Source organism: Kitasatospora sp. NPDC015121, assembly GCF_055562955.1.
On sequence record NZ_JBVHEH010000007.1, the window covers coordinates 1 to 113,066 of the forward strand.

98 protein-coding genes, 1 tRNA gene and 5 pseudogenes (1 of these 104 running past the window's edge) are annotated in these 113,066 nt (G+C 73.4%); 54 read left to right on the plus strand and 50 right to left on the minus strand.

The window, feature by feature from the left end; genetic code table 11:
• Positions 1 to 168, plus strand: a pseudogene (locus ACZ3J7_RS11735) (IS982 family transposase); the annotation flags it as partial.
• 20 nt (positions 169 to 188) lie between these two features.
• On the opposite strand, the gene ACZ3J7_RS11740 reads toward ACZ3J7_RS11735, so the two are convergent.
• Positions 189 to 503 carry a hypothetical protein gene (locus ACZ3J7_RS11740; RefSeq protein WP_465619403.1) on the minus strand — a complete coding sequence of 105 codons (315 nt, stop codon included), beginning with the start codon at positions 501 to 503 and terminating at the stop codon, positions 189 to 191.
• 171 nt (positions 504 to 674) lie between these two features.
• Between ACZ3J7_RS11740 and ACZ3J7_RS11745 the strand changes: the two genes are divergently transcribed.
• Positions 675 to 1,124, plus strand: a complete 450-nt coding sequence (locus tag ACZ3J7_RS11745; protein ID WP_465619405.1) for a cellulose binding domain-containing protein — start codon at positions 675 to 677, stop codon at positions 1,122 to 1,124.
• A gap of 111 nt (positions 1,125 to 1,235) precedes the next feature.
• Complete coding sequence (locus ACZ3J7_RS11750) at positions 1,236 to 1,379, plus strand: fibronectin type III domain-containing protein (RefSeq protein WP_465619970.1); 144 nt, start codon at positions 1,236 to 1,238, stop codon at positions 1,377 to 1,379.
• Positions 1,380 to 1,532: 153 nt separating this feature from the next.
• Here the strand turns inward: ACZ3J7_RS11750 and ACZ3J7_RS11755 are convergent, their stop codons facing one another.
• The 6 genes from ACZ3J7_RS11755 to ACZ3J7_RS11780 all read right to left on the minus strand — a co-directional run bounded on the left by ACZ3J7_RS11755 (position 1,533) and on the right by ACZ3J7_RS11780 (position 5,811).
• The gene (locus ACZ3J7_RS11755) at positions 1,533 to 2,198 is read right to left on the minus strand and encodes a spermidine synthase family protein (RefSeq protein ID WP_465619971.1); all 666 of its coding nucleotides are present in this window, start codon (positions 2,196 to 2,198) and stop codon (positions 1,533 to 1,535) included.
• 126 nt (positions 2,199 to 2,324) lie between these two features.
• Entirely contained in the window at positions 2,325 to 3,182 is an 858-nt protein-coding gene (locus ACZ3J7_RS11760) for an amino acid ABC transporter permease (protein ID WP_465619407.1), read from the minus strand.
• Positions 3,179 to 3,823 carry an amino acid ABC transporter permease gene (locus ACZ3J7_RS11765; RefSeq protein ID WP_465619409.1) on the minus strand — a complete coding sequence of 215 codons (645 nt, stop codon included), beginning with the start codon at positions 3,821 to 3,823 and terminating at the stop codon, positions 3,179 to 3,181. Before ACZ3J7_RS11765 ends, ACZ3J7_RS11760 begins: the two co-directional genes overlap by 4 nt.
• Before the next feature lie 31 nt (positions 3,824 to 3,854).
• Positions 3,855 to 4,769, minus strand: coding sequence for a glutamate ABC transporter substrate-binding protein (locus tag ACZ3J7_RS11770; protein ID WP_465619411.1), 915 nt, complete (start codon positions 4,767 to 4,769; stop codon positions 3,855 to 3,857).
• A gap of 8 nt (positions 4,770 to 4,777) precedes the next feature.
• Positions 4,778 to 5,506, minus strand: coding sequence for an amino acid ABC transporter ATP-binding protein (locus ACZ3J7_RS11775; RefSeq protein WP_465619413.1), 729 nt, complete (start codon positions 5,504 to 5,506; stop codon positions 4,778 to 4,780).
• Positions 5,507 to 5,562: 56 nt separating this feature from the next.
• Positions 5,563 to 5,811 carry a LapA family protein gene (locus ACZ3J7_RS11780; protein ID WP_380238779.1) on the minus strand — a complete coding sequence of 83 codons (249 nt, stop codon included), beginning with the start codon at positions 5,809 to 5,811 and terminating at the stop codon, positions 5,563 to 5,565.
• Positions 5,812 to 6,020: 209 nt separating this feature from the next.
• On the opposite strand from ACZ3J7_RS11780, the gene ACZ3J7_RS11785 reads away from it, so the two are divergent.
• From ACZ3J7_RS11785 to ACZ3J7_RS11795, 3 genes are all read left to right on the plus strand, one after another.
• Positions 6,021 to 6,686 carry a YbhB/YbcL family Raf kinase inhibitor-like protein gene (locus tag ACZ3J7_RS11785; protein ID WP_465619415.1) on the plus strand — a complete coding sequence of 222 codons (666 nt, stop codon included), beginning with the start codon at positions 6,021 to 6,023 and terminating at the stop codon, positions 6,684 to 6,686.
• 97 nt (positions 6,687 to 6,783) lie between these two features.
• On the plus strand, positions 6,784 to 7,854 hold the full coding sequence (locus ACZ3J7_RS11790) for a DUF3533 domain-containing protein (RefSeq protein WP_465619417.1): 1,071 nt from the start codon (positions 6,784 to 6,786) through the stop codon (positions 7,852 to 7,854).
• A gap of 203 nt (positions 7,855 to 8,057) precedes the next feature.
• Positions 8,058 to 9,167, plus strand: a complete 1,110-nt coding sequence (locus ACZ3J7_RS11795) for a hypothetical protein (protein WP_465619419.1) — start codon at positions 8,058 to 8,060, stop codon at positions 9,165 to 9,167.
• 48 nt (positions 9,168 to 9,215) lie between these two features.
• On the opposite strand, the gene ACZ3J7_RS11800 is transcribed toward ACZ3J7_RS11795, so the two are convergent.
• Positions 9,216 to 10,643: a hypothetical protein gene (locus ACZ3J7_RS11800; RefSeq protein ID WP_465619421.1), complete on the minus strand. Its 1,428-nt coding sequence runs from the start codon at positions 10,641 to 10,643 to the stop codon at positions 9,216 to 9,218.
• A gap of 544 nt (positions 10,644 to 11,187) precedes the next feature.
• Between ACZ3J7_RS11800 and ACZ3J7_RS11805 the strand changes: the two genes are divergently transcribed.
• The 4 genes from ACZ3J7_RS11805 to ACZ3J7_RS11820 all read left to right on the plus strand — a co-directional run bounded on the left by ACZ3J7_RS11805 (position 11,188) and on the right by ACZ3J7_RS11820 (position 15,591).
• Positions 11,188 to 12,228 (plus strand): zinc-binding dehydrogenase, encoded by a 1,041-nt coding sequence (locus ACZ3J7_RS11805; protein WP_465619423.1) that lies wholly within the window; start codon positions 11,188 to 11,190, stop codon positions 12,226 to 12,228.
• Positions 12,229 to 12,292: 64 nt separating this feature from the next.
• Complete coding sequence (locus ACZ3J7_RS11810) at positions 12,293 to 13,363, plus strand: Glu/Leu/Phe/Val dehydrogenase dimerization domain-containing protein (RefSeq protein WP_465619425.1); 1,071 nt, start codon at positions 12,293 to 12,295, stop codon at positions 13,361 to 13,363.
• A complete protein-coding gene (gene mdlC / locus ACZ3J7_RS11815) occupies positions 13,360 to 14,985 on the plus strand; it encodes a benzoylformate decarboxylase (RefSeq protein ID WP_465619427.1) in 1,626 nt (541 codons plus the stop codon). Before ACZ3J7_RS11810 ends, mdlC begins: the two co-directional genes overlap by 4 nt.
• Before the next feature lie 333 nt (positions 14,986 to 15,318).
• A complete protein-coding gene (locus tag ACZ3J7_RS11820; RefSeq protein WP_465619429.1) occupies positions 15,319 to 15,591 on the plus strand; it encodes a hypothetical protein in 273 nt (90 codons plus the stop codon).
• 343 nt (positions 15,592 to 15,934) lie between these two features.
• On the opposite strand, the gene ACZ3J7_RS11825 is transcribed toward ACZ3J7_RS11820, so the two are convergent.
• The 3 genes from ACZ3J7_RS11825 to ACZ3J7_RS11835 form a co-directional block, all read right to left on the minus strand.
• On the minus strand, positions 15,935 to 16,108 hold the full coding sequence (locus ACZ3J7_RS11825; RefSeq protein WP_465619431.1) for a hypothetical protein: 174 nt from the start codon (positions 16,106 to 16,108) through the stop codon (positions 15,935 to 15,937).
• Positions 16,109 to 16,517: 409 nt separating this feature from the next.
• Positions 16,518 to 17,057, minus strand: coding sequence for a hypothetical protein (locus ACZ3J7_RS11830; protein ID WP_465619433.1), 540 nt, complete (start codon positions 17,055 to 17,057; stop codon positions 16,518 to 16,520).
• Between the two features lie 107 nt (positions 17,058 to 17,164).
• Complete coding sequence (locus tag ACZ3J7_RS11835) at positions 17,165 to 18,073, minus strand: hypothetical protein (RefSeq protein ID WP_465619435.1); 909 nt, start codon at positions 18,071 to 18,073, stop codon at positions 17,165 to 17,167.
• Between the two features lie 828 nt (positions 18,074 to 18,901).
• Between ACZ3J7_RS11835 and ACZ3J7_RS11840 the strand changes: the two genes are divergently transcribed.
• Both ACZ3J7_RS11840 and ACZ3J7_RS11845 read left to right on the plus strand, forming a co-directional pair.
• Complete coding sequence (locus tag ACZ3J7_RS11840; RefSeq protein ID WP_465619437.1) at positions 18,902 to 19,282, plus strand: hypothetical protein; 381 nt, start codon at positions 18,902 to 18,904, stop codon at positions 19,280 to 19,282.
• 367 nt (positions 19,283 to 19,649) lie between these two features.
• Positions 19,650 to 19,722 (plus strand) — tRNA-Gln (locus ACZ3J7_RS11845).
• A 59-nt stretch (positions 19,723 to 19,781) separates the two neighbouring features.
• On the opposite strand, the gene ACZ3J7_RS11850 is transcribed toward ACZ3J7_RS11845, so the two are convergent.
• From ACZ3J7_RS11850 to ACZ3J7_RS11890, 9 genes are all read right to left on the minus strand, one after another.
• Complete coding sequence (locus ACZ3J7_RS11850) at positions 19,782 to 21,134, minus strand: ammonium transporter (protein ID WP_465619439.1); 1,353 nt, start codon at positions 21,132 to 21,134, stop codon at positions 19,782 to 19,784.
• A gap of 83 nt (positions 21,135 to 21,217) precedes the next feature.
• The gene (locus tag ACZ3J7_RS11855) at positions 21,218 to 22,183 is read right to left on the minus strand and encodes an urease accessory protein UreD (RefSeq protein WP_465619441.1); all 966 of its coding nucleotides are present in this window, start codon (positions 22,181 to 22,183) and stop codon (positions 21,218 to 21,220) included.
• A 1-nt stretch (position 22,184) separates the two neighbouring features.
• Positions 22,185 to 22,805 (minus strand): urease accessory protein UreG, encoded by a 621-nt coding sequence (ureG, locus tag ACZ3J7_RS11860; RefSeq protein WP_465619443.1) that lies wholly within the window; start codon positions 22,803 to 22,805, stop codon positions 22,185 to 22,187.
• A gap of 36 nt (positions 22,806 to 22,841) precedes the next feature.
• Positions 22,842 to 23,582: an urease accessory protein UreF gene (locus ACZ3J7_RS11865; protein WP_465619445.1), complete on the minus strand. Its 741-nt coding sequence runs from the start codon at positions 23,580 to 23,582 to the stop codon at positions 22,842 to 22,844.
• A gap of 3 nt (positions 23,583 to 23,585) precedes the next feature.
• The gene (ureC, locus tag ACZ3J7_RS11870; protein WP_465619447.1) at positions 23,586 to 25,310 is read right to left on the minus strand and encodes an urease subunit alpha; all 1,725 of its coding nucleotides are present in this window, start codon (positions 25,308 to 25,310) and stop codon (positions 23,586 to 23,588) included.
• Positions 25,310 to 25,765, minus strand: coding sequence for an urease subunit beta (locus tag ACZ3J7_RS11875; protein ID WP_465619449.1), 456 nt, complete (start codon positions 25,763 to 25,765; stop codon positions 25,310 to 25,312). Before ACZ3J7_RS11875 ends, ureC begins: the two co-directional genes overlap by 1 nt.
• On the minus strand, positions 25,762 to 26,646 hold the full coding sequence (locus ACZ3J7_RS11880; RefSeq protein WP_465619451.1) for a sirohydrochlorin chelatase: 885 nt from the start codon (positions 26,644 to 26,646) through the stop codon (positions 25,762 to 25,764). Before ACZ3J7_RS11880 ends, ACZ3J7_RS11875 begins: the two co-directional genes overlap by 4 nt.
• A 2-nt stretch (positions 26,647 to 26,648) precedes the next feature.
• Positions 26,649 to 26,954 (minus strand): urease subunit gamma, encoded by a 306-nt coding sequence (locus ACZ3J7_RS11885; RefSeq protein ID WP_465619453.1) that lies wholly within the window; start codon positions 26,952 to 26,954, stop codon positions 26,649 to 26,651.
• 59 nt (positions 26,955 to 27,013) lie between these two features.
• Positions 27,014 to 27,982 carry an urea transporter gene (locus tag ACZ3J7_RS11890; RefSeq protein ID WP_465619455.1) on the minus strand — a complete coding sequence of 323 codons (969 nt, stop codon included), beginning with the start codon at positions 27,980 to 27,982 and terminating at the stop codon, positions 27,014 to 27,016.
• Positions 27,983 to 28,154: 172 nt separating this feature from the next.
• Between ACZ3J7_RS11890 and ACZ3J7_RS11895 the strand changes: the two genes are divergently transcribed.
• From ACZ3J7_RS11895 to ACZ3J7_RS11910, 4 genes are all read left to right on the plus strand, one after another.
• Positions 28,155 to 28,652, plus strand: coding sequence for a fluoride efflux transporter FluC (locus tag ACZ3J7_RS11895; RefSeq protein ID WP_465619457.1), 498 nt, complete (start codon positions 28,155 to 28,157; stop codon positions 28,650 to 28,652).
• Complete coding sequence (gene crcB, locus ACZ3J7_RS11900; protein ID WP_465619459.1) at positions 28,642 to 29,019, plus strand: fluoride efflux transporter CrcB; 378 nt, start codon at positions 28,642 to 28,644, stop codon at positions 29,017 to 29,019. Before ACZ3J7_RS11895 ends, crcB begins: the two co-directional genes overlap by 11 nt.
• 1,235 nt (positions 29,020 to 30,254) lie before the next feature.
• Positions 30,255 to 31,067 carry an AfsR/SARP family transcriptional regulator gene (locus ACZ3J7_RS11905; protein WP_465619461.1) on the plus strand — a complete coding sequence of 271 codons (813 nt, stop codon included), beginning with the start codon at positions 30,255 to 30,257 and terminating at the stop codon, positions 31,065 to 31,067.
• Positions 31,068 to 31,257: 190 nt separating this feature from the next.
• Complete coding sequence (locus tag ACZ3J7_RS11910) at positions 31,258 to 33,192, plus strand: helix-turn-helix domain-containing protein (RefSeq protein WP_465619463.1); 1,935 nt, start codon at positions 31,258 to 31,260, stop codon at positions 33,190 to 33,192.
• Between the two features lie 162 nt (positions 33,193 to 33,354).
• Here ACZ3J7_RS11910 and ACZ3J7_RS11915 read toward each other — a convergent pair whose 3' ends face one another.
• The 10 genes and pseudogenes from ACZ3J7_RS11915 to ACZ3J7_RS11960 form a co-directional block, all read right to left on the minus strand.
• Complete coding sequence (locus ACZ3J7_RS11915; RefSeq protein WP_465619465.1) at positions 33,355 to 34,557, minus strand: IS701 family transposase; 1,203 nt, start codon at positions 34,555 to 34,557, stop codon at positions 33,355 to 33,357.
• Positions 34,558 to 34,821: 264 nt separating this feature from the next.
• Positions 34,822 to 36,006 carry a chorismate synthase gene (gene aroC, locus ACZ3J7_RS11920; RefSeq protein WP_465619467.1) on the minus strand — a complete coding sequence of 395 codons (1,185 nt, stop codon included), beginning with the start codon at positions 36,004 to 36,006 and terminating at the stop codon, positions 34,822 to 34,824.
• The gene (locus ACZ3J7_RS11925) at positions 36,003 to 37,205 is read right to left on the minus strand and encodes a 3-hydroxybenzoate 6-monooxygenase (RefSeq protein WP_465619469.1); all 1,203 of its coding nucleotides are present in this window, start codon (positions 37,203 to 37,205) and stop codon (positions 36,003 to 36,005) included. Before ACZ3J7_RS11925 ends, aroC begins: the two co-directional genes overlap by 4 nt.
• 43 nt (positions 37,206 to 37,248) lie before the next feature.
• Entirely contained in the window at positions 37,249 to 37,392 is a 144-nt protein-coding gene (locus ACZ3J7_RS11930) for a hypothetical protein (protein ID WP_465619471.1), read from the minus strand.
• Between the two features lie 106 nt (positions 37,393 to 37,498).
• Positions 37,499 to 38,134 (minus strand): annotated as a pseudogene (locus tag ACZ3J7_RS11935) (3-phosphoshikimate 1-carboxyvinyltransferase); the annotation flags it as partial.
• Between the two features lie 5 nt (positions 38,135 to 38,139).
• Positions 38,140 to 38,481, minus strand: coding sequence for a hypothetical protein (locus tag ACZ3J7_RS11940; protein ID WP_465619473.1), 342 nt, complete (start codon positions 38,479 to 38,481; stop codon positions 38,140 to 38,142).
• Complete coding sequence (locus tag ACZ3J7_RS11945) at positions 38,469 to 40,358, minus strand: anthranilate synthase family protein (protein ID WP_465619475.1); 1,890 nt, start codon at positions 40,356 to 40,358, stop codon at positions 38,469 to 38,471. Before ACZ3J7_RS11945 ends, ACZ3J7_RS11940 begins: the two co-directional genes overlap by 13 nt.
• A 26-nt stretch (positions 40,359 to 40,384) precedes the next feature.
• Complete coding sequence (locus ACZ3J7_RS11950) at positions 40,385 to 41,044, minus strand: isochorismatase family protein (RefSeq protein ID WP_465619477.1); 660 nt, start codon at positions 41,042 to 41,044, stop codon at positions 40,385 to 40,387.
• 19 nt (positions 41,045 to 41,063) lie between these two features.
• Positions 41,064 to 41,834 (minus strand): 2,3-dihydro-2,3-dihydroxybenzoate dehydrogenase, encoded by a 771-nt coding sequence (locus ACZ3J7_RS11955; RefSeq protein ID WP_465619479.1) that lies wholly within the window; start codon positions 41,832 to 41,834, stop codon positions 41,064 to 41,066.
• Between the two features lie 79 nt (positions 41,835 to 41,913).
• On the minus strand, positions 41,914 to 43,089 hold the full coding sequence (locus tag ACZ3J7_RS11960; protein ID WP_465619481.1) for a 3-deoxy-7-phosphoheptulonate synthase: 1,176 nt from the start codon (positions 43,087 to 43,089) through the stop codon (positions 41,914 to 41,916).
• A 410-nt stretch (positions 43,090 to 43,499) separates the two neighbouring features.
• Between ACZ3J7_RS11960 and ACZ3J7_RS11965 the strand changes: the two genes are divergently transcribed.
• The 6 genes from ACZ3J7_RS11965 to ACZ3J7_RS11990 all read left to right on the plus strand — a co-directional run bounded on the left by ACZ3J7_RS11965 (position 43,500) and on the right by ACZ3J7_RS11990 (position 49,582).
• Complete coding sequence (locus ACZ3J7_RS11965; protein WP_465619483.1) at positions 43,500 to 43,754, plus strand: hypothetical protein; 255 nt, start codon at positions 43,500 to 43,502, stop codon at positions 43,752 to 43,754.
• Positions 43,755 to 43,807: 53 nt separating this feature from the next.
• The gene (locus tag ACZ3J7_RS11970) at positions 43,808 to 44,905 is read left to right on the plus strand and encodes a phenazine antibiotic biosynthesis protein (protein WP_465619484.1); all 1,098 of its coding nucleotides are present in this window, start codon (positions 43,808 to 43,810) and stop codon (positions 44,903 to 44,905) included.
• The gene (locus ACZ3J7_RS11975) at positions 44,905 to 46,302 is read left to right on the plus strand and encodes an aldehyde dehydrogenase family protein (RefSeq protein ID WP_465619486.1); all 1,398 of its coding nucleotides are present in this window, start codon (positions 44,905 to 44,907) and stop codon (positions 46,300 to 46,302) included. The genes ACZ3J7_RS11970 and ACZ3J7_RS11975 overlap by 1 nt, the downstream gene beginning before the upstream one ends.
• A gap of 49 nt (positions 46,303 to 46,351) precedes the next feature.
• On the plus strand, positions 46,352 to 47,308 hold the full coding sequence (locus ACZ3J7_RS11980) for an oxidoreductase (protein ID WP_465619488.1): 957 nt from the start codon (positions 46,352 to 46,354) through the stop codon (positions 47,306 to 47,308).
• 34 nt (positions 47,309 to 47,342) lie between these two features.
• Positions 47,343 to 47,843: a cupin domain-containing protein gene (locus ACZ3J7_RS11985; protein WP_465619490.1), complete on the plus strand. Its 501-nt coding sequence runs from the start codon at positions 47,343 to 47,345 to the stop codon at positions 47,841 to 47,843.
• Positions 47,844 to 47,905: 62 nt separating this feature from the next.
• Positions 47,906 to 49,582, plus strand: a complete 1,677-nt coding sequence (locus ACZ3J7_RS11990; RefSeq protein WP_465619492.1) for an FAD-binding oxidoreductase — start codon at positions 47,906 to 47,908, stop codon at positions 49,580 to 49,582.
• A gap of 63 nt (positions 49,583 to 49,645) precedes the next feature.
• Here the strand turns inward: ACZ3J7_RS11990 and ACZ3J7_RS11995 are convergent, their stop codons facing one another.
• The gene (locus ACZ3J7_RS11995) at positions 49,646 to 49,960 is read right to left on the minus strand and encodes an ArsR/SmtB family transcription factor (protein ID WP_465619494.1); all 315 of its coding nucleotides are present in this window, start codon (positions 49,958 to 49,960) and stop codon (positions 49,646 to 49,648) included.
• 233 nt (positions 49,961 to 50,193) lie between these two features.
• Here ACZ3J7_RS11995 and ACZ3J7_RS12000 point away from each other — a divergent pair, with 233 nt between their 5' ends.
• Positions 50,194 to 51,708 (plus strand): FAD-dependent monooxygenase, encoded by a 1,515-nt coding sequence (locus tag ACZ3J7_RS12000; protein WP_465619496.1) that lies wholly within the window; start codon positions 50,194 to 50,196, stop codon positions 51,706 to 51,708.
• A gap of 52 nt (positions 51,709 to 51,760) precedes the next feature.
• On the opposite strand, the gene ACZ3J7_RS12005 is transcribed toward ACZ3J7_RS12000, so the two are convergent.
• The gene (locus ACZ3J7_RS12005; protein WP_465619498.1) at positions 51,761 to 52,366 is read right to left on the minus strand and encodes a TetR/AcrR family transcriptional regulator; all 606 of its coding nucleotides are present in this window, start codon (positions 52,364 to 52,366) and stop codon (positions 51,761 to 51,763) included.
• A 95-nt stretch (positions 52,367 to 52,461) separates the two neighbouring features.
• Here ACZ3J7_RS12005 and ACZ3J7_RS12010 point away from each other — a divergent pair, with 95 nt between their 5' ends.
• The 8 genes from ACZ3J7_RS12010 to ACZ3J7_RS12045 all read left to right on the plus strand — a co-directional run bounded on the left by ACZ3J7_RS12010 (position 52,462) and on the right by ACZ3J7_RS12045 (position 61,621).
• Positions 52,462 to 53,664, plus strand: coding sequence for an MFS transporter (locus tag ACZ3J7_RS12010; RefSeq protein WP_465619499.1), 1,203 nt, complete (start codon positions 52,462 to 52,464; stop codon positions 53,662 to 53,664).
• A 313-nt stretch (positions 53,665 to 53,977) separates the two neighbouring features.
• Positions 53,978 to 54,127, plus strand: coding sequence for a hypothetical protein (locus ACZ3J7_RS12015; protein ID WP_465619501.1), 150 nt, complete (start codon positions 53,978 to 53,980; stop codon positions 54,125 to 54,127).
• Positions 54,128 to 54,564: 437 nt separating this feature from the next.
• Positions 54,565 to 54,735 (plus strand): hypothetical protein, encoded by a 171-nt coding sequence (locus ACZ3J7_RS12020; protein ID WP_465619503.1) that lies wholly within the window; start codon positions 54,565 to 54,567, stop codon positions 54,733 to 54,735.
• 160 nt (positions 54,736 to 54,895) lie between these two features.
• Positions 54,896 to 56,311 (plus strand): PP2C family protein-serine/threonine phosphatase, encoded by a 1,416-nt coding sequence (locus ACZ3J7_RS12025; protein WP_465619505.1) that lies wholly within the window; start codon positions 54,896 to 54,898, stop codon positions 56,309 to 56,311.
• 630 nt (positions 56,312 to 56,941) lie between these two features.
• The gene (locus ACZ3J7_RS12030; protein WP_465619507.1) at positions 56,942 to 58,417 is read left to right on the plus strand and encodes a carboxylate-amine ligase; all 1,476 of its coding nucleotides are present in this window, start codon (positions 56,942 to 56,944) and stop codon (positions 58,415 to 58,417) included.
• 23 nt (positions 58,418 to 58,440) lie between these two features.
• Positions 58,441 to 59,577: a cysteine synthase family protein gene (locus tag ACZ3J7_RS12035; RefSeq protein ID WP_465619509.1), complete on the plus strand. Its 1,137-nt coding sequence runs from the start codon at positions 58,441 to 58,443 to the stop codon at positions 59,575 to 59,577.
• The gene (locus tag ACZ3J7_RS12040) at positions 59,570 to 60,676 is read left to right on the plus strand and encodes an ornithine cyclodeaminase (RefSeq protein WP_465619511.1); all 1,107 of its coding nucleotides are present in this window, start codon (positions 59,570 to 59,572) and stop codon (positions 60,674 to 60,676) included. Before ACZ3J7_RS12035 ends, ACZ3J7_RS12040 begins: the two co-directional genes overlap by 8 nt.
• 15 nt (positions 60,677 to 60,691) lie before the next feature.
• Entirely contained in the window at positions 60,692 to 61,621 is a 930-nt protein-coding gene (locus ACZ3J7_RS12045; protein ID WP_465619513.1) for a formyltransferase family protein, read from the plus strand.
• Between the two features lie 372 nt (positions 61,622 to 61,993).
• On the opposite strand, the gene ACZ3J7_RS12050 is transcribed toward ACZ3J7_RS12045, so the two are convergent.
• From ACZ3J7_RS12050 to ACZ3J7_RS12060, 3 genes and pseudogenes are all read right to left on the minus strand, one after another.
• A complete protein-coding gene (locus ACZ3J7_RS12050; RefSeq protein ID WP_465619515.1) occupies positions 61,994 to 62,116 on the minus strand; it encodes a hypothetical protein in 123 nt (40 codons plus the stop codon).
• A gap of 128 nt (positions 62,117 to 62,244) precedes the next feature.
• The gene (locus ACZ3J7_RS12055) at positions 62,245 to 62,457 is read right to left on the minus strand and encodes a cold-shock protein (protein ID WP_465619517.1); all 213 of its coding nucleotides are present in this window, start codon (positions 62,455 to 62,457) and stop codon (positions 62,245 to 62,247) included.
• 253 nt (positions 62,458 to 62,710) lie between these two features.
• Positions 62,711 to 63,025 (minus strand): annotated as a pseudogene (locus ACZ3J7_RS12060) (transposase family protein); the annotation flags it as partial.
• Between ACZ3J7_RS12060 and ACZ3J7_RS12065 the strand changes: the two are divergent.
• The 3 genes from ACZ3J7_RS12065 to ACZ3J7_RS12075 all read left to right on the plus strand — a co-directional run bounded on the left by ACZ3J7_RS12065 (position 63,005) and on the right by ACZ3J7_RS12075 (position 65,826).
• The gene (locus tag ACZ3J7_RS12065) at positions 63,005 to 63,964 is read left to right on the plus strand and encodes a transposase family protein (protein WP_465619519.1); all 960 of its coding nucleotides are present in this window, start codon (positions 63,005 to 63,007) and stop codon (positions 63,962 to 63,964) included. The pseudogene ACZ3J7_RS12060 and the gene ACZ3J7_RS12065 sit on opposite strands and share 21 nt — an antisense overlap.
• A 140-nt stretch (positions 63,965 to 64,104) precedes the next feature.
• On the plus strand, positions 64,105 to 64,719 hold the full coding sequence (locus tag ACZ3J7_RS12070) for a hypothetical protein (protein ID WP_465619521.1): 615 nt from the start codon (positions 64,105 to 64,107) through the stop codon (positions 64,717 to 64,719).
• A gap of 324 nt (positions 64,720 to 65,043) precedes the next feature.
• Positions 65,044 to 65,826 (plus strand): IS5 family transposase, encoded by a 783-nt coding sequence (locus ACZ3J7_RS12075; RefSeq protein WP_465619522.1) that lies wholly within the window; start codon positions 65,044 to 65,046, stop codon positions 65,824 to 65,826.
• Here ACZ3J7_RS12075 and ACZ3J7_RS12080 read toward each other — a convergent pair.
• Positions 65,792 to 66,274: a hypothetical protein gene (locus tag ACZ3J7_RS12080; RefSeq protein WP_465619524.1), complete on the minus strand. Its 483-nt coding sequence runs from the start codon at positions 66,272 to 66,274 to the stop codon at positions 65,792 to 65,794. The two genes, ACZ3J7_RS12075 and ACZ3J7_RS12080, sit on opposite strands and share 35 nt — an antisense overlap.
• Before the next feature lie 153 nt (positions 66,275 to 66,427).
• Between ACZ3J7_RS12080 and ACZ3J7_RS12085 the strand changes: the two are divergent.
• Positions 66,428 to 67,209 (plus strand): annotated as a pseudogene (locus tag ACZ3J7_RS12085) (IS5 family transposase); the annotation flags it as partial.
• Positions 67,210 to 67,221: 12 nt separating this feature from the next.
• Here the strand turns inward: ACZ3J7_RS12085 and ACZ3J7_RS12090 are convergent.
• The gene (locus ACZ3J7_RS12090) at positions 67,222 to 67,638 is read right to left on the minus strand and encodes a hypothetical protein (protein WP_465619989.1); all 417 of its coding nucleotides are present in this window, start codon (positions 67,636 to 67,638) and stop codon (positions 67,222 to 67,224) included.
• A 145-nt stretch (positions 67,639 to 67,783) separates the two neighbouring features.
• Here ACZ3J7_RS12090 and ACZ3J7_RS12095 point away from each other — a divergent pair, with 145 nt between their 5' ends.
• From ACZ3J7_RS12095 to ACZ3J7_RS12110, 4 genes and pseudogenes are all read left to right on the plus strand, one after another.
• Positions 67,784 to 68,035 (plus strand): hypothetical protein, encoded by a 252-nt coding sequence (locus tag ACZ3J7_RS12095; RefSeq protein ID WP_465619525.1) that lies wholly within the window; start codon positions 67,784 to 67,786, stop codon positions 68,033 to 68,035.
• A 244-nt stretch (positions 68,036 to 68,279) separates the two neighbouring features.
• Positions 68,280 to 71,141, plus strand: coding sequence for an RICIN domain-containing protein (locus ACZ3J7_RS12100; RefSeq protein WP_465619527.1), 2,862 nt, complete (start codon positions 68,280 to 68,282; stop codon positions 71,139 to 71,141).
• Between the two features lie 47 nt (positions 71,142 to 71,188).
• Positions 71,189 to 73,542 (plus strand): annotated as a pseudogene (locus tag ACZ3J7_RS12105) (AbfB domain-containing protein).
• A gap of 141 nt (positions 73,543 to 73,683) precedes the next feature.
• Complete coding sequence (locus ACZ3J7_RS12110; RefSeq protein WP_465619975.1) at positions 73,684 to 75,099, plus strand: glycoside hydrolase family 76 protein; 1,416 nt, start codon at positions 73,684 to 73,686, stop codon at positions 75,097 to 75,099.
• A gap of 71 nt (positions 75,100 to 75,170) precedes the next feature.
• Here the strand turns inward: ACZ3J7_RS12110 and ACZ3J7_RS12115 are convergent, their stop codons facing one another.
• Positions 75,171 to 78,290 (minus strand): GH92 family glycosyl hydrolase, encoded by a 3,120-nt coding sequence (locus ACZ3J7_RS12115; RefSeq protein WP_465619529.1) that lies wholly within the window; start codon positions 78,288 to 78,290, stop codon positions 75,171 to 75,173.
• Between the two features lie 226 nt (positions 78,291 to 78,516).
• On the opposite strand from ACZ3J7_RS12115, the gene ACZ3J7_RS12120 reads away from it, so the two are divergent.
• The 4 genes from ACZ3J7_RS12120 (at position 78,517) to ACZ3J7_RS12135 (ending at position 82,587) form a co-directional block, all read left to right on the plus strand.
• Positions 78,517 to 79,329, plus strand: a complete 813-nt coding sequence (locus tag ACZ3J7_RS12120; protein WP_465619531.1) for an ATP-binding cassette domain-containing protein — start codon at positions 78,517 to 78,519, stop codon at positions 79,327 to 79,329.
• A complete protein-coding gene (locus tag ACZ3J7_RS12125) occupies positions 79,326 to 80,324 on the plus strand; it encodes an ABC transporter permease (RefSeq protein WP_465619533.1) in 999 nt (332 codons plus the stop codon). Before ACZ3J7_RS12120 ends, ACZ3J7_RS12125 begins: the two co-directional genes overlap by 4 nt.
• 65 nt (positions 80,325 to 80,389) lie before the next feature.
• Entirely contained in the window at positions 80,390 to 81,385 is a 996-nt protein-coding gene (locus ACZ3J7_RS12130; RefSeq protein ID WP_465619535.1) for an ABC transporter substrate-binding protein, read from the plus strand.
• Between the two features lie 125 nt (positions 81,386 to 81,510).
• Positions 81,511 to 82,587, plus strand: coding sequence for a LacI family DNA-binding transcriptional regulator (locus tag ACZ3J7_RS12135; RefSeq protein WP_465619537.1), 1,077 nt, complete (start codon positions 81,511 to 81,513; stop codon positions 82,585 to 82,587).
• A 34-nt stretch (positions 82,588 to 82,621) separates the two neighbouring features.
• Here the strand turns inward: ACZ3J7_RS12135 and ACZ3J7_RS12140 are convergent, their stop codons facing one another.
• Positions 82,622 to 82,792, minus strand: a complete 171-nt coding sequence (locus ACZ3J7_RS12140; RefSeq protein ID WP_465619538.1) for a hypothetical protein — start codon at positions 82,790 to 82,792, stop codon at positions 82,622 to 82,624.
• A gap of 532 nt (positions 82,793 to 83,324) precedes the next feature.
• Here ACZ3J7_RS12140 and ACZ3J7_RS12145 point away from each other — a divergent pair.
• The 6 genes from ACZ3J7_RS12145 (at position 83,325) to ACZ3J7_RS12170 (ending at position 90,264) form a co-directional block, all read left to right on the plus strand.
• Positions 83,325 to 84,434 carry an ABC transporter substrate-binding protein gene (locus ACZ3J7_RS12145; RefSeq protein WP_465619540.1) on the plus strand — a complete coding sequence of 370 codons (1,110 nt, stop codon included), beginning with the start codon at positions 83,325 to 83,327 and terminating at the stop codon, positions 84,432 to 84,434.
• Between the two features lie 86 nt (positions 84,435 to 84,520).
• Complete coding sequence (locus ACZ3J7_RS12150; protein WP_465619542.1) at positions 84,521 to 86,113, plus strand: sugar ABC transporter ATP-binding protein; 1,593 nt, start codon at positions 84,521 to 84,523, stop codon at positions 86,111 to 86,113.
• The gene (locus tag ACZ3J7_RS12155; protein ID WP_465619544.1) at positions 86,113 to 87,078 is read left to right on the plus strand and encodes an ABC transporter permease; all 966 of its coding nucleotides are present in this window, start codon (positions 86,113 to 86,115) and stop codon (positions 87,076 to 87,078) included. Before ACZ3J7_RS12150 ends, ACZ3J7_RS12155 begins: the two co-directional genes overlap by 1 nt.
• Positions 87,075 to 88,052, plus strand: coding sequence for an ABC transporter permease (locus ACZ3J7_RS12160; protein WP_465619546.1), 978 nt, complete (start codon positions 87,075 to 87,077; stop codon positions 88,050 to 88,052). Before ACZ3J7_RS12155 ends, ACZ3J7_RS12160 begins: the two co-directional genes overlap by 4 nt.
• Positions 88,053 to 88,126: 74 nt before the next feature.
• Positions 88,127 to 89,161, plus strand: a complete 1,035-nt coding sequence (locus ACZ3J7_RS12165; protein ID WP_465619548.1) for a LacI family DNA-binding transcriptional regulator — start codon at positions 88,127 to 88,129, stop codon at positions 89,159 to 89,161.
• A gap of 38 nt (positions 89,162 to 89,199) precedes the next feature.
• The gene (locus tag ACZ3J7_RS12170; protein ID WP_465619550.1) at positions 89,200 to 90,264 is read left to right on the plus strand and encodes an aldose epimerase family protein; all 1,065 of its coding nucleotides are present in this window, start codon (positions 89,200 to 89,202) and stop codon (positions 90,262 to 90,264) included.
• Positions 90,265 to 90,296: 32 nt separating this feature from the next.
• On the opposite strand, the gene ACZ3J7_RS12175 is transcribed toward ACZ3J7_RS12170, so the two are convergent.
• Entirely contained in the window at positions 90,297 to 91,334 is a 1,038-nt protein-coding gene (locus ACZ3J7_RS12175) for a LacI family DNA-binding transcriptional regulator (RefSeq protein WP_465619552.1), read from the minus strand.
• 189 nt (positions 91,335 to 91,523) lie between these two features.
• Here ACZ3J7_RS12175 and ACZ3J7_RS12180 point away from each other — a divergent pair, with 189 nt between their 5' ends.
• Both ACZ3J7_RS12180 and ACZ3J7_RS12185 read left to right on the plus strand, forming a co-directional pair.
• The gene (locus ACZ3J7_RS12180; RefSeq protein WP_465619554.1) at positions 91,524 to 93,380 is read left to right on the plus strand and encodes an arabinofuranosidase catalytic domain-containing protein; all 1,857 of its coding nucleotides are present in this window, start codon (positions 91,524 to 91,526) and stop codon (positions 93,378 to 93,380) included.
• A gap of 1,151 nt (positions 93,381 to 94,531) precedes the next feature.
• Positions 94,532 to 94,990 carry a MarR family winged helix-turn-helix transcriptional regulator gene (locus tag ACZ3J7_RS12185; protein WP_465619556.1) on the plus strand — a complete coding sequence of 153 codons (459 nt, stop codon included), beginning with the start codon at positions 94,532 to 94,534 and terminating at the stop codon, positions 94,988 to 94,990.
• A 488-nt stretch (positions 94,991 to 95,478) separates the two neighbouring features.
• Here the strand turns inward: ACZ3J7_RS12185 and ACZ3J7_RS12190 are convergent, their stop codons facing one another.
• The 3 genes from ACZ3J7_RS12190 to ACZ3J7_RS12200 form a co-directional block, all read right to left on the minus strand.
• Positions 95,479 to 96,753, minus strand: a complete 1,275-nt coding sequence (locus ACZ3J7_RS12190) for a glycoside hydrolase family 140 protein (protein ID WP_465619558.1) — start codon at positions 96,751 to 96,753, stop codon at positions 95,479 to 95,481.
• A gap of 162 nt (positions 96,754 to 96,915) precedes the next feature.
• Complete coding sequence (locus ACZ3J7_RS12195; RefSeq protein WP_465619560.1) at positions 96,916 to 97,950, minus strand: LacI family DNA-binding transcriptional regulator; 1,035 nt, start codon at positions 97,948 to 97,950, stop codon at positions 96,916 to 96,918.
• 80 nt (positions 97,951 to 98,030) lie between these two features.
• Positions 98,031 to 99,155: a Gfo/Idh/MocA family protein gene (locus ACZ3J7_RS12200; protein ID WP_465619562.1), complete on the minus strand. Its 1,125-nt coding sequence runs from the start codon at positions 99,153 to 99,155 to the stop codon at positions 98,031 to 98,033.
• A gap of 263 nt (positions 99,156 to 99,418) precedes the next feature.
• Here ACZ3J7_RS12200 and ACZ3J7_RS12205 point away from each other — a divergent pair, with 263 nt between their 5' ends.
• Positions 99,419 to 101,869 carry a beta-xylosidase/alpha-l-arabinosidase gene (locus ACZ3J7_RS12205; RefSeq protein WP_465619564.1) on the plus strand — a complete coding sequence of 817 codons (2,451 nt, stop codon included), beginning with the start codon at positions 99,419 to 99,421 and terminating at the stop codon, positions 101,867 to 101,869.
• Between the two features lie 32 nt (positions 101,870 to 101,901).
• Here the strand turns inward: ACZ3J7_RS12205 and ACZ3J7_RS12210 are convergent, their stop codons facing one another.
• Positions 101,902 to 102,939: a LacI family DNA-binding transcriptional regulator gene (locus ACZ3J7_RS12210; RefSeq protein WP_465619566.1), complete on the minus strand. Its 1,038-nt coding sequence runs from the start codon at positions 102,937 to 102,939 to the stop codon at positions 101,902 to 101,904.
• 124 nt (positions 102,940 to 103,063) lie between these two features.
• Here ACZ3J7_RS12210 and ACZ3J7_RS12215 point away from each other — a divergent pair, with 124 nt between their 5' ends.
• Entirely contained in the window at positions 103,064 to 105,196 is a 2,133-nt protein-coding gene (locus tag ACZ3J7_RS12215; RefSeq protein WP_465619568.1) for an alpha-galactosidase, read from the plus strand.
• 75 nt (positions 105,197 to 105,271) lie between these two features.
• The gene (locus ACZ3J7_RS12220; RefSeq protein WP_465619570.1) at positions 105,272 to 106,309 is read left to right on the plus strand and encodes a zinc-dependent alcohol dehydrogenase; all 1,038 of its coding nucleotides are present in this window, start codon (positions 105,272 to 105,274) and stop codon (positions 106,307 to 106,309) included.
• A 367-nt stretch (positions 106,310 to 106,676) separates the two neighbouring features.
• On the opposite strand, the gene ACZ3J7_RS12225 is transcribed toward ACZ3J7_RS12220, so the two are convergent.
• The 6 genes from ACZ3J7_RS12225 to ACZ3J7_RS12250 form a co-directional block, all read right to left on the minus strand.
• A complete protein-coding gene (locus tag ACZ3J7_RS12225) occupies positions 106,677 to 108,059 on the minus strand; it encodes a GH1 family beta-glucosidase (RefSeq protein ID WP_465619977.1) in 1,383 nt (460 codons plus the stop codon).
• Between the two features lie 71 nt (positions 108,060 to 108,130).
• A complete protein-coding gene (locus ACZ3J7_RS12230; protein ID WP_465619572.1) occupies positions 108,131 to 109,264 on the minus strand; it encodes an ABC transporter ATP-binding protein in 1,134 nt (377 codons plus the stop codon).
• A complete protein-coding gene (locus ACZ3J7_RS12235; RefSeq protein WP_465619574.1) occupies positions 109,264 to 110,334 on the minus strand; it encodes an ABC transporter permease in 1,071 nt (356 codons plus the stop codon). The genes ACZ3J7_RS12230 and ACZ3J7_RS12235 overlap by 1 nt, the downstream gene beginning before the upstream one ends.
• Before the next feature lies 1 nt (position 110,335).
• Positions 110,336 to 111,316, minus strand: a complete 981-nt coding sequence (locus ACZ3J7_RS12240) for an ABC transporter permease (RefSeq protein ID WP_465619576.1) — start codon at positions 111,314 to 111,316, stop codon at positions 110,336 to 110,338.
• The gene (locus tag ACZ3J7_RS12245; protein WP_465619578.1) at positions 111,313 to 112,452 is read right to left on the minus strand and encodes an ABC transporter ATP-binding protein; all 1,140 of its coding nucleotides are present in this window, start codon (positions 112,450 to 112,452) and stop codon (positions 111,313 to 111,315) included. The genes ACZ3J7_RS12240 and ACZ3J7_RS12245 overlap by 4 nt, the downstream gene beginning before the upstream one ends.
• A gap of 126 nt (positions 112,453 to 112,578) precedes the next feature.
• A protein-coding gene (locus ACZ3J7_RS12250; RefSeq protein WP_465619580.1) for an ABC transporter substrate-binding protein crosses the window boundary here: on the minus strand, positions 112,579 to 113,066 show its 3' portion. 1,189 nt of this gene lie beyond the right edge of the window; only the last 488 of its 1,677 coding nucleotides appear in the window; its start codon lies off the right edge, out of view; it ends in the stop codon at positions 112,579 to 112,581.

Below are 113,066 nucleotides of genomic sequence, written 5' to 3' on the forward strand. Positions count from 1 at the left end.
AACGACACCCTCAAGGGCCAACTCGGACTCGAACAGCACGGCGGCCGCACCATCGAGGGCCTCGGCGCCCGGGTCGGCCAGCGACTGCTCGCGATAACCTGCGCGATCTGGCACAACCGAACCATCGGCCGACCCGTCACCCGCTCACTCATCGCCTACGACCACTGACCGACTTCGGAACTACTCGTCTAGGCCCGCCCGTCGTCGACCTCTTCGGCGAGGACGGCCATCCGGTACAGCGTGATGAAGTACCGCGTGGCGTACGGGTCGGCGGCGACCTCGGGCAGCAGGTCGGCGAGGACGACGCGGCGCTGGCGCAGGTGTTCGCGGTGGCGGCTGTCGAGCGGGCCGTCGAGGGTGGCGGCGGTGCAGCCGGCGAGCGTGGTGGCCAGGGTGACGAGGCTGATGCCTCCGGGGTCCCGGTCGTACCAGCCCGGGGGGAACCGCAGGTCGCCGAACTCCTCCAGGAGCTGACCCAACAGTTCGATCTCACGTTCGAGCATGCCAGTGATCATGCCGTACCCCGGGGGCGGTTGGGAACGCGTGTCGCACACATCACCCTCACGGCTCCCCCCACCCGACCGGCCGCCCAAACCCGCCGTTCCCGTCCCATTGCGGAAACCCGGAAATGGTCCAGACCCATTGCCATTCCATTACCTGCTCCCTACCCTTCCGTGACACAGGATCTCCGCCCCCCGACGGCCCAGAGTCCCGCCGCCCGTGCGCGCCCACCGGCCCGCCCCGCGACCTGCGCTCCGCACGCACCTGCACACGCACACCGCCTCCCCCTCCTCGCCGTCGGCAGCCTGCTCGCCCCGCTGCTGGCGGTCTCCCTCCCGGCCGGCACGGCGCACGCGGCCGAGCCCACTGCGGTCTTCCACCAGGACCAGGACTGGGGCTCGGGTTACGGCGGCGAATACACCATCACCAACGCGGGCAGCACCGCGATCAACGGCTGGACGCTGGAGTTCGACCTCCCAACGAACAACACCCTCGGCTCGCTGTGGAACGCCACCCACACGGCGGCGGCCTCGCACGTCACGGCCAAGAACCCGGGCTGGCAACCGCAGATCGCCCCGGGCGCCTCGTACGGCACCTCGGCGGTCGCCACCCCCCGGGCCTGACCTGGGGCGCGGCGACCGACAACGTCGGCGTGACGGCGTACGTCGTCCACAACGGCGGGACGCCGGCCCTGACCGTCACCGCCCCGGCCACCCTCAACGACCGTCTCCGGCCTGTCCCCGGACACCCCGTACACCTTCACCGTGAGGGCCCGGGACGCGGCGGGCAACACCTCACCGGCCTCCAACCCGGTCTCCCTCCGCACCGGCAGGGTCACCCCGGGGACCGGCCTGACCATCGGCTACTTCACCCAGTGATCGGTGTACGCGCGCGGCTACGGCGTGAAGCGGCTGGACACCTCGGGCAGCGCCGCGAAACTGGACTGCCTGAACTACGCGTCCGCCAACGGCCTCAAGTAGCCGGGTAGTTCAGTACGAGCGGTTCAGGCCGAGTAATTCAGGCCGGGCGGTTCAGGCGCGGCGGGCCAGGTGGACGACATCGGGCACGCCGCGCTCGACCGCGACCTCCTCGGTCCGCACGTCGGTGAACCCGGCCGCCCGCAGCGCCCGTTCGAAGGCGGCGGACGGCCGGGCGCTCCAGACCGCCAGCATCCCGCCGGGGTTGAGCCGGGCGGCGGCGTTCGCCAGCCCGGCCGGCCCGTACAGCCGGTCGTTCTCGGCGCCGACCGTCCAGTCCGGCCCGTTGTCGATGTCGAGGCAGAGCGCGTCGTACCGTCCGCCCGCCGCCGCCGCCAGGTACTCGACCAGGTCGGTGTGCAGGACCGCCACCCGGGGGTCGTCCAGCGCCCCGGCGGAGAACGCGCCGAGCGGGCCGGTGCGGTGCCAGTCGATGATCGCCCGCTCCCGTTCGACCACGGTGATCCGCCCCCAGCGCGGTTCGGCGGCGGCGTGCGCCAGCGAGAAGCCGACGCCCAGCCCGCCGATCAGCACGCTGGGGCGTTCCACGCCCGCGAGCCCGTCCAGTGCGGCCTCCACCAGCAGCCGTTCGGAGCGGCCGTCGACGGTGTCCATCAGGAAGCAGCCGTTCACGATGACCTCGCAGTGCCCGCCGCGCCGCCGCAGCACCACCTCGCCGCTCGCGCTCTCCCGCCGGTCGAGCACCTCGGCCTCGTCCATCCCCCGCCGGCTGGGCAGCCCCGGCCCCACCGGCCCTTCGTACAGCACGGACACGCGGCAACTCCTGGGAGATCGGCACCGGTCGTCGTCACACTGACCCTAACCGACCCGCCCGGTCACCGTCCGCTACCCCTGCGGGTCGGGCGTGAGCCCGGCCGGCGCGACCGGCGCGCCGCCCTTCACCTTCGGGTCGCGCCGCCCGCGCCGCTCCAGCCACTTGGCGAACCAGGACAGCAGCAGACACATGCCGATGTAGACCGGGGCGATCACCATCACCACCGGGATGAACGGCAGGTCGTAGTCCAGGTTGGTGGCGATCAGCTTCCCGGCGTGCAGGAACTCCTCGTAGGTGATCAGGAACCCGAGCGAGGTGTCCTTCAGCGCCACCACCAGCTGGCTGACGATGGCCGGCAGCATCGCCCGGTTCGCCTGCGGCACCAGCACGTACGCCATCACCTGGGTCTTGCGCAGTCCCAGCGCGTACGCCGCCTCCTTCTGCCCCCTGGGCACCGCGAGCACCCCGGCCCGGAACACCTCGGCCAGCACCGACCCGTTGTACAGCGTCAGCCCGGCCACCAGCGCCCACATCGGCGGGGCCTTGAGGGCGACGAAGATGAAGAAGATCATCACCAGCAGCGGCATCGCCCGGAAGAACTCCACCACCAGGGTGGACGCCCAGCGCACCGCCCGGTGCTCGGAGAGCCGCCCGGCGGCGAACAGCGCGCCGAAGGGGAGGGCGAAGAGGACCGTCCAGCCGAAGGCCTTCAGGGTGTTGCCCAGGCCGCGCAGCAACAGCTCCTGGACGCCCTTGTACTCGAAGGGCATCCACTTCTGGTAGGTGAACTGCTCAGTGTGGAACAGCATGTAGACCACCCAGCCGAGCACCGCGGCGATCGCCAGCAGCGCCAGCCACCCGTACAGCCGGTGCCGGGCCAGCGCCTTCGGCCCCGGCACGTCGTACAGCGCGGAGGACTCCACCGTCATCGGGACACCGCCACCCGTCGTTCCAGCAGGTTGAACAGCGCGCTGATCGCCAGCGTCAGCACCAGGTAGCCGGCCGCGATCCAGACGAAGGTCCAGACGATGTCGTAGCCCAGCTCGTTGAGCGTCCGGTAGGTGCCGAGCAGTTCGACCACACTGAACGAGCCCGCGATCGCGGTGTTCTTCGCCAGCGCGATCATCACGCTGCCCAGCGGGGCGACCACCGAGCGGTACGCCTGCGGCAGGATCACCAGGCCCAGCGTCTGGGCGAACGTCAGCCCCAGGCTGCGCGCCGCCTCGCCCTGCCCGGCCGGCACCGTGTTCACCCCGGAGCGCAGCGTCTCGCAGACGAACGCCGAGGTGTAGCAGCCCAGCGCGAGCACCGCGAAGGTGAAGAACGGCAGCGTGATGTCGAACCGGGGCAGTCCCAGCACCACGATGAAGAACAGCAGCGTCAGCGGCGTGTTCCGCAGCACCGTCACCCACCCGGTGCCGAACGCCCGCAGCGGCTTCACCGGCGACACCCGGAAGCCCGCGATCACCGCCCCGAGCCCCAGTGCCAGCGCCGCGCTCACCAGGGTCAGCCACAGCGTGCCGAGGAACCCGTGCCAGTACGTGGACCAGTTGTCGGTCAGGACGCTCATCCGTCCTCCTCCCTGCTCACCGGTGGCGGCCTCACTCGTAACGGTCGATCGTCGGCGGCTCGGGCGCGGGCACCCCGGACAGGCCGAGCGTCGCGTCGTACGCCTTCTTCCAGTCCCCGTTGCGCTCGTGCCGCTCCAGCGCGTCGTCCAGCGCCAGCCGCAGCGCGGTGTCGCCCTTCGGCACGCCGATGCCGTACGGCTCCTTGGAGAACGGCTGCCCGGCGATCCGCAGCTCGTCCGGCACCTTCGCCGCGTAGCCCTGCAGGATCGCGTTGTCGGTGGTCACCGCGTCGACCTGGCCGGTGATCAGGTTGTCCACGCAGGCCGAGTAAGTGTCGTAGCCGATCAGCTTCGCCTGCGGGTAGTCCTTCTGGATCCGCTGGTACGGGGTCGACCCGGCGGCCGAGCAGACCTTCCGCCCCGCCAGGTCCTGCGGCCCGTCGATCTTCGTCTCGTTCTTCCGGACCAGCAGCGACTGCCCGGCGACGAAGTACGGGCCGGCGAAGCCGACCAGCTTCTTGCGGTTGTCGTTGATGGTGTAGGTGCCCACGTAGTAGTCGACCTGGCCGTTCTGCAGCGCCGTCTCGCGGTTGGCGGAGGCGATGGTGCGGAACTCGACCTGCTCGGGGGCGAAGCCCAGGTCGGCGCCGACCATCCGGGCGATCTCGACGTCGAAGCCGGAGTACTCGCCGGTGGCCGGGTTCTTCTGCCCCAGGTACGGCTGGTCCTCCTTGGCGCCGACCACCAGGTGGCCGCGCGCACGGGCCGCGTCCAGGGTCGGCGAGCCGGTCACGGCGTCGCCGCCGCGCACCTGGTAGCTCGGCAGCGCGCCGGCCTGCGGCCCCTTCGGCGGCGGCGTGCCCTCCTTCCCGCAGCCCGCCGCTCCGGCCAGCAGCACGAGCGCGAGCACCCCGATCCGTCTCCTCGTCCCCGTCACCCGGACCATCCCGCCCCTCAGTGCTTCAGGATCTTGGAGAGGAAGTCCCGGGCCCGTTCGCTGCGCGGGTTCGCGAAGAACTCCTCGGGGGCGCGGTCCTCGACGATCCGCCCGTCCGCCATGAACACCACGCGGTTGGCGGCCGACCGGGCGAAGCCCATCTCGTGGGTGACCACCACCATGGTCATGCCCTCGGCGGCCAGCGAGCGCATGACCTCCAGCACCTCGTTGATCATCTCCGGGTCGAGGGCCGAGGTCGGCTCGTCGAACAGCAGCGCCTTCGGGTCCATCGCCAGCGCCCGGGCGATCGCCACCCGCTGCTGCTGGCCGCCGGAGAGCTGCGCCGGGTACTTGTCCGCGTGCGCCGCCAGCCCGACCCGCTCCAGCAGCTGCCGGCCGGTGGCCTCCGCCGAGGCCTTCCCGCGCTTGCGGACCTTGACCGGGGCGAGCGTGACGTTCTGCAGCACGGTCTTGTGCGCGAACAGGTTGAAGGACTGGAACACCATCCCGACCTCGGCCCGCAGCCGCGCCAGGCCCTTGCCCTCCGCGGGCAGCGGCCGGCCCTCGATCAGGATGCTGCCGCTCTCCACCGTCTCCAGCCGGTTGATCGCCCGGCACAGCGTGGACTTGCCCGACCCGGACGGGCCGATCACCACCACGACCTCGCCCCGGCCCACCGCCAGGTCGATGTCCTGCAGCACGTGCAGCTGCCCGAAGTGCTTGTTCACCCCGCGCAGTTCGATCAACGGCTCCCCGCCCGGACGCCCGGCCGGCCCGGGCCCCGCCCCCGTCTCCGCCTCCGTCACCTGGTGCGCCGCCCCTTCAGCAGCCAGCCCAGCGCCGTCCCGGCGAGCAGCGTCGCCAGCAGCGCGATCCACAGCGGGCAGGTGACGGTGAACACCCAGAACTGGATCTTCACCTTGTCCAGGTTGGCGAACAGGAACCAGACCGCCAGCACCACGATGACGCCGATGCCGATGTACCGGGTCGGGATGCCCGCGATCTCGTTGCGCTGGGTCCCCGACGGAGAACCACCTGATGTCTTGGTCACCCCCGCAGTCTGCGCCCGCCCCCCGTCCGCCGAGCGGCGCGCCACCCCGCCGCTCCCGCCCATTCACCCGTCCGCCCCACCGGTCCGGCCCCGGTCCCGTCCCCCGCCGCGACCACCCCGCCCGCCCCCTTGACCCCCCGCCGGAACACCGCTTAGCTGGCGCCGCCGCCACCGTGACGTGGCGTCAACTCATCTGTACGGGGGACAAGTTGATCAACTCTCGCCAACCCGAACGCCGACCCGAACGCCGACCCGACCGCCGACCCGGACGCCGCGCGGCCGCCGTCGCCGCCGCCCTGGCCGTCGGCTGCACGGTCATCACCGCCGCCGCTCCGGCGGCCACCGCGGACACCTCCGCGGGAGCCGCCCGCCTCACGCCCTTCACCCTCACCAGCCCGGACTTCCGCGACGGCGGCAGGCTGCCGGGCTGGACCGAGTTCGGCGGCCCCGGCTCCGAGGGCGCCCCCTGCCAGGGCAAGAACCTCGCGCCCCGGCTGGACTGGCGCAACTCCCCGGCCGGGACGCTCGGCTACGCCCTGCTGGTGAACGACCCGGACGCCCCGCTGGCCGGTGGCTGGCACCACTGGGTGCTCTACGACATCCCCGGCGACGCCCGCCGGATCGACGGCCACGGCACCCTCCAGTTCACCCAGGGCGCCAACAGCTTCGACACCAACGGCATGCCGGAGGTGGTCGGCTGGGGCGGCCCCTGCCCGCCCGCCACCGGCCAGCCGCACCACTACGTCTTCACCCTCTACGCCCTCTCCGCTCCGACCCTGCCCAGGGCCGGACTGACCTACGAGGAGGTCATCGCCGACATCCAGCCGTACGTGCTCGGGGCCACCAGCATCGTCGGCACCTTCCGCCGGCCCTGACCCGTCCGGGCGGGGGGGGGCCCCCCCCCCCGCCCCCCCCCCCCCCCCCCCCGGCCCCCCCCCCCCCCCCCCCGCCCCACCGAAGGAAGGCAACCCGATGGCCGTCAGGGCACAGGATCCACCGTCGCGGGCCTCCGGCCCGACGCGACTGCTGCGGGACGCGGTCACCCCGCGCGCCGCACTGGTGATGTGCGGCGTGCTGCTCCTGCAACTCGGCTTCGCCCTGTCCTACATGGGAGCCTTCCACGACCCGAAGCCGCACGGCCTACGGGTGGCCGTCGTCGCCCCGCCGGCCGTGCAGCAGCAGGCGGTCGCGAAACTCGACGCCCTGCCCGGCGACCCGGTCGACGCCTCGCCCGCCGTCGACGAGGCGCAGGCACGGCGCCTGCTGCTCGACCGCGGCACCGACGCCGCCGCGCTGATCGATCCGACCCGCGACCGGGACACCCTGCTGGTGGCCTCGGCCGCCGGAACCTCCGTCTCCGACACCGCCGCCCGGATCGCCCAGACCATCGAGCAGACCCAGGGCCGCCAGGTCACCGTCCAGGACGTGCGGCCCCCCGCCAAGGGCGACTCCAGGGGCCTGTCCTCCTTCTACCTGGTCCTCAGCTGGACCATCGGCGGCTACCTGGCCGCCTCCGCCCTCAACATGGTCTCCGGCTCCCCGCGCCCCGCACCCGCGCGCACCGCGGTGCGCCTGGCCGCGATGCTGCCCTACGCCCTCGTCTCCGGGATCGGCGGCGCGCTGATCGTCGGCCCGCTCCTGTCCTGCCTGCCCGGTGCGTTCTGGGAGCTCACCGGCATCGGCACGCTGGTCGTCTTCGCCTCGGGCGTCGTCGGGGTCGCGATGCAGCGCCTGCTGGGCACGATCGGTCTCGGCCTGACCATCGTGCTGTTCACCATCCTGGGCAACCCCAGCTCCGGCGGCGTCTACCCGGCCGCGCTGCTGCCACCGTTCTGGCGGGCCATCGGCCAGGCCCTGCCGCCCGGCGCGGGAACGACCGTCGTGCGCAACACCGTCTACTTCGACGGGGCCGCCACCGCCGGAGCCGTCTGGGTGCTGACGGCCTGGACCGTCGGCGGCATCCTGGTCGCCGTCGCCGCCTCCTTCCTGCTTCCCGCCCCCGCCGCCGCCCCGGACGCCGCGCGGCGCGGGCGCACCGCCTGACCCCGGCCACGGCCGCACGGTGCGCCGCCCCGGCCGGACGAGCGGTGCGGATCGTACACGGCAGACCGGATCCTCGGTCGTGCACGGAAACTTTTCACCCGTTCATGGGGATCGGGCATCTGGACGCACGGGCGCGTCGAACCCTTTCCGGCGCTCACGAGCGCACCGGAACGTGGGATGTCTCGCCCGAGAGGTACGAACCGATGAACAAGACACGACGGTCGGAAGTCTTCGGCCTGCCGCTTCCGACCGGTGGCGGCGTGGTCGTCGCCAGCGCTTTCACCCATCCCGCGCGCGGGCGCGTCCTCTGCCCGGCCGCGCCCCTCGTGGCGGCCTGGCTGATCGAGCGGGGCTGTCCCGCGCGCGTCGGCGACCTCGGACCCGTGGCCGTCGAACCGCTGCGCCCGGAGGGCGGCGGGAGCGCTTCCGGTCGGCTGGCGGCGGTGAGCTACCTCGACCTGGACGGCCGGGCCGTCGGCATCGCGGCAGCGGGCGGAGCGGCCACGGCGCACCTCGCGCAGGAGGCCGTGGACCGTTGGGGCGCCGCGCTGCGGACCCGCAGGGCGCTGGTCGGTCTGCTCCCCCCGCCCTGCCCGGCCGGCCGGGGCACCGCCGCGCGGATCCCCCTTCCCGCGCGGACCGCGCCCGCTGCCCGGGGCGCGTGCCGGACCGTGTCGGCCACCGAGGACACGGTGGCCTCCTACCGGGAGCGCGGGGACGCCGTGCTCCTGCTCGACCCCCGTGCCCGGGGAGGGCGCCGCGGGCGTGCCGCTCCGGTCGCGGCGCGGGGCGCAGTGGTGGAGGTGGACTCGCTCCGGGCCGTCGCGGGGCTGGTGGTGGAGGACGAGGCGCGGGTGTCGTTCGTCGTCGGCCCGTGCGCCGTCGTCGAGGAGGTCGCGCCGCTGCTGCGGGCACTGCGGGAACGCTTTCCCGCGCTGCGCGGGCAGCACCCCGACCAGTGGTGCTACGCGTCCTCGGACGCCTGGTGGACCGTCAGGGCCGTCGCGGGGTCCAGCGACCTGACCTTATTCGTCGCGGGCGCCGAGCGGTTCCCCGCCCCGCCGGACGGCCTCGGCCGGACGCGGACGGTCGCCTCGCTCGCGGACGTCTCCCCCGAGGAGATCGGCCGGGCGGCGACCGTCGGCCTGATCGGTGCGGACGGCGGGACCGCCACCGGGGCGGGCGGGCCCGTCACGGTGGGGGGTGCGCTGGAGGTCCTCGCGGGGATCGGTCCCCTCAGCGTCGTCCACCGCCGGGTCCGCACGGACGTCTGCACGAACGTCTACGAGGGCCCGCTCGCCGCGGCCCGCTGAGCGGCCCCCGCAGCCGGACCCCGCGGGCCGCGCGCCGGCCGTCCGGGATCACCGGCCGCCGCCGCGGAGCGGGCCGGACACCGAGCGGAGGTGGGAGGCCCGCTGGAGGAACTGGCGGGCCTCCCGCTGCCGCGCGTGCGGGCGCAGTGAGGCGACGGCGTCGCCGAAGGCGGTGTCGGCCCGGCCGCTCGCGAGGCCCGGGTAGTCGTCGAGGAAGCGGTGCCAGGTGGCCACGGCCTCCGTCAGGTTCCCGGTGCGCAGCAGCAGCGCGCCGAGGTCCGCGAGGACCAGGGCGCGTGCGCGGCGCTCGTCCCGGGGGCGGTGCCGCATGGATTCCCGCAGGGCCGCCGCGGCACCCGGGAGGTCGCCCAGGTGTTCGCGCACGGCGGCCTGCTGACGCAGCAGCGAGGCCCGGTGGTAGGCGCCGGCCACGGTGTCCGCCGGGCTGGAGGCGTGCCCCAGGAGCCTCTCCGCGGTGGCCAGGGCGTGCAGGGAGCGGCTGCGTTGGCCGTCACGGGCCTGCGCGACGGCCAACTGGCCGTGGACGAAGGCACCGTGGAGGTCCGTGCCCCGCACGGTGCCGACGGCCCGCTCGGCGAGCGTGACCGCCTCACCGCCGTGACCGAGGCGGTACGCCTGCACGGACATGCCGCGCAGGGCGACGGCGGCGTCGAGCGCGGAGTTGTTCTCCTCGGCGAGGTGCAGCGCGGTGAGGTAGTAGCGCTGCGCGACCCCGTGGAGGTTGTCGTCGAAGTGCATGAACGCGGACATGTAGGCGAGGCGGCCGGTGACGGCCAGCAGACGCTGGCGCAGCACCGGCCCGGCCGGCCGGTGCAGCTTGGGAGCCAGCTCGCTGGCGAGGAAGGCGCTCAGGGCCCGGCGTCCCCCTCCGCCGCCGAAGGCCCGGTCGTCCCGGTGGAACACGAGGGCGATCACCTCGGCGGCCTCCACCTCGAAGGGTTCCACGCGCCGTCCCCACGCGTCGGACGGTTCGGTGGGCGGGGACGAGCGGGAGCCGGTGGCGCGCCGTCCCGCGTCCGCGAGGGCCGCGACGCTGTAGGTGACGCCCGATCGCCGCTCGGTGCGCCGGGAGCTCGCACCGATGCGGAGGCAGCCCAGTTGGCGCAGGGCCGACGCGGCGTCGGCCGGTGCGGCACGGTCGGGCACCGCGGGCCCGGGCGGGCGCGGCGTCCGGTCCGGGCCGGGGCTCGACGCGGCGGCATCGGCCAGACCGGCGTCCGCCGGGGTCACCGGGCGGCCGATCCGGCGGGCCAGCGCCTCGCAGACCGCGCTGACGGCGTAGGCCCTGGGCCTGGTGCCGGCCAGCCAGTGCGCGACGGTCGACCGGTCGTAGCCGAGGGCCGTCCCGCTCTCGGCGCCGACCCTGTTCACCGCGGTCGCCAGGTCGGCGGCGCTCCAAGCGGCTTCGGTCAGCAGCGCGCGCAGTGCGGGGTTGGGGCGGCGGGGCTGTCCCATGAGCACCACCTCTCGGGTCGGCGTCACTCGTCGGAAGGCTGCACCGCCAGACTGGGACGTGAACGGCCGAGCCCGCCACCCCGCCCGTCCCCCGCGCGGCGAGGGGGCCTGGCCGCCGACCGGACGCGCGCCGCCCGCCGACGCGCATGTGCCGAGGTCATGTCCAGGGTGGGTCGTGCACCACCGGAACCGAAGCGAGGGCTTCCGTTTTCAGCGGGTGCTTCCTTTCAGCACGTGTTCACCGGCGCGCAACATCCCGGGTGCGCACGGAACCGATCCGCCGTCAGGTCGTTCGCCGCACGACGGGACCGGGCGGGCGGACCGTCCCCGGAGGCAATCCTCCCGTCGCTTTCAACGGCCGTCCGATTCACCGCGGCCGGGGGCGGTGGCGCTTCCCGCGGCGGGGCCCCGGCGGCACAGTCGTTCCAGGAGCCCGGTCGGCCGGGCGGAAGGCGCTCCGGCACCTGCCGGAGCGCGGCCCGCGGGCGTCGCCCCGGGCCCCGGTGCGGCCCGTCCGGTCACGTCTGGAGGAGGACGAGGAACCATGCGAGCTGTCGTCTACGCGAACCCCGGCCGGGTCGCGGTCACCACGGTGGCCGACGCGAGGATCGAGCACCCGACCGACGTCCTGGTGCGCGTCACGAGCGCCGCGGTGTGCGGCAGCGACCTCATCTTCACCGACGGGGGCTTCTACGCGCCCGAGCAGCGGTGCGGCCACGAGTTCACGGGAGTGGTCGAGGAGACGGGGCGCGCCGTGACGCGGCTGCGGCGGGGTGACGCGGTCGTCGCCCCGTTCGCCTGGGCCGACGGGAACTGCCGCCACTGCCTGGCGGGCCTGTTCACCTCCTGCCCCTCCGGAGGGGTCTGGGGGCTCGCTCCCGGGTCGGACGGGGGACAGGGCGAGGCCGTCCGGGTGCCCCACGCCGACGCGACCCTGGTGCGGCTGCCCGACGAGGCCGTGACCGACCCGGTGCTGTCCCGGTCGGTGCTCGCGCTGGCCGACGTGGTGCCCACCGGCCACCACGCGGTGGTGCGGGCCGGCATCGGCCCCGGGCAGTCGGTGGCGGTCGTCGGCGACGGCGCGGTCGGCCTCAGCGCCGTGCTCGCCGCCGGGCGCGCGGGCGCCGACCGCGTCATCGCGGTGGGCAGCCACCGCCACCGCCTCGACCTGGCCCGGCGCTTCGGCGCGACCGACGTCGTGGCCGCGAAGGGCGAGGCCGCGCAAGAGGCGGTGGCCGACCTGGTCGGGCCCGGCGCGGTCGACGCCGCCGTCGAGGCGGTCGGCACGACCCAGGCCCTGGACACCGCGATCGCGCTCGTCCGGCCGGGCGGAACGGTCGGCTGCGTCGGCCTGCCGCACCACGACCGGGCACCCGACCTGCGGGCGGCCTTCTTCGCCAACATCAGCCTGCGCGGCGGCATCGCCCCCGTCCGCGCCTACCTGCCCGAGCTGCTCGCCGAGGTCCTCGCCGGCCGCCTCGACCCCTCGCCGCTCTTCGACTTCTCGGGCGGCCTCGACGACGTGCCCGCCGCCTACGAGGCGATGGCCGGCCGGGCGGCCCTCAAAGCCTGCGTCCGGCTCTGATCCACCGTCACCCGACCGTCCCCGCCCGGACCGTCCGGGCCCCACGACGTCCAAGGAGGACGACATGCCGCACCACCTGCCGGGAACCGTCCCGCTGCACGCACCCGGTTTCGAGGACGTCCTCTACCACGAGGACCCGGACTCCGGCCTGCGGGCCGTCATCGCCGTCCACTCCACCGTCCTCGGGGCGGCCCTCGGCGGTACCCGCTGCCACCCCTACCCCACCGTGGCCGAGGCCGTGGCGGACGTGACGTCCCTGGCCCGGACCATGACCCTCAAGAGCGCACTGGCCGGCCTCGACCTGGGCGGCGGCAAAGCGGTGATCATCGCGGCGCCCGAGGAACTGGGCCCGGAGCGGCTCAGGCAGTTCGGCCGGTTCGTCGAGTCACTGGACGGCCGGTACGTCACCGCGTGCGACGTCGGCACGACCAGCGCCCACCTGGACGTGGTCGCCGAGGAGACCGGCCACCTGGTCGGACGCCCGCCCGAGAGCGGCGGCAGCGGCGACAGCGGCGACATGACCGCCCTCGGCGTCCTGCGGGCCATGCAGGCCGCCGCCGCGCACCTGTGGTCCGGCCCCGACCTGTCGGGCCGTCACGTCGGCATCGAGGGCTACGGCAAGGTCGGGCGCCACCTCGCCCTGCGACTGCTGGCCGCCGGCGCCCGCGTCTCGGTGTTCGACACCTCGCCCCGGGCCCGCACCGAGGCGGCCGAAGCCGGTTTCACCGTCCACCCGGCCCCGGACCGGCTGCGCGCGGCCGACCTGGACGTCCTCGCCCCGTGCGGGATGGGCCACCGACTGGACCGGCGGGACGTCGAGCAGCTGTCGGCCAAGGTGGTCTGCGGCGGAGCCAACGTCCCGCTCGCCGACGCCGACACCGCCCGCGCCCTGCACGACGCCGGCATCGTCTACGTACCGGACTTCCTCGCCAACGCCGGCGGACTCATCCAGGTCGCCGACGAGCTGTCCGGCTTCGACGGCCACCGGGTGACCGAGCGGGTCTCCGCCATCGGCGAGGTGACCGCCGAGGTCCTGCGACTCGCCGACAAGGAGCACCGCACACCGCTGGAGTCCGCGCAGCGCCTCGCCGCCCAGCGCCTGGCGGCCGCGTCCGCGAAGGCGGACCCGCGGTGAGCGCCCGGGCGCACGACCCCGCACCCGGCACCCGGCCCGGCACCGTCCGCGAGGCGGTGATCGAAGTCCTGCGGCGCAACGACGCCCGCGTGGTGTTCGGCAACCCGGGCACCACGGAACTGGCCTTCCTGGACGACCTGCCCGAGGACATCCGCTACGTCCTGGGCCTGAACGAGTCCTCCGTCACCGCCGTCGCCGACGGCTACGCCCAGGCCCGCGGCAAGCCCGTGCTGGTCAACCTCCACACCGCCGCGGGACTGGGCAACGCGATGGGCGCCCTGGTCAACGCGCACGCGGCCCGCAGCCCGCTGGTCGTCCTCACCGGGCAACAGGAACGCGCGCTGCTGGGAGCGGGCGCGGTGCTCACCAACCCGGCCCCGGCCCTCCTGCCGCTCGGTGCGGTCAAGCACGCGGAGGAGCCGGCCAGCGCCGAGGACGTGCCCGCGGCACTGGCCCGCGCCTTCCACCTCGCCGCGCTCCCGCCCATGGGGCCGGTGTGCGTCTCCGTCCCCATGGACGACTGGGAGCGGCTGCTGCCCGCCGGGGCGTCGCTCACGGCCGTGGCCACCCGGGTGCGCGGGCAGGCGACGGCCCCCGAGCAGACCGTGGCCGAGCTGGCCGACGCCCTGGCCCGCGCCGAGAAGCCGGCCATGGTCGTCGGCGCGGGAGCCGACAGCCCCCGGGCCTTCTGGGCGGCCGCCGAACTGGCCGACCGCCTCGCCGCACCGGTGTGGGCCACGCCGTGGGCGCACCGGGTGGGGTTCCCCACCGACCGCGCGGTCTTCCGCGGCCAACTCCCGCTCTCCGTCGAGGAGACCGCCGCCACCCTCGCCCCGCACGACCTCGTCCTGGTCGCCGGCGGGCCGGTCTTCCGCTACATGTCCGCGCGGAGCTGGCCCGCCCTGACCTCACCGACCCGGGTCATCGCCCTGACCGACGACCCGGTGGAGGCGTCCCGCAACATCGCGGGCGAGACGATCGTCGGCGACGTCGGCCACACCCTGCGCGCCCTGTGCCGGCGGCTGGCCGACCACCGGCCCGCCACCGGCCGGCCCCTCGAGCCCGAAAGCGCCCGCCGGACCCGGACTCCCGGCTACGCGGAGGTCTTCGACGCGCTGCGGGAGATCCTGCCCGCGCAGGCCGTCATCGTCAGCGAACCGCCCCAGGGCTTCGACGACCTCTTCCGGATCCTGCCCCGCACCCAGCCGGGCTCGCTGTACTTCGCCGCCGCGTGCGGGCTCGGGTTCGCCGCCGGCGCGTCCGTCGGCATCGCCCTGGCCGATCCCGCGCGGCCGGTCGTCGCGGTCCTCGGCGACGGCTCCCTCCAGTACAACCTCCAGGCCCTGTGGACCGCGGCCCAGGAGCGCATCCCGGTCTGCTTCGTCGTCGTCAACAACAGCGGCTACGGGATCCTCCAGGACCTGGCGCAGCGCCAGGGCCTCACCGCGCTCCAGGGCATGGACCTCCCCGGCATCGACATCCCCGCCCTCGCCCGCGGCTACGGCGTCCCCGCCGTCCGCGTCACCAACGAGCACTCCCAGCTGGTCGCCGCCCTGCGCACGCCCACCCCCACCGGTCCCCGGCTGATCGAAGTGGTGCTCCCCGCCGGCGCCGGGCGATGACCCCGCTCCCCCCGAGCCGGGGCCACCGCACCGACGGCCGCGAACACCGCCGCGTCCGCGCTCTCCAGGGGCCGACCACGGGGGCTCCGCGTTCAGCGGCGGGCGGGCGCCGGGCCGACCGGTTCCTTGAGGACGTCCTCCAGGGTGACCAGGCCGAGCGAGGTCCCGTCGGGGGCGGTCGCCGGGCAACTCCCGTTTCGGCGTTGCGAAGAAGGACTCGGCGAGCGCATTGTCCCAGCACTGGCCGGTCCGCCCGACGGGCAGGTTGACCCCGAGCTCTCCGGCCGTACCAGGTAATTCACGGCTGGTGTACTGGGTGAGTTCAACCGGTCGTTGCCACACCGGGCCGGCACCGTCCTGGTGCACCTGTGGACCGACCGCACCTCGGGCGCCGCCACCTCCTGGCTCGCCGCGACCCCCGGCGCCCAGGTCGTCGACGTCCAGGCGCACCCCCGCACCCTGTACGTCGCCGTCCGCACCCCCGCCGAACTGCCGCCCGTGGAAGGGCTGCTGGCCACGCTGCACGGCCAAGTCCCGGACGGAGTGCCGGTGGTGGTCACCACCACCGAGGGCCGCCGGATCGAAGCCGGCCAGGTCGGTCGCTGAGCCCTGTCGCAGAGGGCCGCGGGGCGGAGGCTGCGGATCAGGCGGCAGGGCGGGGCTCGGGCGGAGGTCGCACAGGAGCAGGGCGGGCACCCGGTCGGTGAGCGGGTAGAAGGCTCCCGTCCGGTCACGGGCCTCGGCCAGGCCGTCGGTGCACAGCAGCCAGCCGGTCGCCTTCGTGCAGGGTGGGAGTGGGGGCGCGGGCCCGCACCGACCTGCCCCCGCGGGCCGGGGGGCAGCCCGGCCCCGTCCGGGACGACACCGCACCCGCCGAAGTGGTCCACGCGGCTGTGCGCGTACAGCGCGCCCGTCACCGGCCGGTCCCCGCAGTGTGCCCGGTACAGCGTCAGCCCGCGGCGGCGGTTTCCGTCGAGACCAGTGGGTCAGTCGCTGTCCGGGGGAAGCCGCGCTTGGCCTCCTCGAAGTCCCGGGGGGTGTCGAACGCGAAACGCCCCAGCGCCGCGCGGTTGGCCTCGATGATGTTCGGCTGGGCGGGCTCCGGCTGGGTGTGTCGTGCCATCGGTGTCTCCCGGACCGCAGGCGGACGTCGTCCTCCAGCTCGACGGGCCGCCGCCGTGCCCGGTGACTGGGCCGGCCGTGTGAACCCAGGGCCGTAGGTGCGGACGTGTCCGAGACTGGCGCATGCCGCTGGTCGTACGGATTGGCCGGACTGCACGGGTGGTTCGCGCCGCGGTTCGCGCGGAGCGGGTGCCGGGAGTCGGCGCGGACCTGCTGGCGGGGCCCGCCGACTCCGCCGGGTGCAAGAACGCTTGGATGGTGACCGAGGGGGCCGGCCTCGGCGCCCCGGACCGGGCCCAGCGGCTGCCGGGCCGGGTGTTGATCGACCGGGCGCGAGAGCGAAGGCATGACTCCGCGGCAGGACAACGGGTGGCTCGACCAGCAGCGTTGGGAGATTCGCGGTGGACGCGTCAGGTGAGGGTGAGGGTCAGCAGGCCCGTCTGCTGGGTGATGGTGGAGCCGAGGCAGCTCAGGAGGTCGAGGCTGGGATAGACGGCGACGCGGGTGGAGGCGGAGCCCAGGCCGTAGCCGGCGGTGACGGTGCCGACGGAGGTGACGACCTCCTGGCCAGCGGCGTGTTCGACGAGGGTCACGGAATAGGTGATGGTGCTGCTCTGGCCGTTCTGCCAGTGGTAGGTCACCACGTTCTGCACCAGGGTGTCGCCGAGTCCCTGGAGCAGGCAGCTGACCTGCTGGTCGAAGACGGTGTGGGCGGTGCCGGAGGTGAAGGCGCCGGTACAGGTGCCGCCGCCGGAGGTGCCGAGGTTCTCGGTGACGCTCTGTGAGGTCTGCCGGGGGAGGGCGCCCAGGGGCGGGTCGTAGTGGACGGTGACCGACCCCGTGCACAGCAGGAGGGCGCTGTCGGCCTGGGCGGGTGCGGCGGTGGCGAGGGCGGTCGCGAGCAGCGTCAGGGTGCTCGCGGCGGCGGCGGCGAGGGAGCGGATGCGCATGGCGGGGGTTCTCCTTGCGAGGGCGATCGGGTGGCACCGGGCGGAGGGTGTTCACGGGTTCCGCGGGCGCCCGGCGCCCTGGCGGGGCGGGGCGCCGGGCGCTGCTCTCACGGGCAGGAGATGATCAGGCCGGTGAGGACGGTGCAGGAGCGGGTGGCGCTGTCGTTGGCGGGGCTCGGATCGGCGGGGGTGGAGGTGGCGCGGGTCGCGGTCGCGGTGAGCGTGCCGAGGGAGAGGAGGCCGAGGTTGGCGGTGAAGGAGGTGGTGGTGGAGGCGCCGTTGGCGAGGGCTCCGGTGTCGCAGGTGACGGTGCGGGTGGTGGCGTTGTAGGTGCAAGTGGCGGGCAGGCCGGTGACCGAGGCGGTCTGGGTGGGCAGGGCGACGGTGGTGGTGGAGGCGGTGGCCGCGCCGGGGCCGAGGTTGGTGACGGTCGCGGTGTAGGTGATCTGCGAGGACAGCAGCGGCCCGGCCGTCGCGGCCAGGGCCACGGACAGGTCGGCGGCGGCCGGTGGCCGGACGGTGAAGGCGACGTCGGGCGTGAAGTCCTTGCGCGAGGAGGTGCCGACCATCCCGGATTGGAAGACGTCGTAGGTGCCGGCCGCGGCGGCCGGGTTCACGTGCGCGTTCACGGTCACGGTCGCGCTGGTGCCGGCCGCGAGGCCACCGGGTTGGACGCGGACGGCGCTGCTGGTGGGGGTGTCGCACGCCGATGCCACGTCGCAGGAGTCGAGGACGAAGAGGCCGGTGCTGTTGCCGTCCCTCGCCGAGAACGAGTACGCGAAACCCTGCGTCGTGGCGCTGGTGTTGGTGAAGGTTACGGTGACGGTGAATGCGTCGCCGGCCGGGAGGTCGGTGTCGGAGTACGCGGCCGAGATCGTGCCGTTGGGGAAGGTGTCACCGCTGGTCGCCGGGATGGCGGCCGGAGCGGGGGCGGCGAGGCCGAAGACGGCCAGAAGGGTGGCCGGCAGCAGGCCGGCGGGACGGGCGAGCGGGGTGCGCAGAGGGTGACGGAGCATGGGGGTTCTCCGATCGGCCGCGCCGTGGGGACGCGGCGGCCGAGACACGGGAGGGGGAGCGGCCGAGGGGCCGTCCCGGGGGAGCGGCGGGTTCGACGGCTGGAACAGCGGGCGCCCGGGGCTCCGACACCGGGGCCGCACGAGCCGGCCCCGGGGAGGACTCACCATCGTGTGCCCGTCCCGGCCGCGCGTTCAAGGGGCCTCGGACGGGAGTGCACCGTGGTGCCCACTGTGGCTGCTGAGGTGGCGCGTGCGCGTCTGAGCGGCGCTCTTCCGCACTCGCGCGCCCCCGGTGCGCGGATCGGTCGGGCACGTCTTCCCGACCGCGTCGGGCGCCTCCCCGCGGCGGCTGCGGACCGGACGGTCCACGCCCGGCCGAACACAGGGTGCGCGAACCGGAGGGTCCACGACTTGATGAATGGTGTCACCGACGGTGGCCCGCGGGGAAACGAAACGGAGACGGCAGCCGGCCATCACCCGCCGACGCCTGGCGCTCCCGTACGCCTCGGCCCCCAGCGGTCATGACGAGGTCGACTACACCTGGAACGACGGATCGGTCAGCCACTGCAGCGGCACGTCCGTGGTGAACCGGACGGCCGGACAGATGATCGTCTCCAGCACCGGCTCCTCCATCTCCGGCAGGTTCGCCGGACACGGAACCGAGACCGTGATCGCCCACACCGCGCCGAACCCCCTGCAGTGCCTCGCGGATCCCGGCGTGCAATCGGTCACGGGCGCACTGAGCCTCGCCGTCCTGCCCACCGCGTAGACCACGCCGCCGCCCTCAACGTCTGCGCGGGCACCGAGATCGCCACCTACTCCCCGGCGATGCAGGTCACCGTGGCGAGCACCACCGTCACCGCGAACGGCGCCCTCTCGTGCACCGGCGACAGCTCCCACCCCTCCGCGACCGTCTCCTTCCACGGCACCGGCACCCTGTCCTGCCTCACCGGCGGCACCACCCGGAGCACCGGCGAACTCGACTGGACCGGCAGCGACGCGAAGAGCCGCTTCACCTTCTCCCTCACCCTCGGCGCCCGCCCGGCCGGCGAGGAGGTCCTGGTCGCCACCGGCACCGTCACCTCCGGCGACTACAGCGGCAGCCCCGTGACGTTCACCTTCACCCTGCTCGCCACCGACCCGACCACCTGCCTCACCACCGGCATCGCCAGCGACGCCGGCCCGCTCACCGCCACCATCGGCGCCTGAACCACCGCCTGTCGTGAATCCGGTCCGCGGCGGCGGCCTCGGTCCCGTGCGGGAGCACCGGGACGGGCGGGTGGCCGGTTGGTGCGGGCGGGTTCGGCCGGGGCCGCCCCGGGACTTCGTCCTGGCGGCTGCCACCGTGCTGGCCGCCGCCCGGCTCACCCCGGCCGTGCCCGCGCACGCCGACGCCCTCCAGGTCGTCTGCGGCGGCAACCAGACCACCACCTACAGCCCCGGCCTGACCAACACCCCGCAGACCGTCCAGCGCTCCGGCACCCACATCCCCACCCCCTGCATCTCCACTCTGCCCCCGGCCGTCCACGGGGGATCCCCCGCTTGGGCGGCCCTTCTGCCTGCTGTCCTCCTCCAGCGCTGGACGGTGCAACCGGCAGCACGCCTGACCCTGGATCGGGAAGTCGGGGGTTCGTGTCCTCGTCCGGTGGAGCAGCACCTGGAGAGTTGGCCGAGTGGTAGGGCGACGGTCTTCGCGCGAGCCCTTCGTTCACCTACCGCTCTCCCGGCGGGCGCGGATCAACCCGGCGATCTGCCGCACGAGTTCGCTGTCGCTGCGGGCGGCGTCCCGGGTGACCAGCCTGCCGAGGTGCTCGGCGGTGACGGTGTCGTAGGCGGTCTCCTCCGCCTCCCCGGGGACGTGCTCGTACGCGCGCCCGGCCCGGAAGCCGACGGTGGCGTCGACGAGCCTGGCGAGCAGCCAGCTGAGCGAGAAGGAGAACGCGGCCACGACGAGCACGGCGAGCGCCTGCTTGCCGAGCAGGCCCCAGCCGCCGCCGTAGAACAGGCCCTCGGTGCCGCTGATCCGGGCGGTGGCGAACAGGCCGACCATGAGCAGGCCGGTGATGCCGCCGACGCCGTGCACGCCGACCACGTCGAGGGTGTCGTCCACGCCGAAGCGGTACTTGAGGGTGATGGCCCAGGCGCAGACCAGTCCGGCGACGAGTCCGGTGACCACCGCGCCGAGCGGGTCGATCTCGCCGCAGGCGGGGGTGATGGCGACCATGCCGGCGACGGCGGCGGAGACCACGCCGGTGGTGCTGACCCGGCCGGTGCGCCGCTTCTCGACCAGCGGCCAGGTCACCATGGCGGCGGCGGCGCCGAGTTGGGTGTTGAGGAAGGCCGCGGCGGCGGTGCCCTGGTCGTTGAGGGCGGAGCCGGCGTTGAAGCCGAACCAGCCGAACCAGAGCAGTCCGACGCCGATCACCACCAGCGGGATGTTGTTGGGGCGCTCCTCGCGGCGGGCCCAGTCGCGGGGGCCGCGCAGGGCGACGGCGACGGCGAGGCCGGCCGCGCCGGAGCCGAGTTCGACGGGGAGGCCGCCGGCGAAGTCGAGGGCGCCGAGGTCGGCGTGGATCCAGCCGTCCGGGGAGAACACCCAGTGCGCGACGGGCGCGTAGACGAGCAGCAGCCAGAGCGGGACGAACACCAGCCAGCCGCGCATCCGGGCCCGGTCCGCGATCGAGCCGCTGATCAGGGCGACGGTGACGACGGCGAAGCCCATCTGGAAGGTGGCGAAGATGTAGGTCGGGATGGCGCCGCTGAGCGTGTTGATCCGGATGCCGTGGAAGAACGCCTGGTCGAGGGTGCCGATCAGGCCTGCCCCGCCGGCGTCCGGGCCGAAGGCGAGGGTGTAGCCGAGGGCCCACCAGACCAGGCTGCCGAAGGCGAGGGCCGCGAAGCTCATCTTGATCATCATCAGGATGTGCTTGAGCCGGACCATGCCGCCGTAGAAGAACGCCAGGCCGGGCGTCATCAGCAGGACCATGGCCGTGGAGGCGAGCAGCCAGGCCGTGTCCCCGGCGTTGTAGGCCGGGGGCATCGGCGGGGGTGCGTGGAGCACGGTACGTACCTCCGGAACGGGGACGGGGCGGTCGGGGCGGTCGGGGCGGTCGGGGCGCGTCGGACTGCAGGGTCGACGGCGGGTCAGGTCTTGCGGAGGGCGGGCGCGGGGGCACCGGTGAGCAGCAGGTGGACGGCCCGGCGGGCGCTGTCGAGGGCTGCGGCGGTGCGGATCGGGCTGTCCTCCAGGAGGCGCAGCCAGGCGCCGGAGTCCTCGGGGAGGGTGGAGACGCCGTACAGCAGGCCCTGGCCGTCGAGGGCGCGGTGCAGGGTGTCGGCGATCTCGGCGGCGGGGCGCAGGTCGCTGACCACGTACAGGGTGGCGAGGTGGTCGTGCCCGGCGAACACGGCGGGGCCGGTGACGGTGCGCCGGTCGCCGTCCGGGACCAGGCGCTGGGTGTCGAGGGCGAGCAGGGTGCCGTCGGGGCGGCGGATCTCCAGGTCGGTGGCGAGGACCCGGTAGTCGTGGCGCTCGTCGCGGGCGAGCCGGCCGGCGGTGACGGTCTCGCCGAGGACGAGGGTGGAGCCGGGGGCGACGGTGGCGGTGGTGCGCTGGTAGAAGCGGGAGTCGCGGAACGGGATCAGCGGGTCGGGCAGGTACTCGAGGTGGGCGCCCGGTTCGGTGCCGAGGTGGACGAGCTGGGTGGCGTAGTCCTGTTCCATCCGGAACACCTTGGTGGCGGCCTGGGTGGTGAGGTGGACCCGGGTGCCGGGGCCGCAGCGCACGTCGATGCGGTAGCGGTCGGCCTGGGTGACGCCGCCGCCGGTGGCCATCAGGTAGACGTGGACGGCGTCGGGCCGGTCGGGGTCGAGCCGCATCGGGCGCATGATCTGTAGCGGGGTCTTCTGGTACCGCTCGACGAGTTCGGTGCGGCCGTCTCGGACGGCGAAGGCCAGGTCGAGGATGCCGACCTTGGCGGCCGAGCCGGGGGCGAGGGTGTCGGGGCGCGCGGCCCAGCCGGCCACCTCGGCGGGGAGGCGGCCGGCGGACCAGTGCGCCGCGTCGAGCCGGTCGACGGTCGCGGCCGGGCGGGACGGGGCGGAGGCCATGTCAGATCAGCGCCTTGCGGCGGTTGTTGAGGAACGCGGCGAGGTCCTCGATGCCGGTGCCGTCGAGCGAGTTGGTCAGGACGACGGGCTTGCCGTCGCGGACCTTGTGCGCGTCGGACTCCATGACGCCGATGTCGGTGCGGACGTACTGCGCGATGTCGATCTTGTTGATGACCAGCAGGTCGGACTCGGTGATGCCGGGGCCGCGCTTGCGGGGCATCTTCTCGCCCTCGGCGGTGTCCAGGACGAACACGAAGACGTCGACCAGGGCGGGGCTGAAGGTCAGGGTGAGGTTGTCGCCGCCGGACTCGTAGATCAGGGTGTCGACCCCGGGGAAGCGCTCCAGGAGTTCGGCCCCGGCGGCCAGGTTCATCGTCGGGTCGTCGCGGACCGCGGTGTGCGGGCAGGCGCCGGTCTCCACGCCGACCACCAGCTCCGGGTCGAGGATCCCGGCCAGGGTGCGGCGGACGTGCTGGGCGTCCTCCTGGGTGTAGATGTCGTTGGTGATCACGGCGGGGCGGTGGCCGCGGGCGATCAGCACCGGCACCAGCGCCTCGATCAGCGCGGTCTTGCCGGAGCCGACGGGGCCGCCGATGCCGATCCGCAGTACGTTGTCGTCCACTGTGCTCCTGCTTCCTTACGGGTTCGTGACGGTGGGTCAGCTGGCGAACAGGCGGGCCTCGGCGCGCTCGTGGCGGCCGGACATGACGTCGGAGGCGAAGGCGGTCGAGCCGAGGTCGGCGAGGTCGCGGCGGAGCGCGGCCCGGACGGTCTCCTCGATCACGGGGGCGGTGCCGCGCAGCAGCACCTGGGCCTTGCGGTGGTCGGTGAGCCGCAGCCGCAGGGCGGCCCCGGCGAAGCTGGCGGAGAACGCGAACAGGTCGGCGGCGACCGCCTGGGCGGCGGGGACGCCCGCGGCGGCGTACACCACCCCGGCGGCGACGGCCTGGCAGCCGGGGGCCCTGCGGTCCGTCACCTGCCGCAGGTGGTCGGCGATCACGGGGGACCCGAAGACCTCGGCGGCCAGGTCGAGCAGTTGGCGGCCGGTGCGGGTGGCGGCCTGCCGCATCTCGCGGCTCAGCTTGCCCGCGTACAGCCGCCGGTCGATCTCGGCGGCCCGGTCCAGTTCGCCCGCGGCGGCGGCCCGGTGGGCCAGCGCGAGGGCGGTGGCGTCGCCGGGGCCGACGGCGTGCCGGAGCAGGTCGGCGAGCAGGCCGGCCAGTGTGTCGGGGGTGACGGCGCGGGCCTGGGCGTAGCCCTCCAGGCTGTGCGAGAGGGTGTAGAAGCCGCTGGGAAAGGCCGAGTCGGCGAGTTGCAGGCCGACCAGCAGGGCGGGGAGTTCCCCGAGCGGCGGCTGCCCGGGGGACTCGCGCTCCGGGACGTCCGGACCGGTGAACATCCGCTACACCACGAAGTACAGGTGGTTGAGCGGCAGCGTCTCGGCGGGGTCGATGGTGGCGACCTCGCCGTCCAGGGTGACCTTGAAGGTCTCCGGGTCGACCTCGACCTTCGGCAGCGCGTTGTTGCGGACCATGTTGTGCTTGCCGATGACGCGGGTGCCGCGGACCGGCAGGACCCTGCGCTTGAGGCCGAGCTCTTCGGGGACCCCGGCGGCGATCCCGGCCTGCGACATGAAGGTCACGTGGGTGGCCTGCTGGGCGCTGCCGAACTGGCCGAACATCGGCCGGTAGAGCACCGGTTGGGGGGTGGGCAGGGAGGCGTTGGGGTCGCCCATCTGGGCCCAGGAGATGATCCCGCCCTTGATGATCATCTTGGGCTTGGCGGCGAACGAGTGGATCGGCCAGAGCACGATGTCGGCGAGCTTCCCGGTCTCCAGCGAGCCGACGTGGTCGGCGATGCCGGTGGCGATGGCCGGGTTGATGGTGACCTTGGCCAGGTAGCGCAGCACCCGCTGGTTGTCGTTGCGGGTGCTGTCGCCCTCCAGCGGGCCGCGCTTGTCCTTGCAGTGGTGCGCGGTCTGGAAGGCCCGGGTGACGGATTCGCCGACCCGGCCCATGGCCTGCGAGTCGGAGGAGAACATGCTGATCACGCCGAGGTCGTGCAGCACCGACTCGGCGGCGATGGTCTCGGCCCGGACCCGGCTGTCGGCGAAGGAGACGTCCTCGGGGATGTCGGGGTTGAGGTGGTGGCAGACCATCACCATGTCGAGCAGCTCGTCCACCGAGTTCCTGGTGTACGGCAGCGTCGGGTTGGTGGAGGACGGCAGGATGTTGGGCTCGCCGGTGACCCGCAGGATGTCGGGGGCGTGGCCGCCGCCCGCGCCCTCGGAGTGGAAGGTGTGGATGGTGCGGCCGTCGATCGCCGAGCGGGTGTCCTCGAAGAACCCGGACTCGTTGAGGCTGTCGGTGTGGATCGCCACCTGCACGTCGTGCCGGTCGGCCACCGAGAGCGCGTTGTCGATCACCGCGGGGGTGGCGCCCCAGTCCTCGTGCACCTTCAACGCGCAGGCACCGGCCACCAGTTGCTCGTCCAGGGCGGCCGGCAGGCTGCCGTTGCCCTTGCCCATGATGCCGATGTTGACCGGCACCTCCTCGACGGCCTGGAGGAAGCGGGCGATGTTGAACGGGCCGGGCGTGCAGGTGGTGCCGTTGGTGCCGTCGGAGGGGCCGGTGCCGCCGCCGATCAGGGTGGTGATGCCGTTGGTCAGCGCCTGTTCGGCCTGCTGCGGGGAGATCAGGTGCACGTGGGTGTCGATCGCGCCGGCGGTGGCGATCAGGTGCTCGCCGGAGATCGCCTCGGTGCCGGGGCCGATCACCAGGTTCGGGTGGACGTCGTTCTGCGTCTGCGGGTTGCCGGACTTGCCGATGCCCGCGATGAAGCCGTCCTTGATGCCGATGTCGCACTTGACGATGCCGATCACCGGATCGATCACCACCACGTTGGTGATCACGGTGTCCAGGGCGCCCTGCGCGGCGGTGGCCTGCGGGTCGGCACCCATGCCGTCACGCATGGTCTTGCCGCCGCCGTAGACGATCTCGTCGCCGTACAGGCCCTCGCTGTAGTCCTTCTCCACCTCCACGACCAGGTTGGTGTCGGCGAGTTGGAACCGGTCGCCGACGGTGGGCCCGAACATGTCGGTGTACTGCTGGCGGGTCATGATCGGCATCAGTTGGCGCCCTTCTTCTTCGCGCTGCCCTCGTGCTTCTTCGCGGCGTCCGCACCGCCTGCGGTGCCCGTGCCGCCGCCGTTCTCCTCCGCGCCCTGGAAGCCGTCCGCGTACGCCTTGCGGAAGGCCTCGATCCGGGCCTGGTGCGAGACCGTGGAGCCGTTCAGCAGGCCGCTGAACCCGACCAGCCGGCCGGTGCCGCCGTACTCGCACAGCTCGACCTCGCGGGTGCCGCCCGGCTCGATCCGCACCGAGGTCCCGGCGGGGATGTTCAGGTGCATGCCGAGGGTCCGGTCGCGGTCGAACCGCAGGGCTGCGTTGACCTCGAAGAAGTGGTAGTGCGAGCCGATCTGGACGGCCCGGTCGCCGGTGTTGACCACCTCGACGGTGACGGTGCGCCGACCGGCGTTGATCTCGATGTCGCCGTCGCCGTACAGGTACTTGCCGAATGTCACTGGTGACTCCTTGCGCCCGTCAGCGGGGACGTGTGGGTGTGCTGGGCCTGCGGGGTCCGGGGGTGGCCGTGGGCGTCCTCCGGATCGTGGTGATGGTGGTGCGGGTGGTCGCCGTGCACGTGGTCGCCGTGGTCGTGGCTGTGCCCGCCGGGCCCGTGGCTGTGGCCGAGGCCGTGCTGCTCGGCGGCGGCCAGTGCGGCCGCCGAGCCGTCCTCGCCGCTCTCCCGCAGCCGCCGCACGGCGGCGGTGGCCCGGGCGGAGAGCACCGCGGCCAGCGCGGCGGGGCCGAGCAGCGGCCCGCGTCCGGTGACCGACACGCCGTCAGGTGCCTGCGGCGGCACGGGCGGCAGGAACGAGGCGGACAGCACGGCGACCTCGCGGGCCCCGAGCAACCCGCAGCGCCGGACGCCCTCGGCCGGGGCGGGGTCGCCGCCCACCAGCGCGACCTCCACCAGCCGGTGTCGTCCGTGGCTGCGCACCAGGTGCGCGACCCGGTACAGCTCGGCGTCCTCGTACGGGTCGCCGGCGGGTGCGGTGAGCAGCAACGCGGCGTCGGCGGGGACGGTGGAGGCGGCGGCCCGCAGCCAGCCGACCAGGTGGGCGGGCGTGCCGAACGGCTCGGCGACGGCGACGCCGGAGCGCGGTCCGGGCGGCAGGGCGCGGACGGTGCGGGCGGCGTCGGCGGCGAGCTCGGGGTCGCGGCCGAGCGTCATCGGGACGACCGCGAGGGGCCGGCCGGCCGGGTGGGCGGCCAGCGCCCGGTACAGTTCGCGCCCGCTGGTGACCACGGTGGTGCCGGGCCCGGCGAGGTCGCGCAACGCGGTGCCGTGCGCGGACTCGTGGCCGCAGACCGCGAAGGTGTGGGCGGGACGGTCAGGCACCGTCAGCCGCCGATGGGGTCGTGCACCGAGACCAGTTTGGTGCCGTCCACGAAGGACGCCTCGACCTGGAGCAGCGGCAGCATCTGCCGGACCCCGTCCATGCAGTCGGCGGTGCCCAGCACGTGCCGGCCGAGCTCCATGCAGTCAGCGACGGACCTGCCGTCCCGGGCCGCCTCCAGGATGGCCTCGGTGATCAGCGCGACGGCTTCGCTGTAGTTCAGCTTGAGGCCGCGGGCCTGGCGCTTGCGAGCCAGGTCCGCGACCACGTAGACGACGAGTTTGTCGATCTCGCGGGGCGCGAGGTTCATCGTGGGGCCTTCCTCGGGACGGGGACGGGGACGGGACGGTACGGCTCGGTGACGGGGCGTCAGTCCGCGGTGGCGGCCCGCAGCCTGGGGAGCTGCGGGACGGCGGCCATCAGCGCCCAGGTGGTGAGGATGAACGGCCAGGTGAAGGTGTGGCCGTGGAAGGGCGTGAAGAGCGAGGTGATCGCCGCGGTCAGCCCGGTGGTCAGGAGCGCGCCGAACAGCGCGTAGCCGATGTTCCAGGGGGTGTTGGCGAGGAACACCGCGCCGAGCGCGATGCCGACCAGGACGGCGTTGTAGCCGTAGATGCCGTCGGCGATCTGCGCGGTGGGCGCGCCGAGCAGCCAGCCCGCGACGATGCCGGCCACGCTGCCCAGGGCGGCGGCGAGCAGCACCCGCACGCCCGCGAAGGCCAGGCCGACCAGCATGATCAGGCCCACGTACCAGCTGTCCACCAGGAAGACCTGGGAGACGTTGGTGAAGAACGCGTGCCAGAGGTCGGAGAAGGTGATGCCGGTGTCCCCGGAGGTGGGGTCGGCGACGGGTGCGGGGGCGCCGTGCCAGATCCGGGCGAAGGACGGCGCGCCCAGGACCATCACTCCGGAGACGATGCAGAACGGCGCGGTCAACGGCGTCAGCCCGTACGGCCGGGTGAGGGTGGCGAGCGCGGCGGTGAGGACCGTGCAGAGCACGCAGCCGACCGCGGTGAGCACGTACGTGGCGGGGTGGTTGCCGAGCGAGCCGATCAGGGCGATACCGGTGAGGCAGCCCGAATAGCCTTGCAGGCCCTGGGCGATGGAGCCGCGGTCGACGCCGAGGGCGTAGGCCGCGGCGGTGGAGACCAGCGTCCCCAGGGTGGCGAACAGGCCGACCCGCCAGCCCGCCGCCCAGAGCGCGGCCAGGATGAGCGCGCCGGTGAGCAGTCGGGGCTGCAGGTCGACCTGCCCCACGCCGCGCAGCGCGGCGGTCAGGTAGGTCAGCGGTTCGCGGTCCAGGGCCCGGCGCGTGCCTCCGGCGGCACTGTCTGTCACGCTCTGTCCTCATTCCTTGCCCGGACTTCCGATATGCGTGGAATAGCCTTCTCCACGACGAATGCGATCGGCAGTCCTGTTTATCCCGCTACGGCCGATCGGCCGCACGGTTCACCGTGGGTGTCCACGGTTTCCGCCCGTTCGGCCCACCGACGGTTCTCGGAGGAACCTGATGACCAACCCGTACTTCGACCTGGCGGACCATCCGGTCCGGCCCCCCGGCCATGCCCACTCCGAGCACGCACCGGGCCGGCAACCGCCGGTGGTCGCGGCGGTGGCGGTGGGCGGGTCGCTCGGCGCGGGGGCCCGGTACGGGGTGGAGCTGCTGTGGCCGACCTCCGGGACGGAGTTCCCCTGGCCGATTCTGCTGGTCAACGCGGTTGGCTGCCTGGCGATGGGCGCCCTGACGACGGTACTGGCGGCCCGCTTCCCCCGGTGGAAGAAGCTGGCGGGGGCGCTGCTGGGCACCGGTTTCCTCGGCGGCTTCACCACGTTCTCCCACTACACGGACGACATCCGTGAGTTGGTGCGCGACGGAGCCCCGGTCACGGCCGCGGCGTACCTGGTGCTGACGGTGGCGGCGGCGCTGGGCGGAGTCGCGATCGGCGTGCTCGCGGCCCGCGCCGTGGTGGGCGTCCCGGCGCACCAGGAGGCGTCCGATGGCCGCTGACTGGCTGCTCGTGCTGCTCGGCGGCCTGCTCGGCGCGCCGACCCGCTACCTGACCGGAGTGGCCGTCAAGTCCCGGGTGCACAGCCCGTTCCCGTTCGGGACGCTGGCCGCCAACGCCGCCGCCTGCCTGCTGCTGGGCTTCCTCTCCCAGGCGGCGCTCGACGGGCACCTGGACGCCCACGCCCGGCTGCTGCTGGCCACCGGCTTCTGCGGGGCGCTGTCCACCTGGTCGACCTTCTCCTACGAGGTCTTCACCCTCGCCTCGACCCGCCGGCTGGCGCTCTCCGGGCTGTACCTCGCGGTCACGGTGCTGCTCGGCACCGCGCTGTCCTTCGCGGGCGCGGGCGCGGCGGACGCCCTGGGGTGACGGCGCGGGCGGGCACCCGGGGCGGGCGCCCGCCCGCGTGCGGACGAGGAGGTCGAGAGCGGGCGGGAAGACGAGCCCTTCGAGCCGGCCTTCGGGGCGGGCGTTCATCTGGAGCGCGGCCTGGCGGTGCAGCGCTGCGGCGACGCTGGGGGAGAGGCTGATCCAGGCGCGGCCGGCCGGTGTCTTCGGCCGGCCGAGGGTGAGGCGGCCGTTGTCGATGGCGGCCAGGCTCCAACGGACGAAGAGGGTGCGGTCCACGAGGTGGATGTCGGTCCAGTGGAGGACGAGGGCTTCGCCGCGGCGCGGGGCTTGGGCGGGACGGAGCGCACGGCGGCGTTCAGTGCGTTGCGCAGGGTGGAGGCGGCCCGGTGGACGGTGACCGTGCCCCGGCCGGCGTCGAGTTGGGCGGTGATCCGTTCGTCGATGTGCTCGGGCCGCAGGTCCAGGAGGCGCCGGTGGCCGAACGCCGGGATGAGGTCGCGTTCCCCGCACGCCCGGTAGCCCGCGTATCTGATCCTGGCGCTGGGCCTTGAGGCCATTTCGGGACCAGCCGCTTTGGTCGCTGGTGACCGCCGATGGACGCATGTGGACGCGGTTGGGCATCTTCGGCCCCCGTCGGCTCCCATGAGCCATGCAAGTAATGCTCGACAGTCAACTCTTTTTCCTGAAAGCCAAGTTGGCCGCCTGCTCGGGACCCGTCACTGAGGGTCAAGGAGTCGCAGGTTCAACTCCTCTTGCACTGACTGGAGTTCGCCGCATTGATGCGGGTCGTGGCCTTGTTCCACGAATGCGGGGCAGGGTCCTCCTCGCACGACCTCTCGTGTCGGGTCGGCTTCCCCGAACCCGTCCCGAGGCTCTGCGGGCCCGCTTGCCTCCGATCGCGCACTGGCGCCGGACGGGTGGGCGTAGGCTGCGTGATGCGGCCGTTTCGGGTGCGGAGAACCGGGCAGTGTCTGGGCGGGGGAGGCGAGCTGCGACCGGTCTGCCCGACCGGGCTCTGCAGGTGCGGCCTCGTGCCGCGGGATGGGCGTCTCGGCGTTCTGGGCCGCGACGGGTCCGCACGGCGGAGCCCGCCGTGCGGAGGGCCGAGCGACCAACAGGTGGGCCACCCGTACGAACGCGATGACCGATCACGCCGGACCGTCGGCGCCGGGCACACGGGCCGAGGTCGGCAGCGAGGAAGCGGTTCCGGGGTACTGCGAATCGGGCGACGGCCCGAGCGGGAGGGGATCGACATGGACCTGAAGGTTCTTGGCGGACTGGCGGTGTACGAAGGGGGAGTGTCGATCACTCCGCCGTCGGCGGCGACCAGACAGGTTCTCGCGCTGCTGGTGGCCTCTGCCGATCGTGTCGTGCCGACGTGCGCCATGGCCGAGGAGTTGTGGCCGGAGGAGGTGCCCGAGAACGCGGGGCAGATGCTGGAGGCGCACGTGCGGCAGTTGCGTGCCGCGATCGGCGAGGCCCTGCAGACGGAGGGCGGCGGGCGGACGGCCGAGGAGGTGCTGACCTGGGTGCCCGGCGGGTACCGGCTGGGGACCGGCGGCGGCTCCAGCGACGCCCGGGCGTTCGAGCGGACGGCTGGAGCGGGCTACCGCGCCATGGAGGCGGGGGACCTGGGCCTGGCGAGCCGGCGGCTGCGCGAGGCGTTGGACCTCTGGACCGCCGCTCCGTTCGCCGGAGTCGCCCAAGGGCCGCATCTGCGTTCTCACGCGGCCCTGCTCACCGACTCCTGGCAGCGGGCCGTGGACCGGTGGATCGACGTGGACTTCAGGCTGGGGCGCTGGCGGGAGCTGTGCGCCGACCTGGCGCAGCTCCTCAGCCGGTTCCCCCCGCCCGCGTCGCCGTACGCCCAGTTGAAGGCCGACCTGGACACCAGGGGCCATGACCCCGAGGTGATCAGGCGTCACCTGCACCGGCGCCGCAACGCCTTGTCCTTCACGGCGCACCGCCTCGTGACGGGCCGGCAGGGGCCGCGCTCGACCTGCGGCAGCGGCCGCGCCCTCAGCCTCGCGGCCGCCCACGGGATCGGGTCGCTGCAAAGGGTCTGAAAGGGTCTGACGGACGCGGTGAGCGGCCTGGCGCCGGGTGCGCGCGTCACCCGACGGACCGGCAAGTCGGCTGGACGAGTCGTCCCGGGGGCGGGCGCGCACCCGGCCGCCGGCGCGGAGGTGAACGCTTGACGATCTGGTTGGACACTGTCTAGGTTCGTCGAAGTCGGACGGCCGGAAGAGGCGGGGGATGGAAGACGAAGTCGGTACGCGCCGCCCCGACTTGCTCGCCGTGCTCCGCCTCCTCGTCGAAGAAGCACCCCTGGAGAGCTACGAGGAACTCCTGCGGCGCGCGGACCAGGAGGGCTCCGCGGCCGAGCGGGTCGGTCTCGAACAGGCGGTCAGGCTGGCGTACGTCATCAACGCGCTCCAGGCCCGGCGCCGGCAGCACGCGGACGCACTCGCCGAACTGGTCGACACGGCACGCGACATGACCCAGCAGAACGACCTGGGCGAACTCCTCAGGGTCATCACCCGGTGCCTCAAGCGGATCATCAACACGGACTTCGCGTGCATCTGCCTGCACGACGAGGACGACGGGCTGCTGCTGCGCGCCGCCGAGGGGGCGACCACGGTCATCGTGCCGGGGGTGCCCCTGCTGCGCGACCTGGGGCGGCAGGCCATCGCCACCGGAGTCCCGCTGTGGACCGCCGACTACCTGCGCGATCCCGCCCTGGAGAACTGCCGGAGGGAGGGCGACGAGTTCATCCGCGCCGAGGGCATCAGGTCGCTGCTCGCCGTCCCCCTGCTCCACGGCGACAGCGCCCTGGGGGTCCTGGTCTGCGCCTCCCGCACGGTGCGGCACCTCACCCCGGACGAGATCGGGCTGGTGAGCTCGCTGGCCGCGTTCGGCGCCGTGGCGATCGAACGCGCGGAGCGGCTCCAGGACGCCAGGAGCGAGGTGACCGCGCTCGAACTGGACGGCTTCCACGCCCGGATGACGATGGCCAGGCTCGAACAGCTCGGGGACGCCCACAGCCGCATGCTGGGCCTGCTGCTGTCCCGAGCGGACCTCGACACCGTGGCCCGGGCCGCCGCCGACGCGCTGGACGGCGTCATGCAGCTGCGCGACCCCGCCGGCCGCGTCATGGTGGCCACCGCCGGCCTGCCGGACCTGGACGACGCCGCGGTGGCGGAGACGTCCTGGAAGGCCCACGCGGGCCGCACGCCGGTGCTGCACGAGGAGGGGACCTGGGTGGTGCCGGTGCTGGCCGGCGCCGAGAACCTGGGCTTCGTCGTGATGCGCCCCAACGCCGCGCTGGTCGGGGTGGACCAGCAGCTGGTATGCCTCGCCGCCCAGTCCTTCGCCCTCCACCTGCTCCTGCAGCGCGGTACGGCGGTGACGCAGGCGCCGGTGCACGACTTCCTTTTCGACGAACTGCTCGCCCTGTCGTCGCGCGGCCCGCGGCAGGCGCGCCATCTCGAACAGAGCCTCAGCGAGATCGGCATGAACCTGGCGGAGCCGTTCGTCCTGCTGGCAGTGCGCCCCGAGAGCGCTGGATACGGACGCGCCGTCGTGTGGGCCTCCTCCTACGCCCACGGCCAGGGCGGTCTCAAGACCGTTCAGGACGGCTGCATCATGCTGCTGCTGCCCGGTACGGACGCCTCGGCCGTCGCGCGCTCCGTGGGCGGCGAGCTGACGTCGATGCTGGATCAGCCGGTGACCGTGGGCGCGGCCGGGCCGGGGCGGGGCGTGGGTGACGTCACCCGCCTGCACACGGAAGCGCTGCGCTGCCTGGAGGCGCTGACCACGCTTGACGCCACCGGAAGCGCCTCGTCCCTGGAGGACCTCGGCTTCATGGGCCTGCTGCTGTCCGAGACGCACGACGCGAGCGGCTTCGTCGACTCCGTCATCGGACCGGTGCTCGACTACGACCGCACGCACGCCACCGATCTCACCGAGACGCTGGAGGCGTACTTCGCCACGGGCTCCAGCCCGAGCAAGGCCGCCGAAACGCTCCACGTCCACCCCAACACCGTGTCGCGGCGGCTGGAGCGCGTCTCCACGCTGATGGGGGAGAGCTGGCAGCAGCCGAGTCGCCTCCTGGACGTCCAACTGGCCCTGCGGATGCACCGGATGAGGGCCGTGCTGCGCCTCGGTTCCCCGGGGGCGGACAGCTCCTGAGACCTTCTTCGCCGGTGGAGACGGAGGCGGGGCGGGCCGGGGTCCGGTGATCTCCGCTCCGGGCAGACGGCAGCACCGTCCGGGCCCGCCACCTCACGGACCCGCACGCGTCCGGCCAGGTGGTCACGCCGATGGTCCGGTACGGCATGGCTCGGCTCGGCACTAGCCGCAGGCGCCCAGGGCTATCGCCGTGTGCGCCACGGAGGCCAGCGTCATGTGGCGGTGCCAGCCGCGGAAGGAGCGTCCCACGAAGTCGCGCAGTCCGACCCGATCGCCGATGCCGGCGAGGTCCTGCTCCACCCGGCCGTTCAGCTTGGCCAGGCGCAGCAGCGGTCCGACCGACGCGTGGGTCATGTCGGTGATCCACAGCTGGGAGGGGGGCTGCGCCGGGTCGGACCACTCGCCCAGCAGGAGCAGGCGCCGGGGCCTGCTCCTGGCGGGGCCCGGCATGGTGACGGGGACGGTCGCGGCCAGGGTGGTGCGCGCGGTGTTCCCGTGGGACGCGTCGGGCCAGGAGACGGGGATCCGCACTCCCTTGACCAGTTCGAGGACCCGCTGGGCGGGCAGCGAGCCGGCCCGGTAGCCCGGCAGCGCCGGGTCCGCCACGGCCATCCGGCTGGACGGGCTGATCCGGATCAGGAAGGGCACGCCGCCCGAGGTCAGTTGGTCCGTCGCGGCGAAGATGTCGCCGCGCCGCCGCAGGTCCAGCAGGACGGGGCGGTGCGGGATGTTCCACAGCCGCGCCATCTCCACGGCGGCGGACACGGCGCACTCTCCCGCGCTCTCCGCCCCCATTCCCGCCGGGAGTTCGGCCTGCTCGCGCCGCTCGGGGTCGTTGATCCAGGGATCGGGGAGCACCATCCGCCAGTTGACGGGCACGCTCAGCTCGGGGGAGGCGAGCCACACGCCGAGGGCCTGCTGGCCGCGGAAGACCTGGCCCAGATGCGGCGCGAACTGCTGGTCCACGCCCACCGAGTGCCGGCCGGCCTTGGGGATGTGGATCGGCCGGACCACCCACGCCTGGGGGGCCGCCGTCTGCTCGACGTAGTCGGCCAAGGCGATGCGCAGGGGGCGCCAGTCCCAAGCGGAGCTGGAGATGAAGTGGTGCAGGCTCTGGTCCACCCCGGCCCCGCCCAACCGGGCGGCGATGTTGCGGATGGACTTGCGGCCGGGTGTGGTCAGCAGACCACGCAGGTACTGTTCCGCGCGCAGTCGGCGGTCCTTCCGGCCCAGCAGGGAGAAGAGGACGGCGCTCAGTTCGTTGACGATGTCGTCGGATACCTCGGTGTCGTGGGGGGCGCCGCGCTGGTGGGACAGCGTCAGGGCGCCGGCTGAGCCGCTTGTACCGAGGGCCAGTGTGTTCACGATGCTCCAGCGGTATGGGGGTGGGCCTTGGTGGCCGCACCTCAACCATCGCTGGAGTGACCCCGATCCTACGAGGTGTTCCGGGTACCTGAATGCGTGCCCGGCTGCATCGGTGGTCACCTTCAGTCGGAATATATGAACTTTGTATTGACATACCGATTGCCGAGTTTTGACCGGCAGAATACGGCGTCGGTACGGGGTGTGCCGGGACCACAACCGACCGGGGCCGTGGGTGGGGTACGACCCACCCACGGCCCCGCCCGCTTACCGGATCCGCAGGTGTTCGAGGTAGGACCGCACGTTGCGGCGGGTCTCGGCGACGGAGTCCCCGCCGAACTTCTCGGCCACCGCGTCCGCGAGCACCAGCGCGACCATGGCCTCGGCGACGATTCCGGCGGCCGGGACGGCGCAGGTGTCGGAGCGCTGGTGGTGCGCCGGGGCGGCCGAGCCGGTGGCCACGTCGATGGTGGCCAGGGCGTGCGGCACGGTCGCGATCGGCTTCATCGCGGCACGCACCCGCAGCGGCTCGCCGGTGGACAGGCCGCCCTCGGTGCCGCCGGAGCGGCCGGACGCCCGCCTGACCCCCTCCGGGGTGGCGAGGATGGCGTCGTGCGCCCGGGAACCGGGCACCCGGGCCAGTTCGAAGCCGTCGCCGACCTCGACGCCCTTGATCGCCTGGATGCCCATCAGCGCGGCGGCCAGCCGGGCGTCCAGCCGCCGGTCCCAGTGGACGTGCGAGCCGAGGCCCACCGGCACGCCGTACGCGAGCACCTCGACCACACCGCCGAGGGTGTCGCCCTCCTGGTGGGCCCGGTCGATCTCGGCGACCATCGCCTTCGAGGCGTCCGCGTCCAGGCACCGCACCGGGTCCGCGTCCAGCCTCGCCGCGTGGGCCGGGGTCGGGCGGACGCCGTACGGTGCCTTCGCGGAGGCCAGTTCCACCACGTGCGAGACGATCTCGATGCCGGCCGTCTCCTTCAGGTGGGAGCGGGCGACCGCGCCGAGGGCCACGCGGGCCGCGGTCTCCCGCGCGGAGGCGCGCTCCAGGACCGGGCGGGCCTCGTCGAAGCCGTACTTCTGCATGCCGGCCAGGTCGGCGTGGCCGGGCCGCGGGCGGGTCAGCGGGGCATTGCGGGCGAGCCCCTGGAGGACCCGGGGGTCGACCGGGTCGGCGGCCATCACCTGCTCCCACTTGGGCCACTCGGCGTTGCCCACCGTGATGGCGACCGGGGAGCCGAGGGTGAGGCCGTGCCGCACCCCGCCCAGGAAGGCGACCTCGTCCCGCTCGAACTTCATCCGTGCCCCGCGGCCGTACCCGAGCCGCCGCCGCGCCAGGTGGTCCGCCACCATGGCGGTGGTGATCGGCACACCGGCGGGAAGCCCCTCCAGCGTCGCGACGAGAGCCGGACCGTGGGACTCTCCCGCGGTCAGCCAGCGCAGCCTGCTCAACGCTCCCCCCCGAGGCCGCCGTCGGTGAAGTCACGGTCACCGTGCAGCCAGGAGACGCGGTCCCGCATCTCCCCTTGCGTCAGCGCGGAGAGCATCGCGTTGCGCTCCCTGGCCGCCCCACCCGCCGGGTGGTAGAGGTCGCTGCCCATCCGCCGGGCGATCAACTGGGTGCGCCCCGCGCGTTCACGGCGCACGGCGTTGAACTTCTCCAGGCGCTGTTCGGTGTCGTCCCGGTCCATCCCGTCGAGCAGGTCGCCGAGGACCACGGCGTCCTCCAGCGCCTGGCAGGCGCCCTGCGCCGCGTACTGCAGCATGGGGTGGGCGGCGTCACCGACCAGGACGACGCGCCGGTCGGTCCAGGTCCGCACCGGGTCACGGTCGCACAGCACCCACTCGCGCCACCCTTCGCCGAGTTCGAGCAGACGGCGGGCGGTGGCGCCGATCTCGGGGAACCGGCCGAGCACGCGGTCGCGTTCGGCCTCCCGCCCGGCCACGGGCACGGTTGCCCCGTCGTCACGGGTGACCGCGAGGTTGAGGTGCCTGCCGCCGCCGATGATGTAGTGCACGAAGTGCCACTTGGGCCCGGCCCACAGGGTGACCGCGTTCCAGCGCAGCTCCTCCGGCACCTTCTCGATCGGGATCACCGAGCGGTAGATGGTGTGGCCCGAGACGCGGGGTTCGCCGTCTCCCAGCATCGCCGCGCGCACGGTGGAACGGATGCCGTCCGCGCCGATCAGCGCCGTGCCGCGGAAGGTCCTCCCGTCGGCGGTGCGCACGGTGACGCCCGCGGCGTCCTGCTCGTAGTCCCGCACCGCGGCATCGGCGAGGAGCTCGACGCCGTCCAGCTCCTGGCAGGCGGCGAGCAGCGGCTGGTACAGGTCGCCGCGGTGCACCACCGCGTACGGGTTGCCGAACCGCTCGCGGTAGGCGCCGGTCAGTTCCATGGCGGCGACCTTCTCGCCGGTGGTGCCGTCCATGAAGCGCAACTCGTCGATGAACACCGCGCGTTCGCGCACGCTCTCGCCGATGCCGAGGCGATCGAGGGCGTGGAAGGCGTTGGGGCCGAGCTGGATGCCGGCGCCGATCTCCGCGAAGGTCCCGCTGCGTTCGAGCACGGTGGAGCGGTGTCCGAACCGGGCCAGCGACAACGCCGTCGCGAGTCCGCCGATGCCGCCCCCGGCAATGATGACGTGTGCCATGGTTCGTCCCGTTCCTTCCGGTGGTGGGTGCGTGGGTGCGGTGTCACTGCCGGGCGGAGACCGGCAGCGGATGCTGGGGGGAGAGCCGGCGCATCTCCTCGTGGAAGCCGGGGAAGGCCCCGGCGACGCAGCCGGGGTCGTCCAGGGTGCGGTTCCCGGTGCGCAGGTTCAGCACGGAGAACGCCATCGCGATCCGGTGGTCGCGGTGGCAGGCGACGCGCGGCGCGGTAACCGGTGGGGCGGACGGTGAACTCGCCCGGGACGTCCATGGCCACCTCGGCGCCGAAGTGCCGCATCAGCGCGACCGTCATGTCGACGTAGGGGCGGCTGGCCGTCTCGCGCACCCGGACCAGCAGGGGAGTGCGCAGGAGCGGGCCCGCCATGAGCAGCCCGCTCGGGAGCCGGCTGCTGAGCCCGCCGTCGACGTCCAGGCCGCCGCCGTCGAGACCCCGGGCCCGTACCCGCAGGGGTGGCGTCCCGCCCGGGGCGGTGTCCACCAGGGCGCCCAGGCGGCGCAGCGCGTCGGCGAGCGGGGCCACGGGGCGGGCGGTGAGCTGTGCGCCGGCCTCGAACACGAAGTCGCCGTGGCCCGCGGCCGCGCACCGGATCCGGCCGCCGCCGCCGTCCGGCTCGCGGTCGGTGCCGGTGACCCGGCAGGCGCTGTCGTCGGGCGACGGCTCGACGCGGGAGCCCAGGCGGGTCAGCGCGTCGCGGAACGCCACGGTGTCCTCGCTGGCAAGGGGGCGGTGAGCACGTCGGCCGCGTCGGCGAGCAGCAGCGCCCGGTTCGTGAGTGACGTCGAGCCCGGGACGCGGACGCGGAACGTGCGGGGCGGTGCGAGAGGGGTGTCCATGGCCGTCCTTCGTCGTCGGGGGAGGCCGGGCGGCCGTCCCCGGTCCGTGGGACCCGCGCCCGGACGCGGGTCCCACGCCGGTCAGGAGCCGGCCGGTTCGAGCGCGAGCCCACGCCCGGCGAGCGCCGCCACGGCGAACTCGCCCTCCACGGTGGCCTCCACGGCGAAGGCGTACCGCTCGGTCGGCGGGTAGCCGATCAGCTCGGCGGCCCGCTGGGGCAGCGGGGCCTCCGCGGCCTGCCGGGACTCCCAGAGCAGCACCGCGCCCCACCGGCCGGCGCCGGCGTCGGAGATCCAGAACTTCAACCGCAGTCCGGGCACGTGGGCGAAGCGGTCCACCGCCTCCTCGCGCAGGAAGCCGCGCAGCGACTCGACGGTGTGCTCCGAACGCGCCAGGTCCCACCAGACGATCACCGCGTGCACGCGCCGGCCACCTCCCCGAGCAGCGAGCCGATGATGCTCGGCCCGGCCACGGTCAGGACGGACTCGGCGTGGAACTGCATCGAGGCGAACCCGGCCGCCCGCAGCGCGTGCACCTCGCCCGTGGCCGCGTTCCGGCTGACCTCCACCCTGCCGTGCACCGGGTGCTCGAAGGAGTCGGTGGCGCACCGGGCGGCGAAGGTGTTGTAGAAGCCCACGCGCGCCGTCCTGCCGAACAGGTCGATCTCGTGCTGGGCGCCCTGGTTGGGCACCTCGCGGCGCACCAGGTCCAGGCCGAGCAGCGTGCTGAGCACCTGGTGGCTCAGGCACACCGCGAGGAAGGGGCGCCGCTCGTCGAGGAGCCGGGCCGCCGCCGACCGCAGATGAGCGATCTTCGGGTGCGCCGTCTCCCGTGGGTCGCCCGGGCCCGGGCCCAGGACGACCAGGTCGTGGCCGTCGAAGTCGTACGGCTCGTCGAAGCGGCGCACGGCCACCTCGCAGCCCAGCGAACGGATCTGGTGGGCGATCATCTCGGTGAACGTGTCCTCGGCGTCGACCACCAGGACCCTGCGCCCGGCCAGCGGGCCGGTGAGCGGGCCGGGACCGGCCACGTCCTCCAGCCAGAAGCGCGCGATGCCGTCGTTGCGCGCGTCGAGCGCCTCGCGCACCAGGGGGTGCGACCCGAACCGGGTCGGCTCGGTCCCGCCGAGCGCCGCCAGCAGCCCCGCGGCCTTGGCACGGGTCTCCTGCACCTCGGAGGCCGGGTCGGAGTGGCGCACCAGGGTCGCGCCCACCCCGATCCGCATCACCCCGGCCGAGTCGATGTCGGCGGTCCGGATCAGGATCGAGGAGTCCAGGGTGCGCCCGCCCGCGGCGTCGCGCCCGATGAGGGCGACCACCCCGCTGTAGTAGCCGCGCCCGGCCGGCTCGTAGCGGCTGATGACCCGGGCGGCGCTCTCCAGCGGGGAGCCGGTCACTGTCGGCGCGAACAGGGTCTCGCGCAGGATGTCGCGCACGTCGTGGTCGGTGCGGCCCTCGATGACGTACTCGGTGTGCGCCAGCCGCGCCATCTCCTTGAGGTACGGCCCCCGCACGCGGCCGCCCTCGGGGCAGATCCGGCCCATCATCTTCAGCTCCTCGTCGACCACCATGTACAGTTCGTCGACCTCCTTCGTGTCGGCGAGGAAGGCCAGGACGCCGTCGAGGTCCGGGCCCGACGCGGGGTAGCGGTAGGTGCCGCTGACGGGGTTCATCACCGCCCGGCCGTCGCGGACGCTGATGTGCCGCTCGGGGGTGGCCCCGACGAACGTCCGCCCGCCGGTGTGGACGAGGAACGTCCAGTACGCACCCGTCTCCCGCTCGACCAGGCGGCGGAAGAACGACAGCGCCTCCGGCCGGCCGAAGTCCGGCAGCCGGGCGACGAAGGACCTCTTCACCACGAAGTTGGCGCCCTCGCCCGTACCGATCTCGTCCGAGACGATGCGGCGCACCGTCTCGGCGTACGCGTCGTCGTCGATGTCGAAGTGGTCGTCGGTCACCTTCACCGGATGGTTCGGAAGCAGTCCCAGGCTGTCGCGCAACGAGAGCGAGGCCTGCTCGGCCACCCTCATCGCCAGGAGCGGGCGGCCGTCGTCCGGAGCGGCGAAGCCGCGTTCGGCCAGCTGCCGGTAGGGGACGAGCACCAGCAGCTCCTGGCGGGCGCCGGTCGCCGGCGCCCTGTCGATGTCGAGCTCGGCGATCGTGGCGACCTCGGTCACCTCACCGGTCAGCACCTCCAGCGCGTCCTCGCCCGCCGCCTCGGGGCGGTGCAGCAGGGCGAAGGCCTCCGCGGAGCCGTCGAGGACGCGTGACAGCAGCGGCGCGCCGTCCTGCGTTGTCATGGGGTTCCTTTCGCCTTCGGGCGCGCTCAACGCGTCGCCAGGGTGGCCGCGTTCAGCCCGGTCAGCACCGCCTGGGCCGTCACGACCTTGGCGGCGCGCTCGGCGGCGTAGGTGAGTGCCAGCCGGTGGTACTGGGCGGAGAAGTCGGCGACCGCGTCGGCCACCAGGAACGGCTGGATGTCGTTCGTGTACGCCTCCACCGCGGTGATCAGTACCCCCACGTGCGCGTACACGCCGCAGATGACCAACTGGTCGCGGTGCTGCTCGCGCATCCGGGCCAGCAGGTCGGTCCTGAAGAAGGCGCTGTAGCGCCACTTGGCGAACGTCCAGTCGCCGTCGTCGGGCTCCAGCGGCGGGACGACCCGGCGGTGCTCGGGCGTGGCCCGCATGCCGGGGCCCCAGAAGTCCTTGAGGAGCCCGCGCTGTTCGGACGTCATGCCGCCGGGCTGGGCGGTGTAGGCGACCGGGATGCCCAGCTCCTTGGCCCGCGCGCGCAGCCGCGCCGTGTTCTCCACCAGGGCCCGGCCGAGCTCGGTGGTGCGCGGGAACGGCTTGAGGAAGTACTCCTGCATGTCGTGCAGGAGCAGCACCGCGCGCCGGGGGTCCGGCTGCCAGTCGACCGAGTTCTCGGGGAGCTGCTCCTCGGTGGGCATGGCGTACGGCTGGATGGGGGGGATGCCGGGCATGGGTCGGTTCCTTTCGCTCTCAGACACCGAGGGTGGCCCCGCCGTCCACGGTCAGTTCGTGCATCGTGATGTGCCCGGCCTCGTCCGACAGCAGGAAGGCGACGGTCCGCGCGACGTCCTCGGGGCTGGCCACCTTGCCCAGCGGGATGCCGACCCGGTACTGCTCGGGGTTGCCCGCGATCGACGCCTTGGCGGCGGTGTCGGCGGTGTGCATGCCGCGCAGCATCATGGTGTCGGTGGAGCCGGGGGCCACCACGTTGCAGCGGATGCCCCGGGACGCCACTTCGAGGCCCAGGCACTTGGTGAACGCGGTCGCCGCGGCCTTGGAGGCCGCGTAGGCGGCCATCTCGGCGCGCGCGGTGCCCGCGGCGTTGGACGCGACGGTGACGATGGCGCCGGCGCCGCGACGGACCATGCGGTTGACCACGGCGCGCGACACGTGGAACACGCCGGTGGCGTTCACCGCGAACGTGCTGTTCCAGTCCTGGTCGGACAGGGCGCGGGCCTGGCCGAGGCGCAGCACGCCGGCGCCGTTCACCAGGTACGTCACCGGGCCGAGACGGGTCTCGACCTCCTCGACCAGCGCGTCCACGGCGGAGCTGGAGGTGACGTCGGCGGCGAAGCCGGTCACCGGCAGGCCCTCCGCGCGCAGCGCGGCGGCCGTGGCGGCGATCCGCTCCGCGTCGAGGTCCACGGCGGCGACCACCGCCCCGCGCTCGGCGAGCAGCCGGACGACGGCCTGCCCTATGCCGCCGGCCGCTCCGGTGACCAGGGCGATGGTTCCTTCCACGGTGCCAACCTCCTGAGTGAGTCGGGTGTCGGACGGGCCGAGAGGCGCCCGGGGCCGGACGGGCCCCGACGGCGGGGAGTCACCCCCGCCAGGCCGAGGCCACCTCGATGGCCTGCTGCGGGTTCAGCCGCGGGTCGCAGAAGCTCAGGTACTTGTCGCCGATGCGGCTCAGGTCGACGGCGGTCGAGACGCACTCGGTGACCGCGTCGGGAGTCGTCTCCAGGTGCAGGCCCGCCGCGACGCCGCCACCCGTGCGCACCGCCTCCTGGAAGGCGCGGACCTCCCGCACCACGGTCTCGACCAGGCGGGTCTTGAGCCCCTCGGGGCCGGAGACGGTGTTGCCGTGCATCGGGTCCGACAGCCACAGGACCGGATGGCCGGCCCGGGCGACGGCCTCCACCAGGGCGGGCAGCCTGCGCGGGGCGTTCTCGGCGCCCATCCGTGCGATCAGGGTGAGCCGGCCGGGGCTGCGCCCGGGATCCAGGCGCTCGCACAGGGCGAGCAGGTCCTCGGTCGTCATGCTCGGCCCGACCTTGACGGCGACCGGGTTGGCCACGGCGGCGAGCAGGGCGACGTGGGCGCCGTCCAGCTGCCGGGTGCGTTCGCCCACCCACGGCCAGTGGGTGGAGGCCAGCAGCAGCGAGCCGTCGGGTTCGCGGCGCAGCATGGGCAGTTCGTAGTCGAGCAGCAGGGCCTCGTGGCTGGTCCACACCGGCACGCCGTACTCCGGGCGACGGCCGGCGGTGCCGCGCCAGCCCAGGTAGTGCATGGTGTCGCTGGCGGCCCGGTAGCCGGTGAGCAGATGGTCGGGGTCGGGGCGGCGCAGTTCGGCGTCGGGTTCGGGTCGGTTGACCATGTGGCCCCGGTAGACGGGCATCTCGACGCCGTGCACGGTCTCGGTCGGGTTCGAGCGGGGCTTGCCGAACTGGCCGGCGAGCCGGCCCACCCGCAGCACCGGCCGGCCGGACGCGAGCTTCATCATCCCCGCGAGCACGTCGAGCAGTGCCGCCTTGCGCGCGACGTCCCCGGGTGCCGCTTCGGCCGGGTCCTCGGCGCAGTCGCCGGCCTGCACGATCTGCAGGTGGCCGGCCGCGGCCTCGCGCAGCAGGGCCCCGAGGTGGTGCACGGCCTCGATGTCCACGAGGGCGGGCATCCGCCGCAGGTGGGCGCGGGCCTGGTCGAGACGCGGGTGGTGGGCCCAGTCGGGCTGTTGGAGGGCGGGCAGGGAGCGAACGTGGGACTCAATGTCGGTCATCAGATTCCCTTGGCGGGCATGTCGGAGTCACTCCGGCTGATGGCTGGCCCGGTCGTGGGTGAGGCGGCACGGGCTTCGTGGACGTCGGCAGGGCGCCGGCCCGGTGGTGACGCGCCGTCCGGTGGGCTCACATCCGGGTTCGGGCGGCGGACTCCACTGTTGGGAGGGGCGTCCGCGACCGCAACGCGAGGGCGCATAGTCCGTCGCTACCGCTGACAGTCCGTCATATTGAGTCGCAATTCATGAAGTTGACCCACCGTCAGGTTCGATCCGGCGGGAGCCGGGGGCCGTTGTGACGAATTCCGTCGTGGGTGACAGAGTCCGCCGCCCGCCCTGCGGGGCGGCCGTGCTTGTGCCCAGAATGCAGCCAGTCCCCCCGCCCGCTGCCCGACCGGCAGGAGCGTTCCCGCATGACCGTCCTGGCCGACGCCGTCCTCCTTCACCCGACCGACGCGGTCGGGAACCCCCGGTCGACCACCGGGCCCTCCTCCTGGAACCGCCCGACTCCGAACCCCCGCCGAAGCCGGTCGTCGACGCCGGGGGCGACGAAGGCGCCGGCCGCGGGCGACCCGTACGACGGCGGATTCCCGTGCCTCCGCTCCCACCCGCGCGACCGGGCCGACGACCTGCTCGACAGCCTCGCCAGGGCGCCGCAGGTCGACTGAGCCAGGGATCGCCGCACGGCCCTCACCGGACCCGGCCGAAAGGAAGCTCTCCGATGACCGCTGCCCACCCCCTCCTCGAACTGCCCTACGGCACGGTGCCCGACCCCGACGAATTCCTCCGTGCCGCGATCCGCTGGCACTTCTCCAAGGAGACCGGGGCCCGGTTCTGGCTCGACCGCGTCGGCCGACTGGACTTCGACCCCATCGAGACCGTCCGGACCTTCGACGACCTGAAACTCTTCCCGAACTTCGCCAACGAACTGCGGGACGTGCGCGCCGAGGACCTGATCCCGCGCGGCTACGGCCCCCACCCGAAGATCGTCGGCGTCTTCGACAGCGGCGGCACCACGGGCGCGCCCAAGCGCGTCGTCATGCTCCAGGAGTGGGTGGACCTGCTGCTCGCCCACAGCAACGCCCAACTGGACGCGCACGGCGTGCCGCGCGACGTGAACTGGCTGCTCTCCATCCCGTCCGGTCCGCACATGGTCGGTGCCTCCTTCCAGCAGATGGTCGCCCAGCGGCGCGGCCTGTCCTTCTCGGTCGACATCGACCCGCGATGGGTGAAGAAGATCATCGCGCGGGGCGACCAGCGCGAGGCCGACGCCTACACCGAGCACCTCATCGACCAGATCCAGCACCCGCTGCGCTCGCAGGACATCGGCGTGCTGATGCTCACCCCGCCGGTGCTGGAACGGCTGTGCCGCCGCGACGAACTCGTCGAACTGGTCCGGGAGAAGGTCAGGGCCATCATGTGGGTGGGCACCCAGCTCGACCCCGACACCCGGAACCTGTACCGCACCGAGCTGTTCCCCGACGCGGTGCTCTGCAGCGGCTTCGGCAACACCATGACGCTCGGCCACGTCACCGAGCGGCCCGGACTGGGCGACGACGACCCCTGCGTCTACGACCCGTTCTCGCCGTACATGACCTACAACGTCGTCGACCTGGAGGAGCGGCGGCCGGTCGAGTACGGCGAGCGGGGCCGCGTCGTCATGCACTACGTCGGCAAGAGCCTGTTCCTGCCCAACAACGTGGAGCGGGACGAGGCCACCCGCGTCCGCCCCCTGCCGGGCCAGGTCGGCGACTCGGTCGCGGACATCGCACCGGTGCGGGAGTTCGACGACGAGAAGGTCATCGAGGGGGTGTACTGATGCCGGCGAGCGAGCCGTACCCGCTGGACGCGCTGGGCCCCCGGGGCCCGTACCGCGCGCGCAACCGCGAGGCCGTCACCGACACCGCCGGCCTGGCGGTCGCCGAACTCAGCCTCGTCCCCAAGCTGTTCGTCACCCGGACGCTCGCCGCCCTGCACCGGGCGACCCCGCTGCCGGCCGAGCGGCGCCTGGCCGCTCTGGCCCGTGCGGCCGCCGTCTTCCGCGAGGGCGAGGTGCACGGACTCACGTACGAGCGGTACGAGCGCACCGTCGCCCGGGTCTCCGGGATCCCGCTGCCCGCCGTGCGCTCCGCCGCCGACGAGATCGCCGACTCCGCGCGCCGCGCCCTGGCCGGGGCCTACGGCGCGCTGCCCGGCGGCGCCGTGCTGGACTGGCGGGACGCGCGCACGCGCACCGGCAGCGCGGTGTGGACCCGGCGCGGAGAGGTGCTCGCCGTGAACGCGGCGGGCAACCACCCGGCGCCCCACGCCCTGTGGCTGGAGGCCCTCGCGCTGGGTTTCCGCGTCGCGATCAGGCCCTCGCGCCGGGAGCCGTTCACCCCGCACCGGCTGGTCGCCGCGCTGCGCGCGGCCGGGTTCGGCGAGGACCACGTGGTGCTGCTGCCCACCGACCACGCGGTAGCCGAGGAGCTGATCACCGGCGCGGACCTGTCGCTGGTGTACGGCGGCGACGACGTCGTCCGCCGGTACGCCGGCAGCCCCGGCGTCCTGGTGCAGGGGCCGGGCCGGGCGAAGATCCTGGTGACCGCCGGGACGGACTGGCGGGCCCACCTGGACACCATGGTGGACTCGATCGCGCACCACGGCGGCACGAAGTGCGTCAACGCGACCGCGGTCCTCGTCGAGGGCGATCCGGCTCCGGTGGCACGGGCGCTGGCCGAGCGACTGGCCGCACTGCCCAGCCTGCCGGCCGACGACGAGAAGGCGGGGCTGCCCGTGCAGTCGCTGGAGCGGGCGCGGGCCCTCGAACGGCACCTGCTGGAGCGGGCCAGGGGAACCACCCCGCACCTCGGCGGCGAGGGGGTCGTGGACGAACTCTCCGACGGTCAGGCGGTGCTGCGTCCGGCCGTCTTCGAGGTGCCGCATCTCCGGGGCGGCTGGCACACCGCCGAACTGCCCTTCCCCTGCGTGTGGGTGGCGCCCTGGACCCGTGCCGACGGGGCCGGTGCGCTGAGCGACTCACTCGTCGTCGGCGTGCTCGCCGACGGGGAGGTGCCGGACATCGACGCCGAGTTGATCGGGGACCTGGTCGCCGACCGGACCGTCGCCAACGTCTACGTCGGCGACCGCCCCACCCACTGGATGGACCGCGGCGTGCCGCACGACGGCTACCTCGGCGAGTTCCTGATGCGCAGCAAGACCGTCATCCGTGGCTGAGCGGGACCGTACGCCCCCAGCCGACCCTCTCACTCCCAAGGAGCAGATCGTGCCTTCTGGTGACGCAGTCGCCGGTACCGTGCCCGCCGCCGCCGCGGGGGAGTTCGCCCTGGGCGGCGAACTCGTCATCCACCGGATGGGGTTCGGAGCCATGCAGCTCCCCGGCCCCGGGGTCTGGGGCCCGCCGAAGGACCGTGCGCGGGCGGTCGCGGTGGTGCGGCGCGCGGTGGAACTGGGCGTCAACCACATCGACACCAGCGACTACTACGGTCCGTACGTCGCGAACGAGATCATCCGCGAAGCCCTCCACCCCTACGACGACGACCTGATCATCGTGACCAAGGTGGGTGCCCTCCGCACCCCGGAGAAGGCCTGGCCGGCCGCGCTGCGGCCGGAGCAACTGCGCAGGGCCGTGTACGACAACCTCCGCGGCCTGGGCCGTGACCACCTCGACGTGGTGAACCTGCGGATCGTGGAGGAGGGCGGCGGCCTCGGCCCGGAGGACTCGATCGCCGAACCCTTCGGCGTGCTCGCCGAGTTGCGCGAGCAGGGCCTGATCCGGCACCTCGGGGTCAGCAACGTCACCGTCCGGCAGCTGGCCGAGGCCCGGGGGATCGCCCCGGTCGTCTGCGTGCAGAACGAGTACAACGTCCTGCGGCGCCGGGACGAGGAGATCGTGCGAACCTGCGCCCGGGCGGGGATCGCGTTCATGCCCTTCTTCCCGCTGGGGACGTTCACCCTCCAGCACGAGAAGGACGTCGCGACGGACACGAAGGTGCCGCAGCAGGTGCCGCTGGAGGCCCAGGCCGTCCACGCCGTGGCGCGGCGCCGGGGCGCCACCCCCTACCAGGTGGCCCTCGCCTGGCTGCTGCAGCACTCCGCGAACATCTGCTGCATTCCCGGAACCTCCAGCCCCGAACACCTCGAGGAGAACGTCGAGGCGGCGGCCCTGCGCCTGTCGGAGGTCGACGTGAAGGAACTGGACGCGCTCCACGGTGCCGCGTGAATCCCGGTGGACGGTTCGAGGGAGGGCACGGTCGGTGAGTCTGGGATTCTTCGCGGGCCAGAACAGGAACGAGGTCGTCATCGTCCCCCCCGGGGAAGGGCCGAGCAGGTGGGCCTTCGGCGACCGCTACACCGTCAAGTCCGGTGAGCACAACACCGGGAAGTCGCTGTTCCTCGTCGAGGCGCTCGTCCCGGCGGGCGGCGGACCGCCGCTGCACGTCCACCACTGGGAGGAGGAGGCCTTCTACGTCCTGGAGGGCAGTGTGGAGTTCCGGGACGGGAACGGCAGGCACGACGCCCCGGCGGGCAGCTTCGTCTTCGTCCCGCGGGGGACGGAGCACGCGTTCAAGAACACCTCCGAAGAGCCGGCCAAGATGCTGTTCATGACGGTTCCCGGAGGCAAGGAGAGGTTCTTCCTGAGCGTCGGCGTCCCCGCGGACGACGGCACGCCGCCGCCTTCGGAGGAACAGCGGCTGAAAGACGTGGCCTACGGCTACGAGATGGGCCCCGAATTCGGTGACGAGTACCTGGAATAGCCCTCCGTCACCGCAGTGGTAGAGGCACGTACGACTGATCCGACCGTCGATCCGGAGTTTCAATGTCACGCAACGGAAATCATCTCTCGCGCCGTTCGGTCCTCGCTGCCACGGGCGCGGTGGCCGGCGTCTCCGCACTCGGCGTCGCGGGGGCGCCCCCGGCCCCGGCCGCCCCGAAGCCCGCGCCGGACGCGCTCCTCTTCGCCACCCCCGCGGTCCTCCCCGGGGACGCGCGGTACGCGGACCTCACGGTCGGCCTGAACCAGCGCTGGACCGCGTCGCCGAACCGCATACACCTGGTGTCCACCACCAAGCAGGTCGTCGCCGTCGTCGCGGAGGCCGCGGCGGCGAAGCGGCGGGTGTCGGTCCGCAGCGGCGGGCACTGCTACGAGGACTTCGCCTACAACCCCGCGGTCGAAGTGATCGTCGACATGTCGGAGATGAACCGCGTGTACTTCGACGCGGACAGGAACGCGTTCGCGGTCGAGCCGGGAGCCACGCTCGGCGAGGTCTACGACCGGCTGTACCGCGGCTGGGGCGTGACCGTCCCCGGTGGCATGTGCTACTCGGTGGGCGCCGGCGGGCACGTGGCCGGAGGCGGCTGGGGGCTGCTGGCCCGCCGCGACGGCCTGATCGTGGACCACCTGTACGCGGTCGAGGTCGTGACGGTGGACGCCGCGGGGACCGCCAGGGCGGTGGTCGCCACGCGTGACGACACCGGCCCCCTGCGGGACCTGTGGTGGGCGCACACGGGCGGCGGCGGCGGAAGCTTCGGGATCGTCACCCGCTACTGGTTCCGCTCGCGGACGGCCACGGGCAGCAACCCGTCGACCCTCCTGCCCAAGCCGCCGGCGGAGGTCCTCGTCAGCCTGCTGTCCTGGTCGTGGGCGAAGATCACGCAGGCGGACTTCACCACGCTGGTGCGCAACTTCTGCGCCTGGCACGAGGCCCACGGCGCCCCGGGGGCCACCGGGGGCCTGCTCTCCTTCCTCACCCTGAACCACGTCTCGAACGGCGAGATCGCGCTGCTCACGCAGCTGACGGGGGACACCCCGAACGCGGACGCCGTGCTCAAGGACTTCGTGGACCAGATCACCCGGGGCGTGTCCACCCCGCCCGAGACGCCGACGGAGAACGGGAGCGCGGACGGCCCGCTCGCCAACTTCCTCGTGCCCCGGCGCTGGAGCTGGCTGAAGGCGACGCACTACCTCGGCACCAGCAACCAGGTCATGACGAACGCCGTGCTGCGCGGCGACGAGAAGTCCGCCTACCACCGCCGCGGCTACACCGACGGGCAGATCGCCGCCCTCTGGCGGCACCTGCGCTCCGACGCCCTGGACAACCCGATGGCGCAGGTCGTCATCAGTTCCTACGGCGGGCAGGTGAACGCGGTGGGGTCCGCGGACACCGCGCAGCCGCACCGCGACTCGGTGTTCAAGGTGCTGTACCAGACCAACTGGACCGAGGCGGACCGGGACCAGGTCAACCTCGCCTGGCTGCGCGGTGTGTACAGGGAGGTGTACGCGCAGACGGGCGGTGTCCCGGTGCCCAACGCCCAGACCTCCGGCTGCTTCGTGAACTACTGCGACATCGACCTCAACGACCCGCAGTACAACGGCTCCTCGGTGCCCTGGCACAACCTCTACTGGGGCGGCAACTACCCGCGCCTCCAGCAGGTCAAGGCCCGGTGGGACCCGACCGACTTCTTCCGGCACGGCCAGTCGGTCCGCCTGCCCTGACGCGGCCGCTCCACCGCAGGTGCCCCGGATCCAGCGGTACCCGGGGCACCTGCGCGTCGGGGTTCACCCCGGAGCCGGCACCGCCACCGCCCGCAGTACGGCGTCCAGGAGCCCGGGGAAGCGCTGCTCCAGGTCGTCGCGGCGCAGGGACAGGGTGTACTCGCGCCCGACCGCCTCCTGCCGGATGAGCCCCCCCTCGCGCAGGGCCCGCCAGTGGTGGGTGAGCGTGGACCTGGGGACGCCGTCGAGCAGGCTCCCGCACGGCGCGGGGCCGAACCGGGCGAGGGTGCGCACCACTTCGAGGCGCGTCGGATTGCTCAGCGCGGCGAACAGGTCCTCTAGCCGGATCTCGTCGGTCTTCGGGTGGTGGAGTCCCATGACGCCATCCTACGAACATGTACGAAACGTGCGTCCGTGGTTGACGCCGGGTCACGGGTTCGCCTTGCGGCTCCCGCCCCTACGATGGTACGAGTAGATACGTAACGTTATCCGGCCGACGCGGACGGCGACCGAACCGTCGGCGGGCGCGATCCCGGCGGGAGCGGTCGCGCCTCGCCGTCGCCGGTCGGGCCCGCTCGGCACGAAGGTGAGGAAACCCAGTGGAGCAACCCTTGTCCCGCCCTGCGGACGAAGCGGTCACCTGCGAGGTGGTGATCGTGGGTGGTGGCCCGGTGGGGATGCTGCTCGCCCATGAGCTGGCACTGCAAGGCGTCCGGCCCCTGGTGGTGGAGCGGCTTCCGGTGCCCTCGGGGGTGTCGAAGGCCGGGACGCTGCACGCCCGCACCGTGGAGAGCCTGCACCGCCGCGGGATGCGCGAAGCCGTGCAGCCGCGGCCGGCGCGCGGTCGGCAGACCAGCGTCCCCTTCCACTTCGCGGGGATGTTCGACCTCGACCTCGCCGAGGTGAGCTCGGAGGGCCCCGTCATCGTCGGGAGCCCCCAGGCGTACGCCGAGCACGTCTTCGCCCAGCGGGCCGAGAAGTTGGGGGCGAGGATCCTGCGTGGTCAGGAGTGCACGGGCGTCCAGGAGGAGGAGGACCGCGTCCGCGTGGACCTCCGGGGTGCGGACGGGGCCCGGCGCCACGTCACCGCACGGTGGGTGGTCGGCTGCGACGGGGTGCGCAGCGCCGTCCGCCGCACCGCTGGGATCCCCTTCACCGGCACGCCCGCCACCGTGTCGGCGCTGATGGGGGAGGTGCGCCTGCTGGACCCCTGGAGCGCGCCGGCGGGCTGGCAGCGCACGCCGCGGGGATGGACGCTGGTGTGGCTGAACCCCACCGGGCACAGCCGGGTGTGCACCTACGACTTCCGGGGCCCGGCGCCGGACCGCCACGCGCCCGTGACCTTCGAGGAGTTGCGGGACGAGACGGAGCGCATCGCCGGCCGCCCCGTGCCGATGGCGGACGCCCACGACCTCACGCGGTTCAGCGACGCGGCGCTTCAGGCCGAGAGCTACCGCCGCGGTCGCGTCCTGCTGGCCGGGGACGCCGCCCACGCCCATTTCCCGATGGGCGGCCAGGGGTTGAACACCGGCCTGCAGGACGCCCTCAACCTGGGGTGGAAGCTCGCGGCCGAGGTCAAGGGGTGGGCGCCCCTCGGCCTGCTGGACACCTACGACACCGAACGGCGTCCCGTGGCGGCGCGCGTCCTGTACAACGTGCGGGCCCAGGTGGCGCTCATGCACCCGGGGGTGCTCACGGACTCGTTGCGGGAGCTGTTCCGCGAGACGATGCACCTGCCGCAGGTGAACCGTTTCCTCACGGGGATGCTCAGCGGCACCGACATCAGCTACGACGTGGGCGTTCCCGACGACGCCCTCGCCGGGACCTTCGCTCCGGACCTGCGGGTGAAGACCGCCCGGGGCGCCACGAGCCTCGCCGCCCTGCTGTGCGACGGGCGGCCGCTGCTGATCCACACCGCCCAGGCGGCCGGGCAGGCCGAGCTGGTCGCGCCGTGGTCCGACCGGCTGTCCGTCGTCGAGGTGGTGGCGGAGCCCTCCTCGGCGATGCCGGCTCCGGCGCTCCTGGTCCGGCCGGACGGCTACGTCCTCTGGAGCGCGTCGGGGCGGCAGGCACCGACCGCGGGGCTGGTCGAGGTGGCCACGGCGTGGTTCGGTGTGCCGGGGTAGGGGGCGTGCCGGAGTGGGGCGTGCCCGGGCACGCGGCGGCCGCCGTGCCCGATCAGGCGGGTTCCGCGGGCGCGGGTCCCAGCGTCAGGATCGCGGCGTCGATCGCGGTGGTCAGGTGCGTGAGGTCGTGGCCGGCGCGCTCCCGCACCCGCAGCCCGAGCACCATGGTGAACAGCAGTTCCACGGTGGTGTCGATGTCGAGGCCGGTGGACAGCTCTCCGTGATCACGGCCTTCGGCCAACAGCGATCGCAGGGCCTGCCGGGTGGTCTCGAAGGCGGCGTCGGTCCGGCGGCGGACCTGGTCGTCGGTGGTGCCGAGTTCGGTGGCCGTGTTGACCACGAAGCAGCCCCGGCCGCCCTCGCCGTCCGGCGGGCAGGTGACCAGCCACAGCATCCACTCCCGCAGCACCTCCCTGACCGGACGGCCACCGGCGTGCAGGCGCTGCCTGGCCTGGGTCGACTCGGTGGCCCGGTAGTGGTCCAGCGCGCGCAGGAACAGCGTGTGCTTGTCCGTGAACGTCCGGTACAGGCTGCTGGGCGTGAGCTGGAGCGCGTCACCCAGATCGCGCACCGAGGTGGCGTGGTAGCCGCGTCTCCAGAACAGCTCGGTCGCCGAGGTGACCGCGTTCTGCTCGTCGAACTGTCGGGGGCGTGCCATGTCCCCACCTTACCCAGCTTGTGAAGCGATCGCTCCCATACTAGGGTTCAGTTATTGGGAGCGATCGCTCCCAATCGAACGAAGGGGGCGGTACGGTGACGACCGCAGAACAGAGCTCGTCCCAGGTGAAGGGCTCGGAGGACCCGCAGGCGAATCGCTGGCTGGCGGTCAGCGCAGTGGCCCTGGGGACATTCCTGCTGGTGAGCGCCGAGCAGCTGCCGATCGGCCTGCTGACCTCCGTGGGATCCGCGCTGTCGGTCTCGGAGGGGACGGCCGGGCTGATGGTGACGGTGCCCAGTCTGGTCGCCGCGTTCGCGGCGCCGCTGGTTCCGATGCTCGTCAAGGGAATGGACCGGCGGATCCTGCTGCTCGGGCTGATGGCGCTGATGACCCTCTCCAACGTGGCCTCGGCCGTGGCGCCGAACTTCGGCATCCTCGTGGCCTCCCGGGTCGTGGTCGGAGTGGCGATCGGAGGCTTCTGGGCCGTCGCCAGCGGCCTGGCCGTCCGGCTCGTGGCGCCCGAGAGCGTGCCGAAGGCCACCGCGATCATCTTCGGCGGCGTCGGAGCGGCGAACGTGTTCGGCGTCCCGCTCGGCACCCTGGTCGGCGACCTCGCCGGCTGGCGCGTCGCCTTCGCGGCGGTGAGCGCCCTGGCGCTGGTCGCGCTGGTCGCGCTGCTCGCGGTGCTGCCCCCACTGGTCGCCTCGCAGCCCATCCGGCCGCGCCTCCTGGTCGAGCAGTTCCGCAATCCCGGAGTGCGCATCGGCATCATCGCGACGATCTTCATCGTGTTCGGGCACTTCTCGGCCTACACGTTCGTGAGCCCGGCACTGCAGAAGCTGTCGGGCATCGACGAGAGCTACGTCGGCCCGCTGCTGTTCGGCTTCGGCCTGGCGGGCATGATCGGCAACTTCGTCGCCGGTTCGGCCCTCTCGCGCAGGGTGCACCGGAGCGTGCTGGCCATCGCGCTGTCCCTGGCGGTCGCGATGCCGCTCTTCGCGCTGCTGGGCCGGACGAAGATCACCGGCGTCATCCTGCTCATCGTCTGGGGCCTGGCCTACGGCGGCGTGTCCGTGGCCCTGCAGACGTGGATGATCAAGGCCGCGCCGCAGGCCGTGGAGGCCGCCTCCTCCCTGTGGGTGGCGGTGTTCAACCTGTCGATCGGCCTCGGCGCGCTGGTCGGCGGCGTCATCGTCGACGCGCTCAGCGTCCAGGGCGTCCTCTGGCTCGGTGGCGCCTGCGCCCTGGTGGCCGCCCTGGCGATCTGGAGCGCCCGCTCCAATGAGAGCCTGCGATGAGCGCCCCGCAACCACCGACGCCCCCTCGGGCCGACGTGCCCGGGGGCCGCGGCCACACTTGCGTCACCATGTCGTGCGTACCACCCTCACGGGCGGTGTGAAGTCCGTCTTCCCGGTTCGGCCGGGCCCGCTGTCCTATGGTCAGCCGGACCGTCGGCCCGTGGGCGGGGGCTCCTCGCGGGGAAAGGCAACGCAGACGCTGGATGGCGTGCGGTGCCGGAAGCTCGGTGTGGTGCTCGCCTGGTTCGACCAGGACGCGGACCGTTTCTGACGGAGAACGCCGCTCGCCCCTGGGGACGCGGACGGCGACGGGGTGCTGGACTTCGACGAGTACGTCCGCCTGTACGACATCGTCGGCGTCCCGCCCCAGGCCTCGGGGGAGGCGTCCCGGAAGCCGGGCCGCGACGGCAACGGCGAGATCAGCCGCAAGGAGTTCCGGCCGGCGATCCGCGAGTCCACCTGAGCGGCGACGAGAACGCGCCGGGCAACTGGCTGCTCGGCTCCTTGGACCAGACGGTCTGAGGAGAGTCGGGTGGGCGCGGCGGGAACGACCGGGGCCGGGTGGTGACCGGAAGGGCGTCCCGCCGCGCGGGACACGGCCGAGTTCCGCCGGGCGGCGTGGTGGCGGAACCCGCCGTGCCGTGCCAAGCCCTGAGACTGCAGGGCGGCTCGGCCTGACGCACCGCCCCACCGCTCGGGCCGGGATCGCGACCAGGTGGTCGCCGGGGACGCCGGCCAGGCCGGGGGTGTAGTAGTCGCGGATGCCGTCGGCCCAGGACCCGACCGTGATCCGGTTGTCGGAGTCCGGTCCGCGCTCGGACCCGCTCGACTGAAAGCCTCGATCGCTGCCGCCGCGACGGCGGCCGCCTCCCGCACGGCGGACCCCGTCGAGAGGTCCGGGTGATCGACACCAGCAGCTTCCACGATCTACCGCCGCTGCCGGCCCCGGCCCACCACCAGCCGCTGAACCCAGACGAGCACGCCGACACCAACGACGACCGCCCCGCCCTGCCGACCGCCGACTTCCCCCTGGTGGGAAGTGGCAGTACCCCGGGCGGGAGGCCCGGCTGAGCGTGGACGAGCCCGGCCTCCGTCGAGCCCCTGCCGCAGGGGCGGCCTCCCGTGTTCCGGCGCGCGGCTCTGGACGGGCGGCCGTCGGTGTCGTACGGCACGAGGCCTCCCAAGGCACCCCGGGACGAGGACATCCGCCGGCCGGGGCGGGTGGGGAAGTGTGGTTCGCTTGGGAGTGACGGGCAGCGAGGGCGAACGGGAGGTGGCGGCGGTGGAGCACACGGGCGGGGTACGGGCGGACGGGCTGCCGGCGGCGCTGTCCGATCCCGACCGGGTAGCGGCGGTCGCGGCGACGGGGCTGATGGACACCGGCCCGGAGGCGGTCTTCGACGACCTCGCCTCGCTGGCCGCGCGGTTCACCGGCGCGGACCGGGCGTTCGTGACCCTGGTCGACGCCGAGCGCTCGTTCTGGAAGTCGTGCGTCGGCGTGGACCCGACCGACCTCGCCGACCGGCAGGACCCGGTGACGGAGAGCTACTGCCCCTTCGTGATCGGCGCCGGCGGTGAACCCTTCGTCGTCAACGACGCCGCCGCGGATCCGCGCACCGCGGACCACCCCGCCACCGGCCCGATGATGATCGGCGCCTGGGCCGGGCAACCGCTGCTCGATGCCGCCGGGCACGTGCTGGGCACGCTCTGCGTCATCGACACCGTCCCGCGCGTCTGGTCGGACACCGACATCGCCACCCTGGCCACCCTCGCCCGATCCGTCTCCTCCGAGATCCACCTGCGCCAGGCACTCGCCGCCGCGCGGGAGGCGCACCGGCGCTCCGCCGACCTCGCCCACACCCTGCAGGCCGGCCTGCTGCCCGCCGCCCTGCGCACCGTCCCCAGCATGGAGGCCGCCGCCTCCTACCTCCCCGCCTCCCGCCGCGACCGCGCCGACATCGAGGTCGGCGGCGACTTCTACGACCTGTTCCGCACCCACGGGAACAACTGGGCCGCCGTCATGGGAGACGTCTGCGGCAAGGGTGTGCAGGCCGCCCAGGTCAGCGCCATGGCCCGCTACACCATCCGCGCCGACGCAACCGACACCGGATCGCCCGCCGACCTGCTGGTCCGTCTGCACAGCGCACTACTCGCCCAGAACGCCCCGCGCTACCTGACCTGCCTCTACGCGGCCTTCCACCTCACCGAACACGGCGCCACCGGCACCCTCGCCCTGGGCGGACACCCCCCTGCCCTGGTGCGCCGCGCGGACGGAAGCGTGGAGCAGCTCGGCGCGCTGGGCACCGCGCTGGGTCTCATCCCCGACGTGGAATTCACCGACACCGCCTTCGACCTCGCCCCGGGCGACCTGCTGCTGCTCTACACCGACGGCGCCGTCGAGGCCCGCCCCCGCCCCGGTACCCGTCCCGACCGGGCGGCCACGGTCTTCGGCGAGGACGACCTCGCCCTGGCCCTGGCCGCCACCCGCGGCCTGGACGCCACCGACACCATCGCCCGCCTCGCCGCCGTCCTGGAGGCCCAGCACGACGGCTGGTCCAGCGACGACACCGCCCTGCTCGCCCTGCGCGTCACCGGGACCACCCCGGGGCCCCCGGCCCGCGTCCTGCCGGACGGCACCGCGGGCTGAACCACCTCCGCGCCGGCGGGCGGTCGCCGGCCTCGGCGTCCTCCCACACGGTGACGAGAAGCTTCCGGGCCTGCCCGTCACCGCCCGTCGCCCCGCCGGCCTCAAGCCCGCCGGCACCCTCGGCCCTTCCCGCCAACGCCGCCGGCCTCGACCACCGGTTCACCGCTCACCCCACCCTCGCGTGATCTCGAACCGGGCCGGGCCGACCGGGTCGAAGGCGACGATCGTCGGCAGGGGCTCCAGGTCGCGCAGGGGCCGGGGGACCACCGCACCGAGGTCGCGCAGGCCGCGCTACAGGTCCAACCTCGGTTCCTCCAGGACGAGTTCGGCGAAGTCCGCGTGCTCGAACGGCAACGTCACCGACCGCTTCGATCGGTAGCCCGCCCCGACGCCCGCGAACCGAGCAGTACGCGGCTCCGAGCAGGGAAGGCGCCCCCGCACATCGAGCAGAGCGCCCCCGGGGGCGGGGCAGCGACGCCCCCGCGGCGTCGGCAAGCCGGCCCCGGCCCGCTCCTGAGCGGCTGACCCCGAGGTGCACCGCTGGAACCCGGCGGTCGGCCGACGGCGACACGCGCCAGACGACACACTGAACGGGAGACCACTGCATGGAGCCGATGGGTACGGACCTTCATGGCCGCCATGCGGGGCATCCTCACCACCATCGCGGAGACGATGACCGCCACCCAGGTCACCGTCCCCGAGGACGTGGTGCTGCAGGCCGGCCCCACCTTCGAGTTCCACAGGCTCCCCGGCAAGGGGAAGAACAAGCAGCACCTGATGAAGCTGTGCGACGCCGCCGTGGTCCACTTCCCCCGGCTCGGCGGCGACAACGGCGTGCGGTGGCTGATCGGCAGGCTCCCGGACGAGATTCGACCGTCCCGCCCGGCGCGGGGCGAAGCACGCCGGCTGCTCGATCTGCGGGGGCGGTGGCCGGGGCCTGCTCCTACAGTGGGGCCCATGACGGACGACATCTCTGCTCAGCGCGCCGTTGGGCCCCTCATGGGGGTGGAGGAGGAGTTCTTCCTGGTCGATCCGGTGAGCCGCGAGGTCGTGGCCGCCGGCGGCGAGGTGGCCCGGATCGCCGCCGGGGAGCTGGGGGAGCTGGTGGACCGTGAGCTGGGGGAGGGGCAGATCGAGGTGAAGACCCCTCCGTGCGCCGACGTGGCCTCCCTGCACGCGGCCCTGGGTCGGGCCCGGGCCTCGGTGGTCGGCGCCGCGGCGGCCGCGGGCGTGCGGGCGGTGGCCACGGGGGTGGCGCCGCTGGGGGGCCACGGGCCGATGGAGGTCACCAGCGGGCCCCGGTACCGCGCGCAGTTCGACAGCTACCGCGGCCTCGTGGAGGACCACGCCATCTGCGCCCTGCACGTGCACGTGGCCGTCGCGGACCGCGAGCGCGGGGTCCTGGTGATCAATCACCTCAGGCCGTGGCTCCCGGCGTTGGCGGCGCTGACCGCGAACTCTCCCTTCTCCCGCGGCCGGGACACCGGCTACGCGAGTTGGCGCCGGGTGCTGTGGCGGCGCTGGCCGGCGTCCGGGCCGCCGCCGTTCTTCCCCGCGCTGGCGGACTACGAGCGGCTGGTGGGCGTCCTGGTCGACAACGGGACGCTGATCGACGAGCGCAGCCTGTTCTGGGACGTGCGCCTGTCCAGCCGCTATCCGACCGTGGAGGTCCGGGTGGCCGACGTGCCCGGGACGGCCGAGGAGAGCGCGCTGGTGGCCGCTCTGGTGCGCGGCCTGGTGGTGACGGCGCTGGCGGCCGTCGAGCGCGGCGACCCCGGGCCGCGGCCGCCGGCCGAACTGCTGCAGGCGGCCTGTTGGCTGGCGTCCCGCGACGGCTTGCGCGGGCGGACCATGGACCCGTTCACCGGCCGGACGACCGCCACCGCCGAGCTTCCCGATCTGCTGCTGCGGCACGTCGGCCCGGCCCTGGAGTCCACCGGTGACCTGGCCGCCGTGAGCTTCGGGTTGCGGCGGCTGACGGACGCGGGCAGCGGCGCCGACCGTCAGCGCGCCGTCCACGCGCGCCGCGGTTCGGTCGCCGACGTGGTGGACGCCCTGGCGGCCCGGACCGCGACCGACGACCTCGGACTCCTGATGCGGGCGTAGGTTCGGGAAATTACCCTCAAAAAATGAGCGATTTCGATCTGCATACGAATCAACTCATGGGGACGCCCTCGACGTCGAACGTCCCTGCCGCCGCCGTCCGTCACCCCGGCCCCGGTTCCGTTGCCGTACGGCTGCTGAACCTTCCGATGAAGGGCCGCACCCTGCGGCTGCGGCTGCACCTGGAGGGGACCAACAGGTACGGGTCGGTCAAGGACCGCACGGCCGGGGCCCTGCTCGGCTCGCTGGAGAGCTCCGGCAGGCTGCGAGCCGGCGGCCACGTGATCGAGTCCACCTCCGGCAACATGGGCATCGCCCTGGCCGGCATGTGCGCCGAACGGGGCTACCGGTGCACCCTCGTGGTCGACGACGTCACCTGCCCCTTCAGCCTCCAGCGGATGGCCGAGCTGGGCGCGGAGCTGATCCGCGTGTCGACCGGCGACGCGGCGCACGCGGTGAACGCCCGCATCGAGACGGTGCACCGCTTCCTGGAGGCGCACCCGCGGGCCGTGTGGACCGACCAGTACGACAACCCCGCCGGACCCGCCGTCCACGCGCGCACCACCGGTCCGGCCCTGCTGGCCGGCCGCGGGCCCGACTTCGAGCCCGCCGGCGGGACCGGTCGCGGGCCCGCCCCCGACGGCAGGTCCCGCCCGCTGCCGCCTCCCGACGCCGTCGCCGTGCCCGTCTCCACCGGCGGGACCCTGGCCGGCACGGCCCGCTACCTCCACGCCCACTCGCCAGGGGTGGCCGTCTGGGCGGTGGACGCGGTGGGTTCGGCGGCCACCGGCGGCACCGCCGCCCCCCGCTCCGACAAGCTGCCCGGCTTCGGCTCCGGCCTGAAGTCGCACTTCCTGCGCCCCCAGGACGCGGATCGCACGGTCCGCGTCAGCGACGCGGACGCCGCCGCGGCCTGCCGGATCGTGCGCTTGCGCACCGGGATCTCACTCGGAGGGTCCGCGGGCGCCACCGTCCTGGCCGCCTGCCGCACGGCGCGCGAGTTGCCCGGAATCGCGGACGTCGCCTGCCTGTGCCCCGACAGCGGCGACCGCTACGAGGAGACGATCTACGCCTCCGACACCTCGCTCGCGACCGGCACCGACCTGGACCGGAGCGTCCTGAACGGCCTGGTCGCGGAGCTGGAGGACGTCCGCCATGGCTGACATCCGCACCGACACCGGCATCGGCACGGCAGACGGCGTGCCGCACGCGGCGACCGACACGCTGCTGTACCTGGACGCGGCCGCCGTCGCCCGGCTGTGCCGGCGGATCGACCCGCTGCAGGTGGTCACCGAGGCGTTCGCGGCCGTCCGCTCCGGCGCCGCCGCCCTCGCCCCCGAGGCCGCGCTGCGCTGGACGGCGGATGACGGCACCGCCGCCCGCAGCCTGATCCTGCCCGCCCGGTACGACCGCAGCTACGGTTGCAAGATCATCAACGCCTGCGTCGGCAACCCCGACCGCGGACTGCCGCGCGCGCACGGGCTGATCGTCCTCGCCGATCCGCGCACCGCCGCCCCTGTCTGCCTGATGGAGGGGGGTCGCATCAGCGCCCTGCGCACCGCCGCGGTATCCCTCGCCGCGATCGAGGCGATCCGCGGCCCGGGCGGAACGCGCCGGCCGGCGCTGCTCGGCTGCGGCCGACAGGCCCGCACCCACCTGGAACTGCTCTGCGCGCGGGCCCGCCCGGAGGCCGTCACGGTGTACGACTCGGACGCCGCGCGCGGCGCCGAATTCGCCCGCCACGCCCGGACGCTCGCGCCCGGCGCCGCCGTGGCGGCCGTCGAGCGGCCCGAAGCGGCCGTCCGGGCCGCCGACGTCGTCATCGCGACCACCACCACGGACACGCCCTACGTCCCGCTGGAGTGGCTGCCGCCCGGAGCCGTGTTCGTCAACGTCTCCCTGGACGACGCCACCGAGGACCTGCTGCTGGGCTGCGACCACCTGTTCGTCGACGACTGGGACCTCGTGGCCGCCGACGCCACCCGGCTGTTGGGCCGACTGGCCCAGGCCGGCCGGGTCACCGCGCCCGGCGGGGGCCGCAGTGGCGAGCCGGACCCGAACGACCCGCCCCGGACCGGAGCCGGCCGGCCGGTCGACGCGCAGCTGCCCGACCTGCTCTCCGGCGCCTACCGCCGGACCATCGGCCCAGAGGACCGCTGCGTGGTCAACCCGTTCGGCATGGGCGTCCACGACATCGCGCTGGCCGCCCGCGTCCACGCCGCCGCCCTCGAAACCGGCACCGGCACCCGGCTGCCCCGCTGACCCCTAGGAGCACCCGTGTTCCGCACCAGCATTCTGCTCACCGAAGGCAGCTTCCACGCCAGCTACCTGATCTCCGGATGGCTGGCCGAGTTCGCCCCCTCACCGGACTTCGAGCCCGTGTGCGTACGGGACGCACCGGACCCGCAGCGACCCGCGCTCCACGAGCGGCGATTCGCCTTCCACCGGCGGCACGCCGGACTGCGTCGGCCGTCCGGCGCACAGTGGTCCGAACTGGAGGACCTGTACGGCGAATTGAGCGAGACCGAGCGGTCCATGGTCCGCCACTTCGGCGTACCGCCCCTGCCCGAATGGTCCGACGGCCTGGTGCGGCTCTTCGGCGACCGGCTCAACAGCCCGTCCGCCAGGGAATGGCTCACCGAACGGTGCACCCGCCCGCCGGCGCCGTTCGTCCACGTCTTCCTCGACCGCCTGCTGGCACCGTGGTGGATCGACCTCACCGGCGGCCGGGTCGTCAACGCCCACTCGGCGGTGCTCCCGTACGCGCGGGGCATGTACGCCACCGAGCAGGTCGCCGCCGCGCAGGACGCCGAGCGGTTCCGGCGGTGCGCCGGCGCCAGCGTCCACTACATCGACAACGGGGTCGACACCGGCCCCGTCATCCGCGCCGACCGCCTCGCCGACCCCCTCGGCTTCGACTCCCTGTGGGACTGCAAGGCCCACTCCTTCGCCGCCGCCTTCCGCCTCCTGATCGCCACCGCGCGCGACCTGCGCGACCACCCCTGGACCGAACCCGCAGGCCTGCGCCCCGACCCCGCGGGCCGCGGCCCCGACTTCAAGAGCGCCGACTTCGACACCGAGCGGCGGACGGCCGCCGCAGCCGGCTACCTGGAGATGCGCCGGCTGGCCCGCCGACCCGGGACGGTGCGCCTGCCGGCGATCACCCGAGAACAGCCATCCGTACCGGCCGAAGGAATGCCGACCTGACGGCCGCTCACGGCCGCCGCGTTCCGGAGCGGCACCGGCCCCTCCGGAACAGGGCCTGCTCGACGCCGCCTTCGCCGGACGACCGGCACCGCGAGTCCACTGTGATCAACGTGCCGCAGGCGGGATCCCGTGGGGCTGGCCATGCATCCGCGCGTTGCGTGCTGCAGGCCGGCTCCAGGGAGCTGAGCAGCAGCCGACAAGGACCGGCTGACGGCGAACGACTCGTTGACGTGGGAGCCACGCTGATCCAGCCCGGTGGGGAAGGACGAGCTGCGACAACCGGTCATGGTGAAGCCGCGACGTGTTCGGGTGCGGGCGCCACACGCCGCGGTGCCCCGCCTGGTCGAGGCGGGGCACCGGGAGGCCTTCGGGTTACTGGCCCTCGGTGTCGTCGTCGGTGTCGATACCGGGCCTGTCGCGCGCCCGCTGTTGGGCGCCGTCGACCTTGTCGGCGTACTTGCCGCCGCTCTTCTCGTTGACGTCCTCCTCGATCACCGCTGCCGAGGACGGTTTGCCGGAGGTGTCACGTTCGGACGTCCGCCACAGCCGCCTGCCTGGTTTCCTCGCCCGCGGACAGCCGGGCGAAGGAAAGCCCCGGCATCTTGGCGCTCCCGCCGGTGAACCTACGCGGGCTGCACCTTGTCGGCCTGGGGGCCCTTCTGCCCCTGGACCGCCTCGAAGGTCACCTTCTGGCCCTCGACGAGGGACTTGAAGCCGTTGCCCTCGATCGCCCGGAAGTGGACGAACAGGTCCGGTTCACCGGACTCCGGGCTGATGAAGCCGTAGCCCTTCTCGTCGTTGAACCACTTCACGGTGCCGTTCTGCCGCTCTGCCACAGCCACTCCTGCTCGGAAGATCTCCTGTCCCAACACGGCGATCATGACAGGGCCCGGCCCCCGACGCGGGCTGCGACGCGGAGCCTGCCGGCACTTCAGGGCACGAATCCACCCAGGTCGTCGTCTGGACAGGGAGCGCTCGCCCGTGGGGTGGCACACCGCCGTGCCTGCGGTCGGCGGGGTAAACGGGGGCCTGAAGCTTGTTGCAGAAGGTTGTGGATGGGCAGGCGAAAGTGGGCTCCGACCTGCTGCTTCATGTACCGAGGGCGAGGTTGTGCACGGTGGCGACGGCTTGCACCGCGTGGTGCAGGCCGTCGCCTTTCTGCCGGCAGTCGCGGAGGATCTTGTAGTTCCTCATCCGGGCGAAGGCGTGCGCGACCCGGGCGCGGACCCGTCGGTGCTCGGCGTTGTCCTCCTCCTGGATGCGCGGGAGTGGTCGGCCGGCGCGTTTGCGGTGCGGGACGACCAGGCCGGTGTTCAGGTGGGCGCCGTCGGCCAGGACCGTGGTGCCGGTGCACCGCGCCGGCAGGTCGAAGGCCCGCCACACGTGGGCGTCGGCCTTGACCGGCTCCTGGCCACGCTCGTCCACCTGCGCCACGGCGTCACCCACGACGTCCTGGCCTGCTGGTTCGGCGTGGACCGCTCCACCGTCACCCGCGCCGTCGACGAGTTCCGCCCGCTGTTGGCCGACCGGGGTTGCCGCGTCGCACCGGGCCTGCGGCTCCGTACTCTCGCGGACGTGATCGCCCACCTCGGCGCCACCGGGCGGACCGGGATCATCGACGCCACCGAGATCCGGGTCCGCCGACCGGCCGCCAACCGGCCCGGCCGCAACCGCTTCGTCCCGGGCAAGAGCCGGATCAACGCGATGAAGGCGCTGGTGTTCACCGACGACCATGGGCGCGTGCTGTTCTGCGGCGAAGTGCGGGCCGGATCGGTCGCCGACATCACCCAGGCCCGCGACGCCGGCCTGGTCGACCTGCTCGCGGACACGATCCACTTGGAGATCCTCGCGGACGCCGGCTACCAGGGCCCGGGAGCCCAGACCTTCGGCCAGGTGGTCCCCCGCCCCGCAAGCGCCGCGGCAAGCACCTCGAGCACCTCCAGTGGCTCATGGCCCACCACGAACAGGCTCGCTTCGCCCACTCCTCACGCCGCATGCCGGTCGAACACGGCATCGCCCACCTCAAGAACCGGCGCACCCTCGCCCGGCACCATGGTCGCCGCGACCACCTGCCCGACACCATCCGAGCCGTCGCCGGACTCCCCTCGGACCAACAACTGCCCCACACAAGCCAGTTGCTCACCCTCCCAGCCGGACGAGCCGCCTGAGCAACAAGGCCGCCACCCCGCCGAGCACGACCCACCGCTCACCATGCACGAGGTCGTTAGGGGCGGAGCGCCCAGTCCCGATCGAGCGAAGATCAATTACGGGACGACCCTTAGAAGCCGTTGCTCAATCGAGCTTGGTGATCGTGAGTTCGAGGCTGCTGCCTCGGTCGGATGATCCTCTGGCCGTCTGGGCATGGAAGTGGGGCCTCCCGCGCAGTTCAGGTGCCAGGACGCTGCGGGGCTGGGCCCTGCCGCCTGCGGTGTCACTGCGGGCGAATAGCCTCCGGCGGGAACGGGCGACCGATGGGAGTGGACATGGACATCGAGGAGATGCTGGAACGACTCGGCGTGGTGATCGGGCCGCCGCCCGCGGACGGCGTGGCCCCGGTCCCGTGGGAACTCGCACCCTCAGCGATCGGCTTCCAGTTGCCCGCGGACTACCGGGCGTTCGTCGACCGGTACGGGTCTGTCAGCATCAGCAACGAGCTGCACATTTTCACACCGACGGAAGTCCCCAGTCCCCACGCCGCGGTGCCGTCCGGCTTCGAGGGATTCCTGTACGACACGACGGAGCCCTACGGATACTGTGCTTGGCTGGCCGAGTGCTACCGGGACGGGGACTACAGGGAGTGCCCGTATCCGCTGTTCCCGGCCGAGGGCGGCCTGCTGAAGTGGGGCAACAACTACAATTCCGACCACTTCTTCTGGCTGATGCAGGGCCCGGATCCGGACCGGTGGCCGGTGGCCGTCAAGTTCCACTCGATGTGGGAGTGGGACGTGTTCGAGGGTGGCTTCCTGGAGTTCTTGCTGGCGGCAGTGACCGAACAGTATCCGTACCATGGGGACGTCGTTCCCGGCGGGATAAAGCAGGTTGGTGATGGCCGTGCCTATCGCTCTCGGGGTGACTGGTCGAAGAACCTTGGGGAATGAGCCCACGGATACGGTCAACAGCCGGCTCCGGACAGCTCCGGCTCGGCAACCTGGCCGGCCGTTGTCGTACCGATCTTGATGGACGTGGGTTCGATAGGTGCGGCTCGGTCGGGTGGTCTTGCCGCGTGCCGGGCATGGAGACAGGGCCCCTGGTGTAGTTCGAGGTTGTCGAGACCGTGAGTACGCCAGGAGGCCCTGTTGCCGCAGTTGTACGCCCTCGCGCCCGCAGGTTCCAACTCGGCTGCTCGTGAGTGTGGTTGCCTCGCTCACCGGTTCGGGAACGCCGGAGACCGTCCGCACAGGCGGCCGAAGTACCCGTCGGACATGACGGATGCCGAATGGGCCGTGGTCCGCGATGCGTTGCCGGTGCCGGGCTGGTTGGAGGGCCGCGGCGGGCAGCCGGAGGGCTACTGCCACCGGCAGATGGTGGACGCGGTGCGCTACCTGGTCCCTGGTGGCATCGCCTGGCGGTCGATGCCCGCGGACTTCCCCGCGTGGGACCGCGTCTACGCGTTCTTCCGGCGCTGGCGGGACAAGGGCCTGGTCGGCGAGTTCCACGACCGGCTGCGGGAGCGGGTCCGTGAGGCGGCGGGCCGCGATCGGGAGCCGACCGCGGGGATCATCGACGCGCAGTCGGTGAAGGCGGCCGCCTCGGTGCCGGCCGCGAGCCGGGGCTTCGACGGCGGGAAGAAGGTGAACGGCCGCAAGCGTCACATCGTCGTGGACTCCCTCGGGCTGCTGCTGTCGGCGCTGGTCACCGCGGCTTCCGTCACCGACCGCGACACGGCCCGGACACTGCTGGCCCGGATTCGCGCACGGCACTGGCGCATCACCCAGCTCTGGGCCGACGGCGGCTACACCGGACCCCTGGTCGACCTCGCCCGCGATGTTCTGCGGATCGCTCTGACCGTGGTCCGACGCGCCGACGACAGCAGCGGCTTCACGGTGCTGCCCAAGAGGTGGCTGGTGGAGCGGACGTTCGCGTGGCTGATGCGCTCACGCCGCCTCGCGCGCGACTACGAGAGGCGCACTGACACCTCGGAGGCGATGATCCGCTGGTCGATGACCATGGTCATGAGCCGCCGCCTCGTCCGGCGGACACGCTGAACATCCCCCGGTCGTTCCTCGACGAGCCAGCCCCGCGCGGCCAGGCGCTTCGCCTTCGACCGCACCCCTCCACCTTCGCCGCGACCACCTCCAGCCCGACCGCCGCCGCGAGCTGCCGACAGTTCATCGCCTCCCCACTTTGCGCCAGGACCTCCACGAGCCGCTGGTAGTCCGGCGCGAGCGAGTCGAGAGCGAGCTCTTCCCGCCAGGCGGGAACCACCGATCCGGGCACCGCCCCTGCCGCCCGCGGAGGCCGTTCACCCGCCGCCCCGGTCGGCGATGCCTCCTCGCCCGCGGCAGGTTCCGCCAGGACCTCGGCCACCGTCTGATGGGCAATCACGAACCGCTCCCACACGGCTTCCGCCTCGCGCAGCTCGGCCTGCAGGACCTCCACCCGCTGTCGAGCCGCACGCTCTCGTTCCTCCAACAGCCCCAGCACAGACGGCATCCGATACCTCCACCGCAGAGACGACACGACACCTCGTCTCTGCCGCTGAGGCACCCGCCCTATGTCTCACCAGGGAAAACGCACCCGCCACTATCGGAAAGACAACGGCTTCTTAGGCCGCGTCCTATGTGGTGGTGGATCGTCGGTCGGGGCATGGGGCGGGGTACGTGGAGTTGGATTGTTCCGAACGGGTTGTGGGAGTTGGCGAGGCCGCTGATCCCGCCGGACCGGGTGCGGCCGCAGGGCGGCGGGGCGCAGAACACGCCTGATGAGACAGTGTTCGCAGCGATCGTCCACGTGTTGGTCAGCGGGTGCGCCTGGCGTGTGCTGCCGCCCTGCTTCGGGGTCTCCACGTCCACCGTCCACCGCCGATTCCTGATCCGGACTCGGGCTGGGGTGTGGGGCCGGCTGCACGAGACGGTCCTGCAACGCCTTGGCGACGCAGGCCTGCTGGACGTCTCCCGCACCGTCCTCGACTCCGCCCACGTCAGGGCCAAAAAAGGGTGGCCTCACAGGTCCGAGTCCCGTGGACCGGGGCAAACAAGGCTCCAAGATGCACGTCCTGTCGGACGCGGACGGACTGCCCCTGGTCGTCGCCGTCACCGCGGGCAACACCCACGACAGCAAGGCCCTGAAGCCAGTGGTCGAGGACTACCTGATGAGACGGCACACCTGGGGCGACCGCTACCGAAAGCCCGGGCGCCTCCACGCCGACAAAGCGTACGACATGCCCCACCTGCGAAAATGGCTGCGCGGCAAACGCATCGGCGTCCGCATCGCACGCAAAGGCATCGACTCGAGAACGCACGATGTCGTGGCCGGCCGGCTACCGCAGGCTCAACCACCGCTACGAACGCGACCCCCTCAACTACCTGGCCTTCCTCGGCCTCGCCGCCACCCTCTGCTGCTACAAGCGGCTGGCAAGCCTCACCACATGGGACACGGTCTTAAGTGAGCGCCGGACTCGCGGAGTTGGTGAGCGTGCCGCCTACGACGATTTCCCCGACCACCATGCGGTGGACCACGTCACCGAACTGGCGGCACGTGATCACTTCGCACCGGGTGATGGTCCCGGCGACGGCGTACTCGATCATCGTCAGTACGCCCAGGCCCTCTTCGCACATGTACCTATCCAGGTTCAGCTCCCGAGGGCCGAGCCAGACTTCATCGTCAGTGTCGAACTCTCCCTTGAATACCTGGGTGGACAGCACGACACCCTCGCCCAGAGCATCCTCTTTGACCTCCCCCATGGACCCCTCCCACGCCTTGAGGGCATCGGGGGACATGGCCTTGAGGATCCTTTGGGCCTTGAGTCGTATCTCGGTGTTGATGACGCGTCCAGGGTCAGGGAACTGCATGGTCAACGTGGGTTCCTTCGCGGGCCTCGGTAGGAAGAATGGAGCCGCCGTCGGCGTCAACGGCGGCCCCATTCTTCCCCAAGTCGTATGAGGCGGCCCAGGGTCAGGTCGCTGGTCCCGGGTCGAGGCGGGCTTCGAGGTCGGCGACGCGATGGTCCTGGAATGGAAGGTTGGAACGGGCGGCCTTGAGCCGCTCGTCGAGGGTGCGGTTGTCGGTGGTGAGCTGACGGACGCGCTGCTTGAGCGTGGTGTTCTCGCAACCCCCGCCGGGGCCGAGGCGCTGACCTATGCGCAGGCGGCCGAGGTCATCTCCGCCGAGACCGGGCGCGACGTCCGGATGGCCGCCCCGGCGGGGGTCGCCGAGTGCGTCCTCCCTCGTCGGAGCGGGTCCTCCTCGCCCTGAGCGCGCGTCCGGACAGGTCCCTGCGGGCGGCCTCTGCAACGTTGGGCAAGGCGCTGGAACCCGTGACGGGTCCGGTCGGGGCCGGCTGACGGGGAGTCGGCTTCGTGGGGTTCTTCTCCCTTGAGCTGCAAGGGAGTTGGTCTGTGACGATATCTGCCGTTGCTCTGGACATGCCTGCGGGGGCGTGCTGTCATGCCGGTGCCTTGATTTCCAACGTTGGAACAGCCCTTCGGAGGAGACTGTCATGTCCATGAGTCGTAGGCGGTTCGTCGGCAGCGCCGCCGTCGGTGCCGGCCTCTCGCTGAGCCTCCCGGTCGCCGCGCAGGCCGCCCCCCGCACCCGCCCCGGAACCGCCCAGGCCGCCCCGGCTCCCGGAGGGCTCTACTTCCCCAACGCGGCGCCGCTGGCCCCCGTCGCGTTCCTGCGCCTGCCGCCGGGGAGCACCACCGCGGCCGGTTGGCTCGACGGGCAGCTCCGGCTCCAACTCGCGGGCCTGTGTGGCCGGTACGACCAGATCTCGCACTTCCTCGACCTGAACACCAGCGGCTGGACCCGCCCCGATCGCCCCGGCTGGGAAGAGGTCCCGTACTGGTTGCGCGGCTACGTCGACCTGGCGATCGCCACCCGCGACGCCACCGCCCTGGCCACCGCCCGCCGCTGGATCGACGCGATCGTCGCCACCCGGCAGTCCGACGGCTTCTTCGGCCCCACCGCCCTGCGCACCTCGCTCAACGGCGGCCCGGACTTCTGGCCGTTCCTGCCGCTCACCTGGGCGCTGCGCAGCTGGCAGGAGTACAGCGGCGACACCCGGATCATCCCGCTGTTCAGCGCCTTCTTCCGCTACATGAACGCCCAGGGGCCCGGCGCCTTCGACAGCAGCTGGGTCTCGATGCGCTGGGGCGACGCCCTGGATAGCGTGTTCTGGCTCTACAACCGCACCGGCGACGCCTTCCTGCTGGACCTCGCCGACAAGATCCACACCCACGGCGCGAACTGGACCGACAACCTGCCCAGCCCGCACAACGTCAACATCGCGCAGGGCTTCCGCGAACCCGCCCAGTACGCGCTGCGTTCCCCGTCCGCCACCCTGACCGGCTCCGCGTACCGCACCTACGACCAGGTGATGGCACGGTACGGCCAGTTCCCCGGGGGCGGCTTCGCCGGGGACGAGAACGCCCGGCCGGGCTACGGCGACCCGCGCCAAGGCTTCGAGACCTGCGGCGTCGTGGAGTTCATGGCCAGCCACCAACTGCTCAACCGGATCACCGGCGACCCCGTCTGGGCGGACCGCTGCGAGGACCTCGCCTTCAACTCGCTGCCTGCCGCGCTCGACCCCGACGGCAGGGCCGTGCACTACATCACCAGCGCCAACAGCGTCGACCTCGACAACACCCCCAAGAGCCAGGGCCAGTTCCAGAACGGCTTCGCCATGCAGGCGTACCAGCCCGGCGTCGACCAGTACCGCTGCTGCCCCCACAACTACGGCATGGGCTGGCCCTACTTCCTGGAAGAGCTCTGGCTCGCCACCCCCGACAACGGCCTGGCCGCCGCCATGTACGCCGCCTGCACCGTCACCGCCAAGGTCGCCGACGGCACCGCCGTCACCTTCACCGAGACCACCGACTACCCGTTCTCCGAGACCGTCACGCTGCGCCTGAGCACCCCGAAGCCGCTCGCCTTCCCGCTGTACCTGCGCGTCCCCGGCTGGTGCGCCGCGCCCGCCCTCACCGTCAACGGCGCCGCCGCGAGCGCCCCCGCCGGGCCGGCGTACACCGTCGTCAACCGGACCTGGCACGACGGCGACACCGTCGTGCTGCGCCTGCCCCAGCGCACCACCGTGCGCACCTGGAGCGCCAACCACGGCAGCGTCTCGATCGACCACGGGCCGCTGACGTACGCGCTGCGGATCGGCGAGAACTACCAGCAGTACGCGGGCACCGCCGCCTTCCCCGAATACGCCGTCCACGCCACCACGCCCTGGAACTACGGCCTCGCGCTGGACGCCGGCTCCCCGGTCTTCACCGCCGCCGGGGGAACGCTCGCCGCCAACCCCTTCACCCAGGCCGGCACCCCCGTGCGGATCACCGTACCGGCCCGGCGGATCCCCGAGTGGCAGGCCGACGGCCAGCACGTGGTGAGTCCGCTGCAGAGCAGCCCCGCCCGCAGCGCCGCGGCGGTCGAGACCGTCACCCTCATCCCGATGGGCGCGGCCCGGCTGCGGATCTCCGCCTTCCCCACCACCTCCCCCGACGGCACGCCCTGGAGCACCGGCGGCGCCCCGTTCCGGATCCGCAACCGCAACTCGGGCAAGGTGCTGGGGGTCGACGTGATGTCGACGGCGGACAGTGCGCGGGTGGTGCAGTTCTCCGACAGCGGGACGGCCGACCACCTGTGGCAGCTGGTCGACAACGGCGACGGCTGGCTGCGGATCCGGAACGTCAACTCGGGCAAGGTGCTGGCCGTCGACTCGATGTCGACGGCGGACAGTGCCCGGGTGGTGCAGTTCTCCGACAGCGGCACCACCGACCACCTGTGGAAACTGGTCGACAACGGCGACGGCTGGTTCCGGATCCGCAACCGCAACTCGGGCAAGGTGCTGGGCGTGGACCGCATGTCGACGGCGGACAGTGCGCAGGTGGTGCAGTTCTCCGACAACGGCACCGCCGACCACCTGTGGCAGCTCCAGCCCGACGGCCAGGTGCGGATCCAGAACCGCAACTCGGGCAAGGTACTGGGGGCCGACGGCATGTCGACGGCGGACAGTGCGCAGGTGGTGCAGTTCTCCGACAACGGCACCGCCGACCACCTGTGGAGCTTCCTCGCCGACGCCGACGGCTGGTTCCGGATCCGGAACGCCAACTCGGGCAAGGTGCTGGGGGTCGACGTGATGTCGTCGGCGGACAGTGCCCGGGTGGTGCAGTTCTCCGACAACGGCACCGCCGACCACCTGTGGCGCCTGGTCGACAACGGCGACGGCTGGTTCCGGATCCGCAACCGCAACTCGGGCAAGGTGCTGGCCGTCGACTCGATGTCCACGGCGGACAGTGCCCGGGTGGTGCAGTTCTCCGACAACGGCACCACCGACCACCTGTGGCAACTGCGCTGACCCGCCGCGCACCGCTCTTCCCCCACCCACCCGTTGGAGGAACACCGATGCACCGACCGCACCCCACCACCGCCGTGACCGCCGCACTCCGCGGCCGGACGGCCGCCCTGCTCACCGTCCTCGCGCTGGCCGCCGCCCTGCTGCTCGCCACCGGCCAGGCCCCGGTCCGCGCCGCCGCCTGGACGCCCAAGGCGCCGCCGATGACCACCCCGTGGACCGGCCAGGTCTCCGTCGACCACCCGCTGCGGAGTACCCCCGCCCGCAGCTCACCCGACCCGACTGGCTCAACCTCAACGGCATCTGGGACTTCGCCGTCACCCCGGCCGGCGCCACCCAGCCCGCCGCCTTCGGCGAGCAGATCCGCGTCCCGTTCGTCGCCGAGTCCGCGCTCTCCGGCGTCCAGCGGCAGATCACCCAGAACGACCGGCTCTGGTACCGGCGCACCTTCACCGTCCCCGCCGGCTGGTCCGGCCGCCGCGTGCTGCTCAACTTCGGCGCCTCCGACTGGCAGACCACCGTCCGGGTCAACGGCAGCCAGGTCGGCGCCGTGCACAGCGGCGGCTACGACTCCTTCGGCTACGACATCACCCCGTACCTCAACGGTGGCACCAACACGGTCGTGGTCTCGGTCTGGGACCCGACCCAGACCGGTGGCGGCGCGGTCGGCAAGCAGCGCAACACCAACGGCGTCCTGCCGCACTCCGGCGGCGGCATCTTCTACACCGCCGCGTCCGGGATCTGGCAGACCGTCTGGCTGGAGCCCGTCGCCCCCGCCCACGTCAGCCGCCTCGACCTGGTGCCCGACCCCGCCGCCGGCACCCTGCGGGCCACCGTCCTCGGCGACGGCGTCAACGGGCAGACCGTGCGCGTCACCGTCTCCACCGGCGGCACCGCGGTCGGCACCGCCACCGGACAGGTCGGCTCCCCGATCGCCGTCCCCGTGCCCGGCGCCCGCCTGTGGACCCCCGAGGACCCGTTCCTCTACGACGTCCGCGCCGACCTGCTCTCCGGCTCCGTCACCGTCGACTCGGTCGGCAGCTACGCCGGCATGCGCTCGATCGCCGTCGCCACCGTCAACGGCGTCGAACGCCCGGTCCTGAACGGGAAGTTCGTCTTCCAGACCGGCACCCTCGACCAGGGCTACTGGCCCGACGGCATCTACACCGCGCCCACCGACGACGCCCTGAAGGCCGACCTGCAGGCGCACAAGAACCTCGGCTTCAACATGGTCCGCAAGCACATCAAGGTCGAACCCCAGCGCTGGTTCTACTGGGCCGACCGGCTCGGCCTGCTGGTCTGGCAGGACATGCCCGCCATGGACACCCGCACCCCCGACGCCGCCGCCCGCACCCAGTGGGAGGCCGAGTACCACCGCGTCATCGACCAGCACCGCAGCTCGCCCGCGCTGATCCAGTGGGTGGACGAGAACGAGGGCTGGGGCCAGTACGACCAGGCACGGATCGCCGCCGACGTCAAGGCGTACGACCCCTCCCGGCTGGTCGACAACATGAGCGGCGTCAACTGCTGCGGCGCCGTCGACGGCGGCAACGGCGACGTCGCCGACAACCACGTCTACGTCGGACCCGGCGCCACCACCCCCACCGCCACCCGCGCCGCCGTCCTCGGCGAGTACGGCGGCCTCGGCTTGAAGGTCGCCGGCCACGAGTGGTACCCCGGCGGCGGCTTCAGCTACGAGGACCAGCCCGGCGCGGCGGCCCTCACCGACCGCTTCACCGGCCTGCTCGACAGCCTGCGCACCGGCCAGATGCCCGCAGGGCTCTCCGCCTCCGTCTACACCGAGATCACCGACGTCGAGAACGAGGTCAACGGCCTGCTCAGCTACGACCGCCAGGTGGTCAAGGTGGACGCCGCCCGGGTCCGGGCCGCCAACCTCGCCCTGATCGACGCCTCCCGCACCACCCCCGCCAACCCGACGCTGCCCACCGGCCAGTACCGGTCGCTGCGCGCCACCACCGCCTGCTGCACCGACCGCTACCTGCGCCACTACGACGGCCTCGCCGACACCGAGCACGTCGACCCCGCCAGCAGCGCCCTGCTGAAGGCCGACGCCACCTGGAAGGTCGTCCCCGGCCTCGCCGACCCGTCCTGCTACTCCTTCGAGTCGCGCAACTACCCCGGCGAGTACCTGCGCCACCGCGACAGCCGGGTCCGCCGGGAGTCCGGCAGCGGCGACCTGTTCCGCGCCGACGCCACCTTCTGCGCCCGGCCCGGCAGCGGGGGCGTCCGCCTGACCGCCTACAACTACCCCGACCGCTACCTGCGCCACATCGACTCCCAGGTGTGGATCGCCACCTACGGCGGCCCCGACCCGTGGGACGGCAACACCTCCTCCTTCGTCGCCGACACCACCTGGTCGGTCGACGCCCCCTGGGCGCCCTGACCCCGCCCGCAGCACCGAACGGCCGCGGCCGGGCCCCTCCGGCCCGGCCGTCGCCGCGCTCCCCGCCCCGCCCAGCAGCCCCAGGAGGCCCCCGTGACCGCGTCCCGCCCCTCGCGCGCCGCCCTGCTCGCCACCACCGCCCTGCTCGCCACCAGCGCCCTGGCCGCGGCCCTGCCCGGCACCGTCCTCGCCGCCGCCCCGGCCGCGGCCGCCGACGCCGCGATCTGCAACAAGTACTGCGACACCCGCGACCCCGCCCTCAGCCCGCAGGACCGGCAGCCGGTCTCCGCGACGCTGTCCGGCCGCACGCTCGTCCTGCACTTCGACGACGCCGACGCCATGGGCTGGGCCTCGATCACCGGCGGCGCGGCCGGCGACGAGGTCTGGCTGGACCGCTCGACGGACGGCGGCCGCACCTGGAGCGGCGGCAGCAAGCTCGGCGACACCAGGGTGCCCGCGGGCGGCAGCGGCTGGCGCACCCTGATGTACAACGTCGACGACTGGAACACCCGGGCGGTCGGCGCCCTGCGGGCCTCCGGCCAGGTCGGCAGCGCCATCGCCTGCACCCCCTGGGCCCGCACCAGCTGGAACGCCTGGGACCGGCGCACCGCCGCCGCGACCGCACTCATGACGTCCTTCGACCGCACCACCGGACTCTTCGGCGGCAACGGCTGGTGGACCGCCGCCAACGCGCTCACCGCGGTCATCGACAACGCCCGGGTCAGCGGCATGGGCAGCTACACCTACGCCATCGCCGAGACCTACGACAAGAACCTCGGCGCCCAGGGCGGCAACTTCACCAACGAGTACCTGGACGACACCGGCTGGTGGGGGCTGGCCTGGGTCGCCGCCTACGACCTGACCGGCGACGGCCGCTACCTCGCCACCGCCCGCGCCGACGCCGACCACATGACCGCCAACTGGAACGGCACCTGCGGCGGCGGGGTCCGCTGGAACACCTACGGCACCTACAAGAACGCGATCACCAACGAGCTCTACCTCCAGCTCACCGCCGCCCTGCACAACCGCATCCCCGGCGACAGCGCCTACCTCCAGCACGCCCGCGACGAGTGGAACTGGTTCCGGGTCAGCGGCATGGTCAACGCCGACCACCTGGTCAACGACGGCCTGGACGACACCTGCGCCAACAACGGCCGACCCACCTGGACGTACAACCAGGGCGTGGTCCTCGGCGGCCTCACCGAGCTCTACCGGGCCACCGGGGACGCGACCCTGCTCACCACCGCCCGCACCCTCGCCGACGCCTCCACCACCCGCCTGACCAGCGGCGGCGTGCTGCGCGAACCCGGCGAGGGCGACAACTGCACCGGCGACGGACCGTCCTTCAAGGGCGCCTACGTCCGCGGCCTGGACCGGCTCGACGCCCAACTGCCCGACCACCCCTACACCCCGGCCCTCACCGCCTGGGCCGACTCCGCCCACGCCGAGGACCGCAACCCGCTCGACCAGTACGGCCCGCACTGGGCCGGCGGCCCCGGCAGCACCGACTACGGCTGCCAGCAGAGCGCCCTCGACCTGCTGAACGCCGCCGGCTGACCGTGCCGCCCCGAACAGCGGTGCCGTCCGCCCCCGGGCGGGGGCGGACGGCACCGGCGGGACGGCCCCCGCTACGCGGTGACCGGCAGGTTCCACCTCTGGGCGGCGGTTCCGTTGCAGTCCCAGATCTGCAGCTGCACGCCGTTGGTGGTGTCGGAGGACGGGACGTCCAGGCAGCGCCCGGAGCCGGGGTTCACCAGGGTGCCGTTGACGGCCTGCCACTGCTGGGCGCCGCTGCCGTTGCACTCCCACAGCTGGACCGGGGTGCCGGCGGCGGTGCCCGAGGAGGTGACGTCCAGGCACTTGCCAAGCACCTGGAGGGTGTCGCCGACCCTGCTCCAGTTCTGGGCGCCGCTGCCGTTGCAGTCCCAGACCTGGATCCGGTTGCCGTTGGCCGTTCCGGCGGCGGAGTCGTCCAGGCACTTCGCGCCGTTCAGACCCGAGGTGATCGGCCCGGACGCGGCGCCCGGCCCGGTCGCGTACGCCTCCAGTTCGTAGAGCCGGGCGGAGGGGTCGCCGCCGGTGTTGGTCGGGGCGGAGAACACCACCCGCACGTACCGGGCCGAGCGGACCGGGAAGGGGCTGTAGGTGCGGCTGGAACGCGATCCCGTGACGGTGGCGGCGTTGCTCCAGGAGGTGCCGTCCGTACTGGTCTGCACCTGGAAGGCGGCGGTGTTCCAGGCGGTGTTCTCGCCTCCGAGCCCGGCGTGCTCCAGCACCACCGAGCCGACCGGCTGCGCCGAGCCCAGGTCGACCTGGAGGCTCGCACCGGCCGTCTTCGAGCACCACTTGCTGTTGCTCCGCAGGCTGCCGTCGACGGCCTTGTCCGCGGACTCGGCCGCGGCGCACGGGGCGGAGGCGCTGGCCGGCCGGCCCAGGGCGAGGTTCGTGCCCAGCTCCGGGGCGGCGGGGACGGGGGTCGCGCCGTCCTGGAAGGAGGGCGGGACGTCGCCCGCGCCGGTGCCCCAGCTCGGGCTGGGCGCCGCGCCCATGGTGAAGTCGAGGGTGCCGCCGGACGCGAGGTCCGGGTAGCGCAGGTAGTTGTGACCGGTGGCCGTCCCGTTCACCTTCAGGCCCTGGACGTAGGAGCCGCTGCCGGAGGCGTTGACGGTGATGTTGCCGCCCGGGCGCCGGATCAGTACGGACGGGAAGGACGGTCCGTGCACGGCCAGCGTGTCGGCGCCGGGCGTCGCGGGGTACAGGCCGAGCGCCGCCCAGACGTACCAGGCGGAGGTGGCCCCGAGGTCGTCGTTGCCGGGCAGCCCGCCCGCGCCGGTGGTGAAGGACTCGGTCATCACCTTGCGGACGGCCGCGGAGGCCCCGGCGGGATGGCGGGCGTAGTTGTAGGCCCACGGGACGCCGTGCTCGGGCTCGTTGCCGATGTAGTAGTAGGGCAGGCTCTGCCCGGCGTTGACCTGGGTGAAGTGGTGGTCGAGCCGCTGCACGGCGGTCTGCCGTCCGCCCATGGCGTTGACCAGGTCGGCGAAGTCGTAGGGGACCATCCAGGTGTACTGGGCGGCGTTGCCCTCGGTGAAGTCCGCCTGGGCGGCCGGGTCCAGCGGCCACTTCCAGCTGCCGTCGGAGTTGCGCGGCTGCACGTAGCCGGACTCGGCGCCGTAGGTGTTGCGCCACCACTGGGCCCGGGCCATGAAGGTGCCGTAGTCCGCGGCGCTGCCGAGCGCCTTGGCGAACTGGGCCACGGCGAAGTCGGAGGCCGAGTACTCCAGCGAGTCGGAGGGGGAGCCGGGGATGTAGTGCAGGTTGGTGTAGGTGCCCTGGTTGCCGCGGATCGGCGAGCCCTGCGCGGTGCCGCCCGACGAGGACTTCTTCATCAGGGCCAGTGCGGCCGCGGTGTCGAAGCCGCGGGTCCCGAAGGCGTACATGCTGGCGACGATGATCGGGCCGGGATCGCCGGTCATCACGAAGTCCTCGTTGGTCTGCTGCGACCACTTGGGCAGCAGGCCGCCCTGCTGGCCGTCCAGGACCATGGAGTTGGCGATGTCGGCGGCCTCGTTCGGGGCGATCAGCGCGATCAGCGCCGCCCACGAGCGGTAGATGTCCCAACCGGAGTAGTTCTGGTAGACCGGACGGGCGGAGTTGTGGACCGCGCCGTCGAAGCCGCGGTAGTCGCCGTTGACGTCGCTGGCGACGTTCGGGCTCTGGAAGACGTGGTAGAGCGAGGTGTAGAACTTCTTCAGGTCGGTGGCCGAACCGCCGGTCACCTGGGCCCGGTTGAGGACCTGGTTCCACGAGTCGGCGGCGGCGGAGCGCACGGCGGCGAAGTCCCAGCCGCCGTTCTCCGCGGCCAGGTTCGCCTGGGCGTTGGCGATGCTGACGTAGCTCAGGGCGACCTTGAACTGCACGGTCTGCGAGCCGCTGGTGTCGAAGGTGACGTACGCGCCGGTGTTGGTGCCGGACGCGTCCGCCGAACCGGCGCTGAGCGTGGAGCCGGACCAGGTGCCGAAGCCGCTGGGAGCCCGGTCGAAGCGGATGTCGAAGTAGATCTGGTAGGTCTTGGAGGAACCGCAGAACCCGCCGGCGGTGACGCTGCCGGTCAGCTCCGAGCCGTTGACCCGCACCGATCCGCTGCGGCTGCCGGTGGCGCTGCGGCCGGTGGCGACGAGCAGCTGCGCGGCGCCGGTGGACGGGTAGGTGAGCCTGCCCATGCCGGTGCGGGTGGTCGCGGACAGCTCGACCGTGGTGGCGTACTTGTCGAGCCGGTTCCGGTAGTAGCCGGGGGAGGCGCTCTCGTCGGACTTGGTGTACCCCGAGGCGTAACCGGTCCAGCTGCTGCCCGGCGAGGCGCCCAGGGCGCCGGTGACCGGGAGCAGCGGCAGGTCCTCGTTGTTCGGGCAGCCGGCCCCGTCGAAGTGGGTGAGGCTGAAGTCCTCGATCGTCGTGTCGGAGTTGCGGTAGCCGGACGGCGAGGCCGTCGGGGTGTCGGGGCTGAACTGGACTCCGCCGAAGGGCACCACGGCGCCCGGGTAGGTGGAGCCGCCCGCGCCGCCCCCGACGGGGTTCGGCGCGTTGCTGTCGTCGGTCCCGATGAACGGGTCGACGTACTGGGTGAGATCGGCCGCCGTCGCGGCGTGGGCCGCGGTTGCGCCGAGGGACGTGACCGGGCCGAGGACGGCGAGCAGGAGACTGCCGGCCGCGACGGCGGCCCGGATCTTGCGGGTGGGGAGGGACACCGTGGGACACCTTCCGGTAGCGATGTGAACGTTACCGAGCGGATGGAATTGTTCCGGCGTGGCGATGTGCGCGTCAAGGCCGGGCGGAAAGGTCAACTTCGTTGTTTCTCAAGGAATTTGAGGCCCAGTGACAAGTGGCGACGGACTCCTTGACAGCCCGTCACGGCACCGTCAGACTCCCAACTCCTCAGTGAACGTTACCAATCACGGTGCGGAGGTCAGTCCGATGTCCCAACCCCTTCTGGAAGCACGGAAGGTGAGCAAGTGCTACGGACGGGTCCAGGCCCTCCAGGGCGCCGACTTCACCGTCCACCCGGGCGAGGTGGTGGCGCTGATCGGCGACAACGGCGCCGGCAAGAGCACCCTCGTCAAGACCCTCTCCGGCTCCACCGCCCCCGACGGCGGCGAGATCCTGGTGGACGGCGCCCCCGTCCGGCTCGCCGGCCCGCTCGACGCCCGGCGCCACGGCGTGGAGACGGTCTACCAGGACCTCGCCCTCGCCCAGGACCTCGACGCGGCCGCCAACCTCCACCTCGGCCGCGAACTGCGCCGCCCCGGCCTGCTCGGCCGCCTGGGGGTGCTGGACAACGCCGCGATGCGCCGCTCCGCCGTCACCGCCTTCGCCGAACTCGGCGTCGACCTGCGGGACGTGACCGTCCCGGTGGCCGCGCTGTCCGGCGGGCAGCGGCAGTCGGTGGCGGTGGCCCGCGCCGTCGCCTTCGCCGGTCGCGTCATCTTCATGGACGAACCCACGGCGGCCCTCGGCGTGGTCCAGCGCGGCCGGGTGCTGGAAACCGTCAGGCGCGTCCGCGACCGCGGCATCTCCGTCGTCCTGATCAGCCACAACATGCCGGAGGTGCTCTCGGTCGCCGACCGCGTCGAAGTCCTGCGCCTGGGACGGCGGGTGGCCGTCCTCGACGCGGCCACCACCTCGGTCGAGGAACTGGTCGGAGCGATGACCGGCGCCCTGGACCCGGCTACCGGCCCGGAGTCCGCCCCCGGGACGGAGTCCGCCCCCGGAACGGACGGTGCGGCATGAGCGCGCAGCTGCCCGGTTGGGCGCGCCGGATCGTCGCCGCGAACGAGGCGTGGACCTCCGGGGTCCTGCTCCTGCTCGTCGCGTTCTTCACGATCGCCCGGCCCGACACCTTCCTGACCCGCTACGACCTGACCCAGATCGCCACCAACGCCGCGATCTACCTGGTCCTGGGCGTCGGCATGACGTACGTGATCATCGTCGCCGGGATCGACCTGTCGGTCGGCTCGGTGCTGGTGCTCTCCGCCGTGCTCTCGGCCGAGTACACCCTCCACCACGGCGGCGCGGAAGCCGGCTGGGGCACCGTGGCGGTCTCCGCCCTGATCGCGCTGGCCACCGGGCTGCTCTGGGGCGCCCTGCAGGGCTGGCTGGTGGCGAAGGCGAAGGTGCCGCCGCTGATCGTCACCCTCGGCGGCTTCGGCGCGGCCCTCGGCATCGCCCAGGTGGTCACCGGCGGCCAGGACCCGACCGGGGCGGTGTCCAGCAGGCTCCAGCACACCGTCGGCTTCGGCCGGCTGTTCGGCCAGGTCCCCTGGCTGGTCGTCATCGCCCTCGGCACCACCCTGGTGTTCGGCCTGGTCCTCACCCGCACCCGGTTCGGCCGCCACACCTACGCCATCGGCTCCAACCCGGAGGCGGCCCGCCGGGTCGGCATCGACGTGGACCGCCACCTGGTGAAGGTCTACGCCCTGACCGGCCTGCTCTCCGGACTCGGCAGCACCATGTGGCTGGCCTACTTCGGCACCACCTCGATCGCCGGGCACTCCACCGACAACCTGAAGGTCATCACCGCCGTCGTGCTCGGCGGCGCCAGCCTCTTCGGCGGCCGCGGCACCGTGCTCGGCACGGTGATCGGCGTCTTCATCCCCGCCGTGCTCACCACCGGACTGATCATCATGGACGTCCAGCAGTACTGGCAGGACGTCGCGATCGGCGTCGTGCTGGTTGCGGCGGTGTACCTCGACCAGTTCCGCCGCCGCGACCGCGAGCGCGGCTGACCGCCCCGCCGCCAGCCCCCTCAGCGCCCCACCCCCACCGCCCCAGCCGCAGGAGGAAGCCCGCCATGCCCGGAACCAGCAGACCGCGCACCCTCGTCCGCTGCTGCGCCGCCCTCGCCCTGACCGCGACCGCCGCCGGCTGCGGCAGTGGCAGCGGGAGCGGCAGCGCGGACGGCACCAAGGACGTCACCCTGAAGCTCGTCACCGGCGTCAAGAGCGACCCGTTCTACATCACCATGGCCTGCGCCGCCCAGGACGAGGCGAAGAAGCGGGGCGTCAAGCTCACCGTCGACGGCTCGGCGCAGTGGGACGTCGCCGTGCAGCGCCCCCTCATCGACTCGGTCGGCGCGAGCCGCCCCGACGGGCTGCTGGTCTCGCCGGTCGACACCCAGGCCCTCACGCCGTCGCTGGAGCAGGTGCAGAACGCCGGGACCAAGGTCGTCCTGGTGGACACCGCCGTCAGCGACGCCTCCGTCGGGGTCTCCCGGATCTCCTCCGACAACGAGGCCGGCGGACGGACGGCCGCCAAGGCGCTGGCCGAGCTGATGGGCGACGAGGGCTCGGCCATCGTGATCAGCGTCAAGCCCGGCGTCTCCACCACCGACGCCCGGATCAAGGGCTTCACCGAGGAGATGAAGGCCAACCACCCGGCGATCGCGCTGCTGCCCGTCCTCTACGACAACGACCTGCCCGCCACCGCGGCCTCGCAGATCCAGGCCACCCTGGCCGCCCACCCCGACCTCGGCGGCGTCTTCGCCGGGAACACCAACACCGCGCAGGGGGTCGCCACCGGCCTCCGGGCCGCCGGTCGGCAGGGGAGCGTCAAGGTCGCCGCGTTCGACGCCGAGCCCGACGAGGTGACGGCCCTGAAGAGCGGGGTCCTGGACATCCTGGTCGCCCAGGACCCGGCCGGCATCGGCACCCAGGGCGTCGACCAGGCGCTCGCCGCCATCGGCGGGAAACCGGTCACCGCCCGGATCGGCACCACCATGGTCGCCATCACCAAGGCGAACCTCGACGATCCCGCGATCAGCAAGTACGTCTACCGGTCCGCCTGTTGACGTCGCGTCCCCACCGGCCCCGCGGCCGGCGGGGGCGCGGCACCGGCGGGGCGTCGATAGGATTCACTTCCCGACGCCCGGGCCGACCGGCCGGTGCCGGGGGAGTGCGCCGAGGAGGACACCTGTTGAAGCGCCCGACGATGAAGGACGTGGCCCAGGCCGCCGGAGTCAGCCTGATGACGGTCTCCCGCGTGGTCTCCGATGCCCCCGGCGTTTCGCCCGACACCGTCGCCAAGGTCGAGCAGGCCGTGCGCAAGCTCGGCTACCAGCGCAACGTCAACGCCCGAAACCTGCGGCAGAAGCGACTCGGCACCTCCACCATAGGCCTGGTCGTGGACGACCTCGCCAACCCCTTCTACGCCCTGATGGCCCGTTCGATCGAGGACGAGGCGCACCGGCGCGGCTGCGTCGTGCTGGTCGGGAGCACCAACGACGAACCGCGCCGGGAGCGCGAGGTGATCGCCGCCTTCACCGCCCGCCAGGTCGACGGCCTGATCGTCGTCCCCACCATCGGCAGCCACGGCTTCCTCCGCCCGGCCATGGAAGCCGGCACCCACGTGGTCTGCGTGGACCGCCCCGCCGAGGGCCTCGACGTGGACACCGTCACGGTCGACAACCGCGACGGCGCCCGGCACGCCGTCACCCACCTGCTCGGCCACGGCCACTCCCGGATCGCCTACCTCGGCGACCGCTACGACATCTGGACCCAGCGCGAGCGCCACGCCGGGTACCTGGACGCGCTCTCCGCCCGCGGCCTGTCCGCCGACCCCACCCTGGTCCGGCACGGCCTGCGTTCCCACCTGGAGGCCCGGCTCGCCCTCGCCGAACTGCGCGCCCTACCGGACCCGCCGACCGCCCTGTTCACCAGCAACGACCTGATCACCCTGGGCGTCCTGGACGCGATGGACGACCTGGACGGCCCGGACGGCCCGGAGCGGCCGCGGGCCGCGGGGCACCCCCTCCCGATGGCCGTCGTCGGCTTCGACGACCTGCCGCTCGCCAAGCTCCTCGACCCGCCCCTGACCGTCGTCAGCCAGGACCCGGTGGCGGTCGGGAGCACCGCGGCCAACCTCCTGTTCTCCCGGATAGCCGGCGACCGCTCCGCCCCGCGCAAGGTCATCCTGCTCACCCGCCTCGTCGAGCGCCGCTCCGGGGAACGGCCCGGCCACCGCCCCGACCCGCCCGCCGCCGCCTCCTCCTGACCGCGCCGTAGACACGGGTCCGGGGCGGGCCGGGTCAGTCCGAGCCCATCCGGGGCGGGTTCGGGGGCGAAGCCGATGTCCGGTCGACGACGGTGACGACGACGCAGCCGCCCTCGGCGGCTGCGCGGACGCTCGCGGACCTGGTACCCGCGTGCTTCGCCACGTTGGTGAGTGCCTCGTAGGTGGCGTCCAGGAGGGCTTGCACCGCCCGGGGAATCCGGCGGGAACCAGGTCGCGTTCCTCCACCTCCACCCCGGCGGCCCGTTCTGCCTGGAGACCGGCTCCACCACCTCCGACACGGCCGCCCCGCAAGTCCTCCTGCTGAGGGCCGTTCAGTGGGACGCCTGAACCGGTGGCCGACGGGGACGAGCGGCGATGACGAGGTCACCTCCCGGGAAGATCCGGTGTCCGGGGGAGTAGATCGGATTGACAACGTTGGAAATTCGGCGCTACCGGCATCACAGCAGGACGGGTCCGAGTTGTCCAGACCTCGCGCCGGAACCGTTCCGTCTCGTCGCTTTCAGCGCAGGTCAGGCTTCAAACAAGGAAGTTGATGTTCTTTCAGTTGGCTAAGGCCGATCGGGGACTCCGTGTCCAAGTTCTTGACACCGTCTCGGCGGATGGCTCATTGTCCCTCTGCAACGTTGGAAACCGGCGGGTAGCCGGTGCGTCCGACGGCTCCTCCCACCCTTCCGGCCTCCCTCCCCCTCCTCGCAGCCAAGGATGTGATCGGGCGTATGAACCCCACCCCGCGCGCCAAGTCCGTCATCGCCGCACTGCTCCTCGCCGGACTGTGCGCCTCGGTGTCCGCCTGCACCAACCAGGGCGACAGCGGTTCCTCCGGGCACGCTGCCGCCGCCCCCGACAACACCGCGGCCGCCCAGCAGGTCATCCAGCCCTCCACGTCGGCCGCCGGGCCCGGCTGCACCGCGGACACCTACGGCGCGCCGAAGCTCGACCTCACCGACGGCAAGGCGGTCGTCGGCTTCTCGCAGTCGGAGTCCACCAGCAACCCGTTCCGGGCGGCCGAGACCGCCAGCATCGAGGCGGAGGCCAAGAAGCTCGGCGTCAAACTGATCGAGCGCAACGCCAACGCCGACGTCAACGCCCAGAACGCGCAGATCCAGGACATGATCGCGCAGGGTGTCCAGGTGCTGATCGTGGCTCCGGAGAACTCCGACGGCCTCGGCCCGGCGCTGGCCGCCGCCAAGGCGAAGAAGATCCCGGTGCTGACCATCGACCGCACCGTCGGCGGCGCCGCCTGCTCCGACTTCGTCGCCTTCATCGGGTCCGACTTCTACGGCCAGGCCCAGATCGCCGCCGACGACCTGGCGGGCGCCACCGGCGGGCAGGCGCACGTGGCGATCCTGCAGGGCACCCCGGGCAACAACGTCTCGGCCGACCGGACCAAGGGCTTCACCGACCAGGTCGCCGCGAAGTACCCGAACATCCAGGTGGTGGCCTCGCAGACGGCCAACTTCGACCAGACCGAGGGCCAGAAGGTGATGGAGCAGCTGCTCCAAGCCCACCCCGACATCAACGCCGTCTACGCCGAGAACGACGGCATGGCACTCGGCGCGATCCAGGCGATCCGCTCGGCGGGCAAGGCGCCCGGCAAGGACATCAAGATCGTGTCCATCGACGGCATCAAGCAGGCCGTGCAGGGGGTGATCGACGGGCAGCTGGTCGCCGACATCGAGACCAACCCGCGCTTCGGCCCGCTGGCCTTCCAGTCGCTGAAGGACTTCTACGGCACGGCCGGGGTCCAGCCCAAGGTGATCATCAAGGACGGCCACTTCACCGCGGACAACGCCAAGCAGGCCCTCGACCAGGGCCTGGTGTACTGACCCGCCGCTACCCCGCCGCCGGGGCCCGCCCGCCCGCGGTCCCCGGCCCGCCCCCGTCCGAGAACGACCGCAGGAGGAGGAACCCCATGACCCAGGCGGACCGGCCCGACGAACCCGTCGGCACACCCGCGGACGCGGACGCCCCCGTGCTGGTGGCGACCGGGATCGACAAGAGCTTCGCGGGCGTCCACGCCCTGCGGGACGTCGGCCTGACGCTCCGTCCGGGACGGGTGCACGCCCTGGTCGGCGAGAACGGCGCCGGCAAGTCCACCCTGATCAAGGTGCTCACCGGCGTCCACCGCCCCGATGCCGGTCGGCTCGAACTGGCGGGCGCGCAGAAGGAGTTCCGCACCCCGCTGGAGGCCCAGCAGGCGGGCGTCTCCACCGTCTACCAGGAAGTCAACCTGGTACCGATGATGTCGGTGGCCCGCAACCTGTACCTGGGCCGCGAGCCGCGCCGCCGCGGCCTGCTCGACCTGCGCCGGATGCACCGGGAGGCCGCCGGACTGCTGGTCCGCTACGGCGTCGACACCGACGTCACCCGGCCGCTGCGCGAACTCGGGCTCGGTGCCCAGCAGATGGTCGCCCTCGCCCGCGCCGTCCAGGTCGACGCCCGGGTCGTCGTCATGGACGAACCCACCTCCTCGCTGGAACCCCGCGAGGTGGACACCCTGTTCGCCGTCGTCCGCGACCTCACCGCCCGGGGCACCGCCGTGGTGTACGTCAGCCACCGGATGGACGAGCTCTACGCCCTGTGCGACGACGTCACCGTGCTGCGCGACGGCCGGGTCGTGCACACCGGCGGACTCGCCCCCCTCACCCGCCGCGACCTGGTCGCCCTGATGCTCGGTCGCACCCTCGTCGCCGCCCGCGCCCGCGGCACCCGGCACACCCCCGACGCCGACGCCCCGCCCGCACTGCGCGCCCGCGGCCTCACCGTGCGCCACCGCGTCCACGGGGTCGACTTCGACATCCACCGCGGCGAGGTGCTCGGCCTGGGCGGACTGCTCGGCTCCGGACGCAGCGAGAGCGCCAAGGCGGTGGTCGGCGCGCTCGGTGCGGACACCGGACGGGTCGAGGTGGACGGCGGGGAACTGGTCCGGCGCAGCCCCGCCGCCGCGATCCGGGCCGGCGTGGTGCTGCTGCCCGAGGACCGCAAGGCCGAGGGCATCGTGCCCAACCTGTCCGTCCGGGAGAACATCGTGCTGGCCGCGCTGCCCCGGCTCTCCCGGGCCGGAATGGTCTCCCGGGCCCGGCAGGACGAGGTGGTGGAGACGTTCATGGCCCGGCTGCGGATCAAGGCCGCGAGCCCCGACCAGAAGGTGGCCGACCTCTCCGGCGGCAACCAGCAGAAGGTCCTGCTGGCCCGCTGGCTCTGCCTGGCCCCCAAGGTCCTGCTGCTGGACGAACCCACCCGAGGCATCGACGTCGGCGCCCGCGCCGAGGTGCAGACCCTGATCGACGAACTCGCCGCCGACGGGCTCGGCGTCCTGCTGATCTCCTCCGACGCGGAGGAACTGATCGCCGGCGCCGACCGCGTCCTGGTCCTCAAGGACGGCACCCCCGTCGACGAACTCACCGGCGACCGGGTCAACCCGGACGACCTGCTCGCCGCCCTCGCCCACGAGACCCGCCCCCCGTCCGGGACCGGTACCGACGAGACGGACGGAGTGCGGTGATGAGCGTTCTCGCTCCTGCGGGGGTGCTGCGGGGCCGGAGCCCCGTGGCGCGGCTGCTGCGGCGCTACGCGGTGTACGTGGCGCTGGGGGTGCTGTTCCTGGCGGCGGTGGTGCTGGACACCGGGTTCCTGTCGGCGGGGAACGTGCGGATCCAGCTGTTCCAGGTCGCGCCGACGCTGATGGTCGCCCTGGGGATGGCGCTGGTGATCGGCACCGAGGGCATCGACCTGTCGGTGGGCGCGGTGATCGCGCTCGCAGCCGCCGTGATCCCGCTGTACATCGGGTGGGGGCTGCCGGTTGCGCTGCTGGTGGCCGTCGGGCTCGGCGCGCTGAGCGGACTGGCGGGCGGCGCGATGGTCGCCTTCGCCAAGGTCCAGCCGATCGTGGCGACGCTCGCCCTGATGATCGGCGTGCGCGGCCTCGCCTCCCTGGTCAACGGCGCCTCCGCCAAGCCGGTCACCGACGCCGGCCTGCTCGCCCTCGGTGCGGACGCCTTCCTCGGCGTCCCGCTGACCGCCTGGCTGGCGGCCGGGTGCGTCGGGCTGACCGCGGTGCTGGTGCACCGCACCACCTTCGGGCGGCAGCTGGTCGCGATCGGCGACAACCGGCGGGCGTCCCGGCTGGCCGGGCTGCCGGTGCGCCGGGTGCTGCTGACGGTGTACCTGCTGTCCGGAGTGCTGGCCGCCGTGGCCGGCGCGATGATCGTCGGGCACGGCGCCGAGGCGGACCCGGCCAACCAGGGCCGCAACGTCGAACTGGACGCGATCACCGCCGTCGTGGTCGGCGGCACCCCGCTGGCCGGCGGCAGCGTCCGGGTGCTGGGCACCGTCGCGGGCGCCCTGTTCATGCAACTGACCGCCGCCGTGCTCACCCAGCACGACGTGCCCGGCTCGCTCACCAAGATCATCGAGGCGGCCGTCATCTGCGTCGCCGTCTACGCCTCCCGGGAGCGTGGTACCCGATGAGCTCCACCGTCCTCACCGCGGAGACCGCCGCCGAACGGCTCGCCGCCCGCATCCAGCGCCACGGCGCGCTCACCGTGCTGGCCCTGCTGGTGCTCTGCGCCTCGGTGTTCTCGCCCGGCTTCGCGAACACCGACAACCTGGGCGCGATCCTCGGCAACAACGCCTTCCTCTGGCTGCTCGCCCTCGGCCTGACCTTCGTCATCCTCACCGGCGGCATCGACCTGTCGGTCGGCTCGATGTACGCGCTCGGCGGCGTCCTCGCGGCCTGGGCCGCCGAGCGGTACGGCACCTGGGCCGCCCTGCTGCTGCCGCTCGCGGTCGGCGCCGCCTGGGGCTGCGCGCACGGACTGCTCATCGCCCGGGCCCGGATGGCCCCGTTCATCGTCACCCTGGCCGGACTGCTCGGCGCCCGCGGTCTGCTCCAGCTGATCACCGACGAGGGCGCGAACACCCACCTGGTGCCGCGCGGCTCGGCGTTCCGCGCACTCGGTGAGGGCACCTGGACGCCGGTGCTGATCTCCGCCGCCCTGTTCGGCCTCGGCGCCCTGCTGCTCAACCGCACCCGGTTCGGCGCCACCACCACGGCGATCGGCGGCAACGAACACGCCGCCACCCTGATGGGACTGCCGGTCGCCCGCACCAAGACGCTGGTCTACGTGCTGTCCGCCACGCTCGCCAGCGCCGCAGGCGCGCTCGGCGGCGCCCGGCTCGGCTCCGGCGTCACCACCGTCGGCGTCGGCTACGAACTCACCGCCATCGCCTCGGTGGTGATCGGCGGCACCCTGCTCACCGGCGGCAGCGGCTCGGTCGGCGGCACCGTCGCCGGCGTCCTGCTGCTGTCGGTGGTCCACAACCTGATCGACCGCTCCGCCTCCCAGTACGGCTCCGCCGTCACCGACACCGTCAACGGCGCCTTCCTCGCCGTCGTGGTGCTCGCCCAGGCGCTGCTCAACCGGGAACGCCGGGACGAATGAGCGCCGTCCGCACCCCGCGGGCGGCGCGGCCCGCGCCGGTCCCGCCCGAACCGAACGAGAAGGGGCCGAAGGCCATGGGTGTGAGCCTCAAGGACGTCGCGCTGCGGGCCGGAGTGTCCGTCAAGACCGTCTCCAACGTGGTCAACGACTACCCGCACGTCCGGGCCGGCACCCGCGACCGCGTCCAGCGCGCCATCGACGAACTCGGCTACCGCCCCAACGCCACCGCCCGGCAACTGCGCACCGGACGCAGCGGCATCATCGCGCTCGCCGTCCCCGAACTGGGCAACCCCTACTTCGCCGACCTCGCCACCGCCGTCATCGACGCCGCCGCCCACCACGCCCACACCGTGCTGCTCGACCACACCGCCGGGCTGCGCGCCAACGAGACCCTGGTCTCCCAGGGCTTCCGCTCCCACCTCATCGACGGGCTCATCCTCAGCCCCATCCACCTGGAGAAGGAGGACCTGCTGCACCGCCCCGACCGGCCGCCGCTGGTCCTGCTGGGCGAACGCGAGTACGACGCCCCGTTCGACCACATCGCCATCGACAACGTCGCCGCCGCCCGGCTGGCCGTGCGCCACCTGCTCGGCCTCGGCCGCCGCCGGATCGCCTTCGTCGGCGCCCGCCGCGACAGCCGCCGCCAACCCGCCCACCTGCGGCTGCGCGGCTGGCGCGAGGAACTCCTCGCCGCCGGCCGCAGCCCCGACCAGGACCTGGTGGTCGCCACCGACGGCTACGACCGGCTGGACGGCGCCGTCGCCATGACCCGGCTGCTCGACCTGCCCGAACCCCCGGACGCCGTCTTCGCCTACAACGACCTGGTCGCCCTGGGCGCGCTGCGGGTGCTGGCCGAACGCGGCGTCAAGGTGCCCGAACAGGTCGCCGTGGTCGGCTTCGACGACATCGAGGACGGCCGCTACGGCGCCGTCTCCCTCACCACCATCGCCCCCGACAAGGCCGCCATCGCCCGCCTCGCCGTCGACTGCCTGATCGCCCGGATCGAGTCCGCACCCGGCCGCACCCCGCCGGCGCCCCGCCGCATCCTGCCCAGCCACACCCTGGTCGTCCGCGAATCCACCGCCGGACGCGCGGCGCACCGCCCCTGACGCCGGGCCAGCGCGCCCCCCTCCACCAAGGAACCCCGTTGCCGCTCCCGTCCGTGACCCGCAGCCCGTTCGGCACCCCGGCCGACGGCACCCCCGTCTCCCGCTGGACGCTCGACTCCGGCACCGGCGTGCGCGCCGAGGTCCTGGACCGAGGCGGCGTCCTGCACCGCCTCGACGTCCCCGCCCCCGACGGCAGCCGCACCAGCGTCGTCCTCGGCCACGACACCCTGGACGGCTACACCGCCGACACCGCCTACCTCGGCGCCCTGATCGGCCGCTACGCGAACCGGATCGCCCACGGCCGCTTCGACCTCGACGGCCGCACCCACCGCGTCCCCGCCACCGACCGCGGCCACGCCCTGCACGGCGGACCGGACGGCTTCCACCGCCGTCAGTGGCACGCCACCGCCCGGACCGCCCCCGACCGCGCCGAACTCCGCCTCGACCTGCACAGCCCCGACGGCGACATGGGCTTCCCCGGCGCCCTGCACGTCACCGCCCGCTACACCCTCGACCGCCACGGCACCCTGCGCCTGGACTGGACCGCCGGCACCGACCGGCCCACCCCCGTCAACCTCACCCAGCACGCCTACTTCAACCTCTCCGGACCGGGCGGCGCCGGCCTCCTCGGCCACCGCCTGGCCGTCGACGCCGACTCCTACCTCCCCGTCGACCCCGCCGCCATCCCGCTGGGCGCCCCCGCCCCCACCCTCGGCACCCCCTTCGACCTCAGCGCGCCCCGCCCGCTCGGCGAACGCCTCGCCCACCCGCACCCCCAACTGCGCCGGGCCGGCGGCTACGACCACTGCTTCGTGCTCACCGCGCCCCCCGCCCCCGGCGCACTGCGCCGCGCCGCCCGACTGCACGACCCCGCCAGCCGCCGCCGGATGGAGGTCTGGACCACCGAGCCCGGCCTGCAGGTCTACACCGGCAACGCCCTGACCGGCGACCCCCACCCGAGGCACGGCGGGCTCTGCCTGGAGACCCAGCACTTCCCCGACTCGCCCAACCGCCCCGACTACCCCGACACCGTGCTGCGCCCCGGCGCGCTCCGCCGCAGCACCACCGAGTTCCGCTTCCCGCACCTGGCGGACCCGTGGTGACCGGCCGGGGGCCGACGGCGGCCGCCCGCCGCTCAGCGCGCCACGGTGCTGCTCTCGCGCACCACCACCCGGAAACCCGGTGTGATCCGCCGCCCCGGGCCGGTGTAGCGCTGCTCGATCCGCTCCTCCAGACAGCGCACCGCCAGCTCGGCGATCAGCCGCTTGTCGGGCGCGACCGTGGTCAGCGACGGAATCGCGTAGGCCGCCTCCTCGACGTCGTCGAACCCGACGATCGCCAGGTCCTGCGGCACCCGCAGCCCCGCCTCGTGCGCCGCCCGCAGCGCGCCCAGCGCCATCAGGTCGTTGAAGCAGAACACCGCGTCCGGCCGCTCGGTCAGCCGCAGCAGCCGCCGCATCGCGGACGCGCCGTCCGGCCGGAAGTACGCCCGCACCGGCGGCAGCAGCTCCGGGTCGAGCGGCAGCCCGGCGTCCGCCAGCGCCTCCCGGTACCCGGCCAGCCGCTGCTCGGCGGTGGCCCGCGGCGCCGGATCCTGCCAGCCGATCGCGGCGATCCGCCGGTAGCCCTCGTCCAGTAGGTGGCGGGTCACCTCGCGCGCGCCCGCCACGTTGTCGATGTGCACCCGGTCCGCGACCGGGCCCAGGTCGGCCTCGCCCAGCAGCACCAGCGGGATCTCCCGGGAGCGCGACAGCAGCGCCGCCCGGTCCAGGCCCAGCGGGCTGAGGATCACCCCGTCGATCATCGGGTCGCCCAGACCGGAGGCGATCCGCAGCTCCGCCGCCGGGTCGCCGCCGGTGTCGTCCATCAGCACGGTGATGCCCACCCGGCGGGCCGCCGCGATCACCTCCACCGCCAGCTCCGCGAAGTACGGGGACGGCAGCTCCGGGAAGGCCAGCGCGATCACCCCGCTGCGGCCGGTGCGCAGTCGACGGGCCGTCACGTTCGGCTGGTAGCCCAGCTCATCGATGGCGCGCTGCACCCGCTCGCGGGTCGCGTCGGCGACCGGCACCGTACCGTTCACCACGTTCGAGACGGTCTTGACCGAGACCCCGGCCAGCTCCGCCACGTCCTTCAACCGCGGCGCCGCAGCGCCACCACCCGGCACGGACACGCCGCACCCTCCTCCCGCCGACCGGCGCGAGGGAGCGCGGCCGGCCTCGCCACGACGCCGCTACTGCAACGTGAGAATACAAGGTCGCCGATGAACGGACAGCACCTCGCACCCCGGAGCCGGGCCCCGCCCCCGGTCGGCCCGAGACCGGTACCGCCCCCTCGCACCCCCACCCAGAAGGAGCGCACCTTGTCCATTCAAGTCCATTCACCCACAAGGCAGTTGTGGCGCAACGCGCGGGCGGCCGCCGCCGTTATGGCGCTGCTCGTCGCCGCCCTGATCGGCCTGCCCGGCATCGGCCACGCCGCCACCGCGCAGCCCTGCGACCTGTACGCCTCCGGCGGCACCCCCTGCGTCGCCGCGCACAGCACCACCCGCGCCCTGTTCGCCGGCTACGGCGGCCCGCTCTACCGCGTCACCCGGACCTCCGACGGCGCGAGCACCGACATCGGCCTGCTCGCGGCGGGCGGTTATGCCAACGCCCAGGCGCAGGACCAGTTCTGCAACGGCAGCAGCTGCCGGATCACCCGGATCTACGACCAGACCTCCCGGCACAACGACCTCCTGCCCGGACCCGCGGGCACCGCGGGCGGCGTCGACCGCGGCGCGGACGCCTCCGAGATCGCCGTCACCGCCGGCGGCCACAAGGTCTACGGCGTGTGGATCTCCCCCGGCGTCGGCTACCGCTACACCGGCGTGGCCTCCGGCGTCGCCGTCAACGGCCAGCCCGAGGGCGTCTACATGGTCGCCTCCGGCACCCACGTCGGCGCCGACTGCTGCTTCGACTACGGCAACGCCGAATCCACCCCCGCCGACACCGGCAACGGCCACATGGACGCCGTCTCCATCGCCACCACCTGCTACTTCCCGCCGTGCAGCGGCAACGGCCCGTGGATCGAGGCCGACCTCGAGAACGGCATGTTCCAGGGCGACAACGGCTCCAACACCGCCAACCTCGGCAACACCAGCCCCTACGTCACCGCCGTGCTGAAGAACGACGGCCAGACCACCTACGCCCTCAAGGGCGGCAACGCGCAGTCCGGAGCGCTCACCACCTGGTGGAACGGCGCCCTGCCCAGCCGCCCCGGCTACCGCCCGATGAAGCAGGAGGGCGGCATCATCCTCGGCATCGGCGGCGACAACTCCAACCGGAACCGCGGCACCTTCTTCGAGGGCGCCATGGTCGCCGGCTACCCGAGCGACGCCACCGAGAACGCCGTCCAGGCCAACGTCACCTCCGTCGGCTACAGCGGGCGCACCGACCTGCCCAACGGCCCGCAGGGCACGGTCACCGGACCCGGCGGGCAGTGCGTGGACGTCGCCGCCGACGACAGCGGCACCAACGGCACCGCCGTCCAGCTGTGGAACTGCCAGACGTACGCCGAGGACCAGCACTGGACGCACAACGCCGACGGCTCGCTCGGCACCATCGGCCGCTGCCTGGACGCCACCGGCAACGGCACCGCCAACGGCACGCTCCTCCAGCTGTGGGACTGCAACGGCGGCGGCGCCCAGAAGTGGGTCCAGCAGGCCGACGGTTCACTGCTGAACCCGCAGTCCGGGCGCTGCCTGGACGCCCCCAACGGCAACACCGCCAACGGCACCCGGCTGCAGCTGTGGGACTGCAACGGCGCCGCCGCGCAGAAGTTCACCGTGAACGGCGGCGGTCCCGTGGCCGCCCCCGGCGGGCAGTGCGTGGACGTCGCCGCCGACGACAGCGGCACCAACGGCTCCGCCGTCCAGCTGTGGAACTGCCAGTCGTACGCCCTCGACCAGCACTGGACGCACCCCGCCGACATCTCGCTGCGCACCCTGGGCCGCTGCCTGGACGCCACCGGCAACGGCACCGGCAACGGCACGCTCCTCCAGCTGTGGGACTGCAACGGCGGCGGCGCCCAGAAGTGGATGCAGCAGGGCGACGGCTCGCTGCTGAACCCGCAGTCCGGGCGCTGCGTGGACGCGCCGAGCGGCAACACCGCCAACGGCACCCGCCTGCAGCTGTGGGACTGCAACGGCAGCGCGGCGCAGAAGTTCACCCTGCGCTGACGGCCCGCCAGCAGTACGGAGCGGACGGCAGCCGATCACGCCGTGGCGGTCGCCGTCCGGTTCCGGGCCGGTTCGCGTGGAGTCGTCGGCACCGACCGCGCGATCCACCGGCCTTGAGCAGTTCCCGCCACCAACCGTCCCACTGCGCAAGGGAACAGACGCGCAGCCGGAATTCCCGGCCGGTGGGAACGAGGTTCCCGCACATGACGTGCGGTGTGCATGGTCCCGGCTCACGGTGCGCGGAGTGGAACTCGTCGCTCGCACGCACATCGACCTGGTGAGGGCCGCTGCCGCGCGCTGTAGCCGACCGTGTAATCGACTACGCTCCCACCAAGGACGCTCCCTTCGCACGCGCGTCCCGGCGCGCTCCCCGGGTGCTCCCGTCCGCCGCCGGAGACGACCGGGACGTGGTGGGGTGACCGCCCGCGACTGCGAGGACGCTTGGCTGGCCGCGGCCGCGCTCATCCCGCAGACCACCCGCTTGAAGTTCCTCGTCGCCTCCCGCCCCGGCGTCGTCGCACCGCCGCTCGCCGTCCACCACGCCGACACCTGCCTCACCTGGGGCGAGCCCCCGGTGGCCGTGGCGCGCAAGGGCGCCGGGTGCGCGTCCTCGCCACCGAGCAGGGCCGCGAACTCTTCCACGGCATCCGGCCGCACGCCATCAGCCGGGACACCGCGGACGAGGCGTGGACGGAGGCCGGCCGCATCCTCGGCACCGCACGCTGCCGCTCGCCCTGCTGCAGCGGCACTTCGCCTCGGAACCGACCGCGGGGGCGATCCGCTGAACTGCCTGGCGTTGTCGTCGCAGTCCGCGGCTGGCGTGTCCCGTCGCCGACCCCGGGGACCAGGGACGAACTCCCGCACCGGGTCAGCCGCTTCGAATCGCCGGTTCCGGCCCCGTCCCGGCAACAGCCGACGGCGCTCCTCTCGTCGGTGGAGTCCGGCTCGCGCCTCGACGGGGCCGCCGGTGCCGTGTGCCGACGCGGTGGTTGCCGATGACTGCCTCACCCCTGGTCGAGGTCGAGCGGCGGTAACCCGGGGCGGCGGTGGCCGACTTGGCGTCGAGCGGGCGTGTTCCCAATAAGCTGAGTATGCTCACTATGAGCGCACTCAGTAAATGCGCGGACCCTAGGAGAAGGGGAAGGCGTGTCATGGCGAAGCAGCCGGCGTCGAGGCCGCGGTTCGGCAGCAGTGACCCCGTGGCGGACGAACTCTTCGACACCGCACGTGGGTTGCGTGCCCTCGTGGACGGCAGGTTGCGCCGGTACGGGACGTCGGTTGCACGGTTGCGCGCCCTGCGTGTCCTCGCTCTCGCGAGTGAGCCGCTGCGGATGCGTGACCTCGCCGAATACGTTGGCAGCGCCGCCCGCACCACGACGGCGATCGTCGACGGCCTGGAGCGCGACGGGTTGGTCGAGCGGGTGCGCCATCCCTCGGACCGGCGGGCGTTCCTGCTGAGGCTCACCGAGGAGGGTGCGCGGCGTCGCCGGGAGGCCGAGGAGCTCGACCGGGCGGCCCTGGCCGCGGTGACCGGCGCGCTCAGCCGCGTCGAGCGCGAGCAGCTGCGCGCCCTGCTCGCTCGCGTCCGTGCTGCTGTCGCGGTCGGCTGACCAAGCCGTGGGCAGGGGTTCTCGGATCCGGAGGGGCGGGCGGTGGGCCGTCGCGCAAAGGACCGGCGGGTTCCCGGGGATCACAGTCCGTCCTGCGGGCTCAGGCTCGTCCGCCTTCGCGCCGAGGGGGTTCGTCGGCAGAAGAAGGGGTGCGTCACGGGGTACGTGCTGCTGGGGTTCGGACGCGTCTGTTCCGCGGCGGCGCTGGTTGTCCTCCCGGCCGCGGCGCGGACGGGCAGCCGCAGCGAGGAGGACACGGAGGACGGTCTCGGCCGGGCCTGCCGCAGGAGGGCCCGGGGAGTCTCGTCGAGCGCTCGGGAACGGGAAGAGGACGGGTTCGGTGGCGTGCTGCAAGGCGCCCGGCGGGATGATCGCGTGCACCGTCACCACGGCCCGGAGGGAGCGCACCCGGGGCGCCGGCGCGGGAAGCCCCGCACCTCGGCGCGGCGGAGTCGACGAACGGTACGTTCCGGGGCGTGGTGCGCGGTTCACGCTTCGAAGAGGTAGAGGACGTCGGAGGCGGACTCCGGCAGGGGGAGGCGGGTCCGGCCCGCGGAGGCCTCCGGCCACGGGTGCAGGGGGGCGCGGTCCTCCAGCGTCCAGGCGCGCGCGGTGTGCCCGGACAGGTCGACGGCCAGGTCCACCGGGAACGCGTCCGGCACGTACACGGCGACCAGCGAGCCGTCTCCGGTCGCTCCGACCCGGACGCCTTCCGGCCCCGCCGCCAGGAGGTCCTGGCGGGCGCGCAGTCCGTACAGGGCGTGCTCCTCGACGGTGCGGCGCACGAACGCCGCGTCGTCCGCGCCGGGGAAGGCCAGGGCCGTGCGGAAGTCGAAGGTCGGGCCGGAGAACCCCTCGTTGGTGAAGGCGTCGCCGCGGCGGTGCCAGCTCCACAGCCCGTGGGCGCCGTAGCCCAGGCCCGCCGTCGCCCCCGCCAGCACGCTCCACCAGCAGGCGCGCCGGACGTCGCGCGCGCTGTGGCGGCCCGGGCCGCCACAGCGGCCGTGGCCCTCGTAGCAGGGCTCCATGTTGACCACCGGCCGGGGCGACGGCAGCCCTGCGTACCGTTCGGCCAGCTCCCACGCCAGCTCCTGGCCGTCGTGCCGGTGGCTGCTCTGGTAGGCGTGGAAGGACAGTCCCGCGTCCTCGGTCAGGGCCTTCGACAGGACGGCCTCCGGGGCGGTGTGCAGCGCGGTCAGTGACTGCGGGGCCACCTCCCGGACGCGTCGCAGCGCGGTCAGGAAGCGCTCCGTGGACTCCTCGGCGGTGAACCGGGCGTCGCCGCTGAGCACCCACACCGGATCGAGGTCGGCGAAGTGCTCCAGCGCCAGGTCGACGTAGGCCGTGCTCTGCTCAGCGGTCATCACGGTGTGCGGGGTCAGCTGCGAGCCCCACGTCCCCGGGACGTAGTTGTTCCACAGAAGGACCAGGTGCGGGACGAACCCGCGGGCCACGGCGGTCCGGACCATCGCGCGGGCCCGCGCGAAGTAGGACGGGTCGGGGCGGTCGAAGTCCTGGGTCCCGTCGGGGCGCAGGTGGAACGCCCACCGGTCCCCGGCACCGCTGCTGCGGTCGTGCGCGATGGCCAGGACGCTCAGGTAGACGCCGTTGAAGCCCTGGGCCGCCCGCTGCCGCAGGTAGGCGTCCCACTCCTCGTCCGTGGCCCGGGCGAACGCCGCCCAGACGGTGTCGCCGAGGAGGAAGACCGGTTTCCCGTCGACCTCGAAGCAGCGGGCGTCGGTGGAGAGCGACAGGCGGGTCATGGACGTGCACCTCCGGGGTGGGGGACGGGCGGAATGGCGCGCAGCGCCCCGGCGGCCTCCGGGCCGTCGCCGCGCCTGAAGATTCAGTGAACCGGACCCGTCAGGCCAAGGGGTCGGTGCGGCTCCCGGCGGTCGGCCACGGGAGCCGCCGGGTCCGGCTCCTCACCGTCCGCCGTCGCCGGTCCGTTCGAGGGTGGACTCCCGCTCGATCAGGCGGACGGCCAACCTGGTGTCGCGGGAGGCCACCCCGGGGTGCCGCAGGCGTTCCAGCAGGTGCCAGACGGCCTGGGCCCCGATGAGCTCCTTGTCCGCGGCGATGGTGGTCAGCGGCGGGGAGGCGTGGGCGGCCAGGGGCACGTCGTCGTACCCGACCAGGGCGACGTCCCGCGGGACGCGCAGGCCGCGTCCGCGCAGGGCGTCCAGCGCCCCGAGCGCGGACTCGTCGTTGGCGCAGAACACCGCGGTGGGCGGCTCCGGCAGGTCGAGCAGCTCCCGCATGGCGCGGTGGCCGCTGGGGATGTCGAAGTCGCAGTGGCGGACGTACCGGGGGTCGAACTCCAGGCCGTGCTCGGCGAGCGCGCGCCGGTAGCCCTGCAAGCGCCAGGCGGCGGGGGCGATGTTCTCGGGGGCGGTGATGAGGGCCGGGACGGGGCCGGGGCGCCCGAGGCCGAGGAGGTGGCGGGTGGCGAGGTAGCCGCCGTTCTCGTCGTCGTGGCGGACGTGGTCGACCGGGAGGTCCAGGGGCGTGTGTTCGAGCAGCACGCAGGCGACGCCGGCTTCGATGATCCTGCGCAGGTACTCCAGGTCGCTGCCGTAGCTGAGCACGAGCAGCCCCGACACCTGCCCGCGCTCCACGCACAGCGGGAGCCGGCCGGCCGCCGGGTCGACCACCTCGTAGGTCAGCGCGATGCCCTGGCCGGCGCAGGCCTGCTGGGCACCGTGCAGCACGCGCGCGTAGTAGGGGTTGACCGGCGAGAACGCCTCGCCCGCCCAGGAGACGAAGCCGATGTCGGTGACGGACGGCTCCGTCTCCGCCCTGCGGCGCCGGGGCTGGTAGCCGAGGGTCTGCGCCGCCTCCACGACGGACGCCCGCACCGGGGCGGACACCCAGGTCTTCTCGGTGAAGACCGCCGAGGCGGTGCCGATCGACACGCCGGCGGTCTCCGCGACCTGGCGGAGCGTCACCCGTGCAGCCACTGCGCGGTCCTCTCGTTCGGCGGCAGCCGCGCTGCCGTGCCATGGACCGGCCGGTGGAGCCGCCCAAGCGTACTGATCGTTCAATGAATGGTAGTGGAGGAGGGCTGGGGCATGGCGCCCGTGACGGGAGGGAGGTCCGAGCGGACCTCGACGGGCCGTTCCAGCTCGGCGGCTCGGCGAACCGCGTCGAGCACGTCGACCACGTGGGCGGCCAGCTCCCCGGTGGTGGCGTGCGGGCGGTCCTCGCGGATCGCCCGGGCCAGCAGCCGCACCGAGCGGCCCCACTCGATCCCGGGGAAGGGGTCGGCGACGAAGGGGACGGGGGCGCGCTCGCCGGCGTACGGGGCGAACTCCACCGGCGCGTCGAACCGCTGCCAGTCCGCGAGGTAGAGCGAGCCCGCGTCACCGTGGAACTCCATGCCGCGCTGGGCGGTGTGGCCGGCCGCTACGTAGAAGTTGCAGGTGAGCCGCATCCGCACCCCGTCGGCGAACTCGAGGACGGCGACGGTGAGGTCGTCGCCCTCCACCGTGAACGGGGTGCCGTCCGCGGTGGTGCGCCGCGGGTGCAGGACGGTGCCCCAGGCGCTCACCCGGCGCACCGGCCCCAGGAGGGTGACGGCGAGGGTGATCGGGTAGACGCCGACGTCGTAGAGCGGGCCGACCCGGTAGAAGCCCGCGGGCGAGGGGTGCCAGTCCTCGATGCGGCCCCAGTTCGCCTCGGCGTAGACCAGTCGGAGCCGCCCGAGGCCCCCCCGCGCGACGGTGCGGGCGACGGTGACGGCCGCCTCGCCGAGGAAGTTCGCCGGGGCGCAGCTGAGCCGCAGGCCCCGGGCCCGGGCGGTGTCCACCAGCTCGCGGGCCTCGGCGGGCGTGAGGGCCAGCGGTTTCTCGCTGTGGACGTGCCGGCCGGCGGCGAGGATCCGCCGGGTCACCTCGTGGTGGGAGGCGTGCCCGGTGAGGTTGACGACGATCGAGGTGGCGTCGTCGGCTAGGAGGGCGTCCAGGGTCGGGGCGGCGCGGGTGCCCGTCTCGCGGGCGAGGGCCTCGGCGCGTTCGGGGTGCCGGTCCCAGACCGCGGTGAGGGCGATCTCGGGATAGCCGGCCAGGTCGCGGGCGTAGGGGAGCGCGATGTTGCCGCACCCGACGAGGGCGACGCCGGTGGGGCGGGCGTCGGCGTGGCGGGCGGGAGGAGGGGACAGGGGCACGGGGGCTCCACTCGGGGTCGGCACGGGCCGGTCGGCTCGGTCAGCAGGGGAACAATATTTCACTGAAAGTTTTTTGGCCATGGGTTCCTGCGATCTTCCCTAACTTGCCAGGTTCTGTGGCCATGAGGCGGTGTGCCCCACGCGAACGACCGACCGCTGTGGGGTTGACCCGGCTCGGGTGGACTTCTACATTCACTGAAGTTTCATTGTGCGCGCGTCGGAGCCGTCACGTCTTCGGGCCCGCCACTCCGAGGAGGTCCCCCGTGCCCGATGCTCTTCCCCTTTCCCCGCCTCGCCCCCGGACGGCCGGTGCCCCCGGGGAGCGCTGGCGCGACCCCCACCAGCTCCCCGAGGTGCGGGTCGCCGATCTCATGGGACGGATGACACCGGCCGAGAAGATCGCCCAGCTCTACGGAATCTGGGTGGGGGCCGACGCGGAGGGCGACGGCGTGGCCCCCCACCAGCACGAGATGACCGCGGACGTCGACATCGACGCCCTGGCCGCACGCGGACTCGGACAGCTCACCCGGCCCTTCGGCACCCGGCCGGTGGACCCGGCCACGGGCGCCCTGGCGCTGGCCCGTTCCCAGCGCCGCCTGGTCGACTCGGGCCGCTTCGGCATCCCCGCCCTCGTCCACGAGGAGTGCCTCGCGGGCTTCACCACCCACGCCGCCACCGTGTACCCCGTCCCGCTGGCCTGGGGCGCCGCCTTCGACCCGGAGCTCGTCCGCGAGACGGCCGCGGCCATCGGCCGGGACATGCGCGCGGTCGGGGTCCACCAGGGCCTGGCCCCGGTCCTCGACGTCGTGCGCGACCTGCGCTGGGGCCGGGTGGAGGAGACCATCGGAGAGGACCCCTACCTGGTGGCCACGACCGCCACCGCCTACGTCCGCGGGCTGCAGTCCGCCGGCGTCGTCGCCACCCTCAAGCACTTCGTCGGCTACTCGGCCTCCGCCGGGGGACGCAACCTCGGCCCCGCCCGCCTCGGCCCGCGCGAGGTCGCCGACGTGCTGCTGCCGCCCTTCGAGATGGCGGTCCGCGAGGGCCGGGTCCGCTCGGTGATGCACTCGTACGCCGAGGTCGACGGCCTGCCGTGCGCGGCGGACGCCTCGCTGCTCACCGGTCTACTGCGCGACACCTGGGGGTTCGAGGGGACGGTGGTCGCCGACTACTTCGGCGTGGCCTTCCTGGAGAGGCTCCACGCGGTCGCCGACGGCCCCGCGGAGGCGGCCCGCCTCGCCCTCCGCGCCGGTGTCGACGTCGAACTGCCGACCGTGGACTGCTTCGGCGATCCGCTGCTGCACGCGGTCGAGCGGGGCGAGGTGCCCGAGGAACTCGTCGACCGGGCGCTGCGCCGGGTCCTGCTGCAGAAGTGCGAGCTGGGCCTGCTCGACCCCGACTGGTCGCCGGTGCCGACCGCGCTCGCCGGCGCGGTCACCGAGCAGGACCTGACCGCGGCCGACCCCGCCCCGGCCGTGGCGCGAGTCGGCGGGACGGTCGACCTGGACACCGCGGCCAACCGCGCCCTGGCGCGCCGGCTGGCCGAGACCTCCGTCGTCCTGCTGCACAACGACGCGCCGGCGGGGGGACGCCCGACCCTCCCGCTGGCACCCGACGCGAGGATCGCCGTCGTCGGACCGCTGGCCGACGACCCGGCCGCCCTGCTCGGCTGCTACTCCTTCCCCGCGCACGTGGGGGTCCACCACCCCGACGTCCCGTCCGGGGTGCGGCTGCCGACCGTGCTCGACGCCCTCGGCGCCGAACTGCCCCGGGCGGCGGTCGTGCACGCCCCCGGCTGCGGGATCGACTCGCCCTCGCGGGACGGCCTGGCGGCCGCCGTGCGGGCCGCCGCCGAGGCCGAGGTGTGCGTCGCGGTGGTCGGCGACCGGGCCGGCCTGTTCGGCGGCGGCACCTCCGGAGAGGGCTGCGACGCCGCGAACCTCGCCCTGCCCGGGCTCCAGGGCGAACTGCTGGACGGGGTGCTGGCGACCGGGACGCCGGTGGTCCTGGTGGTGGCCTCGGGCCGGCCGTACGCGCTGGGCCGCTGGGCACCCGGCCTCGCCGCCGCGGTGCAGGCGTTCTTCCCCGGGGAGGAGGGCGCCTCCGCGATCGCCGGTGTCCTCTCCGGACGGGTCAACCCGGCCGGCCGGCTGCCCGTCGGGATCCCCCGGACCCCCGACGGCCAGCCCTGGACCTACCTGCAGCCCCCGCTCGGACTGGCCAACGACGCGGGCAACCTCGACCCGGCCCCGCTGTACCCGTTCGGCCACGGCATCGGCTACACCGCCTTCAGCTGGCACTTCCCCGCCGAGGACGCGGTGCGCGTCCTCGCCACGGACGCCACCTGCGAGGTCGAGGCGACCGTGCGCAACGACGGCGACCGCACCGGCAGCGAGGTCGTCCAGCTGTACCTGCACGACCCCGTCGCGACCGTCACGCGCCCGGTCCAGCGCCTGGTCGGCTACCGGCGGGTCACCCTGGAGCCGGGGCGCGCCGCCCGCGTCGTCTTCCGGTTCCACCCCGACACCGCCTCCTTCACCGGCCCGGACGGCCGCCGGATCGTCGAACCGGGCGCGCTGCGGCTGTCCTTCGGCGCGTCGGTCGCGGACCTGCGGCACACCGTCGCCCTGGACCTCACCGGCCCCGTCCGGTACGTCGACCACACCCGCGAACCGCACTGCCACGCCACGGTGGTGGAGCGTCCGGCCGACTGAGCGGCTCCCGGGCCGGGGGTTCCGGAACCGGGCTACGCCCGGGCCTCCCCGGCCGCGGCGCCCCCGGTGGTGGAGGCCCGCTCGACCAGGCGCACCCCGAGCCGGGTGTCGCGGGTGACCAGGTCGGGGTGGCGCAGCCGCTCCAACAGGTGCCAGACGGCCTGGGAGCCGATCAGTTCCTTGCTGGTGGCGATCGTGGTCAGCGGCGGATCGGTGCGCTCGGCCTGCGCGATGTCGTCGTAGCCCATGACGGCGAGGTCCTCGGGTACCCGCAGGCCGCGCGCACGGGCGGCCTCCAGGGCGCCGCAGGCGGTCTCGTCGTTGGCGCAGAACACGGCGGACGGCGGGTTCGGCAGGTCGAGCAGCTCGTTCATGCCGCGCATGCCGCTCGCCACGTCCAGCTCGCCGCGGCGGACGTGGGCCGGGTCCAGCACGGCACCGGCCTCCGCGAGGGCGCGCCGGAAGCCGCGGGTGCGGTCCCCGACCGGGGAGACCTTCTCCTCACCGGTGATCAGACCCGGCGTCCGGGCGCCGCCGTCCAGTGACAGCAGGTGCCGGCCCGCCAGGTAGCCGCCGGACTCGTCGTCGTGGCGGACGTGGTCGACGGGCAGGTCGACCGGTGCGTGCTCCAGCAGCACGCAGGGCACCCGGCGCTCCACGATCCGCCGCAGGTAGTCGAGGTCGAGGTCGTAGCTGAGCACCAGCAGGCCGGAGACCTGGCCGCGCTGCACGCACAGCGGCAGCCGGCCGGAGTCCGGGTCGGCGACCTCGTAGTGCAGGGCGATGCCCCGTTCGGCGCAGGCCTGCTGGGCGCCGTGCAGCACCCGGGCGAAGTAGGGGTTGGCCACCGAGAAGGTCTCGTCGACCGTGGCCAGGAAGCCGAGGTCGGTCACGTCGCTCCGCTCGGGGCGGCGGGTGCGCGGCTGGTAGCCGAGCTCCTCGGCCGCGGCGCGCACCGCCGTGCGGACCTGCTCGGAGACCCAGCCCTTGTCCGCGAAGACCGCCGAGGCGGTCCCGATGGCGACACCGGCCCTCTCGGCCACCTGGCTGAGCGTGGTTCTGCCTGTCACGGACTCTCCGTTCACCTGCCGGGGCCGGCCGTGCTCCCCCGGCTCGCCCTCCGAATTTCCCACCATTCTCATCGATCACCCGCGGTACGGGAACGCCCGCACCGCCCCATCGAGTGGAGCACCGATGATCCAGTCGGACGACGCCTCGGGAACCGTGCTGCTGAGCACCCCCCGGACCTCCTACGTGCTGCGGCTGGACGCCGCCACCGGCACGGTACGCCAGATCCACTGGGGAGCGGCGCTCTCCCCGGCCGAGGCGTCGGCCCTGCCGGTGCCCGCCTGGGACGGCGACAGCCTGGCGGGCCGCTGGGACGCCGCCGAGGAACTGCCGGTGGAGGGCGGGCTGCGCTACGGCGTGCCCGCCGTCGAGGTCAGGTACCCGGACGGGACGTCGGCGTGCGAGCCGAACCTGGTCGGGTGCGAGGTCCGCAACGGCGAGGAGGAGTCCGAGTTGGTGCTGCACCTCGTCGACGCCGCCCGCCCGCTGGCCTGGGAGCTGCACTACCGGGTGCGCCCGGACAGCGACGTCCTGGAGCGGTGGACGGTCTACCGCAACACCGCGTCCGACAGCGGCGAGCGGCTGCTGCTGGTGCGGCACGGCTCGGCGCACTGGACCCTGCCGGTGCGCCCCGACTACCGGCTGGGCGCGGTCGGCGGCAACTGGAGCGAGGAGTTCCTGCTGGAGCGCGCCCGCCTGCACCGCGGCGAGACCACCCTGACCAGCCGCCGCGGCCACACCGGCCACCAGAGCAACCCGTGGGTGCAGCTGGACGACGGCACCGCCACCGAGGAAACCGGCGAGGTGTGGTCCGTCGCCCTGGCCGCGAGCGGCAGTTGGCGGATCACCGTGCAGCGCACCCCGGAGGGCCGCTGCGGCGTGGTGGGCGGCGCCGGGCACGAGGGGGCGGAGCTGGAGCTCGCGCCGGGCACGGAACTGGTCACCCCGACCGCGTACGGCCTGTACTCGGCGCGGGGGTTCGGCGGCAGCAGCCGCGCCTGGCACGCCCACGTGCGCCGGCACGTGCTACCGGCCGGTCGGGAGCTGCGGCCGGTGCTGTACAACTCCTGGGAGGCGACGGCCTTCGAGGTCACCGAGGAGAACCAGGTCGCGCTGGCCGAGCGGGCCGCCCGGCTCGGGGCGGAGCTGTTCGTCGTCGACGACGGCTGGTTCGGGGCCCGCGACGACGACCGGGCGGGCCTCGGCGACTGGGAACCGCACCGGCGGCGCTTCCCCCGGGGGCTGCGGCCGCTAGCCGACCGGGTGCACGCGCTCGGAATGGCCTTCGGCCTGTGGGTGGAACCGGAGATGGTCAACCCGGACAGCGAGCTGTACCGGGCGCACCCGGACTGGGTGCTGCACCTGCCCGACCGCGCCGCCAGCGAGCAGCGCCACCAGCTGGTGCTGGACTTCTCCCGCCCCGAGGTGACCGACTGGGCCTTCGGGTGGCTGGACGACGCGGTGCGCCGGTACGCGGTGGACTTCCTCAAGTGGGACTTCAACCGCTCCTTCAGCGAGGCGGGCTCACCCGCCCCGGGGCGTGACCGGCGCCGGGTGTTCACCGCACACGCGGAGGGGCTCCACCGGGTGCTGGAGCGGCTGCGGGCGGCGCACCCGGACCTGCGGATCGAGTCCTGCTCCAGCGGCGGCGGCCGGGTGGACCTGGCCGTGCTGGCCCGCACCGACCAGGTGTGGCCCTCGGACAACACCGACGCGGTGGACCGGCTGGCGATCCAGCACGGCTTCTCGCAGCTGTACCCGGCCGCGGTGATGAGCTCCTGGGTGACCGACTCGCCCAACCCGCTGACCGGACGGGCGGTTCCGCTCCGCTTCCGCTTCCACACCGCGATGGCGGGCGTGCTGGGCCTGGGCGGCGACCTGACCCGCTGGACCGGGGCGGAACTGGCCGAGGCCGCGGCGCTGGTGGCCGCGTACAAGGAGGTCCGGCCGCTGGTGCAGCACGGCGCGCAGTACCGGCTGGGGCAGCCGCGCGGCGTCGGCGGTTCGGCGCTCTGGTACGCGGCGCCGGACGGCTGCGGGGGCGTGCTGCTCCAGTGGCGGGTGGGCACCCGGCCGCGCGCCGTGCTCCCGGCCCTGCGCCTGCCGGGGCTGGACCCGGCGGCCTCGTACGCGGTGCACGACGACTCGGCCCCCGGCGAGCTGGTCGCGACGGGCCGTTCGCTGGCGGCGGCGGGCCTGCCCGCCGACCTGCCGGGCGGGCCGTTCGCCAGCCGGATGGTGCACCTCGTGCGGGCGTGACACCGGACCTCGGCGGCTCCCGGGACCAGTGACGTTCATGAATTCCCATCGGAACAACAGAAGGAGAATCCGCTCATGAGTGCGGACGGGAACACGGTGCTCTCCGTGGTCTTCACGGGCCGGGACGAGGTGCGGCTGGAGCGCTCTCCCGCGCCCCGGCCCGGGCCCGGCGAGTTCACCGTGCGGGTGAACACCTCCCTGGTCAGCGCGGGCACCGAAGGGATCGTGCTGGGCCGCCTGTTCGAACCGGGCACCCACTGGGACCACTGGGTGCGCTACCCCTTCCACCCCGGCTACAGCGCCGTCGGCACGGTGCTGGAACTCGGCGCCGGCACCGACCGGGTACGGGTGGGCGAGCGGGTGGCGCTGCGCCGGCCGCACGCCTCGGTGCTGGCGGTCGCCGCGGACGAGGACGTCTACCGGGTGCCGGACGCGGTCACCGACGAGGAGGCCGTCTGGTTCCACCTCGCCACCATCACGCAGGTCGGTGTGCGGCGCGCGGAGCACCGGATCGGCGACCGGGTCGCCGTGATCGGCCTCGGGCCGGTCGGGCAACTGGCCGTCCAGTACGCCCGGTTGTCCGGGGCGGCCGAAGTCTTCGCGGTCGACCCCGTCCCGGGCCGGGTGGACCTGGCGGTGGCCAACGGCGCCACCGTCGGCCTGGCCCTGCCGGCCGACGAAGCCGCCGCCGCCGTCCGGCGGGCGACCGGGGGCGAGGGCGCCGACGTGGTGTACGACGTGACCGGCGCCGCGCCGGTGTTCGCCGCCGCGCAGCACGCCGTGCGCCGCTTCGGGCGGCTGGTGCTGCTGGGCGACTCGGGCACGCCGTCCGCCCAGCACCTCACCCCGGCGCTGATCACCAACGGGCTGAGCGTGGTCGGAGCGCACGACATGCACGGCGAGTTCGCCGCCGACGACCGCGACCCGTGGAACAACCTGCGGATGGGCGAACTGTTCTTCCGCTACCTGGAACGCGGCACGATGAACACCTCCTCCCTGGTCAGCCACCGCTTCCCGGCGGGGGACGCCGAGGCGGCCTACCGGCTGGTGCGGGCGCGCCCCGCCGACCTGACCGGGCTGCTGCTCGACTGGACCGGGGCCGCCGACGGCTGAGCCCTCCCGGGCGGGGGGGCCGAGCACGGACCGCGCCCCGGCACCGCCCCCGTGCCGGCAGCACGACACCGTCGAAGGCCGGCGGCGCCACCGCGCCGCCGGCCTTCGCGTGCTCCCGGCAGGTCGGCCGCGCGCCGCGTCCCTCGGGCGCGGCCACCGGTCGACGGGCGTGGCGCCGACGGCCTCGACGGCCCGCCCGCCCTGCGGTGGACCCGGACCGGCGCGGTGACCGCCGCGGGCGCGCACGGTTCGGGGCGCGGACGCGCCCGTTCCCCGCCGGGCACCCGGACAGCGCGGAAGGCGGTGCCACCGCCGTGAGCGGTGGCACCGCCTTGCTCCTCCCCGATGTGCGGCCCCGCCGCGCCGTTCAGCGCTCGGCGAGCAGCCTGCGGTACCACAGGGCGCTGTCCTTCGGCGTCCGCCGCTGGGTGGCGTAGTCGACGTGCACCAGCCCGAACCGGCGGCGGTAGCCCTCGGCCCACTCGAAGTTGTCCATCAGCGACCAGGCGAAGTAGCCCCGGACGTCGGCGCCGCCCTCGACGGCCCGGGCCAGTGCCTCCAGGTGGTCGTCGAAGTAGGCCACCCGCCGCTCGTCGCGCACCCGGCCGTCGCCGGGCGCGGTCCCCGGGTCGTCGTAGGCCGCCCCGTTCTCGGTGACCACCAGCGGGGTGCCCGGGTACTCGCGATCCAGCCGCAGCAGCAGCCGGGTCAGGCCCTCGGGCTGGATCGGCCATCCCATCGCGGTGCGCTCGCCCGCCGCCTCGACGACGCGGGTGCCGGCGCTGTAGGTGGGCTCGTCGGCGGTGGCCGGGTCGGCCGCGTAGATCTGGTGGTTGTAGTAGTTGACGCCCAGCACGTCCAGCGGCCGGGAGACGATCGCCAGGTCGCCGTCGCGCACCGGCACCCGCAGGCCGCGGGCGGCCAGGTCGTCCAGCAGGTCCTGCGGGTAGGAGCCGCGCAGCAGCGGGTCTAGGAAGATCCGGTTGAACAGTCCGTCGGCGCGGCGGAGCGCGGCCAGGTCGGCCGCGGAGTCGCCGGCGGCCGTGTGGTCGGCGAGGTTGAGCGTGATGCCGAGGGTCATCGGCCCCCGGGCCGCCGCGCGCAGCCGGTCCGCGGCCAACCCGTGGCCCAGCAGCAGGTGGTGGGCGGCGGCGAGCGCGTCGTTCATGTCGCGCCGGCCGGGGGCGTGCAGGCCCTCGGCGTAGCCGAGGAAGGACGAGCACCACGGTTCGTTGAGCGTGGTCCAGTACTTCACCCGGTCGCCGAGCGCGTCGTGGACCAGCTCCGCGTAGTCGGCGAAGCGGTGGGCGGTGTCGCGCGCGGGCCAGCCGCCGGCGTCCTCCAGGGGCTGCGGGAGGTCCCAGTGGTAGAGGGTGACCCAGGGGTCGACGCCGCGGGCGAGCAACTCGTCGACCAGGCGGTCGTAGAAGGCGAGGCCGCGCGGTTCGACCCGGCCCCGGCCGTCCGGCTGGACGCGCGGCCAGGCGATCGAGAAGCGGTAGGCGTCCACGCCCAGCCCGGCGATCAGGGCGACGTCCTCGGGCACGCGGTGGTAGTGGTCGCAGGCCACGTCCCCGTGGTCGCCGTCGGCGACCGCGCCGGGGACCCGGCAGAAGGTGTCCCAGATCGAGGGGCCGCGGCCGTCCTCGGCGGCGGCGCCCTCGATCTGGTAGGACGAGGTGGCCACGCCCCACAGGAAGCCCGCGGGGAGGCGGGCGTGCAGGGCGGGCCCGGGGGAGGGGCGGGGCAGGTCGTCGGGGACCGGGCCGGCCCCGGCGCGGGGCGGCTCGTCGGTGCGTGCGGTGGCCACGGGGGCGGTCTTCACGAGACTCCGTCGGTGGTAGGGGCGGTGGGGCTGGCCGGACCGGCCGTCACCGGCGCGGACGCCAGGTGGGCGGGCACGGCGGCCATCGGGTGGTGCAGCCAGCAGGCGACCTCGCGGACGCGGCCGGCGTCGACGGGGGCCGTGGCGAGCGGCGGGCGGTGCGCGGCGCAGACCTTCATGGCGTGCGCGCAGCGCGGGTGCAGCACGCAGCCGGACGGCGGGCGGCGCAGGTCCGGCGGCGAGCCGGGGATGCCGGTGAGCTCGCGTACCTCGCCCCGCAGCGAGGGGAAGGAGTTGAGCAGGCCGTGGCTGTAGGGGTGGCGCGGGGCGCGGTAGAGGTCCCGGGCGTCGGCCTGCTCGACGAGGCGTCCGCCGTACATGACGGCGATCCGGTCGGCGAACTCGACGAGCAGCGACAGGTCGTGGGTGACGAAGACGACGGCGAAGCCGAACCGGTCGCGCAGCGAGCTCAGCTGGCGCAGGATGTGGCGCTGCATCACCACGTCGAGGGCGGTGGTGGGTTCGTCCATGACCACGACGTCGGGTTCCAGGACCAGCGCCATCGCGATCATGACGCGTTGGCGCATGCCGCCGGACAGCTGGTGCGGGTAGGCGGCGAGCCGGTCGGGGTTGATGCCGACCAACCGCAGCAGCTCGGCCGCGCGCTCGCGGCGCTCGGCGCGGGTGCTGTCCGGGCGGTGGGCGCGCAGGGCGTCGTCGAACTGGCCGAGGACCCGGTCGACCGGGTTGAGCGAGTTCATCGCGCCCTGGAAGACCACCGAGGTCTCGTTCCAGCGGAAGGCGCGCAGTTCGGCGTCGGACAGCCGCAGCACGTCGACCGGCTCCGCGCCGCCCCGCCGGTGGTACAGCACCCGACCGCCGGTGACCACGCCGGGCGGGGGCAGCAGCCGGGTCGCCCCGTACACCAGGGTGGACTTGCCGCTGCCGCTCTCCCCGGCCAGGCCCAGGACCTCGCCGCGGTGCAGGACGAGGTCCACGCCGTGGACGGCGGTGACGGCGTCCGGGCCGGCGCCGTAGCCGACCGTGAGGTCGCGGATCTCCAGGACCGGTTCGCGGCGGCCGGGTTCCGCGGCGGTGCGGGTGGTGGCGGTGCGGGAGGCGGTGCTCATCACGCGTTCTCCTTGCTCAGCGCGGCCGCCGGGGCCGGGACGGGGGCGCCGCGCGGTGGTTCGGGGGTGCTCGGCGCGAGCGGGGCGAAGTCCGCGGCCGTCAGCTCCACGGCGCTCCCGGCCCCGGTGGGCGGCCCGGCCGGCGCGGGAGCCGCGGGCAGGACGGCGGTGAAGCCGACCCGCATCCGGGCCCGGTGGACGTCCCGGCGGGAGAGGCCGCCGCGACGGCGGACCGGCAGGGCGCGCTGGGCGCGCAGCCGGGGGTTGGTGAGCTCGTCCAGACCGAAGTTGACCAGGGCGAGCGCGGTGCCGAGCAGGGCGATGCACAGGCCGGCCGGGACGAACCACCACCAGGCGCCCTGGGCGAGGGCCTGGTGGCTCTGCGCCCAGAACAGGATGGAGCCCCAGTTCCACTGGGAGACGTCGATGACGCCGACGAACGACAGGGTGATCAGCGACGTGACGCCGTAGACGACGCTGCCGACGAAGCCGGAGGCGATCACCGCCGACAGGTTGGGCAGGATCTCGAAGACGATGATCCGCCAGGTGGGCTCGCCCACGGCCCGGGCCGCCACCACGTAGTCGCGGCGGCGCAGCGACAGGGTCTGGGCGCGCAGCACCCGGGCGCCCCAGGCCCAGCCGGTGAGCCCGAGGACGAGGGCGATCACGACGTAGCCGGTGTCGGGCAGCAGGGAGGCGACGATGATGAGCAGCGGCCCGCCCGGCATCACCAGGAAGACGTTGCCGAGCATCGACAGGCACTCGTCGACGACGCCGCCGAGGTAGCCCGCGGTGATGCCGACCAGTGCGCCGAGGACGGTGGAGACCAGCGCGGACAGGAAGCCGACCAGCAGCACGCCCCGGGTGCCGACCAGGATCTGGGAGAGCACGTCCTGGCCGGTCTGGGTGGTGCCGAGCCAGTGCTCGGCGGAGGGCGGCCGCAGGCCGCCGACGAGGTGGGCGGACGGGTCGTACGGGGCGATCCACGGGCCGACGAGCGCCATCAGGGCGAACAGCGTCAGGAGCGCCAGGCCGACCCTGGTCTTCACGGAGGCGAGTGCGCGCGGCATGTCAGCCCTCCCTGCGGGTGCGCGGGTCGAGGAACGTGTAGACGGCGTCGGCGACCAGGTTGGCGGCGAGCACGGCGAGCGTGATGATCAGGAAGACCCCCTGCATCAGCGGGTAGTCCTTGGCCGCGACGGCCTGGAACAGCAGGTAGCCGGTGCCGGGGTAGGAGAAGACGACCTCCACCAGCAGCGTGCCGCCCACCAGGAACCCGAGCGAGAGGGCGAAGCCGGAGACGCTGGGCAGCACCGCGTTGCGGGCGGCGTAGCGCAGCATGACCCGGCGGTCGGACAGGCCCTTGGCGTGCGCGACGGTGACGTAGTCCTCGGCGGCGACGGTGACCATCATGTTGCGCATGCCGAGGATCCAGCCGGACATCGCGGTGATGATCGTGGTCACCGCGGGCAGGAAGGCGTGGTGGAGCACGCTGGGCACGAAGTAGGCGTCGAAGGCGGGCACGTACGTGGCGTCGTAGCCGCCGGCGGCGGGGAAGAACGGCCACTTGACGGCGAACAGCGAGATCGACAGCAGGCCCACCCAGAAGTACGGCACCGAGGAGACGAAGCTGCTCACGGGCAGCAGCGCGTCGGCCCAGGAGCCGCGGCGCCAGCCGGCGAGGACGCCGGCCCCGGTGCCGATGAGGAAGCTGAGCAGGGTGGTGACGCCGACCAGGCCCAGGGTCCAGGGCAGGGCGCTGCCGATGACCTCGGAGACCGGGGTGGGGAAGTACGTGAAGCTGATGCCCAGGTCGAAGTGGAGCAGCCGGTCCCAGTAGTGCAGGTACTGGGACCACAGGCTCTCGTGGCTGTCGAGGCCGAAGAGCACGGTCAGCGAGTGGACGGCGTCGGTGCTGAGCCGGCCCTGGTAGCGGTCGAGCAGGGCCTGCACCGGGTCGCCCGGCAGCAGGCGCGGCAGCAGGAAGTTGACCGTGATCGCGGCCCAGGCGGTGAACAGGTAGAACAGGACGCGCTTGAGCAGGAACTTCACGCCGTCGCCTCCGCGGTGTCCCGGGCGGGCCGTCCCGTGTGGCCGGCGGCCGGGGCCGGGGCGGCGGCGCCCTCGCCGTCGTACAGCCAGCACGCGGCCCAGTGGCCGCCGCCGAGTTCGAAGCGGGGCGGCAGCTGGGTGCGGCAGCGCTCCAGGGCCGCCGGGCAGCGGGGATGGAAGCGGCAGCCGTCGGGCGGGGCGAGCAGGCTGGGCGGCTCGCCGGCCCTCTCGTGCTCGGCCTCCTCGAAGTCCGGTGCCCCGTCGGCGCGTTCGCCGTCCGGGCCCGGGGCGGCGGCGCGGTCGGGGTCCGGTGCGGAGGCGATCAGCAGCCGGGTGTAGGGGTGGGCGGGGCGCTGGGTGACGGTCTCGCTGTCGCCGCCCTCGACCATCCGGCCCGCGTACATCACCGAGGTGGTGGTGGCGAAGTAGCGGGCGGAGGCGATGTCGTGGGTGATGTAGAGGACGGCGAGGCCCAGGCGCTCCTTGAGGTCGCGCAGCAGGTTGAGCACGCCGAGCCGGATGGAGACGTCCAGCATGGACACCGGTTCGTCGGCCAGCAGCACCGCGGGGCGGGCGGCGAGGGCGCGGGCGATCGCCACCCGCTGGCGCTGCCCGCCGGACAGCTCGTGCGGGTGGACGTCGAGGTAGCGGTCGGCCGGGGTCAGGTGCACCTGGGCGAGCAGCTCGGCCAGGGCCTCCTCCAGCTCCGGGCCGCGCAGGGCGCCCCGGTGCAGGCGCAGCGCCCGGGTGAGGGTGTAGCGGACGGTGTGCACGGGGTTGAGCGAGGCGAAGGGGTCCTGGAGGATCAGCTGCACCTCGGCGCAGTACCGGCGGAAGGCCCGGTGGCCGCGCAGGACGACCGGCTCCCCGCGCAGCCCGATCCGGCCGTCGGTCACCGGTTCGAGGCCGGCCAGCAGGCGGGCGACGGTGGACTTCCCGGAACCGGACTCGCCGACCAGGGCGGTGACCTCGCCGGCGCGCAGCGCCAGGTCGACCTCGTCGACGGCGTGCACGACCTCCGGCCGGCGCCTCGCCAGGTTCCTCGCGGTCCGGCGGACGGGGTAGTGCTTGGTGATCCTGGAGGCTTCGAGGACACCGGACTGCGGTGCCTGGCTGGTCTGCGGCGGGCTGGCCATGCGGGGTGCTTCCTTCAGAGGGGACGGAGTGGGTGGGAACCCCTGCACGGGCGCGCTGTCAGGGGCGCGCCCGTGCAGGGTGCTGGGCGGTCGGCGGCGGACCGGCCCGGCCGCCGCCGGCCGGGTTCAGGAGGCGGGGCGCAGGTGCAGCACCACGTCCAGCGCGGCCCGCTGGGTGGGCTGCGGCGGGGCGTACGGGTCGTTCTCGCTCGGCCAGCCCACCCAGTGCTTGGTGCTGTACTCGCCGCCGACGGCGTTGGCGTGGGTGAGGATCGCCGGGACGTCCTCGGCCATGTGGCGCTCCACGACGGCCAGGGCGGCGCTGCGGGCGGCCGGGCTGGTGGCGGTGGCGTAGGTGTTCAGCGCGGCGTCGACCTCGGCGTCGCGGTAGCGGCCCTGGTTGTTCTGGGCGCTGGTGCCCAGCGGCTTGTAGGCGGCGCCGTTCATGATGTTGGCGTACATGTCGTAGGGGCTGGCGCCGCCGTTGGTCCAGTGCATGGTGGCGTCGAAGTCGCCGGTGTTGAAGGCCTGGCTCCAGGAGTCGGCGGACTGGGTCTTGATGGTGGCCTTGACGCCGATCTTCTCCAGGCCCGACTTGATGATGTCCAGGTCGG

What these genes read in the sequence shown, in the direction of transcription:
- ACZ3J7_RS11740 (WP_465619403.1), bottom strand. Translation starts at nt 503, where the DNA reads ATGCTCGAACGTGAGATCGAACTGTTGGGTCAGCTCCTGGAGGAGTTC.
- ACZ3J7_RS11755 (WP_465619971.1), bottom strand. Translation starts at nt 2,198, where the DNA reads ATGGACGAGGCCGAGGTGCTCGACCGGCGGGAGAGCGCGAGCGGCGAG.
- ACZ3J7_RS11760 (WP_465619407.1), bottom strand. Translation starts at nt 3,182, where the DNA reads ATGACGGTGGAGTCCTCCGCGCTGTACGACGTGCCGGGGCCGAAGGCG.
- ACZ3J7_RS11765 (WP_465619409.1), bottom strand. Translation starts at nt 3,823, where the DNA reads ATGAGCGTCCTGACCGACAACTGGTCCACGTACTGGCACGGGTTCCTC.
- ACZ3J7_RS11770 (WP_465619411.1), bottom strand. Translation starts at nt 4,769, where the DNA reads ATGGTCCGGGTGACGGGGACGAGGAGACGGATCGGGGTGCTCGCGCTC.
- ACZ3J7_RS11790 (WP_465619417.1), top strand. Translation starts at nt 6,784, where the DNA reads ATGGCCGTCAGGGCACAGGATCCACCGTCGCGGGCCTCCGGCCCGACG.
- ACZ3J7_RS11795 (WP_465619419.1), top strand. Translation starts at nt 8,058, where the DNA reads ATGAACAAGACACGACGGTCGGAAGTCTTCGGCCTGCCGCTTCCGACC.
- ACZ3J7_RS11800 (WP_465619421.1), bottom strand. Translation starts at nt 10,643, where the DNA reads ATGGGACAGCCCCGCCGCCCCAACCCCGCACTGCGCGCGCTGCTGACC.
- ACZ3J7_RS11805 (WP_465619423.1), top strand. Translation starts at nt 11,188, where the DNA reads ATGCGAGCTGTCGTCTACGCGAACCCCGGCCGGGTCGCGGTCACCACG.
- ACZ3J7_RS11810 (WP_465619425.1), top strand. Translation starts at nt 12,293, where the DNA reads ATGCCGCACCACCTGCCGGGAACCGTCCCGCTGCACGCACCCGGTTTC.
- ACZ3J7_RS11825 (WP_465619431.1), bottom strand. Translation starts at nt 16,108, where the DNA reads ATGGCACGACACACCCAGCCGGAGCCCGCCCAGCCGAACATCATCGAG.
- ACZ3J7_RS11830 (WP_465619433.1), bottom strand. Translation starts at nt 17,057, where the DNA reads ATGCGCATCCGCTCCCTCGCCGCCGCCGCCGCGAGCACCCTGACGCTG.
- ACZ3J7_RS11835 (WP_465619435.1), bottom strand. Translation starts at nt 18,073, where the DNA reads ATGCTCCGTCACCCTCTGCGCACCCCGCTCGCCCGTCCCGCCGGCCTG.
- ACZ3J7_RS11840 (WP_465619437.1), top strand. Translation starts at nt 18,902, where the DNA reads ATGCAGGTCACCGTGGCGAGCACCACCGTCACCGCGAACGGCGCCCTC.
- ACZ3J7_RS11855 (WP_465619441.1), bottom strand. Translation starts at nt 22,183, where the DNA reads ATGGCCTCCGCCCCGTCCCGCCCGGCCGCGACCGTCGACCGGCTCGAC.
- ACZ3J7_RS11865 (WP_465619445.1), bottom strand. Translation starts at nt 23,582, where the DNA reads ATGTTCACCGGTCCGGACGTCCCGGAGCGCGAGTCCCCCGGGCAGCCG.
- ureC (WP_465619447.1), bottom strand. Translation starts at nt 25,310, where the DNA reads ATGCCGATCATGACCCGCCAGCAGTACACCGACATGTTCGGGCCCACC.
- ACZ3J7_RS11885 (WP_465619453.1), bottom strand. Translation starts at nt 26,954, where the DNA reads ATGAACCTCGCGCCCCGCGAGATCGACAAACTCGTCGTCTACGTGGTC.
- ACZ3J7_RS11895 (WP_465619457.1), top strand. Translation starts at nt 28,155, where the DNA reads ATGACCAACCCGTACTTCGACCTGGCGGACCATCCGGTCCGGCCCCCC.
- crcB (WP_465619459.1), top strand. Translation starts at nt 28,642, where the DNA reads ATGGCCGCTGACTGGCTGCTCGTGCTGCTCGGCGGCCTGCTCGGCGCG.
- ACZ3J7_RS11905 (WP_465619461.1), top strand. Translation starts at nt 30,255, where the DNA reads ATGGACCTGAAGGTTCTTGGCGGACTGGCGGTGTACGAAGGGGGAGTG.
- ACZ3J7_RS11910 (WP_465619463.1), top strand. Translation starts at nt 31,258, where the DNA reads ATGGAAGACGAAGTCGGTACGCGCCGCCCCGACTTGCTCGCCGTGCTC.
- ACZ3J7_RS11925 (WP_465619469.1), bottom strand. Translation starts at nt 37,205, where the DNA reads ATGGCACACGTCATCATTGCCGGGGGCGGCATCGGCGGACTCGCGACG.
- ACZ3J7_RS11930 (WP_465619471.1), bottom strand. Translation starts at nt 37,392, where the DNA reads ATGGCGTTCTCCGTGCTGAACCTGCGCACCGGGAACCGCACCCTGGAC.
- ACZ3J7_RS11945 (WP_465619475.1), bottom strand. Translation starts at nt 40,358, where the DNA reads ATGACAACGCAGGACGGCGCGCCGCTGCTGTCACGCGTCCTCGACGGC.
- ACZ3J7_RS11950 (WP_465619477.1), bottom strand. Translation starts at nt 41,044, where the DNA reads ATGCCCGGCATCCCCCCCATCCAGCCGTACGCCATGCCCACCGAGGAG.
- ACZ3J7_RS11960 (WP_465619481.1), bottom strand. Translation starts at nt 43,089, where the DNA reads ATGACCGACATTGAGTCCCACGTTCGCTCCCTGCCCGCCCTCCAACAG.
- ACZ3J7_RS11965 (WP_465619483.1), top strand. Translation starts at nt 43,500, where the DNA reads ATGACCGTCCTGGCCGACGCCGTCCTCCTTCACCCGACCGACGCGGTC.
- ACZ3J7_RS11970 (WP_465619484.1), top strand. Translation starts at nt 43,808, where the DNA reads ATGACCGCTGCCCACCCCCTCCTCGAACTGCCCTACGGCACGGTGCCC.
- ACZ3J7_RS11975 (WP_465619486.1), top strand. Translation starts at nt 44,905, where the DNA reads ATGCCGGCGAGCGAGCCGTACCCGCTGGACGCGCTGGGCCCCCGGGGC.
- ACZ3J7_RS11990 (WP_465619492.1), top strand. Translation starts at nt 47,906, where the DNA reads ATGTCACGCAACGGAAATCATCTCTCGCGCCGTTCGGTCCTCGCTGCC.
- ACZ3J7_RS11995 (WP_465619494.1), bottom strand. Translation starts at nt 49,960, where the DNA reads ATGGGACTCCACCACCCGAAGACCGACGAGATCCGGCTAGAGGACCTG.
- ACZ3J7_RS12005 (WP_465619498.1), bottom strand. Translation starts at nt 52,366, where the DNA reads ATGGCACGCCCCCGACAGTTCGACGAGCAGAACGCGGTCACCTCGGCG.
- ACZ3J7_RS12030 (WP_465619507.1), top strand. Translation starts at nt 56,942, where the DNA reads ATGGCCGCCATGCGGGGCATCCTCACCACCATCGCGGAGACGATGACC.
- ACZ3J7_RS12035 (WP_465619509.1), top strand. Translation starts at nt 58,441, where the DNA reads ATGAGCGATTTCGATCTGCATACGAATCAACTCATGGGGACGCCCTCG.
- ACZ3J7_RS12040 (WP_465619511.1), top strand. Translation starts at nt 59,570, where the DNA reads ATGGCTGACATCCGCACCGACACCGGCATCGGCACGGCAGACGGCGTG.
- ACZ3J7_RS12070 (WP_465619521.1), top strand. Translation starts at nt 64,105, where the DNA reads ATGGACATCGAGGAGATGCTGGAACGACTCGGCGTGGTGATCGGGCCG.
- ACZ3J7_RS12075 (WP_465619522.1), top strand. Translation starts at nt 65,044, where the DNA reads ATGACGGATGCCGAATGGGCCGTGGTCCGCGATGCGTTGCCGGTGCCG.
- ACZ3J7_RS12080 (WP_465619524.1), bottom strand. Translation starts at nt 66,274, where the DNA reads ATGCCGTCTGTGCTGGGGCTGTTGGAGGAACGAGAGCGTGCGGCTCGA.
- ACZ3J7_RS12095 (WP_465619525.1), top strand. Translation starts at nt 67,784, where the DNA reads ATGGTCCTGGAATGGAAGGTTGGAACGGGCGGCCTTGAGCCGCTCGTC.
- ACZ3J7_RS12100 (WP_465619527.1), top strand. Translation starts at nt 68,280, where the DNA reads ATGTCCATGAGTCGTAGGCGGTTCGTCGGCAGCGCCGCCGTCGGTGCC.
- ACZ3J7_RS12120 (WP_465619531.1), top strand. Translation starts at nt 78,517, where the DNA reads ATGTCCCAACCCCTTCTGGAAGCACGGAAGGTGAGCAAGTGCTACGGA.
- ACZ3J7_RS12125 (WP_465619533.1), top strand. Translation starts at nt 79,326, where the DNA reads ATGAGCGCGCAGCTGCCCGGTTGGGCGCGCCGGATCGTCGCCGCGAAC.
- ACZ3J7_RS12130 (WP_465619535.1), top strand. Translation starts at nt 80,390, where the DNA reads ATGCCCGGAACCAGCAGACCGCGCACCCTCGTCCGCTGCTGCGCCGCC.
- ACZ3J7_RS12145 (WP_465619540.1), top strand. Translation starts at nt 83,325, where the DNA reads ATGAACCCCACCCCGCGCGCCAAGTCCGTCATCGCCGCACTGCTCCTC.
- ACZ3J7_RS12150 (WP_465619542.1), top strand. Translation starts at nt 84,521, where the DNA reads ATGACCCAGGCGGACCGGCCCGACGAACCCGTCGGCACACCCGCGGAC.
- ACZ3J7_RS12155 (WP_465619544.1), top strand. Translation starts at nt 86,113, where the DNA reads ATGAGCGTTCTCGCTCCTGCGGGGGTGCTGCGGGGCCGGAGCCCCGTG.
- ACZ3J7_RS12160 (WP_465619546.1), top strand. Translation starts at nt 87,075, where the DNA reads ATGAGCTCCACCGTCCTCACCGCGGAGACCGCCGCCGAACGGCTCGCC.
- ACZ3J7_RS12165 (WP_465619548.1), top strand. Translation starts at nt 88,127, where the DNA reads ATGGGTGTGAGCCTCAAGGACGTCGCGCTGCGGGCCGGAGTGTCCGTC.
- ACZ3J7_RS12185 (WP_465619556.1), top strand. Translation starts at nt 94,532, where the DNA reads ATGGCGAAGCAGCCGGCGTCGAGGCCGCGGTTCGGCAGCAGTGACCCC.
- ACZ3J7_RS12190 (WP_465619558.1), bottom strand. Translation starts at nt 96,753, where the DNA reads ATGACCCGCCTGTCGCTCTCCACCGACGCCCGCTGCTTCGAGGTCGAC.
- ACZ3J7_RS12215 (WP_465619568.1), top strand. Translation starts at nt 103,064, where the DNA reads ATGATCCAGTCGGACGACGCCTCGGGAACCGTGCTGCTGAGCACCCCC.
- ACZ3J7_RS12220 (WP_465619570.1), top strand. Translation starts at nt 105,272, where the DNA reads ATGAGTGCGGACGGGAACACGGTGCTCTCCGTGGTCTTCACGGGCCGG.
- ACZ3J7_RS12230 (WP_465619572.1), bottom strand. Translation starts at nt 109,264, where the DNA reads ATGAGCACCGCCTCCCGCACCGCCACCACCCGCACCGCCGCGGAACCC.
- ACZ3J7_RS12235 (WP_465619574.1), bottom strand. Translation starts at nt 110,334, where the DNA reads ATGCCGCGCGCACTCGCCTCCGTGAAGACCAGGGTCGGCCTGGCGCTC.
- ACZ3J7_RS12245 (WP_465619578.1), bottom strand. Translation starts at nt 112,452, where the DNA reads ATGGCCAGCCCGCCGCAGACCAGCCAGGCACCGCAGTCCGGTGTCCTC.